This is a genomic window from Rhodococcus sp. NPDC060090 (genome assembly GCF_042729855.1).
In the GTDB taxonomy this organism is placed as follows: Bacteria; Actinomycetota; Actinomycetes; order Mycobacteriales; family Mycobacteriaceae; genus Rhodococcus.
Genome location: NZ_JBHWXB010000001.1, coordinates 183,037 through 298,379, shown reverse-complemented (window position 1 = coordinate 298,379; position 115,343 = coordinate 183,037). Strand labels below are relative to the sequence as shown.

Annotated in this window: 84 protein-coding genes and 1 pseudogene (1 of these 85 running past the window's edge); 51 read left to right on the top strand and 34 right to left on the bottom strand. The window is 66.4% G+C overall.

Annotation, left to right across the window (positions count from 1 at the left end; all coding sequences use genetic code 11):
• The 3 genes from ACFWCF_RS01255 to ACFWCF_RS01245 form a co-directional block, all read right to left on the bottom strand.
• Window positions 1-55, bottom strand: the beginning of a protein-coding gene (locus tag ACFWCF_RS01255) for a PaaI family thioesterase (RefSeq protein WP_378556122.1). Its footprint begins 617 nt before the window's first position; only the first 55 of its 672 coding nucleotides appear in the window; the start codon lies at window positions 53-55; the stop codon falls past the left edge of the window.
• Between the two features lie 95 nt (window positions 56-150).
• A complete protein-coding gene (locus tag ACFWCF_RS01250; RefSeq protein WP_378556119.1) occupies window positions 151-708 on the bottom strand; it encodes a nuclear transport factor 2 family protein in 558 nt (185 codons plus the stop codon).
• Window positions 705-1,538: a TauD/TfdA dioxygenase family protein gene (locus ACFWCF_RS01245; protein ID WP_378556116.1), complete on the bottom strand. Its 834-nt coding sequence runs from the start codon at window positions 1,536-1,538 to the stop codon at window positions 705-707. Before ACFWCF_RS01245 ends, ACFWCF_RS01250 begins: the two co-directional genes overlap by 4 nt.
• 96 nt (window positions 1,539-1,634) lie before the next feature.
• Between ACFWCF_RS01245 and ACFWCF_RS01240 the strand changes: the two genes are divergently transcribed.
• Both ACFWCF_RS01240 and ACFWCF_RS01235 read left to right on the top strand, forming a co-directional pair.
• Complete coding sequence (locus ACFWCF_RS01240) at window positions 1,635-2,552, top strand: TIGR03564 family F420-dependent LLM class oxidoreductase (protein WP_378556113.1); 918 nt, start codon at window positions 1,635-1,637, stop codon at window positions 2,550-2,552.
• A gap of 162 nt (window positions 2,553-2,714) precedes the next feature.
• On the top strand, window positions 2,715-3,611 hold the full coding sequence (locus ACFWCF_RS01235; protein ID WP_378556110.1) for a type IV toxin-antitoxin system AbiEi family antitoxin domain-containing protein: 897 nt from the start codon (window positions 2,715-2,717) through the stop codon (window positions 3,609-3,611).
• A gap of 93 nt (window positions 3,612-3,704) precedes the next feature.
• Here ACFWCF_RS01235 and ACFWCF_RS01230 read toward each other — a convergent pair whose 3' ends face one another.
• The 3 genes from ACFWCF_RS01230 to ACFWCF_RS01220 form a co-directional block, all read right to left on the bottom strand.
• Complete coding sequence (locus ACFWCF_RS01230) at window positions 3,705-4,571, bottom strand: PaaI family thioesterase (RefSeq protein ID WP_378556107.1); 867 nt, start codon at window positions 4,569-4,571, stop codon at window positions 3,705-3,707.
• Window positions 4,572-4,649: 78 nt separating this feature from the next.
• Entirely contained in the window at window positions 4,650-5,735 is a 1,086-nt protein-coding gene (locus ACFWCF_RS01225; RefSeq protein ID WP_378556104.1) for a potassium channel family protein, read from the bottom strand.
• A gap of 40 nt (window positions 5,736-5,775) precedes the next feature.
• The gene (locus ACFWCF_RS01220; RefSeq protein WP_378556101.1) at window positions 5,776-6,405 is read right to left on the bottom strand and encodes a TetR family transcriptional regulator; all 630 of its coding nucleotides are present in this window, start codon (window positions 6,403-6,405) and stop codon (window positions 5,776-5,778) included.
• Between the two features lie 150 nt (window positions 6,406-6,555).
• Here ACFWCF_RS01220 and ACFWCF_RS01215 point away from each other — a divergent pair, with 150 nt between their 5' ends.
• Window positions 6,556-8,016, top strand: coding sequence for a DHA2 family efflux MFS transporter permease subunit (locus ACFWCF_RS01215; protein ID WP_378556098.1), 1,461 nt, complete (start codon window positions 6,556-6,558; stop codon window positions 8,014-8,016).
• Between the two features lie 79 nt (window positions 8,017-8,095).
• On the opposite strand, the gene pcaG is transcribed toward ACFWCF_RS01215, so the two are convergent.
• Both pcaG and pcaH read right to left on the bottom strand, forming a co-directional pair.
• Window positions 8,096-8,752 (bottom strand): protocatechuate 3,4-dioxygenase subunit alpha, encoded by a 657-nt coding sequence (pcaG, locus tag ACFWCF_RS01210; protein ID WP_378556095.1) that lies wholly within the window; start codon window positions 8,750-8,752, stop codon window positions 8,096-8,098.
• A gap of 11 nt (window positions 8,753-8,763) precedes the next feature.
• Window positions 8,764-9,495 carry a protocatechuate 3,4-dioxygenase subunit beta gene (pcaH, locus tag ACFWCF_RS01205; protein ID WP_378556092.1) on the bottom strand — a complete coding sequence of 244 codons (732 nt, stop codon included), beginning with the start codon at window positions 9,493-9,495 and terminating at the stop codon, window positions 8,764-8,766.
• A gap of 101 nt (window positions 9,496-9,596) precedes the next feature.
• Between pcaH and ACFWCF_RS01200 the strand changes: the two genes are divergently transcribed.
• Genes ACFWCF_RS01200 through pcaD form a run of 3 tightly spaced genes read left to right on the top strand, consistent with a single transcriptional unit; the run spans window position 9,597 to window position 13,059 of the window.
• Complete coding sequence (locus tag ACFWCF_RS01200) at window positions 9,597-10,517, top strand: LysR substrate-binding domain-containing protein (protein WP_378556089.1); 921 nt, start codon at window positions 9,597-9,599, stop codon at window positions 10,515-10,517.
• Window positions 10,518-10,573: 56 nt separating this feature from the next.
• Complete coding sequence (locus ACFWCF_RS01195) at window positions 10,574-11,899, top strand: lyase family protein (protein WP_378556086.1); 1,326 nt, start codon at window positions 10,574-10,576, stop codon at window positions 11,897-11,899.
• Window positions 11,896-13,059, top strand: a complete 1,164-nt coding sequence (gene pcaD / locus ACFWCF_RS01190) for a 3-oxoadipate enol-lactonase (RefSeq protein WP_378556083.1) — start codon at window positions 11,896-11,898, stop codon at window positions 13,057-13,059. Before ACFWCF_RS01195 ends, pcaD begins: the two co-directional genes overlap by 4 nt.
• 75 nt (window positions 13,060-13,134) lie before the next feature.
• On the opposite strand, the gene ACFWCF_RS01185 is transcribed toward pcaD, so the two are convergent.
• A complete protein-coding gene (locus ACFWCF_RS01185) occupies window positions 13,135-14,004 on the bottom strand; it encodes an alpha/beta fold hydrolase (RefSeq protein WP_378556080.1) in 870 nt (289 codons plus the stop codon).
• A gap of 155 nt (window positions 14,005-14,159) precedes the next feature.
• Between ACFWCF_RS01185 and ACFWCF_RS01180 the strand changes: the two genes are divergently transcribed.
• Window positions 14,160-15,386: an amidohydrolase gene (locus ACFWCF_RS01180; RefSeq protein ID WP_378556661.1), complete on the top strand. Its 1,227-nt coding sequence runs from the start codon at window positions 14,160-14,162 to the stop codon at window positions 15,384-15,386.
• A 174-nt stretch (window positions 15,387-15,560) separates the two neighbouring features.
• Here ACFWCF_RS01180 and ACFWCF_RS01175 read toward each other — a convergent pair whose 3' ends face one another.
• The 3 genes from ACFWCF_RS01175 to ACFWCF_RS01165 form a co-directional block, all read right to left on the bottom strand.
• Complete coding sequence (locus tag ACFWCF_RS01175; RefSeq protein WP_378556077.1) at window positions 15,561-16,100, bottom strand: dihydrofolate reductase family protein; 540 nt, start codon at window positions 16,098-16,100, stop codon at window positions 15,561-15,563.
• Window positions 16,101-16,195: 95 nt separating this feature from the next.
• Window positions 16,196-16,975, bottom strand: coding sequence for an enoyl-CoA hydratase (locus ACFWCF_RS01170; RefSeq protein ID WP_378556074.1), 780 nt, complete (start codon window positions 16,973-16,975; stop codon window positions 16,196-16,198).
• A gap of 58 nt (window positions 16,976-17,033) precedes the next feature.
• Window positions 17,034-17,918, bottom strand: coding sequence for a LysR substrate-binding domain-containing protein (locus ACFWCF_RS01165; RefSeq protein ID WP_378556071.1), 885 nt, complete (start codon window positions 17,916-17,918; stop codon window positions 17,034-17,036).
• A 138-nt stretch (window positions 17,919-18,056) separates the two neighbouring features.
• Here ACFWCF_RS01165 and ACFWCF_RS01160 point away from each other — a divergent pair, with 138 nt between their 5' ends.
• The 7 genes from ACFWCF_RS01160 to ACFWCF_RS01130 all read left to right on the top strand — a co-directional run bounded on the left by ACFWCF_RS01160 (window position 18,057) and on the right by ACFWCF_RS01130 (window position 25,802).
• A complete protein-coding gene (locus tag ACFWCF_RS01160) occupies window positions 18,057-19,406 on the top strand; it encodes an MFS transporter (protein WP_378556068.1) in 1,350 nt (449 codons plus the stop codon).
• Window positions 19,407-19,426: 20 nt separating this feature from the next.
• Window positions 19,427-21,148 (top strand): acyl-CoA dehydrogenase family protein, encoded by a 1,722-nt coding sequence (locus ACFWCF_RS01155; protein ID WP_378556064.1) that lies wholly within the window; start codon window positions 19,427-19,429, stop codon window positions 21,146-21,148.
• The gene (locus tag ACFWCF_RS01150; RefSeq protein ID WP_378556061.1) at window positions 21,145-22,317 is read left to right on the top strand and encodes a CaiB/BaiF CoA transferase family protein; all 1,173 of its coding nucleotides are present in this window, start codon (window positions 21,145-21,147) and stop codon (window positions 22,315-22,317) included. The genes ACFWCF_RS01155 and ACFWCF_RS01150 overlap by 4 nt, the downstream gene beginning before the upstream one ends.
• A 69-nt stretch (window positions 22,318-22,386) precedes the next feature.
• Window positions 22,387-23,313, top strand: coding sequence for an ABC transporter ATP-binding protein (locus tag ACFWCF_RS01145; protein WP_378490652.1), 927 nt, complete (start codon window positions 22,387-22,389; stop codon window positions 23,311-23,313).
• On the top strand, window positions 23,310-24,071 hold the full coding sequence (locus ACFWCF_RS01140; RefSeq protein ID WP_378490651.1) for an ABC transporter permease: 762 nt from the start codon (window positions 23,310-23,312) through the stop codon (window positions 24,069-24,071). The genes ACFWCF_RS01145 and ACFWCF_RS01140 overlap by 4 nt, the downstream gene beginning before the upstream one ends.
• Before the next feature lie 82 nt (window positions 24,072-24,153).
• A complete protein-coding gene (locus ACFWCF_RS01135; protein WP_378556058.1) occupies window positions 24,154-25,200 on the top strand; it encodes a sensor histidine kinase in 1,047 nt (348 codons plus the stop codon).
• Entirely contained in the window at window positions 25,197-25,802 is a 606-nt protein-coding gene (locus ACFWCF_RS01130; protein ID WP_378490649.1) for a response regulator, read from the top strand. Before ACFWCF_RS01135 ends, ACFWCF_RS01130 begins: the two co-directional genes overlap by 4 nt.
• A 100-nt stretch (window positions 25,803-25,902) precedes the next feature.
• Here ACFWCF_RS01130 and ACFWCF_RS01125 read toward each other — a convergent pair whose 3' ends face one another.
• From ACFWCF_RS01125 to ACFWCF_RS01115, 3 genes are read right to left on the bottom strand one after another with little or no spacing between them, the layout of a single operon-like run.
• Window positions 25,903-26,658: an SDR family NAD(P)-dependent oxidoreductase gene (locus ACFWCF_RS01125; RefSeq protein WP_378556055.1), complete on the bottom strand. Its 756-nt coding sequence runs from the start codon at window positions 26,656-26,658 to the stop codon at window positions 25,903-25,905.
• A 51-nt stretch (window positions 26,659-26,709) separates the two neighbouring features.
• Complete coding sequence (locus ACFWCF_RS01120) at window positions 26,710-28,695, bottom strand: FAD-dependent oxidoreductase (RefSeq protein WP_378556052.1); 1,986 nt, start codon at window positions 28,693-28,695, stop codon at window positions 26,710-26,712.
• Between the two features lie 2 nt (window positions 28,696-28,697).
• Window positions 28,698-29,453 carry an IgiC gene (locus tag ACFWCF_RS01115; protein ID WP_378556049.1) on the bottom strand — a complete coding sequence of 252 codons (756 nt, stop codon included), beginning with the start codon at window positions 29,451-29,453 and terminating at the stop codon, window positions 28,698-28,700.
• A 176-nt stretch (window positions 29,454-29,629) separates the two neighbouring features.
• Between ACFWCF_RS01115 and ACFWCF_RS01110 the strand changes: the two genes are divergently transcribed.
• Both ACFWCF_RS01110 and ACFWCF_RS01105 read left to right on the top strand, forming a co-directional pair.
• Window positions 29,630-30,484, top strand: a complete 855-nt coding sequence (locus ACFWCF_RS01110) for a TauD/TfdA dioxygenase family protein (protein ID WP_378556046.1) — start codon at window positions 29,630-29,632, stop codon at window positions 30,482-30,484.
• A gap of 1 nt (window position 30,485) precedes the next feature.
• On the top strand, window positions 30,486-31,274 hold the full coding sequence (locus tag ACFWCF_RS01105; protein ID WP_378556658.1) for an SDR family NAD(P)-dependent oxidoreductase: 789 nt from the start codon (window positions 30,486-30,488) through the stop codon (window positions 31,272-31,274).
• Window positions 31,275-31,277: 3 nt separating this feature from the next.
• On the opposite strand, the gene ACFWCF_RS01100 is transcribed toward ACFWCF_RS01105, so the two are convergent.
• On the bottom strand, window positions 31,278-32,618 hold the full coding sequence (locus ACFWCF_RS01100; protein WP_378556043.1) for a diacylglycerol/lipid kinase family protein: 1,341 nt from the start codon (window positions 32,616-32,618) through the stop codon (window positions 31,278-31,280).
• A gap of 162 nt (window positions 32,619-32,780) precedes the next feature.
• Between ACFWCF_RS01100 and ACFWCF_RS01095 the strand changes: the two genes are divergently transcribed.
• The gene (locus ACFWCF_RS01095) at window positions 32,781-33,176 is read left to right on the top strand and encodes a hypothetical protein (RefSeq protein ID WP_378490643.1); all 396 of its coding nucleotides are present in this window, start codon (window positions 32,781-32,783) and stop codon (window positions 33,174-33,176) included.
• Between the two features lie 7 nt (window positions 33,177-33,183).
• Window positions 33,184-34,593 (top strand): DUF2252 domain-containing protein, encoded by a 1,410-nt coding sequence (locus ACFWCF_RS01090; RefSeq protein ID WP_378490642.1) that lies wholly within the window; start codon window positions 33,184-33,186, stop codon window positions 34,591-34,593.
• Window positions 34,594-34,620: 27 nt separating this feature from the next.
• Here ACFWCF_RS01090 and ACFWCF_RS01085 read toward each other — a convergent pair whose 3' ends face one another.
• Window positions 34,621-36,045 carry an MFS transporter gene (locus tag ACFWCF_RS01085; protein WP_378556655.1) on the bottom strand — a complete coding sequence of 475 codons (1,425 nt, stop codon included), beginning with the start codon at window positions 36,043-36,045 and terminating at the stop codon, window positions 34,621-34,623.
• 287 nt (window positions 36,046-36,332) lie between these two features.
• Here ACFWCF_RS01085 and ACFWCF_RS01080 point away from each other — a divergent pair, with 287 nt between their 5' ends.
• Both ACFWCF_RS01080 and ACFWCF_RS01075 read left to right on the top strand, forming a co-directional pair.
• The gene (locus tag ACFWCF_RS01080; protein WP_378556041.1) at window positions 36,333-37,652 is read left to right on the top strand and encodes a UDP-glucose dehydrogenase family protein; all 1,320 of its coding nucleotides are present in this window, start codon (window positions 36,333-36,335) and stop codon (window positions 37,650-37,652) included.
• Window positions 37,653-37,809: 157 nt separating this feature from the next.
• Complete coding sequence (locus tag ACFWCF_RS01075) at window positions 37,810-39,228, top strand: Hsp70 family protein (RefSeq protein WP_378556039.1); 1,419 nt, start codon at window positions 37,810-37,812, stop codon at window positions 39,226-39,228.
• Between the two features lie 76 nt (window positions 39,229-39,304).
• On the opposite strand, the gene ACFWCF_RS01070 is transcribed toward ACFWCF_RS01075, so the two are convergent.
• From ACFWCF_RS01070 to ACFWCF_RS01060, 3 genes are all read right to left on the bottom strand, one after another.
• On the bottom strand, window positions 39,305-40,189 hold the full coding sequence (locus ACFWCF_RS01070) for a hypothetical protein (protein ID WP_378556036.1): 885 nt from the start codon (window positions 40,187-40,189) through the stop codon (window positions 39,305-39,307).
• 155 nt (window positions 40,190-40,344) lie between these two features.
• A complete protein-coding gene (locus ACFWCF_RS01065) occupies window positions 40,345-41,604 on the bottom strand; it encodes a YibE/F family protein (protein WP_378556034.1) in 1,260 nt (419 codons plus the stop codon).
• 305 nt (window positions 41,605-41,909) lie between these two features.
• A complete protein-coding gene (locus tag ACFWCF_RS01060; RefSeq protein ID WP_378490637.1) occupies window positions 41,910-43,175 on the bottom strand; it encodes a pyridoxal phosphate-dependent aminotransferase in 1,266 nt (421 codons plus the stop codon).
• A gap of 162 nt (window positions 43,176-43,337) precedes the next feature.
• Here ACFWCF_RS01060 and ACFWCF_RS01055 point away from each other — a divergent pair, with 162 nt between their 5' ends.
• From ACFWCF_RS01055 to ACFWCF_RS01040, 4 genes are all read left to right on the top strand, one after another.
• Window positions 43,338-43,541: a cold-shock protein gene (locus ACFWCF_RS01055; RefSeq protein ID WP_054807297.1), complete on the top strand. Its 204-nt coding sequence runs from the start codon at window positions 43,338-43,340 to the stop codon at window positions 43,539-43,541.
• A gap of 240 nt (window positions 43,542-43,781) precedes the next feature.
• Complete coding sequence (locus ACFWCF_RS01050) at window positions 43,782-44,990, top strand: alkane 1-monooxygenase (RefSeq protein WP_378556653.1); 1,209 nt, start codon at window positions 43,782-43,784, stop codon at window positions 44,988-44,990.
• Window positions 44,991-45,043: 53 nt separating this feature from the next.
• The gene (locus ACFWCF_RS01045; RefSeq protein WP_378556031.1) at window positions 45,044-69,055 is read left to right on the top strand and encodes a non-ribosomal peptide synthase/polyketide synthase; all 24,012 of its coding nucleotides are present in this window, start codon (window positions 45,044-45,046) and stop codon (window positions 69,053-69,055) included.
• A 17-nt stretch (window positions 69,056-69,072) separates the two neighbouring features.
• Window positions 69,073-70,065, top strand: coding sequence for an alpha/beta hydrolase (locus ACFWCF_RS01040; protein ID WP_378556028.1), 993 nt, complete (start codon window positions 69,073-69,075; stop codon window positions 70,063-70,065).
• On the opposite strand, the gene ACFWCF_RS01035 is transcribed toward ACFWCF_RS01040, so the two are convergent.
• Entirely contained in the window at window positions 70,023-70,907 is an 885-nt protein-coding gene (locus tag ACFWCF_RS01035; RefSeq protein WP_378556025.1) for an esterase/lipase family protein, read from the bottom strand. The two genes, ACFWCF_RS01040 and ACFWCF_RS01035, sit on opposite strands and share 43 nt — an antisense overlap.
• A 137-nt stretch (window positions 70,908-71,044) precedes the next feature.
• Here ACFWCF_RS01035 and ACFWCF_RS01030 point away from each other — a divergent pair, with 137 nt between their 5' ends.
• On the top strand, window positions 71,045-72,016 hold the full coding sequence (locus tag ACFWCF_RS01030; protein ID WP_378556022.1) for a type IV toxin-antitoxin system AbiEi family antitoxin domain-containing protein: 972 nt from the start codon (window positions 71,045-71,047) through the stop codon (window positions 72,014-72,016).
• A gap of 55 nt (window positions 72,017-72,071) precedes the next feature.
• On the opposite strand, the gene ACFWCF_RS01025 is transcribed toward ACFWCF_RS01030, so the two are convergent.
• Window positions 72,072-75,197, bottom strand: a complete 3,126-nt coding sequence (locus ACFWCF_RS01025; RefSeq protein WP_378556019.1) for a (Fe-S)-binding protein — start codon at window positions 75,195-75,197, stop codon at window positions 72,072-72,074.
• Between the two features lie 406 nt (window positions 75,198-75,603).
• On the opposite strand from ACFWCF_RS01025, the gene ACFWCF_RS01020 reads away from it, so the two are divergent.
• Window positions 75,604-76,278 (top strand): ammonium transporter, encoded by a 675-nt coding sequence (locus tag ACFWCF_RS01020; RefSeq protein ID WP_378556016.1) that lies wholly within the window; start codon window positions 75,604-75,606, stop codon window positions 76,276-76,278.
• Window positions 76,279-76,742: 464 nt separating this feature from the next.
• Here the strand turns inward: ACFWCF_RS01020 and ACFWCF_RS01015 are convergent, their stop codons facing one another.
• The 4 genes and pseudogenes from ACFWCF_RS01015 to ACFWCF_RS01000 form a co-directional block, all read right to left on the bottom strand.
• Complete coding sequence (locus ACFWCF_RS01015; RefSeq protein WP_378556013.1) at window positions 76,743-78,038, bottom strand: S1 family peptidase; 1,296 nt, start codon at window positions 78,036-78,038, stop codon at window positions 76,743-76,745.
• A 137-nt stretch (window positions 78,039-78,175) separates the two neighbouring features.
• On the bottom strand, window positions 78,176-79,501 hold the full coding sequence (locus tag ACFWCF_RS01010) for a S1 family peptidase (protein WP_378556010.1): 1,326 nt from the start codon (window positions 79,499-79,501) through the stop codon (window positions 78,176-78,178).
• A gap of 134 nt (window positions 79,502-79,635) precedes the next feature.
• Window positions 79,636-81,267, bottom strand: coding sequence for a hypothetical protein (locus ACFWCF_RS01005; RefSeq protein ID WP_378556007.1), 1,632 nt, complete (start codon window positions 81,265-81,267; stop codon window positions 79,636-79,638).
• A pseudogene (locus ACFWCF_RS01000) lies at window positions 81,258-81,503 on the bottom strand (helix-turn-helix transcriptional regulator); the annotation flags it as partial. The pseudogene ACFWCF_RS01000 and the gene ACFWCF_RS01005, both read right to left, overlap by 10 nt.
• A 97-nt stretch (window positions 81,504-81,600) precedes the next feature.
• On the opposite strand from ACFWCF_RS01000, the gene ACFWCF_RS00995 reads away from it, so the two are divergent.
• Window positions 81,601-82,359 (top strand): MerR family transcriptional regulator, encoded by a 759-nt coding sequence (locus tag ACFWCF_RS00995; protein ID WP_378492061.1) that lies wholly within the window; start codon window positions 81,601-81,603, stop codon window positions 82,357-82,359.
• A gap of 59 nt (window positions 82,360-82,418) precedes the next feature.
• On the opposite strand, the gene ACFWCF_RS00990 is transcribed toward ACFWCF_RS00995, so the two are convergent.
• Complete coding sequence (locus tag ACFWCF_RS00990) at window positions 82,419-83,333, bottom strand: hypothetical protein (protein ID WP_378556004.1); 915 nt, start codon at window positions 83,331-83,333, stop codon at window positions 82,419-82,421.
• Window positions 83,334-83,689: 356 nt separating this feature from the next.
• On the opposite strand from ACFWCF_RS00990, the gene dnaK reads away from it, so the two are divergent.
• The 5 genes from dnaK (at window position 83,690) to ACFWCF_RS00965 (ending at window position 89,436) form a co-directional block, all read left to right on the top strand.
• Window positions 83,690-85,531, top strand: a complete 1,842-nt coding sequence (dnaK, locus tag ACFWCF_RS00985) for a molecular chaperone DnaK (protein ID WP_378556002.1) — start codon at window positions 83,690-83,692, stop codon at window positions 85,529-85,531.
• Entirely contained in the window at window positions 85,528-86,163 is a 636-nt protein-coding gene (grpE, locus tag ACFWCF_RS00980) for a nucleotide exchange factor GrpE (protein ID WP_378556000.1), read from the top strand. Before dnaK ends, grpE begins: the two co-directional genes overlap by 4 nt.
• Before the next feature lie 31 nt (window positions 86,164-86,194).
• Window positions 86,195-87,370: a molecular chaperone DnaJ gene (dnaJ, locus tag ACFWCF_RS00975; RefSeq protein ID WP_378555998.1), complete on the top strand. Its 1,176-nt coding sequence runs from the start codon at window positions 86,195-86,197 to the stop codon at window positions 87,368-87,370.
• Entirely contained in the window at window positions 87,367-87,771 is a 405-nt protein-coding gene (locus tag ACFWCF_RS00970) for a heat shock protein transcriptional repressor HspR (protein ID WP_378492066.1), read from the top strand. Before dnaJ ends, ACFWCF_RS00970 begins: the two co-directional genes overlap by 4 nt.
• A 93-nt stretch (window positions 87,772-87,864) precedes the next feature.
• On the top strand, window positions 87,865-89,436 hold the full coding sequence (locus ACFWCF_RS00965) for an FAD-binding protein (RefSeq protein ID WP_378555995.1): 1,572 nt from the start codon (window positions 87,865-87,867) through the stop codon (window positions 89,434-89,436).
• Window positions 89,437-89,528: 92 nt separating this feature from the next.
• Here the strand turns inward: ACFWCF_RS00965 and ACFWCF_RS00960 are convergent, their stop codons facing one another.
• The 3 genes from ACFWCF_RS00960 to ACFWCF_RS00950 all read right to left on the bottom strand — a co-directional run bounded on the left by ACFWCF_RS00960 (window position 89,529) and on the right by ACFWCF_RS00950 (window position 91,670).
• Window positions 89,529-89,978 (bottom strand): hypothetical protein, encoded by a 450-nt coding sequence (locus tag ACFWCF_RS00960; RefSeq protein WP_378492068.1) that lies wholly within the window; start codon window positions 89,976-89,978, stop codon window positions 89,529-89,531.
• Window positions 89,979-90,097: 119 nt separating this feature from the next.
• Window positions 90,098-91,087, bottom strand: coding sequence for an LLM class flavin-dependent oxidoreductase (locus tag ACFWCF_RS00955; RefSeq protein ID WP_378555993.1), 990 nt, complete (start codon window positions 91,085-91,087; stop codon window positions 90,098-90,100).
• Window positions 91,088-91,175: 88 nt separating this feature from the next.
• A complete protein-coding gene (locus ACFWCF_RS00950) occupies window positions 91,176-91,670 on the bottom strand; it encodes a flavin reductase family protein (protein ID WP_378555991.1) in 495 nt (164 codons plus the stop codon).
• A 203-nt stretch (window positions 91,671-91,873) separates the two neighbouring features.
• Here ACFWCF_RS00950 and ACFWCF_RS00945 point away from each other — a divergent pair, with 203 nt between their 5' ends.
• The 4 genes from ACFWCF_RS00945 (at window position 91,874) to ACFWCF_RS00930 (ending at window position 95,002) form a co-directional block, all read left to right on the top strand.
• On the top strand, window positions 91,874-92,263 hold the full coding sequence (locus ACFWCF_RS00945; protein ID WP_378555989.1) for a nuclear transport factor 2 family protein: 390 nt from the start codon (window positions 91,874-91,876) through the stop codon (window positions 92,261-92,263).
• Window positions 92,263-92,778, top strand: coding sequence for a nuclear transport factor 2 family protein (locus ACFWCF_RS00940; RefSeq protein ID WP_378492072.1), 516 nt, complete (start codon window positions 92,263-92,265; stop codon window positions 92,776-92,778). Before ACFWCF_RS00945 ends, ACFWCF_RS00940 begins: the two co-directional genes overlap by 1 nt.
• 101 nt (window positions 92,779-92,879) lie before the next feature.
• Entirely contained in the window at window positions 92,880-94,589 is a 1,710-nt protein-coding gene (locus ACFWCF_RS00935; RefSeq protein WP_378555987.1) for a 3-ketosteroid-delta-1-dehydrogenase, read from the top strand.
• A gap of 5 nt (window positions 94,590-94,594) precedes the next feature.
• Window positions 94,595-95,002 carry a nuclear transport factor 2 family protein gene (locus tag ACFWCF_RS00930; protein ID WP_378555985.1) on the top strand — a complete coding sequence of 136 codons (408 nt, stop codon included), beginning with the start codon at window positions 94,595-94,597 and terminating at the stop codon, window positions 95,000-95,002.
• Window positions 95,003-95,026: 24 nt separating this feature from the next.
• Here ACFWCF_RS00930 and ACFWCF_RS00925 read toward each other — a convergent pair whose 3' ends face one another.
• On the bottom strand, window positions 95,027-95,818 hold the full coding sequence (locus tag ACFWCF_RS00925) for an FAD-binding oxidoreductase (RefSeq protein ID WP_378492075.1): 792 nt from the start codon (window positions 95,816-95,818) through the stop codon (window positions 95,027-95,029).
• A 190-nt stretch (window positions 95,819-96,008) separates the two neighbouring features.
• On the opposite strand from ACFWCF_RS00925, the gene ACFWCF_RS00920 reads away from it, so the two are divergent.
• From ACFWCF_RS00920 to ACFWCF_RS00910, 3 genes are all read left to right on the top strand, one after another.
• Window positions 96,009-97,595 carry an AMP-binding protein gene (locus tag ACFWCF_RS00920; protein ID WP_378555983.1) on the top strand — a complete coding sequence of 529 codons (1,587 nt, stop codon included), beginning with the start codon at window positions 96,009-96,011 and terminating at the stop codon, window positions 97,593-97,595.
• 389 nt (window positions 97,596-97,984) lie between these two features.
• A complete protein-coding gene (locus ACFWCF_RS00915) occupies window positions 97,985-99,202 on the top strand; it encodes a globin domain-containing protein (protein WP_378555981.1) in 1,218 nt (405 codons plus the stop codon).
• Window positions 99,203-99,350: 148 nt separating this feature from the next.
• Window positions 99,351-99,920 (top strand): hypothetical protein, encoded by a 570-nt coding sequence (locus ACFWCF_RS00910; RefSeq protein WP_378555979.1) that lies wholly within the window; start codon window positions 99,351-99,353, stop codon window positions 99,918-99,920.
• 1 nt (window position 99,921) lies between these two features.
• Here the strand turns inward: ACFWCF_RS00910 and ACFWCF_RS00905 are convergent, their stop codons facing one another.
• Entirely contained in the window at window positions 99,922-101,082 is a 1,161-nt protein-coding gene (locus ACFWCF_RS00905) for an FAD-binding oxidoreductase (protein ID WP_378492079.1), read from the bottom strand.
• A 245-nt stretch (window positions 101,083-101,327) separates the two neighbouring features.
• On the opposite strand from ACFWCF_RS00905, the gene clpB reads away from it, so the two are divergent.
• The 8 genes from clpB to ACFWCF_RS00865 all read left to right on the top strand — a co-directional run bounded on the left by clpB (window position 101,328) and on the right by ACFWCF_RS00865 (window position 110,007).
• Entirely contained in the window at window positions 101,328-103,883 is a 2,556-nt protein-coding gene (clpB, locus tag ACFWCF_RS00900; protein WP_378492080.1) for an ATP-dependent chaperone ClpB, read from the top strand.
• A gap of 72 nt (window positions 103,884-103,955) precedes the next feature.
• Window positions 103,956-104,855 carry a hypothetical protein gene (locus ACFWCF_RS00895; RefSeq protein WP_378492081.1) on the top strand — a complete coding sequence of 300 codons (900 nt, stop codon included), beginning with the start codon at window positions 103,956-103,958 and terminating at the stop codon, window positions 104,853-104,855.
• A 28-nt stretch (window positions 104,856-104,883) separates the two neighbouring features.
• The gene (locus tag ACFWCF_RS00890) at window positions 104,884-105,543 is read left to right on the top strand and encodes a hypothetical protein (protein WP_378492093.1); all 660 of its coding nucleotides are present in this window, start codon (window positions 104,884-104,886) and stop codon (window positions 105,541-105,543) included.
• 147 nt (window positions 105,544-105,690) lie between these two features.
• Entirely contained in the window at window positions 105,691-106,323 is a 633-nt protein-coding gene (locus tag ACFWCF_RS00885; RefSeq protein WP_378555977.1) for a LemA family protein, read from the top strand.
• A gap of 79 nt (window positions 106,324-106,402) precedes the next feature.
• On the top strand, window positions 106,403-106,942 hold the full coding sequence (gene pyrE / locus ACFWCF_RS00880) for an orotate phosphoribosyltransferase (protein ID WP_378492083.1): 540 nt from the start codon (window positions 106,403-106,405) through the stop codon (window positions 106,940-106,942).
• 16 nt (window positions 106,943-106,958) lie between these two features.
• A complete protein-coding gene (gene galT / locus ACFWCF_RS00875; RefSeq protein ID WP_378555975.1) occupies window positions 106,959-108,029 on the top strand; it encodes a galactose-1-phosphate uridylyltransferase in 1,071 nt (356 codons plus the stop codon).
• Window positions 108,026-109,141 (top strand): galactokinase, encoded by a 1,116-nt coding sequence (gene galK / locus ACFWCF_RS00870; protein ID WP_378555973.1) that lies wholly within the window; start codon window positions 108,026-108,028, stop codon window positions 109,139-109,141. Before galT ends, galK begins: the two co-directional genes overlap by 4 nt.
• 146 nt (window positions 109,142-109,287) lie before the next feature.
• Window positions 109,288-110,007, top strand: a complete 720-nt coding sequence (locus ACFWCF_RS00865) for a lysoplasmalogenase family protein (protein WP_378492086.1) — start codon at window positions 109,288-109,290, stop codon at window positions 110,005-110,007.
• A gap of 28 nt (window positions 110,008-110,035) precedes the next feature.
• Here the strand turns inward: ACFWCF_RS00865 and ACFWCF_RS00860 are convergent, their stop codons facing one another.
• Window positions 110,036-110,482 carry a hypothetical protein gene (locus tag ACFWCF_RS00860; protein ID WP_378492087.1) on the bottom strand — a complete coding sequence of 149 codons (447 nt, stop codon included), beginning with the start codon at window positions 110,480-110,482 and terminating at the stop codon, window positions 110,036-110,038.
• 58 nt (window positions 110,483-110,540) lie between these two features.
• Here ACFWCF_RS00860 and ACFWCF_RS00855 point away from each other — a divergent pair, with 58 nt between their 5' ends.
• From ACFWCF_RS00855 to ACFWCF_RS00845, 3 genes are all read left to right on the top strand, one after another.
• Complete coding sequence (locus tag ACFWCF_RS00855; protein ID WP_378555971.1) at window positions 110,541-111,203, top strand: hypothetical protein; 663 nt, start codon at window positions 110,541-110,543, stop codon at window positions 111,201-111,203.
• Between the two features lie 2 nt (window positions 111,204-111,205).
• Window positions 111,206-111,904 carry a TrmH family RNA methyltransferase gene (locus ACFWCF_RS00850; protein WP_378555969.1) on the top strand — a complete coding sequence of 233 codons (699 nt, stop codon included), beginning with the start codon at window positions 111,206-111,208 and terminating at the stop codon, window positions 111,902-111,904.
• A 112-nt stretch (window positions 111,905-112,016) separates the two neighbouring features.
• Window positions 112,017-113,135 (top strand): glycoside hydrolase family 76 protein, encoded by a 1,119-nt coding sequence (locus ACFWCF_RS00845; protein ID WP_378492089.1) that lies wholly within the window; start codon window positions 112,017-112,019, stop codon window positions 113,133-113,135.
• 9 nt (window positions 113,136-113,144) lie between these two features.
• On the opposite strand, the gene ACFWCF_RS00840 is transcribed toward ACFWCF_RS00845, so the two are convergent.
• On the bottom strand, window positions 113,145-114,050 hold the full coding sequence (locus ACFWCF_RS00840) for a VTT domain-containing protein (protein ID WP_378555967.1): 906 nt from the start codon (window positions 114,048-114,050) through the stop codon (window positions 113,145-113,147).
• 125 nt (window positions 114,051-114,175) lie between these two features.
• Here ACFWCF_RS00840 and fbaA point away from each other — a divergent pair, with 125 nt between their 5' ends.
• The gene (fbaA, locus tag ACFWCF_RS00835; protein WP_378555965.1) at window positions 114,176-115,213 is read left to right on the top strand and encodes a class II fructose-bisphosphate aldolase; all 1,038 of its coding nucleotides are present in this window, start codon (window positions 114,176-114,178) and stop codon (window positions 115,211-115,213) included.
• The last annotated feature ends 130 nt before the right edge of the window (window positions 115,214-115,343 follow it).

Here is a 115,343-nt window from a genome sequence, read left to right as displayed (position 1 = left end):
TGTCGGACAACCCGTCGTTGACGTACAGCCGATAGGCGTCGAGCGAGTCCATCATCGTCGGGGTTCTCCATGCTTCGTGCAAACGGGCATCTGTCATCCGAACAAGCGACACGGGTCCTTGTCAACGTGAGTAGCCGCTGATCGGGACCGCTACGACCAGCGCGCGGGTGCCGGGGAGTCGGCCGAGAGGGGTCGCCGGTAGGACAGATCGGTGGTGTCGCGGGTTCCCTTGAGAAACTCCTGTTTCGTGAAGAAGGGGGACTGCAGAAGCGAGGCGTCGGCAGATGCGCTCCACTCCACCGTCGACCTGCGAACTGCGATTCGCCACGTGCCGTCGCGCTTTTCGAGACGGTCGATGTACCGACCGCTCATCAATTGCACTGTGGACGAGCCCTTTCCGAGCAGCCCGACGATGACGTAACTCTCGGCATGGGCGGTGTCGCCGTCGATCTCGCATGTATGGGTGGTGATGTTGTGGGTGTGGGCGTCCGCAGTGGCGGCATGCGTGGAGTTGGCCCAGCTCGCGTAGTCCTGCCCGCTGTTGACCGTCGCGCCGTGCTCGTCGACGCCGTCGTCGTGATAGGTGCCGCCGAGAAGGTCGGTGTCGTGTCGATCACACCCGCGCGCATGATTCGCGATGCAGTCGAGAATCGCCGTCCTGTCCATCAGGTACTGCACGTTGTTTTCGAGGGCAGTCAGGTCGGTCATGCCACGGCCTCCTCGCCCACGAGGGTGGTGCGATGCAGCAACCGCGGTGATGTGACCGAATAGGGCACCGCGCGGTGCAGCATGCCGGTGTTGTCCCACAGCACGAGGTCGCCTGGCTGCCAGTGATGACGCAGCGAGAACCGCGGCTGCGTCGACCACGCGAGCAGCCGGCCGATCAGGCCCTTGCCCTCGTCCTCGGGCCACCCGACGACGTGCGATGCGGTGGCCCCGATCAGCAGCGACTTGCGGCCGCTGTGCCGCGTCCACACCAGCGGGTGCTCGCGTTCGGGTACCCGCGCCCACGCAGCTTCCTGCTCGGCCGTCGGCTCGGGGTTCGCCAGACGCTGGGCCGCGGCGAAGCTGTGCACCACGCGGAGGGTCTCGAACTCTGCCTTGTCCTGGTCGGAGAGGGCCTCGTACGACGCGTAGGTGTTCGCGAACTCGGTGTCGCCGCCCTCGTCGGACACCTGTAGTGCGGTCAGCAGCGTGCCCTTCTGAGGGACCTCGTCGGTGGCGCCGTCGATGTGCCAGTGGAAGGTGCCGGTGTTGTACGACGCGAGCACCGTCTTCTTGGGGTCGAGGCTGATCGCGGACACCTCGGGATGGTCGTCCTGGCCGCCCATCCTCGGAACGACGACCTCACCGAGCATGCGGCTCAGGTCGACCAGGTCGCTGTCGCTGATCTTCGCTTCGCGGAAGACGACGACGCCGTATTCGTCGACGAGCTCCTGGCAGCGCGCGGCGGCTTTCGGGTCGTTGAGTGTGTGCCCGGCGACGCCGGTGATCTCGGCGCCGATTTCTTCGGAGATGGGAGTGAGGTCGGGAAACAAGGATGCGGCCCTCCGGGTCGAGCAAGAAGTGGATACCGTTTTTCTGAGAGTAATATTCTCCTTTAATATAAGTAAGGTTCTCATGGGAGGTTCGTGGTGCGGATCGGGTTGACGGGTGGCGGATCGTCCACCGACAAGATCGTTCGACAGGCGCAGAAAGCGGAGGCCGACGGTTTCACCTCGCTCTGGTACGCGAGCACGGTTGCAGGCGACCCACTTGCGGCGCTCGCCGTGGCCGGTCGCGAGACCTCGTCCATCGAACTTGGCACCGCGGTGCTGCAGACCTACCCGGTACATCCTCTGCTGCAGGCGAATCGTGTTGCGGCAGTAGCGGAAGCAATGGGGCGTCCCGGTTTCACCCTCGGTCTCGGCCCGTCGCACGAAAGTCTCGTGCGCGACGTGTACGGCATGTCGTACGACCGGCCCGGTCGCAACACCGAGGAATACATGCGTATCGTCACCGGGCTCCTGCACGGCGAGGACGTCGATTTCCAAGGCGGCGAGTGGAGTACCCGCAGCGAAGGGCGGATGGTGCCGGTCGCGCATCCGGTTCCCGTGTTGCTGTCGGCGATGTCGCCTCGAATGCTGCGTGTCGCGGGGCAATATGCCGACGGCACGGTGCTGTGGATGGCGTCGGGGAAGGTCGTCGAATCCGTCATCTCACCCGCCATCCGCGCCGCCGCGGAGAAGGCGGGCAGGCCGTCGCCGCGCATAGTCGCGGGGTTGCCCGTCGCTGTTCACGACGACGCCGACGAAGCACGCGCGGCAGTCGCTGCCACCGCCACCATGTACGCGGGAATGCCGAACTACCAGCGAGTCCTCGAAGTCGGGGGAGCGAGCACTCCCGCCGACGTCGCCATCGTCGGCACCGAAGAATCCGTGCGCGCCCAACTGCAGGGCCTGCTCGACGCAGGTGCCACCGACATCTGGGCCGCGATCTTCCCCGTCGGCGACGACGCGCGCGGCTCGGTGCAGCGGACGCGGCAGTTCTTGAGCTCACTCACCACTCGGTAGGCGCTTCCCGCGCGGAAATTGGTTTCCCACACCCGCAACGAGCGGTGTGGGAAACGAATTGCGTCGCGGGAGTTATCCACAGCTGCCGGAACCATCCACAGATCTGTCGCTTTCGTCGAATCCGGCACCGGTCGGACGTACTGCGATGACACTCTCGGCGTCATGACCTCACCGAACCCCTTCCGCCGCAGCGACGCTCTCAGCTCAGGACTGAGCGATTCCGAGATCCGTCGTGCGCTCCGGACCGGCGAACTGGAGCGCCTCGCTCCCGGAATCTATCTGGACGGCCCTGCCGCCGAGGGCCTCGACGCGGTCGAACGACATCGAATCCGGGCGCGAACCACGGGGGCAGGACTGCCCGACGGGACCGCGATCAGCCATGTGTCTGCCGCAGTTCTGCACGGACTGGCATTGTGGCGTCCCGATCTGAGCCGTGTCCACGTGACCCGTGACGGGAAAACCGGTGGCCGTCGCGGCAGCGGGCGCCATCTGCATGTGGTGAAGTTCGGTGCTGACGACGTCGTCGAGGTCGACGGAGTGCCGTGTACCTCCATCGCGCGGACAGTCGTGGACCTCGCCTGCACGGCACCGATCGACGAGGTCGTGATTGCCGGGGATTCGGCGTTGGCGGGGAACCCGTTGCTGAAGACGGCATTACCGGAGACCCTCGAGTCCCTCGGCCGACGGCAAGGTATCGCCGCAGCGCGACGGATCATCGCGTTTCTCGACGGCCGTAGCGAAAGCCCCGGTGAGTCGCTGAGCCGGTTGAGGATGGACCAGATCGGGCTGCCTGCCCCTTCATTGCAGGAGGTTGTACACACTCCGGAGGGCGGGTTCGTTGCTCGCACCGACTTCTACTGGAAGGAGCATCGGATCGTCGGCGAATTCGACGGTATGGGCAAGTACGGCGGCCCCGACGTCGTCCGTCGGGAGAAGCTGCGGGAGGACGCGCTACGCGATCTGGGTTTCCACGTGATTCGCTGGACGTGGGGGGAACTGTCCCGGTTCGACGTCGTTCGCGCCCGCTTCGAGCGGGCAGTGGCACGAGCCGGACGCTAGTCGGATCATCTCTCCTTCCCGCGCGCGTCCCAGCTTCCCGCTTCGACGATTGCTGCTGTCTGAAACTGGCAGGCGCGCGGGAAGGTGTGCGGGCTACCGAGGAGGACGCTGGAGGGTGATCGTCAGTAGCGTGAGCAGCTTGTCGTCCGCGCCCGAATCGACGAGTGCAACCTTGATCACCGAGTGGTCGGCGGCGTCGCGGACGACCGTGCCGTACGACCGCGCCGGCCCCTTCTTCACCTGCGCCAGGTAGTGGATCTGGATGTCGGTCGCGACGAGCTCGGGCCGCATCGCATTCGCTGCGGCCTCGGCGAGCAGGGCCTGCGCGCCGCCCTGGATGGTGCCGATGGAATTGGCGACGAACCCGGTGAGATCGAGCTCGAACTCGCCGTGGGACCCGTCGATCTCGCGAAGGTTCAGGCGGGAGAAGACGTCGTCGTCGATGGGGGTGATCGGGTATTCGCGGATCGAGCCGACCCACTCCTCGGGGGTGTAGGTGGCGACGTCGCCGAGGGTGGCCGCGGAGCGGGGGAGGCGCACGAACGTGACGAGACCGCGTGCGGCGAGAGTGAGGCGGCCCGCGCCGGGGGTATCGATCGAGTTCGCGATCTCGCGGAGATCGGTGACGCCGTGCGTGTCGTACACGTCGGTCTCCACCAGGATCGTCTTCTTGCCGACGCGAATCAGTTTGGCGTCGATCGCGATCGGGCCGGGACGCAGGAAGCCGGCGGAATGGATCGACAGATCCTGCGTCGCGGTCCAGTCGGGAGAACCCACGACGAGGGCGGGGGACGAGGCGACGATGTCGACGAGCGTCGTGAGAAACCCGAGCGACGCCGTGCCTGTGGGAGTGCACAGCTTCTCGGTGACGGTCGCGCCCATGATCGCGCGTTCCCTCGAGACCTGCAGCGACGTGATACCGAAATCCGAGGTGAAAGTGTTGTCTGCGGACACGGTCATCCCTCCCTGCGTGGAAATGTCATTCTCAATCATGGAAATGACTCTTCCATAAAAATGTGCAGAGTGGGAGAGCTACCTTCAGCCGCGGTGCCCCGACCCGTCCACCGCCAACCGGATGTACAGCAGCTTGTCGCGTGCGGCAAGGGCGCTGACCTCGGGCGATCCCACCCGGAACAGGCTTCCGTTGCGCTCGACGCCGAGCACGATCTGCCCCAGATGACGCGGATCCTGCCCGACCTCCTCGAGGTCGACAGCGCGCTCGGCGATGGTGAACCCCTCCTCCGGGGTGAGAATGTCCTCGATCATGTCGACCACGCGCGGCGAACTCCGCGCGGCACCGAGCAACCGCCCGGCGGTCTCCGACGACACCACCACCGTGTCGGCGCCGGAGCGACGCAGCAGATGCGCATTCTCCGATTCGCGGATCGCGACGACGATCTTCGCGTTCGGGTTGATCTCGCGGGCGGCGAGGGTGATGAGCACGGCGGTGTCGTCGCGATTCGCGGCCACGATCACCGACGCCGCGCGCTGCACCCCCGCGACACGCAGCACGTCCTGTTTGGTCGCGGAGCCGTGCACGGTCACCAGACCTTGCCCGGCTGCACTTTCGAGGACGATGGGATCGGTGTCGACCACCACGATCTGCGACGGGGGGACCTCGTCGCCCAGCAAAGCGTCGACGGCCGACCGGCCCTTGGTGCCGTAACCGAGCACGACGGTGTGGTCGTGCACCCGTCGTCGCCAGCTCTGGATGCGGAATGTCTGACGTGACGTCTCGGTCAGTGCGCCCAGTGTCGTGCCGACCAGCACGATGAGGAAGAAGACGCGCAGCGGCGTGATGACGAGGACGTTCATCAGTCGTGCGGACGGGGTGATCGGGGTGATGTCGCCGTAGCCGGTGGTCGAGAGCGACACCGACGCGTAGTAGAAGCAGTCGAGCAGCGACAGCTCGTTGTCCTGCGCATCCCGGTAGCCGTCGCGGTCGATGTAGACGAGCGCCACCATCACCAGCAGGGCTGCCAGGGCGTAGCCGATGCGACGCACGATCGCGCGCGCCGGACTCGTCGACGTCTGGGGGACTCTCAGCACACCGACGAGAGCGAAGTCGGGGCGCTCCGTGAGCTGATCGGACCGGCTGAACCGGGCTCGCAACCTATCGGGCATTACGTCACTCTTACACGCGAGTGGCCGCTCCGTCGAAGTATCAGGTGACGACGACCTTGCGGAGATCGGTGCGGGTGGTGCGATAGATCTCCACGAGGTCGGCGTCGTCGCCGCGTTCGATGTGCCGGACCCAGGTGTCGAACGCGATGCGTGAGGCCACACCGGCCGATTCGACGAGTAGTCGCGCGAACGATTCGGAGCGGAGTCCGCGCAGGCGCTCGGCGACGCTGGTGCTGATCCGGCACATGGCGAGGGCGTCGGCGGCGAACGCGGCGGCACGCAAGTGGTCGTCGGACGTGATGAGCCGGCGGGTGCGCAGGATGCGATCGCGCGTGTCCTCGGAGCTCGTCACGAGTCGCTGCAGGGAACGCTCGTAGAAGGCTTCGATACCGGTGAGGTTGATGTCTTCCGGCGGAACCGACTCGAGCCACTCGACGATTTCGGTTTCGAGTTCGCGGTCCGGACCCCACACGGAGTCCTCTTTGGTGGTGAAGCACCGGAAGAACGTGCTCGAGGAAACACCGGCCGCACGGGCGATCTCGTCGACGGTCGTCGTGGCGAATCCCTGGAGTTCGAACAGCTCCAGGGCGACCCTCGAAATCTCGAGACGCGTCTCCTGCCTGCGTCGTTCCCGCAGGTCGGGGACACGTGGCTGGGTTTTCTGGGTCATCGGTGGGGTTCCTTTCACCTCGGACCGCAACGTTGAGAGTCCGCGCCAATCTAACAGTAGAAATCAAGTTGACAGTGACTTCCAGATCGGGCGAGACTTTCAGGGTTGTCGCATTCGCGATCGATATACCCCTTCAGGAAGTAACCGGATATGCAGTCACCTCAGTTGGAAGGCCAGACCGACGTCGGTCCCCAGGCCGATCTGGAACCGGGTAGCAAGGTGCTGATCGGTGTCCTCGTCGTCGCGGCATTCGTGATGATCCTGAACGAGACGATCATGAGCGTCGCGTTGCCGCCGTTGATGGTCGATCTCGACATCACCGCGAGCACCGCCCAGTGGCTCACCACCGGCTTCATGCTCACCATGGCCGTCGTCATCCCGATCACCGGCTATCTCTTCGAGCGGTTCACGCTCCGTCAGGTGTTCATCGCGTCGATGAGCGTGTTCAGCCTCGGCACGTTGCTCGCGGCGTCCGCGCCGGGATTCGAGATGCTCCTCGCCGGTCGCGTGACGCAGGCCGCAGGCACCGCCATCATGCTTCCGTTGCTGATGACGACGGTGCTGCGCGTGGTGCCCGCCCACAAGCGCGGCGGCATGATGGGCATCATCTCGATCGTCATCTCCGTGGCACCTGCCATCGGGCCCACGATCTCCGGCATCATCCTCGACGCCCTCGACTGGCGCTGGATGTTCTGGATCGTCCTGCCCGTCGCGCTCATCGCGTTCGCCATCGGTGTCGTGCTGGTCAAGAACCTCACCGAGCCGAAGAAGGTCCCGCTCGACGTCCTGTCGGTCATCCTGTCCGTCTTCGCGTTCGGCGGCATCGTCTACGGCCTGAGCAGCATCGGTCATTCGGCCGAGGAGTCGAGCTTCCCGGTGTGGATCCCGCTCGTCGTCGGTGTCGTCGCTCTCGCCGTGTTCGTGCTGCGTCAGCTTTCGCGCCAGAAGGACGGACGCGCCCTGCTCGACATGCGTCCGTTCAGCTTCCCGGTGTTCAGCATCGGGCTCGGCATGGTCATCGTCAGCATGATGTCGCTGTTCGGCGCGCTGATCCTGCTGCCGCTGTATCTGCAGAACGTGCGCGGTCTCGACACTCTCGAAACCGGTCTGCTGTTGCTCCCCGGCGGTCTGGCCATGGGCCTGCTGTCGCCGTTCGTCGGACGCGTCTACGACCGCATCGGGGCGCGCCCGCTCGTGATCCCCGGCGCCATCGTCGTCAGCGCGGCGTTGTGGACGATGACGCTGTTCGACGCAGAATCGTCGATGGTGCAGATCATCGGTTCCCACGTGCTGTTGATGCTCGGCCTCGCGACGGTGATGACCCCGCTGATGACGTCGTCGCTCGGTGCGGTGCCGGCCGAGCTCTACTCGCACGGCAGCGCGATCTTCAACACCGTCCAGCAGTTGGCGGGTGCGGCAGGCACGGCGCTGTTCATCACCGTGATGACCGTGACCGCCACGTCGAGCGCCTCCGACGGTGCGTCCGCGCTCGTCGCGAATCAGGACGGCATCCACACCGCGTTCCTCTGCGGCGGCATCGTGTCGCTGGTGGCTGTGGCGGCGTCGTTCTTCATCCGCAAACCCGCGACGACGCTCATCGAAGCGAAGTAAGCAGGGCAAATGTAGACCTCGCAGGGCTGGTGGCTTACCACTGGCCCTGCGAGGTTTTTGTTTGTGCTGCTTACTTCTGTCAGATATCGAGGAAGACGGTCTCGCGTCCGCCGTCCGGGGTGTCCTGAAGACGGATATCGAAGGTGTAGACGGGTTTTCCGTCGCGCTCGCTGCGTGTGGCGATCAGGGTGTTGCGGCGCACCTCCCACTCGATCGACGTGAGCAGGGGGTCGGCGGCGTTGGCGGCGGACTCGTCGTCGAAGTAGAGCCGCGTGTGCAGGCCGACGTTGATGCCGCGGGCGAACAGCACCATCAGCACGTGCGGAGCCTGGACCGCGCCGTTGTTCCCCGGCACCGAGCCGGGCTTGATCGTCTCGAACCTGTAGACGCCGGTGTCGAAGTCGCCTCCGGTACGACCCCACCCGCGGAACGACGGGTCGCCGGCCTTGTCCTGGGTGTCGCCGGGGTGGGCGTACGTGCCGTCGGCGTCGGCCTGCCAGATCTCGATGAGGACGTCGCGGACGGGGGTGCCGGAGCCGTCGAACACGCGTCCCTCGATGGTGATTCGCTCACCGCGTGTGTCGTCGGAGACGAGCACGTTGCCGAAGTTGTTGTCGAAGATGTCGAATCCGGCCTGCTGCGGTGCGAGGCCGATGTGCACGTACGGACCACCCGTCTGCGACGGAGTCTCGGGGCGGCGCTGCACCATGGGGAACGGTGTGAGCGGCTCAGTCATGGGTGTGCTCCCTATGCGTTCTCGAAGAAGGTGGCGCGGCGGCCCCGCAGCGTGATGTCGAAGCGGTAGGCGCGGGCGTCGAACGGTGCGTCGTTCGCGGTGTCGGCCTGAGCGATCAGGCTGCGCACCTGGTCGCGGGAGGGGATGGTCGCGGCGATGGGGCACTGCTCGATCAGCGGGTCGCCCTCTAAGTACGACTGCGTGATCAGACGCTGCGCCCAGCCGTCGCCGATGATCGAGAAGTGGATGTGCGCGGGACGCCACGCATTGGCGCTGTTGCCCCACGGGTACGGCCCCGGCTTGATGGTGCGGAAGAAGTAGTAGCCGTTGTCGTCGGTGAGCATCCGGCCGCACCCGCCGAAGTTGGGGTCGATCGGCGCGAGATGGTACGAGTCCTTCTTGTGCCGGTAGCGGCCACCGGCGTTTGCCTGCCACGCCTCGACGAGCGCGCCCTTCACCGGATTCCCGAACTCGTCGCGGACATAGCCGTGCATGATGATCCGCTCACCGATCGGCAGACCGCCGTGCGCGAAGTTGCGGATCATGTCGTTGTCGAGCTCGCCCAGCTCACTTGCGGTGAACAGCGGCCCGGTCTTCTCCGACACCGTGTTCCGCGGCGAGATCAGTGCATTGCGCGGCGAACGCAGGACCGACGTGCGGTAACCCGCCGTGAGTGCCGGTGGGTGCTGCGTGTGGTCGCGCTCGACGAACTCGCCGTATGCGCTGGGGCCAGCGATGTTCATGAAGCCGCTCCTGTCGTGGGCTGTGGGGCTTGCACCCACGCTAAGGGGAACGTTCGCTTATGTAAATTGACCATTCGGGCCGAATTGCATAACTTCTGGTAATGGACCTCCACGGGCGAATCCGGCTCCGGCATCTGACGTGCTTCGTCGCGGTCGCGCACGAACGCCACGTCGGGCGCGCCGCCGAACGGCTGCACCTGACCCAACCTGCCGTCACCAAGACACTCAACGAACTCGAGTTGCTCGCGGGCACGAAACTGCTCGACAGAGGCAGGCACGGTGCCGTCCCCACCGCCGCCGGTGAACGTTTCCTCGACCACGCCGAACGCGTCGTCCACGCTTTCGACACCGCCGTCGCAAGACTGGCGGGCGCAGACGAATCCGAACACGCGACCGTGCGCATCGGAGCGTTGCCGTCGGCCGCATCGGTGCTGCTCCCCGCCGTGCTCGGCGGGCTCCGCGCGCGACACCCCGAACTCGACGCCCGCATCCGCACCGGCACGAACACCGAACTGCTCGCAGCGCTGCGGGCGGGCGACGTGGACGTGATGATCGGGCGGATGAGCGACCCAGAGACCATGGCCGGCCTGTCGTTCGAATTGCTCTACGCCGAGGCGCTCGCGTTCGTCGTCCGCCCCGGACATCCGCTGGCGGGCGCACGGGCGACGCTCCCCGAGGTGTGCGAATACCCGCTGGTCGTCTCGGCGGCAGGCACTGTGCCGCGGCACCACACCGATGTGCTCCTGCGTCGGCACGGCCTCGAATTGCCCTCGGGCACCGTCGAGACCATCGACGTCGCGGTCGCCGCCGCGTACGTGCGCGAATCCGATGCCGTGTGGGTCGTTCCCGAACGCGTCCCCGAGCGGGACCTCGTCGACGGCAGGCTGCATCGGCTACCCGTCGACACCGTCGGGACGGCCGAAACGATCGGCGTCATCCGCTCGGCTGCGGCGACGTCCGCTATCGTCGACGACGTTGCTGCGCTGTTGCGCCGAGCCGGCCATGGAACAGTCAGGACGTGAAACCACGCTCTGGCACAGCTTTTCCGAGCGCACCCGAACCGATCCCGAGGTCTCCGATGTCACACCCCCACCAGGAATCCACCCGCGGGCCGTTGTTCGATCCCGTCTTCGGGGCCGACGGCATGGCACCCGAGGTGTCGGACCGCGCGTGGATCGGAGCGCTGCTCGAAGTCGAGGCCGCAATCACCGCCGGCGCCGTCGGGATCGGGCGTGCGACCGAAGCGGACGCCGCTGCCGTGGCCGTCGCCGCTGCCGAACTCGCCCGCGACCTCGACCCCGCCGACCTCGGTGCTCTCGCCGCGGCGGGTGGGAATCCCGTCATCCCGCTCGTGAAGCTGCTCCGCGATCGCGCCGATGCGCCCGCGACCGCCGTACACGTCGGCGCAACCAGCCAGGACATCATGGACACCGCACTGGTGCTCCTCGCGCGTCGTGCCGGACGACGCATCCTCGACCACCTCGCTGCCGCTGCCGACGCGGCCGCTGATCTTGCACGAACGCACCGCGCGACACCCATGATCGCGCGCACCCTGGGCCAGCAAGCCCTGCCCACCACATTCGGCGCCCTCGCCGCCGGGTGGCTCACCGGACTCGACGACGCCCACACCGAACTCGACCGCGCACTGTCGTCGCTGCCCGTGCAGTACGGTGGCGCCGCAGGCACGCTCGCCGCTGTCGCACCCGACGGCATGTACTTCGCCGACGACCTCGCCGACAGGCTCGGACTCGCGCGCGCCACTACCCCGTGGCACACCGTGCGCACCCCGATGACGCGGCTCGCGGCGGCGCTCGGCGTCGCGGCAGCTGCGGTATCCAAACCCGCAACCGACGTGGTGCTCATGGCGATGACCGAGATAGCCGAAGTCTCCGAAGATTCTCCGGGCGGCTCATCGGCCATGCCGCACAAGCGAAACCCCGTGGCCGCGATCGCGGCTCGCGCTGCCGCGCGTCGTGTACCGGGGCTCGTCGCGACCGTGTTGTCGTCGGCCGACCACGAATTCGCCCGCGCAGCCGGGGCGTGGCATGCGGAGTGGGAAGCGGTTGCGGATCTGCTTCGCCTCACCGGCGGTGCCGCACACCGACTTTCCGTGTGTCTCGGCGGTTTGCACGTGCACGTCGACGCTCTCGACCGCAACCTCGCGCTCACCGGGGGAGCGGTGCTGGCCGAGAAGGTGACGGGCGCACTGTCGCGACACGTCGACGACGCCCGGGCGATCGTCACCGACGCCGCCGTCTCCGGAATCCCGCTCGACGCAGACCCGCGCATCACCGCGCACCTGTCGGCCGACGAACTGGCCGGCCTCCTCGACCCCACCCGCTATCTCGGGCACGCCGCCGACCTCGTCGACCGTGCCCTTGCCCGACACGAAGGACTGCGATGACCTCCCTCGCTTACGAACGACACGGTGATCCTGCGGCCCCGTCGGTGGTGTTGCTGGGGTCGCTCGGTTCCGACCGCAGGATGTGGTCGCCGCAGATCGTCGCGTTGTCGCCCATCGCCGACGTCATCGCCGTCGACCACCGCGGGCACGGTGAATCCGATTCGGTACCCGGTGTTTACACGGTCGCGCAGCTCGCCGCAGATGTTCTGGTGCTGCTCGACGAGCTGGGTGTCGACGCCGTGCATGTCGTCGGTCTGTCGCTGGGAGGGGCCGTCGGGCAGTGGCTCGCGGTGCACCGGCCCGAGCGGATGCGGTCGCTGACGCTGCTGTGCACGGCCGCTGTATTCGCGCCGTCGCAGCAATGGCGCGACCGAGCGGCAACGGTGCGCGCCGACGGTGTGGCTTCGATCGCCGAGCAGATCGTCGGACGCTGGTTCACCGCCGAACTGGCGGCCCGCGACCCGGAGCTCGTCGGGCGACACATCGACATGGTGTCGGCGACGTCGAACGACGGATACGCCGGCTGCTGCGAAGCCCTCGCGGAGTTCGACGGTCGCGCGGACCTCGCACGGATCGTTGCTCCCACGCTGGTGATCGCCGGGGCACACGACCCGGCGACCCCTCCCGAGGTCATGCGTGAACTGGCCGACGGAATAGCCGACGCCGATTTCCACGTCCTCGATCCGGGCGCGCATCTGGTGAACGTCGAGCAGGCGGGTCGCGTGACCGCGCTGATCCGTGCGCACATCACCAGGTCGGAGCAGGTAGGTGTGTATCGTTCCGCAGCGGTCGAGGTGGGTATGCGGATGCGACGTTCCGTGCTCGGCGACGCGCATGTGGACCGTGCGATGTCGCAGGCCACCGCATTCACACAGCCGTTCCAGGACTTCATCACCCGCACCGCGTGGGGCGACATCTGGGCGCGTCCCGGCCTCGATCACCACACCCGACGCCTGCTCACCCTCGCGATCCTCACCGCAGTGGGTAACGAGCACGAACTCGACATGCACATCCGTGCGGCGCTGCGAGCGGGCATGGATCCCGACGAACTCATCGAGGTCTTCCTCCACACCGCTGTCTATGCAGGCGTGCCCAACAGCAACCGCGCGTTCGCGATGGGCAAGCAGGCGTTGGCCGATCTCGAGGACGACGCGAAGTAAGCAACGCAAATATGAGGCTCGCACACCCTGTGGTCGACAATTGGCTGTGCGAGCCTCACATCAGGTGTGCGGACCTCAGCGAGCCAACACTGTGCGCAGCACTGCCGCGAAGCCTTCCGGGTCGCCGGGCATGCCGTACCCCTCGCCCGCGAAACCGGCGTGGCCGCCGGGGAACATCGTGAGTTCGACGCCGAGACGCTTGGCGACCTCCGCTGCCGCGCGCGCGGAGATCTCGCCGCCGGATTCCTTGCCCGCGCCGATCACCACGCGGGTGGAGGCCTTCGGGAGGACGTCGAAGTCGGGTTCGTATCCGGTGCAGGAGAGCAGGTTCTGGCTGAGCAGGGCGTCGTCGCGGGAGCCGTCGTCGTCGGTGGGCAGGCCGAATACGGACGGGTCGGGGGACGGCTGGTCGAGGTAGGCCGCCGTCAACGGTTCCGTCTGCGAGAGCATCATGATGAACTTCGCCATCGCCGGGCCCATGCCGCTGCGCTGGTAGGTGGCGTCGATGTCGTCGACCACCGCCCGCACGACCGGGTAGTCGGGCAGCAGCGGGCACGTCGGCGGCTCGTGCGCGACCAGTGTCCGGACCTGCTCGGGATGCGCCGCGACCAACGCGAGGCCGTTCACCGCGCCACCGCTGCTGCCGAACAGATCGACCGGGCCGACGCCGAGTGCATCGATGAGGCGGTGCAGGTCGTCGGCGTGCAGTTCGGGCGTCGAGAGGCCGGGGGTGTCACGGGGGCTGCGCATGACGCCGCGCGGGTCGTAGGTGACGACCGGGCGATCGGAGAACTGTGTCGCGAGTGCCGCGAACCCGTTTGCGTCCATCGGCGAACCCACCAGCAGTAGGGGAGTTCCGGATTGCAGGTCGCCGCGGACGTCGTAAGTGAGGGTGGCGCCGGGAACCTCGAGAGTTGCGGTGATGGGGCGGTCGATTGTGGTCATGCAGTAACAGACCCGACTCGACGACAGAACTCATCGGCCTGCTAGGGAACAACCGGACCGTCAATACCCACACGCCGAATCCCGGTCCCTGAAATACTGGAGAGCGTCCGAGTTCAGCTCGATCGAAGGACCGAATTGTGACCAGCTCCGACGACATGACGATCGATCCTGCTCTGATCGACCTGTACAAGGACCTTCACAGACATCCGGAACTCGGGTTCCAAGAACATCGCACTGCTGCGATCGTGGCCGAGCGATTGAGTGTTTTCGGGTTCGACGTCACCACCGGGGTCGGGACGACCGGAGTGGTCGGGGTGTTGAAGAACGGCGCCGGCCCGACCGTGCTGCTTCGGGCCGACATGGACGCCCTCCCCGTCAAGGAGGAAACCGGCCTCGACTACGCCAGTACCGTTACCGTCGTCGACGAGCACGGCGAGTCGACACCGGTTGCACATGCCTGTGGCCACGATATGCACACGACGTGCCTACTCGGCGCAGCGCAGATTCTCTCCACTGATACTGCGAGCTGGTCGGGCACTCTGCTACTCGTCTTCCAGCCGGCCGAAGAGCTGGGCGCGGGGGCCCAGGCAATGGTCGACGACGGGCTGTTCGTCAGGTTCCCCAAGCCGGATGTGGTGCTGGGTCAACACGTGGCGCCGCTTCCCGCAGGGAAGATTGCCGGACATCCGGGGTTTTCGTATGCGGGGTCGGATTCGCTGCGCGTGCGGGTCGTGGGTAGAGGGGCCCACGGGTCGATGCCGGAGGCCTCCATCGACCCCATCGTCATAGCGGCCGAGGTGGTCCTGCGTCTGCAGACGATCATCTCGCGTGAGATCCCGAGCACGGCGACTGCAGTGCTCACGGTCGGCTCCGTTCATGCCGGAAATGCGGCCAATGTCATTCCCGGTGAGGCGGAGCTCCAACTGAACATCCGCAGCTACGACGCGGGGGTACGACAAAAGATCCTCGACAGCGTCGACCGCATTGTTCGCGGCGAATCTGCGACAGCGGGCGCCCCGGAAGAACCTGAAATTACCTCGATCGAGCGGTTCCCGGTGGTCACGAACGATCCTTCCGCCCTGAACAAGACGTTGGATGCCTTCGCTACGTGGTTGGGGGCGGACAATATCCTCGACCCGGGAGCGGGTGCAGGCAGCGAGGACGTCGGAGTCCTGGCCACGAGCGCAGGTGCGCCCCTGGCATATTGGTTGCTCGGCGGAGCCGACCCGTCGCTGTTCACCACGGGCGACATGACGGACCCCGCGCTGCTCCAGGTGCCTTCGAACCACTCGCCGCACTATGCGCCGGTCATCGAACCGACGATGACCATCGGAGTCACGGCATTGGTTACCGCGGCACACACCTGGTTGCCGACGGCGTAGCCGATTGTCCTTGCCAAGCGCCCTGCGCAGCACTGCGGCGCGAGCGCGGAGTCATCGATGGGAAATGACCACCGCGCGAAACTTTCCTCGCGTCGCCCGGGTTGCCGTGGGTCGTGAGGCAACGGAAACCCGGACAGCTGGGGGAAGGTTTCGCAGCGGTGGCACCGGCCACCCCTAGCGGACGACCCGCGCCCAGATGTTCGTCCAGGTCCGGGTGTGCGACACCTTCGTCTGCTCGAGCCGCACCTGCCTGCCGTCTGGGTGGGAGAACAGCGGTGTGCCGTCGCCGAGGAAGATCGGCACGATGTTCGCCAGCACCTCGTCGAGTTCGCCGATCTCGAGGCATTGGCGTGCGACGTCGGCGCCGAGGATGCCGACGTACTTGTCGCCGGCCGCGGCCTTGGCTGCAGCAAGTCCGGACGCCAGATCGTGGACGACGGTCACTCCCGGCTCCGGCGTCACCAGGGGATGGTGGGTGAGTAGGAAATAGGGGCCGTCCCACGTGCCGCCGAAAGCGCCCTCGTTCTCGGTGCCGCGGTTCGGGTCGTCGCCGCGGTGGGTGCGGTTGCCGACGAGCAGCGCACCGATGTCGGCTGCGAGTTCGTCGGTCTCCTCGTCGGGTTCGAAGAACGGTTTCATCCACGACATGTCGCCGCCCGGCCCGGCGATGAAACCGTCCAGCGACATCGTCGCCGAGTACAACACCTTGGCCATGCTTCTCCTTGCATCGAACGGACGTTGTCCCAGTATCGACTTCAGGAGCGGGTGGAAATCATCGTTTCGACATGCGCGGTCACCGAACGGCGAAGCTAGGCGTTCTGCGCGCGACCCCGCCCGATCACGTCCGCACGCCGATCCGCGACACGGTCGGGTGTGAACGTCTCCAACCACTCCCGCGACGTCTCGTTCTCGACCTGCAGGGCCGGGTCGACGAGGTGTTCCTCGGCCCGGCGGTACGACGCGAGCAGCGTGCGGACACCCGGCTGATCGTTGGCGGCAATCGTCTCCGCGAGGGCGAGTGCGGCGTTCAGAAGGGCGTCGTGTTCGACGACTTCGGTGACCAGCCCGACCCGCAGTGCCTCCTCAGCGTTGACAAAGTTGCCCGACAAGCTCATGCGTCGCGCGAACCCGCGGCCCACCGCGGCGGGCAGCCTCGACGTCAGCCCCCAGCCGGGGAGCACACCGACGCGGGCGTGGGTGTCGGCGAAACGGGCCCGCTCCGAGGCGACGAGAATGTCGCACGCGAGCGCGAGTTCGAGACCGCCGGTGATGGCCGCGCCGTTGATCGCGCCGATCACCGGTTTCGACAGCGGCGTCCACGGATGCCCGACGGGAATGTCGTCGTCCTCGACCTTCAGGAGTGTGCCGCCACCGGACCCGAGTTCCTGCAGGTCGAGGCCAGCGCAGAACGCGGGGTCGGTGCCGGTGAGGATGACGACGCCGGTCTGCTCATCGGCGTCGGCGGCTGCCAGTTCTGTACGCAGCGTGTCGATGAGGGCCGAGCTCAGCGCATTACGCTGCTGCGGGCGGTTGAACGTGAGAACCCGGACGGGTCCGCGCTGTTCGACGAGCAGGATCGAATCCGACACGGCGTCTCCTCTGGTGTGTGCGAAGTGAATTCTGTCTACCCGATGCGCAGGTTCGGCGCTATCGGGGTGTGGGCAGTTCGCGGAGCACTTCCAAGACCCGGTGTAGTGCGGGCGCAGCGTTGTCGCGTCGCCACGCGAGCGCGATCGGGAGCACCGGCCCGCCGTCGAGTGGGATGTACTGCACGCCGTCGACGGTGATGTGCGCAGTCGATGCGACGACGACCGCGATCCCGACACCCGCGCCGACGAGGGTCAGGAGGCTGTACGGGTCGGGAGCTTCGCGGGCGATGGTGGGCGCGAACCCCGCAGAGGCGCAGACGGTGAAGGTGGCGTCGCGCACGAGTGAGCCGTGCGCGGCGGGGTAGACCACCAGCCGCTCACCTGCGAGATCGGCGGGCTCGAGTGCGCGGCGGTCGGCGAGTCGATGTCCCGTCGGGACCGCGACCATCAGGGATTCGTGACGCACTGTCTCGGTCGCGACGTCGTCGGGGACGGGAAGGCCGACGATGCCCATGTCGAGCAGGCCTTGGGACACGAGGTCGAGTACCTCACCCGAATACGTCTGCGGACGGAGGTCCAGTTCGATTCCGGGATGGCGATCCGCCAGCGCACGGGTGAGTTCGGACAGCACGGCGTAGCCACTCGCGCCGCCGAATCCGGCGCTGACCACACCGGTTTCCCCGGCTGCGGTCGACCGCACCACGGTGCGCGCAACCTGCACCTGCGCCGCGATCACCCGAGCCGGGGCGAGCAGTGCGGTGCCCGCGGCGGTGAGCTGCACCGATCTGGTGGTGCGCACGAACAGGGCGGCGCCCAATTCCCGCTCGAGGGCTCGGATCATCTGGCTGAGCGGCGACTGTGCGATATGCAGGCGTTCCGCTGCGCGTCCGAAGTGCAGTTCCTCGGCTACCGCGAGGAACGCATTCAATTGACGGAGTTCCATCTCGCCTTCCACTATGTGTAGTCAGCACATAATCATGCTTGATTAGGTCTTGGACACTACAGGGTTCGAGGGGTGATAGTGATCCACGACTCATTCATCAGCGGGTGATGCCCGCGCGATAGTCCCTCGGAGTGCAGCGTGAAACCGAATCCCGAGCACACCCCGCGACCGGTGCACGACACCAAGGCCGCGCGCCGCGCCGGTGTCACCGCCTTCGTCGGCACCACCATCGAGTGGTTCGACTTCTACATCTATGGGACGGCATCGGCACTGGTGCTGGGCGCACTGTTCTTTCCCGATGTGTCACCGGCAATGGGCACGCTCGCAGCCTTCGCGACGTTCGCTGTCGGGTTCATCGCGAGGCCGCTCGGCGGCATCGTCTTCGGTCATTTCGGCGACAAGTTCGGACGGAAGAACGCCGTCATCGTCACCCTCGCCATCATGGGCGTCGGCACCGTCGGCGTGGGCCTGCTCCCTACCTACAGCCAGATCGGTATCTGGGCTCCGATCCTCCTCGTCCTCTTGCGAGTGCTGCAAGGCATCGCGATGGGCGGGGAGTGGGGAGGCGCCGTTCTCATCGCCACCGAGTTCGCCCCACCCCGCAAGAAGGTCCTCTACGGCGCCTTCGCACAACAGGGCTCACCTGTCGGCAACCTCCTTGCGACAGTGGCCTTTCTCGGCCTGACCGCGATGTCCGACGCGGCCTTCGAAGGCTGGGGATGGCGCATCCCGTTCGTCGCATCCGCCGGGCTCGTCGTCGTGGCACTCTACATTCGGCTGCGGATCGAGGAGACGCCCGAGATGAAGGCGGCAGCAGAATCCCAGGAGAAGAAGCGCATGCCGCTCGCGGAGGTGCTCGGCGCTCATAAGATTCCGCTGTTCCTCGGGGTCGGTGCGGTGGTCGCGGGTGTCGCGATCACCTACGTCAAGACCACATTTGCACTTTCTTGGGCCACAACGGATCTCGGATTCGAACGCAGTGACTTCCTGCTCGTCATCACGATTGCGCTGGTCGCCCAGGTGATCGTGCAGCCGTTCGGCGCGATCCTCGCAACCAAGATCGACGTACGACGGGCAGTATTCTGGATGCTTGTGCCCGAACTCGTGGTCCTCCCACTGATGTTCGTGCTCATCAGCACCGGCTCGCTGGTATGGGCGATCATCGGGATGGTGCTCGCGACCGCGCCGCACGCGATGTACTACGCGGCGTTGGCCGGCATCCTCGCCCAGGTATTCCCGACCCACATCCGCTACACGGGCATCTCCCTCTCGTACCAATTGTCCACGGCGATCTTCGCGGGCACGGCGCCGATGGTCAGCCAGTTCCTGCTCAACCGCAGCGGATCGATCTGGCCCGTTGTCGCACTCGGGCTGGGGTACGTGCTGCTCTCCTTGATCTGCATGACGGCGCTGCTGCGCCGCTCACCGACCTCAGGCGCCGACCACTCCGACCCGGCAACGGTCCGGACCACGGCAGCCGCACTGTGACCTCCGAAGGGATACACGACATGAATTACGCACACGAGGATCCCGCCCTGCAGGCAGTGGTCGACAGGTGGATCGACGAGGACGACCGTCCCCTCACCGATCGTCTCCTCGACCGGCTGGGTGCTGATGCGGCACAGCGACTCGACGGCCTCGCCGCGACCGCGAATGCGAACCCGCCGACGTTGCGCCAGTACGACCGCGACGGGGAGCGCATCGACACCATCGACTATCACCCCGCATATCTGGAACTGTGTCGCGCCGCGTATTCGGAGTACGGACTCTCGGCCCTGTCGCATCGTCCCGTCCACGGCTGGACCGACGTGCCGCCGCACCTGGTCAAGTACCTGGCGTCGTACCTGTTCGTGCAGGCCGAGTTCGGGTTGGCCTGCCCGGTCTCGATGACCGACGCCGCCGCACGCACACTTCGCATGTTCGGCGATCCCGACGTGTTCGGTCCGTACATCGACGGGCTCACGTCGACGGATCCCGCCGCCGCGCTGACCGGCGCGATGTTCATGACCGAGACGCAGGCAGGGACCGACATCGCGCAGACCGAGACCCGCGCCGAGCGCGACGGCACCGGATGGCGTTTGTCCGGTCGTAAGTGGTTCGCCTCCAACCCGGATGCCGACGTCGTCGTCACCCTCGCCCGGTTCCCGGGCGGAAACGAGAACTCGACGCGCGGTGTGGGAATGTTCATGGTGCCCAAGCATCTTCCCGATGGAACCCGCAACACATTTACGATCGACCGGCTCAAGGACAAGCTCGGCACCCGTTCGATGCCCAGCGGGGAGGTCACCCTGCACGGCGCGTACGCGCTACAGGTCGGTGAGCTCGACCGCGGGTTCCGGCAGATGACCGAGATGCTCAACACCTCCAGGCTCTCCAACGCGATGCGCTCGAGTGCACTCATGCGCCGCGCGGTGCGGGATGCAGTGGAGCACACTCGTGTTCGCGAGGTCTTCGGTAAGAGGCTGTTCGACCAGCCGCTGATGCGCGCGACGCTACTGCCACTCGCGCTCGATGCCGAGGCTGCGCTCGCCCTCGTCGCCTACAGCGGTGCCACGCTCGACCGCGCCGATCGCGGCGACGACGTGGCACGCAGTATCATCCGGATTCTCACCCCGGTAGCGAAGCACTACGTGTGCAAGCGTGCGCGGACGGTCACCGGCGAGGCGATGGAGGTGCGCGGCGGCAGCGGCTACATCGAGGACAGAGTGTTCGCGAGGCTTGTTCGCGACTCGCATCTCGGATCGATCTGGGAGGGCTCGAGCAACGTCATCGCCCTCGACGTCCTGCGCTCCATGCGCAAGAACGGCGCGCACCGAGACCTGGCAGCCGCGATGCGGACGATGCTCGCCGCAGCCTCCCCGGAATGCGCGCCTGCCGTCGCCGAACTGCACGAGCGGTGGGACGTGATCGAGGAGCGCGGTGAGGAACTGCTCGCCGGCGACGACGTGCGTGCCCAGACGCTGTGCGCCACCTACACCGACGACCTGGCCCGCGCGGTGATGGCCACCCTGCTCATCGACCTCGCGTCGCACAGCGCCGAGCACGGTCGGGGGCACCGGTCGCTGCTCGTCGCCAACGCCTATCTCACCGGGCTCCGCGGCGAACCGAACGCCGTTGCGCTCGCACACCTCGACGTCGTCGTCGACGGCACTCACATCGATCCCTCCGTCGCGTATGCCGCGGCACCGGACGCGCTCGCAGGAGCCGCACTCGCAGGAGCACCGAAATGACCGAGAACCCGATCACCGGACCCGCCCCGCTCGCGGGCGTCAAAGTCGTGGACCTGTCGAAGATCCTCGCCGGGCCCTACGCGACGATGTCATTCGCCGATCTCGGTGCCGAGGTCACCAAGGTCGAGCACCCCGAGGGCGGCGACCCGACGCGGATGTGGGGCCCGCCCTTCGTCGGCGACGACGCCACCTACTATCTCGCGGTCAACCGCGGCAAGAAGTCGGTGACCCTCGACCTGAAATCGGAGGAAGGGCAGCAGATCGTCCACCGCATGCTCGAAGACGCCGACGTCGTCGTCGAGAACTTCAAGCCGGGCAGCGGATTGCAGAAGATCTTCGACTACCGCGCACTGTCGGAACGGCACCCGCACCTCGTCGTCCTGCACATCTCTGCGTTCGGCGACGAAGGGCCCCTGTCCGACCAGCCGGGCTACGACATGGTCGCCCAGGCAGCGGGCGGGTTGATGTCGCTGACCGGCGAGCCCGGTGGCGCACCCATGAAGTCCGGGTATGCGATGGGCGACCTCGGTGCGGCGCTGTTCGGTGTGATCGGTGTGCTCGCGGCGCTGGTCGAACGCGGCCGCACCGGTCGCGGGCAGTACGTCACCACCTCGCTGTTCGAATGCCAGCTCGCGATGCACGTCAACTGGGCCACCAACTATTTCGCCACGAAACAGCGACCCCACGCCCTCGGCTCCGCGCATCCCAATCTTGCTCCCTACCAGGCATATCTGGCCAGCGACGGCTACTTCGTCGTCGCGGTCGGGAACGATTCTCTGTGGGACGACCTGTGCACGGCGATGGGTCGCGCCGAACTCGCGACCGACCCGCGGTTCCTCCGCAACCGCGACCGCATCGAGCACCGTGACGATCTCGAGCAGGTGCTCACCGAGGTGTTCGCCGCGAACACCGTCGAATACTGGTGCCGGGTGCTCGAGGAGCATGCCGTGCCCGTGTCGCCGATCCGGAACCTCGACGAGATCTACGACGACCCGCACACCGCCGCGATCGGCATGATCGGCACCGTCGACCACGCGTCAGGTCCGCTCGAGCAGATTGCGTTCCCCGTCAACTTCGGCGGAGTGCGACCCAGGCTGCGCTCGGCGCCACCGGTGCACGGCGAGCACACCGACGACGTGCTGGAGAAGTACCGCGCCGTCTCCGTCTGACATTTGTCATGGTGATCTTGTGACAGCCGGGGATCGCGGCGCGCCTCGTGAACCACAAGACTTCCCATCATGGAACACACAGAGGTCGCAGCCATCGAGCTGCACGACGTCGTCAAGACTTTCCGGCCCCGAGGCAGCGACGAAGTGCGCGCCGTCGACCACCTCGACCTGACCGTGCAGCGCGGCGAAGTCGTCGCGCTGCTCGGCCCCAACGGCGCAGGCAAGACCACCACCCTCGATATGGTGCTGGGCTTCACCGAACCCACCGCCGGGGTGGTGTCGATATTCGGCAAGCCGCCAAGGTACGCCATCGCCGCAGGCCAGGTGTCTGCGGTGCTGCAGACCGGTGGTCTGCTGCGCGACCTCACCGTCCGCGAGACCGTGCAGATGATCGCATCGACCTTCCCCGAACACCGCGACCTCGACGAGGTCCTCGAACGGGCCGGAATCACCGACATCGCGGGTCGGATGGTGTCGAAATGCTCTGGTGGCGAACAGCAGCGACTGCGCTTCGCTCTCGCCCTGCTTCCCGATCCCGACCTGATCATCCTCGACGAACCGACCGCGGGGATGGACGTCGGCGCCCGCCGCGACTTCTGGACGACGATGCACGCCGAAGCCGACGAAGGGCGCACCGTCGTCTTCGCCACCCACTACCTCGAAGAAGCCGATTCGTTCGCCGACCGCATCGTCATGGTCGCGCAGGGACGCGTCGTCGCCGACGGCCCCACCTCCGAGATCCGCGCGCTCGCCACCGGCCGCATCGTCTCCGCCGACATCACCCACGGACGCGAAGACGACGTGCGCGCGGTACTGGCGTCGCACCCCGGTGTCGCCGACATCTCCGTGATGGGCAACCGGATCGAGATCCGGGCAACCGCCTCCGACGACGTGGCCCGCACGCTCCTCGTCGATCTCGGCGCCACCAACCTCGAAATCGCCAGTGGATCATTGGAAACCGCGTTCCTCGCACTCACCGAGAAGGTGCCGGCATGACCACCACATTCATCCGCCTCGAACTGCGCCGCCACTTCCGCGACTATGTGAGCGTCTTCTTCATCGCGATTCTTCCCGCCTTCTTCTACCTCATCTTCGGCGCGTCACAGTCGTACAAGTTGGAATCGGCCGGTCACGGCAACGTCGCGATGTACATCATGATCTCGATGGCCGCGTACGGCGCCGTCACCGCAACCACCGGCATCGGCGGGATGGCAGCCGTCGAACGTATGCAGGGATGGGGACGTCAACTCGGCCTGACACCCCTGACCGACGCCGGGTTCGTCGCGATGAAGGCCACCGTCGCGCTCGTGTTCGCCGCGATCCCCATTGCACTGATCTTCATCCTGGGTGTGCTCACGGGCGCCTCTGGGGAGTGGAGCGCGTGGATTCTGAGTTCGATCGCCGTGCTCGTCGGTGCGGCAGTGTTCTCCGTGTACGGGCTCATGTTCGGACTCGCATTCCGGTCCGAGGCCGCTGTCGGTGCCGCGAGCGGCAGCCTCGTCGTCCTCGCGTTCCTGGGCAACATCTTCATCCCGTTGTCGGGCGTCATGCTCACCATCGCGAAGTTCACCCCGCTCTACGGCTACGTGTCGCTGGCGCGGTATCCGCTCACCGAAGGTGTCCTGATCGACAGCAACGGCAACGCTCTACCTGCTGAACCGCTGTGGGTTCCTGTGCTCAACTTGTCGGTGTGGGCAGTGATCTTCGTGGTTCTCTCGACATACCTCGTGAAGCGAGGACGGGGCCGGCAGTGACAGGGCCGGGGCAGGCAGGGACAGGGGGATGGCGGTGATAGACCAGAGAGGGGAAGACCCGTGGAGCCGATTCGGATGGTTCATGGCAGCCGTCTGGCTCGTCTTTCTGGCTTACCCGCTGGTAGAGGTTCTGACCACGGGCTCGGCGCTCGGCAAGACCTTCGGAGCGGTGGGCATCGTCGTGTTCGCGGTCGTCTACATCCACGGGTTCCGCTGGCTCTACAAGGGGCGGGCCACCCCGTCGCGGATCGCCGTGATCCACCTGCCGCTGCTGGTTCTCCTGGTCTGCTTGGTGGGCCTGCACATCGGGCCGGACGTACTGGGCATGGGCGCGTTCGTGGTGTCGTTCGCGATGTTCACCCTGACGTTGGTGCCCAGAATGATGGTTTTCGTCGTGGCCGCCGGCGCATGTCTGCTGGTCCCGTGGCTGAACGGCACCCTCCGGGACGACTTCTTCTACATCCTGATCGTGGTGATGGTCGGGGCGATCACCGCGGTGATCCGCGCCGTGGGCGACCGCGACGACGAATACACCGCACTGCGCAACGAACTCGTGATCGCCGACGAACGAGACCGTGTCGCCCGCGACGTCCACGACGTCCTCGGACACAGCCTCACCGCGGTCACCGTCAAAGCCGAACTCGCCGAACGTCTCATCGACGTCGACCCGGAGCGCGCGAAGGCCGAACTCGCCGCGATCCGCTCGCTCACCCGTGAGGCGCTCGGTGAAGTGCGGGCCACCGTCACCGGGCTGCGTGTCGCGCGGCTTGCCGACGAACTCGACCGCGCCCACACCGCCCTCGACGACGCCGGAATCGACGTCGACCAGCGCGGCGACGCATCGATCGTCGACCCCCGATACCGGCTCGTCCTCGGCTGGGTGCTGCGGGAAGCGGTCACCAACGTGGTCAGGCACAGCAACGCCCGCACCTGCGTGATCGACCTCGGCGGAACATCGTTGAGCGTCGTCGACGACGGCGTGGGCATCGAAGGCGTGGGCACCGACGGCAACCGCGACGGCAACGGCCTGCGAGGTCTGCGAGACCGCGTCCGGTCGGCCGGAGGAAAATTCGCGGTCGGCGCAGGACCCGACGGGACGGGCACAGAACTGAAAGTGGTGTTCGGATGATTCGCGTGTTGCTGGCCGACGACCAGGCACTCGTCCGCGGTGCGTTGGTGGCGTTGCTCGGCCTCGAAGGCGACATCGACGTCGTCGCCGAAGTGGGCAGGGGAGACGAGGTGCTCGACGCGGCACGGTCGAGCAACGCCGAGGTGTGCCTGCTCGACATCGAAATGCCCGGACTCGACGGTATCGCCGTCGCCGGGCAACTCGCCCGCGAACTCCCCGGCGTGCGGTCGCTGATCGTCACCACCTTCGGTAGACCCGGCTACCTGCGCTCCGCGCTGGAAGCGGGCGCGTCGGGGTTCGTCGTCAAAGACACTCCCGCCACCGAACTCGCCGAAGCGGTGAGGCGAGTTCGGCGAGGCGAACGTGTCGTGGATCCGGCCCTGGCAGCAGAATCCATCGCAGGCGGCAACAATCCCCTCACCGACCGGGAACGCGACGTGCTGCGCGCGGCATTGGACGGTGTGCCCGTCGCCGCCATCGCGAGCGCAGTGCACCTGTCGCAGGGGACGGTACGCAACTATCTGTCGTCGGCGATCGGGAAGACGGGGACGACGACGAGGGTCGAGGCGGCACGGCGTGCCCAGCAGAACGGGTGGATCTGAGCCTGCTCACCCCACTTGAACTGAGCGAATGGCACATTCGGCTCGATCACGAGGATGAACGATACATTCGCTCACTCCACGGGGAGGGGTGCTACGCCCACTACGTGTTGCGGCCACCGTTGACGCCGATGACCTGCCCGGTGATGTAGCTCGCGCCGTCGCTCACGAGGAACGAGGTGGTGGCCGCGATGTCGTCCGCCGTCCCGACGCGACCCACCGGGGTGCGCGTGATCTGGTCTTCGATCGAGATCAGGCCTTGACTCGCGTGGTCGCGCATCATCGGGGTGTCGATGAATCCCGGGGGAATCGTGTTGACGGTGATGCCGTGCTTCGAGAACTCGAGTGCCAGCGACTTCGTCAGTCCGATCACTGCCGATTTCGACGACACGTACGCCGACATCCCCGCGACACCGCTGTGTGCGCTCGACGAGGAGATGTTCACGATCCGGCCCCACCCGGAGTCGATCATGTGCGGCAGGACGGCCTGGCAGCAGTCGAAAGTGCCGGTGAGGTTGACGGCGTGCACGGTGTCCCACACCTGACGGGTGACCTCGAGAGCCGGGCCTGCGATGGTGACACCGGCACTGTTGACGAGAATCTGCGGGATCCCCAGCCGGGTCTTCACCTCGTCGACGCCGGCGTCGATGGCGTCGCGGTCGGTCACGTCGACCGGGACACCGATGGCGGTGCCACCCTCGGATTCGATCTGCGCGGCAGCGGCTTTGGCGCTGTCTCCGTCGCGGTCGAACAGCGCCACCGCGTTGCCGTCGGCGGCGAGTCGGCGACCGATGGCGAGGCCGATGCCGGAGCCTCCGCCGGTGACGATGGCTGTGCGGGGTTTCTGTGAAGCAGTCATGTTCCAACCTTCGCTAAGTTCTCGTGTGAATCCAGTGATGTAGCAAGACGATCAGAGTCTCCGGGCGGCGTTCTCTCCCTCCCAGATCGCGTTGAAGATCCGCCGCGGTGCGTTCGCATCGCCGACAAGATGAACGTCGATGCCGCTGCCCTCGAGATCGCGGGCCAACTGATCGTCGGCGGCATTGCCGAGGACCAGCACGATCGCGTCGACGTCGGTGAGCGTCGAGGTCTCGGAGGTGAACACGTCGGTGAGAGTGACGGTGTCGCCGTCGATCGCCGCGACCTCCACGTGGGGTGTGAACGTCGCTCCGGCGCGCCGCAACCGGCCGAAGGCGAAGGGGAGGTCGTGGGCGTCGGCGAATGCGTGTCCGAGCTGCGGATACTGCGACACGATGTGCACCGGGTGTCGCCGCGCCAGTAGGTACTCGGCGGTGATGAAGGCCTGCCGGTCGCCGGTGTCGTCGACGATGAGGATGCGGTGGGGTAGCTCGGCGCGACCACTGAGCACCTCCTCCGGCGTGTACACGTTCCACTGGTCGGTGCCGGGCAGGGAACCGCCGCCCCACAGATCGGGTCGGCGAGCGGTCCACCCGTGCCGCAGCGGTGTCGAGCCGGTTGCGATCACCGCGGCCTCGAACCTGCCCGCGAGCTCCTCCGCCGTGACGCGGTGGCCGAGCTCGATCTTGACGCCGGCCTCGGCGAGTCGTGTGGCAAGCCAGTCGGTGACGCCCGACCACTCGCGATACGGCTCGGCCGCGGTGATCCAGCGCACCTGCCCGCCCAGCGTCGAATCCTGCTCGAAAAGTGTGACCACATGACCCAGCTCGTGTGCGGTCAGCGCGGCACGCAATCCTGCCGGCCCACCACCCACGACCGCGACGGTGCGGCGCACTCGCGTCCTGGCGTCGTCGCCGTCGAACTCCTTCTCGCGACCCACCTTCGGATTGTGGATACACGAGAGCGGACCGCGTGCGAACGACGCGACGCACCAGTTCGATCCGATACACGGACGGATCGAGTCGGGTTCGCCCCGCTGCGCTTTCTCCGGCCACATCGGGTCGGCGATGAGTTGACGCGCCATGCCGACGAACTGTGCCTTGCCGGAGACGAGAACGTCTTCGGCCATCTCGGGGGTGGTGATGCGCCCGACGGCCATCACCGGCACGGAGACCGCCCGGGTGATCGCGGCGGTGTCGGCGAGTTCGTATCCGGCGGGGCGCGCCGTCGACGTCCCGTAGATCTGCATCCGATCCAGATAGGTGCCCTGGCTGGTCGAGATGTAGTCGATGCCGTCACGGTCGATCACTTCTGCGATCCGGACCCAATCGGCATTGGTCAGACCGCCCGGCATAGTGCCGTCGTCGCTGTTCAGCCGGATTCCGAGAATCCGATCCTGCGGAACAACCTGACGGACCTGCTCGACGATCCGTCGCACGATCCGGATGCGGTTCTCGAACGAACCCCCGTACTCGTCGACGCGGTGATTGGTTGCCGGCGAGAGGAATTGGCCCAGTAGGTAACCGTGGGCGAGGCCGTGCACTTCGATCCCGTCGACGCCGCCGTCGATCGCATACCGTGCGGACCGCGCGTAATGCTCCACCAGTTCATCGATCTCGCGGTGGGTCATCTCGTGTGGGATCTCGCGGTAGACGGTGTCGGGTAGCGCGCTCGGCGCCCACGTCGGGAGCCGCGAGATGATGCCGTCGGTCTGCCGTCCCCGATGCCAGAGTTGCGCCAGCAGCAGTGTTCCGTGCGGCCGGACCGCATCGGCCACCTTCCGGTAACTGTCGACGACGGCCTCGTCGTAGGCGTGGATCACCCCGCGTCGCGGCTGGGTGGTCGGGTGCACCGCCATCGCTTCCATGGTGATCACACCGACACCGCCGCGGGCGCGGGCGGCGTAGTAGTCGGCGCTCGCGTCGGCGAAGGTGCCGTCGGTGGAGAACTCGGTGGCGTGGGCCGTCATCCAGATGCGGTTGCGGGCCGTGCGTGGCCCGAGCGCGATCGGTGAGAACAGCGTGGGGTAGGTGTGCATGGTCAGTGCCGCTCCAGTAACTGCCCGTACCCCTCGACACGGTCCGTGATCCCGTTGCTGCGCAGCGCATGCCAGTACGTCGCGGTGTTCACTGCGATGACGGGGAGCCCGAGTCGCTGCTCGGCCTCGCCGGCGATGCGCCCGGCGCACATGTTGGCACCGAACTGGACGATCGCGCGGGGGCGGGTCGCGGCGAGGTCGGCGAATCCGCGTTCGACGGTGTCCCGAGTGATGTGCGCGATCCCCACCGCGCTGGGCGCGCGCAGGTGGATGGCGTCGTGCAGCTGGTAACCGCAGGCTTCGACGAAGGTCTTCAGGTGGGCTTCGGACACCGGCTGATAGGGGGTGAGCAGTGCGATCGGTCCGTCGTCGACCCCGACGGCGCGCAACGCGGTGGGGATCGCCTCCCCGGCGTGGACGAGGCGCAGATCGTCGCCGAACTTGTCGCGGAGGCGCTGCTGGATCGCCTCGCCTGCCTTCGGGTCGCCGTAGACCGATTCGATCGACACACCGAGGACGACGCAGTCGGGCCGGCAGGTCAGGACCCTTTCGACGGCGTCGTCGACCCCGCGGTCGATGTCGCGGACGAGTTGTTCGAAGTCGTCGTCGGTGGTGGTGACGCGGTCGGGGATGTGGATGCGTCCGATGTGGTTGGTGACGCCGTGGGGTCGCATGTCGTCGTATTCGGGTTGGACGATGGTGTTCACCGAGGGAGTGACCACTCCGAGTTTGAGTCTGAAGCCCAATGCGTCGGTCATCCAGGTCTCCCGTATGTAGTCGAAGGGGCGACTGCCGCACGCGCCGCCCATTCCTGCATACACGCCCGAGTGCTATCCTCGCAAGGATTGCATACATGGATGAAAAGTCTTATATTGCATGAAGTTCCCTTCATGATGCTGGTATCTGAGCTGTGCAACGGAAGGTGAGTTCCCCAATGGCCACGCTGACCGCGCGCCGATTGACCGACACTGTGGGAGCCGAGCTCGTCGATGTCGACGCTCACCGGCTCCTCCACGACGACGACCTTCCGCACGAGTGCATGGAGGCGCTCGAGCGGTACGGCGTGCTGCTCCTGCGCGGGCTGCCCATCGATGACGACCTGCAGGTCGAGTTCTGTCGCAGACTCGGGGAGGTGGTGCAGTTTCCCAAGTACGAGAACCCGAACGTCATGGAGATCAGCTTCGACCCGACGAACCCCAACGTGAGCTACTTCCCGAGCAACGATCACTGGCATTTCGACGGGTCCATGGACGACATTCCTGCCAAGGCTGTCACCCTGAGTGCGCGCGTCCTCGCGAGCGACGGGGGTGAGACCGAATTCGCGAGTACCTACGCCGCCTACGACGCCCTCTCCGACGCAGAGAAGGAGAGCTTCGCGGAGCTGAGGGTGCTGCACACCTTCGAGGCGATTCAACGCCGCAGCTACCCGAACCCGACGCCGGAGCAGCTCGAGGACTGGGCGAGCTGGCCGCAACGTGAGCACCCCCTCGTCTGGGAGCACCGCTCGGGCCGACGGTCGCTGGTGTTCGGGCACAGCGCTTCTCACATCGTGGGGATGGATTTCGACGAGGGCCGCGCACTTCTCGACGACCTGAGCCGACGGGCCACCGCTCCCGACCGGGTGCTGCGACACGAATGGCAGGTGGGCGACCTCGTCATCTGGGACAACCTCGGACTGCTGCACCGCGCGTGCCCGTTCGACCGCACCGAAGCGCGCCGCATGCACCGCACCACCCTGGCCGGCGACGAACCCATCACCAGTGCCCGCTCGATCACGGTCGGTGCCTGAGATGCAGCTCGACGGAAAAGTCGTCGTGATCACCGGTGCGGGGTCCGGTATCGGCAAGGCCATCGCGCGCAAGTTCGCTGCAGAGGGAGCGAACGTGGTGTGCGTGAGTGTCACCGGACGCGCCATCGACGTCGCCGACGAGATCGGCGAGAACGCCATCGGAATCAAAGCCGACATCAGCAGCGAACCCGACGTAGTACGCATGATCGCCACCACTGAGGACGTGTTCGGGCGGGTCGATGTGCTGGTGAACAATGCCGGGTTCGGTGGGCCGATGAAACCGTTGCACGAACAGGCGCTCGACGATTGGGATCAGGTCCACGACGTGAACCTGCGCGGGGTCTTCCTGTGCATGAAGTACGGGATCCGCTCGATGCTGAACACCGGCGGCGGCTCCATCGTCAACATCTCCTCGATGACCGCGATGGTCGGCTTCAAACACCACGGCGTGTACGGGGCGGCGAAGGCGGGAGTCAACCAGCTGACGAAGACCGCGGCGCTCGACTACGCGGACGAGAACATCCGGGTCAATGCAGTATGCCCGGGAACCGTGTGGACCGGTCTCGTGGCCCTGTCGAAAGACCACCCGACGCCACCGCCGGGCGTCAACCGGGTGCCCGGTATCCCGATGGACCGCTGGGGTGTGCCCGACGAGATCGCGTCGGCCGCGTTGTTCTTCGCGAGCGACGCGTCGTCGTACATCACCGGTGTCCTGATGCCCGCCGACGGCGGCTACTCGGTCGGCTTCTCGGGAATGGGCGCAGAGAAATCGGGCAGACACACGGCCTGATGGTCACGACGAAGCGCGACGCACCGCACCGAACTTCGCCAGCGCACGCAACCGCACCCAGTCGACGGAAGGCTCGGCGGGGCGTGTGCCCGGACGCTCCCGCGGCACCCGCACCCGCAGCGCGCCTGCCTCGATCCCGCACCGCACCGGAGTGGTCAGCAGGAACGATTCGCCGTCCACCCCCACCGAGATCTCGGGGGCGTCGGCATCGACGATCACTTCGGACGTCTCGTGCTGAGTCAGGCCGCGCGCATGGGCCCGGCGCAGCAGCGAGACCGCCTGGGCGGTACCCGCAACCGACACGGTCACGACGCCGAGCAGACCCCGGTCGAGCCGATCCCGCCTGCTCATGCCCGCGAGGTCGCTTCCGCCGTACCGGTTGTTGCTCACCAGCACCGCCTGTGGTGATCGGACGGTGACGTCGCCGATCTGCGCGACCAGATTCGGACCGGACTGTACGGCAAGAAGGTCCGGAAGCATCTTCAGCACCGTCCGGGTCTTGTCGTCCCGGTAGGCGGGGCTGCGCACCACCTCGGCGTACACACCGAACGACACGTTGTTGACGAATGCCCGGCCGTTGATCCGCCCGAGGTCGATGCGGATGTCGACGCCGTCGTGGAGCGCATCGAGACACCGTGCGGGATCGTCGCGATCGAGTCCGAGATCCATCGCGAAATGATTGCGTGTCCCGGCACTGATCACCATGAACGGCACCCGAGTTTCGGCGGCGATCGCAGCGATACGCGCCTGGGTTCCGTCACCACCGGCCACACCGAGCAGGTCGGCGCCGTCCATGACCGCGCGGCGAGCGAGCTCGTCGACGTCGGCGAAGTTCGTCTCGTCGAGCAGAACGACTTCGGCACCGAGCTTCTCGGCTTTGTGTCGAAGATCGAACCTCGCGACCTTCCCGTTTCCTGACCGAGGGTTCATGAAGAGGACCGGGCGATTCGGCGGTGTCGCAGGGATTTCCAGCATCACTTCGGTAGATTTCCTGCGTCGCAACGCCGCACGGCCACAGGTCGTCGCGAGTGCGGCGAAGACCAGTGACGCGATCACCACTGCGAGCAGGTGCGCCCGCACGAACATCACGAACACCGAGAGCGGCACCAGCACCGCCACGGCGAGCGCTGTCCAGCGCAGCGGACCTCGGCCGGCGAGGAACCAGTACAGAGCGGCCACGCACACCACCGTGCCGCCGACTCCGATGAGGAGGACACCCATCGTGCTCAGTACGCCGGCAGAGACCAACGGGACGATGACGGCGAGGAATGCGAAGGCGAACGCAGCGCGCGCCCACCAGCGTCGGCCGGGTGTCGCGTCCTCGACGATCATAGATTCGGTCATGACCGGTCCACCTCTCGAACACTGGTGATTCCACGGTAGTTACCCGCATTCCCGGCTACGTCGCAATTGTGCCGTTAACCCATCGAGCAGGCCACGATCGGCGCACACTGAATCACGTCCCATCCGATATCACGTCCTATCCGATCAGAGACGGGAACAGTCATGTCCGATCCGAGTACCAAGCAGGCTGTCGCCAAGGGAACCTCGATGGGCGCAGCGATCCTTCTCGTGACCGTCGGCGTCCTGCAGATATTCCAGGGCATCGCGGCCATCGCCGAGGACGAAGTGTTCGTCACCGGCATCGAATACATCTACAAGTTCGACTTCACCACATGGGGTTGGATTCACCTCGTCCTCGGCATCCTCGTCACCTTGACAGGTCTGGTCCTGTTCACGGGTGCCATCTGGGCGCGGTTCGCGGCGATCTGCATCCTCGCGCTCTCGATCGTCGCCAACTTCCTGTGGCTGCCGTACTACCCGTGGTGGTCGATCCTGATCATCGCGCTCGACATCGTCGTCATCTGGGCGATCGCGACGTGGAATCCCGACCGGGTGTAGGAGAAGGATGTCGATTTCTGCCGGGGTCGCTGCGCACCCGACCCGTGAAGAACGAGCGGAGCGTGGTCGGGCTGCTCGGAGTGTGACCCCGTTGGAAGCGCTCGCCGAAGTCGACACGAGCTCCCCGCGCGACCCGCTCGGGTTGCTCGAACACCAGGCCCGGTCGCGGCTTCGGGAGCTCGTGCCGGTTCGGTACGGACGGATGTCGGCGTCGCCCTTCCCGTTCTATCGGGGCGCAGCCCTGGTGATGGCCGACGATCTGTCGCGCACCCCGAATTCGGGTCTGTACACACAGCTGTGCGGCGACGCGCATCTGAGCAATTTCGGAATCTTCGCGACCCCCGAACGCAAGCTGGCGTTCGATGTCAACGATTTCGACGAGACCTATCCCGGCCCGTTCGAATGGGACGTCAAACGGCTGGTGGCGAGCCTGGCCGTGGCCGGTCTGGAGAACGGGTACAGCGGTAAACAGATCAAACGGATCACACGGGCGTGCGCCGCCGAGTACCGGGAGACGATGCTCCTCCAGGCCGGCCGCGGCACTCTCGCGGTGTGGTACTCGCACATCGAGCCGACCACCGAACTCATCGAGCTGCGAGACGAACTCGACGCCACGATGAAGAAGCGCACCCGGAAGATGCTCGAGAAGTCGATGACCCGCGACAGCGTGCAGGCGTTGGGCAAACTCACCGAGGTCGTGGACGGGGAGCGGAAGATCATCCACAATCCGCCGCTGATCGTCCCGCTCGAGGAAGCACTGGCGGTGGGCGACACCGCGGCGCTGTACGAGGAATTGCATCAGCGGATGCGCTCCTATCGGGCGACACTGCAGTGGGACCGCCGTGTCCTGCTCGAGGAGTTCGAGTTCGTCCAGGCAGCACGCAAGGTGGTCGGTGTCGGCAGTGTCGGCACCCGGGCGTTCATCTTTCTGCTGCGCGGCGCCGACGACGGAGACCCGCTGTTCCTCCAGGCGAAGGAAGCGCAGGCGTCGGTGCTGTCCGGGTACGTCGAGGGGCCCACGTTCCGGAACGAAGGGGAGCGGGTCGTCAACGGTCAGCGGCTGATGCAGGCGACGAGCGACATCTTCCTCGGCTGGGAACAAGGACCCGGCGTCGACGGCGTGCGGCGCGATTTCTATCTACGGCAGTTGCGCGACGGCAAAGGCTCGGCAGCGGTCGAGGTGATGTCGCCGGCCGGGCTGACGCTGTACGGACGGTTGTGCGGACGGACACTGGCCTACGCGCATGCCCGCAGCGGTGACCGCATCGCCATCGCCGCGTACCTCGGGTCGGACACCGAATTCGACGAATCGATGACGGCCTTCGCGAAGACGTACGCAGCGCGCAACATCAAGGATCATGCGCTGCTCGTCGACGCCATCGAGCAGGGGCGAATCGCCGCCAGGCCGGGGATCTGAGGAGCCGGCTTCCCGCGCGCGTGTCAGCTATCCGCGCGTGCTGTCGCGGGTGTCGGAAGCTGAAGAGCGCGCGGGAACATCAACCGTCGCAGTGGGACGTGAGAAACACAGCGACGCAATGAAACCGACGACCAACACCACGGCGGGCAGCAGTGTCGACTCCGCCATTGCCGAGCTGAACCCCTCCCGGACGGGCTCGGGCATCTCGCCGGTCATGCCCTCCATGCCGCCGCCCGCGCCGGACAAGCCGTTGGCAGACAGACGCGCAGTGATGAGTGCCCCGATGGCCGCGCTACCGAGGACCGCACCGACCTGGCGCGTGGTGTTGTAGATGCCGGAACCCGCGCCCGCCTGATGCGGCGGCAGGTTTCGCGTCGCCGTCGCGGCGAGCGGCGACCAGATGAAGGCGTTGGCGATACCCATCAACGTGATCGGCAGGAGCAACTCCCAGATCTCTACGTGCGGTGTCATCACCAGCGCCAGCCACGCCAGTGAGATCGCGAGCATCAGGAACCCGGGTGCCGCGATGTAGCGAGGATGGGTGCGGTCGACCAACTTGCCGACGAACGGGGCGAGCACACCGGAGAACACGGCCATCGGCACCATCAGCAGCGCAGAACCGGTCGGGGACAACCCGCGCACACCCTGCGCGTAGAACATCAGGGGCAACATCATCGAGGTGATCGAGAAACCCATCGAGGTGATCGCGATGTTGGCCATCGAGAAGTTGCGGTCGCGGAAGAGCACGAGGGGAAGGAGCGGCTCGTCCTTGTTGCGCGACTGGTTCCGGACGAACAGCGCGAGCAACACCAGTCCGGCCCCGATCATCAGCCAGATCCGCAGCGACCACTCATAAGTGTTGCCCTCCTGCAGACCGAACACCAGCAGGAACATGCCTGTGGCGCTGAGCACGACTCCGGGAATGTCGAACTTGTGCGGGTGCGTTTCGAGGGCGGGGACGTACCGCATCGCGGCGAGGAACGCGATGACACCGACCGGCACGTTCACGATGAAGATCCACTCCCAGCCGAGACCATCGACGAGGATGCCGCCGGCCAGCGGGCCGACCAGTGTCGCGACACCGGCGGTCGCGCCCCACAGGCCCATCGCGGTGCCGCGCTTGTCGGGCGGGAAGGTGCGGGTGATGACGGCCATCGTCTGAGGCGTCATCATGGCTGCGCCGAAGCCCTGGAACACCCGGGCGATGATCAGCATGTCGATGCTGCCGGACAGGCCACACCACAGCGACGCCACCGTGAACAGCGCCAGACCGGTCAGATACAGCTTCTTCGGGCCGTAGCGGTCGCCGAGGCGGCCGGTGATCAGCAGGGGCACCGCGTACGCCAGGAGATAGGCGCTGGTCACCCAGACGACGCTGTTGATGTCGGCCGAGAAGGCTTCCAGGATTGCCGGGTTCGCCACCGCAACGATGGTGGTGTCGACGAGGATCATGAAGAAGCCCAGGCACAGCGCCCACAGCGCCGGCCACGGCCTGGCCTGGGTGTGTTGATTCGTCTCGGTCACGTGCTGTCCCTCACCGTCTGCCTCATTTCGGCCACCGCAAGCAAGGCGGTCGTCCGGAACGATCAACGGCACCCCGGCCACGGAGGCTCAGACGAATCAAATTACACCCCCCTTCGGACAACAACGGACGCTCGCGCCAGGATGTACATCGGCAGTTGGCTCCGTGCTTCCCGCGGTTTGCCCGTCGCTCACATCTCCCGCGTAGTAAATCGGGTATGCACTGCACAGTGTTCGGAACAGGGTACTTGGGAGCCACGCACGCGGCCTGCATGGCCGAACTCGGGCACGACGTGCTCGGGGTCGACGTCGATGCCGGCAAGATCGCAAAGCTCGAATCGGGCGAAGTGCCGTTCTACGAACCGGGCCTTGCCGAGATACTCCGCCGGAATCTCGACGCAGGTCGCCTCGCCTTCACCACCTCCTACGAGGACGCCGCAGCCTTCGCCGACGTCCACTTCATCTGTGTCGGCACCCCACAGAAACAGGGCGAGTACGCGGCGGATCTGTCGCACGTCAACGCCGTCGTCGATGCACTGAGTCCACTCCTGACCGAGCCCGCGCTGATCGTCGGCAAGTCGACAGTGCCGGTCGGAACGGCGGTCGAACTCGTCGAGCGGGCCCGTGCCGCGGCGCCGGTCGACGTCGAACTCGTGTGGAATCCCGAGTTCCTGCGCGAAGGTTTCGCGGTGCAGGACACCCTGTCGCCGGACCGTCTGGTGTGCGGGGTGGAGCGCAAGGGAGCGGGACGCGGCGAAGCGATCCTGCGCGACGTGTACGCGACACTGATCGACCGCGGCGTGCCCTTCCTCGTCACCGAACTCGCGACCGCGGAGCTCGCGAAGTCGTCGGCGAATGCCTTTCTTGCCACGAAGATCTCGTTCATCAACGCGATCGCAGAGGTATGTGAGGTCGCGGGCGCCGACGCCGTCGAACTCGCCGACATCCTGGGCCACGACGACAGGATCGGCCGGAGGTTCCTGGGCAGCGGCCTCGGATTCGGGGGCGGCTGCCTGCCGAAGGACATTCGCGCGCTCATGGCCCGCGCCGGTGAGCTGGGTGCCAACGAGGCACTGCACTTCCTGCGCGAAGTCGACAGCATCAATATGCGTCGTCGAACCCGGATGGTGGAACTGACGCGGCACGCGTGCGGCGGTTCGGTACTCGGCGCGCGCATCGCAGTGCTCGGTGCCGCATTCAAGCCGGGTTCCGACGACGTCCGCGACTCACCGGCACTCAACGTCGCCGGCCAACTGCAGCTCGAGGGTGCCGCGGTGACGGTGTTCGACCCGCAGGCGATGGACAACGCCCGGCGGGTCTTCCCGACCCTCGGATATGCGACGAGCGCGCTCGAGGCCTGCACCCGAGCGGACGCGGTGCTCGTGCTCACCGAATGGCCCGAATTCCGGGATCTGGATGCGACGGCGATCGCCTCGGTCGTCAACACCCGTGCGGTGCTCGATGGCCGGGCCTGCCTCGACCGCAGCGAGTGGGAACGCTCCGGATGGACCTATTCGAGACTCGGTGTCGCCGCATAGTGGTGACGGAACATAACGTCACAGGTAGTTCGGCGTGGCGAACGCTGTAGGATGCCGACCCGAATGATATCGAAAATCCGGTTGGGTACCATCGATCCGGTGCGAAGTGCCGGGGGTGGCTGACAGCCGGCGCGACAACGACTGTCGAAGGCGGCTGATGAGTTCGGTTCTCGGTGTGACCGTGGGGGAGAGCGCCGTCCGGATCGTGCGTCCGATCGATCGGACTGCGCTATCTGCGGGGTTCCAGTTCCAGGTGATGGAGACGGGCAAGGACGAGCCCGCTCAGCTCGCTGCGCGCACGCTGGGTGTGCTGAGCCAGACCGGTATCGCCGGTGAGCAGATCGACGCGGTGGGCATCGTCTACCGCGACAAGGCTCAGGCCGACCGCATCCGTGCGGCGATGGCCGTCGAGGACCTCGACAATTTCACGCTGGTCTCCGAGCCGGAGGCAGCACTCGCGTACCTGCAGTCGACCGGTGAGCTCGGCAGCGACACCGCCGTGTTCTACGACCTCGGCGACTCCGGCCTCACGGTCACCGTCGTCGACCTCGGCCTCCGCGAGGTCCTCGCCGAACGCACCGACATCATCGGCGGTCGCATCTTCGACCAGGTGATCCGCGATCACCAGCTCGACACCAACGGAGTGTGGCGCCCCGACGACCCGGCGACCGACAGCGAACTGTCGGCGCAGTGCCGTGAGGCGAAGGAGAAGCTGTCGGCGACCGACAGCGTCGCCGTGCCCGGCGCGGCCGGTGTCGTGCTGATGTCGCGCGACACTTTCGACCCCCTCATCGGGCAGTGCGTCGAGTCGTCGGCGCAGTTCGTGCACCACGTCATCGCGCGGTCGGGTCGCAATCCCGAAGCGGTGGTGCTCCTGGGCGGCGGCGCGCACATCCCTCTCGTGCAGGAAGTGCTGCGCTCGTGGATCGGGCTTCCACTGGTCGTGCCGCACGAGCCTGAACTCGTGCTCTCCAAGGGCGGCGCGATCCTCGCCGGGAAGCCACCGACCTCGCAGCCGGTGAGCTCCCTGACTCGTATCGTTCCTGCCTCGGCGGATATGACGGCGGTCACCGAGCAGATCCCGGTGGTCACCGCGTCGATGAAGTCGTCGGTCCGGTCGGAAACTGCTGTCGCTGCGTCCGGAACGAAGAAGTCGCGGTTCGGCAACACGTCGAACAAGGAACCGGAGGTGAGCGGCAAGCAGATCTCCGGGGCCGGTATCGCGGGCACCGCGCTGGCCGTGATTGCGGTGATCGGTGTGGGCCTCGGCGCCGGTAACGGCCTGTTCTCCGGCTCATCCGGCAACAACGGAACCAGTCCCACCGAGACGTTCGTGACGCCGACGACGTCGCGCACCGTGCCGCGCCCGCAGCCTGCCGTCGCACCGGCGACCGTGACCACCACACCTCCCGTCACCACGACGGTGACGCAGGAGGCGCCGCGCCCGGTTCCTCCCGCCCCGGAGCCGGAACCGCCGCCGCCACCGCAGCTGATCCCGGGTGTCGACCTTCCGGTCATCCAGCTGCCCACGATCCAGCTGCCGACCCTCCCGCAGATCCCGCTGCCCGGGCTCTGAGAACTTTCCTCCGTTTGTGCGGGTTTCCGTGGGTCGTGAGGCAACGGGAAGTCGTGTAGGTGGGGGGAGGTTTCCGTCACGCACGCTTTCGACGGTTCCCGGCGCGCGCGATGCCTGCGGCGACGACGCCGAACCGGTCGAGGTCGTGCCACGTCCAGCGGACGACCTCGAATCCGAGGTCGCGCAATGCATCTTCGCGTCGCTTCTCCGCCACGAGGTCGCGGCGGTCGTCGTATTTGGTGAGTCCGTCGAACTCGCCGATGACCCCGTCGTCCTTCCAGAAGAAGTCGAGGCGGTAGGTGCGTCCGTTGCGGGCCTGGACGGCCTGTTGCAGTATCGGGGCGGGTAGGCCGCACTCGGCGATCCGCACCCGCGACCGAGATTCCCCGACACTCTCACTGCGCCCATCGATGAACGACGCGACCGCGCGGGCTCCTGCCGCGCCGTGGCCCCACGACGCGGAGGCGACGGCATCGGGAAGTCGGTCACGCGCCGACGGGTCGTGTCTCAGTGCGGCGTCTCCCGCGACCACGGCCTGCTCGAACGGCAGCGACCGAGCGAGGTCGACGATGGTCCGCTCGATCGAGGTGACGGGAACACCGATGTCGACGACGTCCCCGCCGGAGAACCGAGTCTGGTGCCGATGCACGCTTTCGGTGATCCGCCCCTTGTTTCCCGACACGTGCACTCGACGAAGGTCGACGTTCCACACGTCGAGGCCGTGGACGAGCGCTGCCGAGACATGACTCAGTGCGTGCCCCGGCTCGAGGCGGGCTCCTTCGTGTCGGGCGCGGACGCGATGGTGGCCGGCGGCGTCGAGTGCGTCGTACTCGGTTCGACGGAGATACAGCCCGCGCGCGACCGGTGCGAGACTTCCGCTCCGAATCGCGTGGGTGATGCGGTCGTCGGAGACGCCGCGCGAACGTAGCAGGGCTCGGGTGAGCGGTGTGGGATCCGGCATGCAGTGAGCCTGCCCGAAGCGCCGCTACAATACTCGGACAAATACGGCATTGTGGATAACTTCGATGCCCTGTGGATGAAACCTTCCCCCAGTAGTACGGCTTCCCGTTGCCTCATGACCCACGGAAACCCATGCAACCGGCGGAAACTTTTGCATCAGCGCGAGTGACGCCCGGCGGGTGCGGCCGGGGCGCCGGTGCGCGCGAGCACCGCGGCGATCCCGGTGGTCAGCGGCACCGACAGTGCCAGTGCGATACCGCCGACACACGCGCGGACCACTTCGATGGCGACGGCGTCGCCGGTGATCACATCCGACACGGACCGGCCCGCAACGGAGAACAACAGCATCAGTGGCAGGGCGCCACCGGCGTAGGCGAGGACGAGGGTGTAGACGGTGCTGGCGATGTGATCGCGGCCGACACGCATCGCCGACACGAAGATATCCCGACGCGACGCCCGCGGGTCGAGGGCTGCAAGCTCGAACGCCGACGACGCCTGGGTGATCGTCACGTCGTTGAGCACACCGAGCGACCCGATGATGAAGCCGGCGAGCAGCAGACCCGTGATCGACACGTGTCCGATATAGAGCTGCACATCGGTGTTCTGTTCCTCGGACAGACCCGTCAGATGCGTCATCTCGATCGCAAAATACGACAACAGCGCAGCGAGCGCCATCGAGGCGAGGGTGCCCAGGAGCGCAGAACTCGTCCGCAGATTGACGCCGTGCGCGAGATACAACACCGCGTAGAGGATCAGCGCCCCGCCCACCAGCGCGACCGGGACGGCAGGTTGCCCGTCGAGCAACGCAGGCAGCATGAACATCACGAGCACACCGAACGCGACACCGAGCCCGATCAGGGCTCGCAGCCCACGCCACCGGGCGACCGCGACGATGACGATCGCGAACGCCGCGACGATCAGCGCCAGCGGCATTCCGCGGGCGAAGTCGTAGAAGGAGTACATCGTCGCCCCGGACGGGTCGGTCTGACGCACCAGCCGGATCGAATCGTCTAGGTGCAGTTCCGGTTGGCCGGGCCCCGGAATCACTTCGAGCAGGGTGCGGGTGCCGGCGTTGGGACCCGACTCGATCTCGATGATGCTGCGCTCGCATTCGAACGCCTGGGTCGGTGGAGGTGCCGGCTGGTCCTCGAACACCCGGCCCATCGACGCGCTTCCACACCACCCGGTGTCCTGTTCGACGACGGTTCCGGCTTCCGTCACGACGGCGCCGCCGTCGGAGGTCTGGAACGGCGCGGGGATGTCGACGGATTGCTCGCTCGGCCACAGCATCGCTGTGCCCACGAGCGTGACCGCGCCGATCGCAACGAGGAGGCCGACGACGATCCTGGCGGCGAGGGGAGCTAGTGGAGCGGGGCCCTCGAAGTGCCCGTGTCCGTGCCCGTGTCCGTGACTCACCGCAACAGGTTAGTCATAGGAGCGCGTGGATCCGAAACGGAGGGAAAGGGCTGGTGGTGGCGGGGAGCAGGGGGTGTCCCCGCCACCGTCACCTGGCTTCGCACAGGGGGGATGGCGTGAGCCAGGGAGCCCGGCACCGAAGTGCCAGAACCCAAGTTACTTGTACTTTCACCGATCCGGGAAGGAGCTGGGCATGTGGGTCTGATCACGCTCGGACAAATGCCCCATGTCGACTCAGGGTCAACCCCTTCCGACCTGCTACTTTTCGAACCACATCTACCAAGATCTCCGTTTGGCAACGATTCCTACTGCTTGTAGCTGGACAGGAAGTTCCCGAACCGCTCGATCGCCACCGCGAGGTCGCGTGCCCACGGCAGCGTGACGACACGCAAGTGGTCGTGGTTCGGCCAGTTGAAGCCCGTGCCCTGCACCATGAGGATCTTCTCCTGAAGCAGGAGATCCTGGACGAGTTTCTCGTCGTCGTGGATCTCGTACACCTCCGGATCGAGCCTCGGGAACGCGTACAGCGCGCCGCGCGGCTTGACGCAACTGACGCCGGGGATCGCATTGAGGCGTTCCCACGCGACGTCGCGCTGCTCGAGGAGGCGCCCGCCGGGAAGCACCAGATCGTCGATGCTCTGGTAGCCACCGAGCGCCACCTGGATCGCGTGCTGTGCCGGAACGTTGGGGCACAGGCGGGTTGAGGCGAGCAGATCGATGCCCTCGAGGAATCCGGACGCGTGGTCTTTGGGGCCGGTGATGACCATCCAGCCCGACCGGTAGCCGGCGACACGGTAGGCCTTCGACAGGCCGTTGAACGTCAGGCACAGCAGATCGGGGGCCAGCGTCGCCAGTGAGATGTGCTTGGCGTCGTCGTAGAGGATCTTGTCGTAGATCTCGTCGGCGAGCAGCAGCAGCTGATGTTTGCGGGCGAGCGCGACCAGCCGTGCGAGAACTTCTGTCGAGTAGACCGCGCCCGTCGGATTGTTCGGGTTGATGACGAGAAGCGCCTTGGTCTTCTCCGTGATCTTGGACTCGATGTCGTCGATGTCCGGGTTCCAGTCGTTGTTCTCGTCACACAGGTAGTGGACCGGGGTGCCGCCGGCGAGGGAGGTCATCGCCGTCCACAGCGGGTAGTCGGGCGCGGGGATGAGGACCTCGTCGCCGTCGTCGAGCAGCGCCTGCATCGTCATGGTGATGAGTTCGGAGACGCCGTTGCCCAGGTAGACGTCGTTGATGTCGAACTTCGGGAAGCCCGGCACCAGTTCATAGCGAGTGACGATCGCGCGGCGCGCGGAGGCGATGCCGCGGGACTCGGAGTAACCCTGCGCATGCGGAAGAGACGCGATCATGTCCTGCACGATCGTGTCGGGTGCTTCGAATCCGAAGGGCGCGGGGTTGCCGATGTTGAGCTTGAGGATGCGGTGACCTTCGGCTTCGAGCCGAGCGGCGTGCGCGTGTACCGGCCCGCGAATCTCGTACAGCACGTTCTGCAGCTTCGACGACTGCTCGAGTGTGCGTGTCATTCGATGATGAAGTTGGCCCTGATCCTCGTTGTTCACGGGCACCATCGTGCCACTGTCGAGCAAACGATTTTCACCCGGTTTTTCGCGACACGCGAAATTAGTCGAAACTCAGGGGCGACGTTTGTCCGTATCAGTGCAATGATTGGGGCTCCATGCAAGATCTGCTTCGTCGGGGTGATGAAGCGGGACGATTTAGGAGTACTCGGAATGGCGCAGGGAACAGTCAAGTGGTTCAACGCAGAGAAGGGGTTCGGCTTCATCGAGCAGGACGGTGGCGGAGCTGACGTCTTCGTGCATTACTCCGAGATCTCGGGTTCGGGCTTCAAGAGCCTCGACGAGGGCGCACGCGTCGAGTTCGAGATCGGACAGGGGCAGAAGGGGCCGCAGGCTCAGGGCGTCCGCGTCATCTGATCTGCACTGAAGCTTTTTCTGTCGGCGGCGTTGCATCCTGGGATGCGGCGCCGCCGTCGTGTGCGCTGGGGTGGGAGCGTGTGGGGTGGAGCACAAACCTGCTTCGGGTCTACAGCGGGTGATGTGGCTTCGGTAGCATCTGCCTGCATCGGGGGGTCACAGGAATCAGATTTTCTGTGACAAGCAAATCGTGCTCGGGAGATTCTCCCGGGTGGCTTGGAGCGGTTGATCGTGGCAGAAATCGGGGGCGAAAGCTCTGTTGCGCGGTACCAACAGCGGGGGAACTATCGGCGCCGGTGGCGAGATCCCAAGAGGCATTTGTGGCTGTACGGCCTGGCCATCCCGCTGAGCCCGTTCCTGGCGTGGGCGCTGGTCCACTATCTGCATCTCGGTGTGTTCTGGGCGACCGGCGCCATCATGATCGCCGTCATCTGCCCGCTGGTGGACCGCTTCACGAAGCTCGACACCAGCAATCCGCCCGAAGAGGTCATGAAGGACCTCGAAAACGACAAGTATTACCGGCGCTGCACATACGTGTATCTACCGTTGCAGTACGCGGGTCTGATCTTCGGCTGCTGGATGTGGGTGTCGCAGCCGATGGGCTGGGCCGAACGGTTCGCGCTGGCCGCGACACTCGGCATCGTCGGCGGTGTCGGGATCAACGCGGCGCACGAGATGGGCCATAAACGCACCAAGATCGAACGACGGCTCGCGAAGGTCGCCCTTGCCCAGTCGTTCTACGGGCATTTCTACGTCGAGCACAATTTCGGGCACCACATCCGTGTCGCGACCCCGGAGGATCCCGCGACCGCGCGGTTCGGTGAGAGCTACTGGAAGTTCTTGCCTCGTTCCGTCGGGGGAAGCCTGAAGTCGGCGTGGAAGTACGAGCAGGCGCGACTCGCTCGGCGGGGCCTGTCGCGATGGAACCTGAAACACAACAACGTTCTGAACGCATGGCTGCTGAGCGTGGTGCTGTACGCGGCGCTCATTGCCGCGTTCGGATGGCAGATCGCGCCGTGGCTGGTGGTGCAGGCGGTCATGGCGATCATGTTCCTCGAGGGCGCCAACTATCTCGAACACTACGGATTGCTCCGACGTAAACGTGCCGACGGGAAATATGTGCGTGTGGCTCCCGAGCACAGCTGGAACAGCAATCATGTGTGTTCCAACCTGTTCCTCTACAACCTCCAGAGGCACAGCGATCATCACGCGAATCCGATGCGTCGCTATCAGACGTTGCGGTCGATGGGCGATGCGCCGCAGCTTCCGGCCGGGTATGCGGTGCTCATTGTGTTGTCGCTGTTCCCGCCGCTGTGGCGTCGGGTCATCGATCCGAAACTTCTCGAGCACTACGACTACGATCTGAGTCGTATCAACATCGATCCGGACAAAGTGGATGCACTGGTTGCGCGGTACGGCCAGCCTGGTAATCCTGTAACGGGAAGATGAGTTTGCGATAACGATCGTGTCGCAGCACGGGGGTAGGCGCGGGTGGGAGGCTAGTGTCAGCGGATTTCGGGTCTGATGGAAATCAGGGGGAGAGCACCTCGCTCGAAGGATTTCCTCTATCCACTGCCCAACGTGGCATCTGGTTCGCGCAGCACCTACTCGGCGATGTGCCGCTGACGATTGCCCAGTACCTCGACGTCGAAGGCGACTTCGACCCCGAGGTCTTCGCCGATGCCGGCGCTGAGGCCGCTCGCGAGATCGGCACCGGGATGCTGCGGCTCTACGAGATCGACGGCGAGCCGCTCCAGGTCATCGACGACACCCTCCACGACCGGGCCACCATCGTCGACCTGCGAGGTGAGAACGACCCCGAAGCGGCCGCGATCGCGTGGATCCGCGCCGAGTGGGTCGCACCCCTCGACATGCTCCGCGACCGGCTCATCGTGTGCGCGGTCCTGCGCGTCGCCGAGCGGCGTCATTTCATCTACACCCGAATCCACCACATCGCGCTCGACGGCTTCGGTGCGATGACCTTCAGCAACCGCACCGCCGAGCGCTACACCGCGGCGATGGAAGGCCGCGACCCCACGCCGTTCGGGGTGAGCGAGCTGCCCGACATCGTCGAGGACGAAGCCCGCTACCGTTCGTCCACCCGGTTCGACTCCGACCGTAGTCACTGGGCCGAGCGCATCCGCGACCTGCCGCACCCCATCAGCCTCGCCGGGCGTGCGGCCCCCGTCGGCTCGCATCCCGTGCGATGGAGTGCACCGCTGCCCGACCATGTGGCCGACGCCGTCGACCGACTGCTCATCGAACATGAACACACCACGTTCGCGACCGTGGTCGTCGCGGCGTTCGGGGCGTTCCTGTCGCGGGTGACCGGCGAGCGCGACGTGGTGCTGAGCCTGCCCGTCTCCGCGCGCACCACCGCGAAACTGCGCCGCTCCGGGGGCATGGTTTCCAATGTCGTCCCGATCCGGGTGACGGTGGGGCCCGATGACACCGCCGCCGACCTCATGCGACGGGTCCAGCTCGAACTGACCGGGGCATTGCGTCACCAGCGGTACCGGCACGAGGACATGCGCCGCGACACGGGGTACGGTCGCGACACCGGGAACAGCGGTGCCGACCGCGGCTTCTTCGGGCCTGCCGTGAACATCATGATGTTCCAGGGGCAGGTCCGACTCGGTGACGCCGTCGGTAAGCTGCACGTGCTCAGTACCGGCCCCGTCGAAGACCTCTCGCTCAACATTTATCCGAGCGACACCGACGACCCCGCCCACATCGATCTCGAGGCCAACCCAAACCTGTATTCGCGGGCGGAGCTGCGTTCGCATCACGCGCGGTTCGTGGAGTTCCTCGACGGCTTCGTCTCGACCACCGGGCCGGTGGGTGCACTCGATGTGCTGCACGACGACGAGCGCGCCGAGCTCGTCCCCGCGCACGGGCCGGCCGCTCGGCCGGTGCGTCTGCTGCGCGACCTGCTCGCCGACGGTGTCGCGTGCAATCCCGACGGACCCGCGATCATCGACGGGGCCAGGACCCTGACGTATCGCGAACTCGACGAGCGCGCCGACCGGCTCGCCGGGGTGCTGAGCGCCGCGGGCGCCGGGCCGGAAACATTCGTCGCGTTGAGCATGGACCGCAGCGCCGAGGCCATCATCGCGATGTGGGCGGTGGCGAAGACCGGGGCCGCGTTCGTGCCGATCGATCCGGCGCTGCCCGGCGAACGTGTCGCGTATATGGTGCTCGATTCCGGCGTCCGGCTCGGGCTCACCGTGCGGGCACGTATCGACGAGCTTCCGGACGGGCCGGACTGGATCGCGGTGGACGATCCGATCTCCGAGGCCGATCGTCCCGCCGCGTCCTTCGTTCCGGCTTCGCTGCGCCCCGACCACGCGGCCTACATGATCTACACGTCCGGGTCGACGGGAACACCGAAGGGCGTCGTCGTCAGCCACACCGGGCTCGCGACATTCGCGGCGGACGCCCGACCCGAGCTGGGGTTGACGTCGCAGTCGCGGATGCTGAGGTTCTCGTCGGCGAGTTTCGATGCGTCGATCTTCGAGATGCTGCAGGCGTTCAGCTCGGGCGCCGCGATGGTCGTGGCTCCGGCCGACGTTCTCGGCGGAGACGATCTCGCCGATGTGCTGCGCCGTCACCGCGTCACACACATCGTGTCGGCGCCGACGGTGCTCACCACCGTCGACCCCGCCGGCCTCACCGATCTCGAGGCCGTCGTGGTGGGCGGCGACGTGTGCACCCCCGACCTCGTCGCGCGATTCGGCGACACCTGCCGGCTCGTCAACAGTTACGGGCCCACCGAGACCACCATCGTCGTCACCGCCGGTGATCCGCTGATTCCCGGCGCGCCGATCACGATCGGTCGCCCGCTCGACGGGATCACCGCCGTGGTGCTCGATCGGCGGCTGCGGCCCGTGCCGGTCGGGTTCGTCGGCGAGCTCTACATCGGCGGTGCCGGGCTCGCGCGGGGCTACCACCTGCGGCCCGGCCAGACCGCAGATCGGTTCGTGGCGAATCCGTTCGACCCCGGCACCCGGCTGTATCGCACGGGCGACGAGGTGCGCTGGACCGCCGATCATCAGCTCGACTTCGTGGGGCGCTCCGACTTCCAGGTCAAGATCCGCGGTTTCCGCATCGAACTCGGCGAGATCGATGCGGCGCTGCGCGCGCTCGATGGTGTGGACTACGCGGCCACCGTCGTCCACGATACGGGCCATTCCGTCGTCCCCGTCTCGTACGTGGTGATGGAGACCGGTGCCGTATTCGACGCCGAGGCGCTGATCGGCGGCGTGGAACGCACCCTGCCGTCGCACATGGTGCCCGCGTCGGTCGTCGAACTCGATGACGTGCCGGTCACTCTTGCCGGGAAACTCGACCGTGCAGCGTTGCCTGCGCCGAGGTTCGCCTCGGCCGAGTTTCGCGCTCCCGTCACCGACACCGAACGCCTGCTGGCCCAGGTCGCGTCGGGACTGCTCGACGTCGAGCGCGTGGGCGTCGACGATTCGCTGTTCGCGCTCGGCGCCGACAGCATCGTCGCGATGCAGTTCGCGGCCCGCGCGAAGGACGTCGGTCTGTACATCACGGCGCGACAGATCTTCGAGCACAAGACGATTGCGGCGCTCGCGCGGGTGGCGTCCGCGGTGCCGGGCGACTCCGTCCTGCGCGAACTCGACGGTGGTGGTGTGGGCACTGTGCCTCTCACCCCGATCGTGCACGAGATGCTCGGCCGCGGCGACTATTCGACGTTCGCGCAGGCAGTGCTGGTGACGACCCCGGTCGACCTGACCCGCGATCAGCTGACCGCCACGGTCGGCGCGGTCATGGCCCGGCACGACATGCTCCGCTCGACTTTCGCCGGCGACACGTGGCACGTGTCGCCGGAGATTCCCGACGGTGCGGTGGCGATCGAGCGGGTCAGCGTTCCGGACGCCGCCTCGATCGACGACCTGGTGGACGCCGAATGTGACTCGGCTGCACAGCGTCTCGATCCGTCGTCGGGTGTGATGTTGCAATGCGTATGGTTCGACGCAGCGCAGGGCCACGGCCGCCTGCTGCTCGTGGCACATCACCTCGTCGTCGACGGTGTGTCGTGGCGGGTGCTGCTGCCCGACCTCGCGCAGGCGTGGCTGCAGATCGCGGCAGATGCCGAACCCACCCTGGCCGATGTCGGAACGTCCTATCGCCGGTGGGCGCACGCGCTGCACTCCGATGCCCGCGACGGTACGCACGCGGACGAACTCGGATTCTGGCAACGCACCCTCGGGGCGGTGACACCGCTTCCCGGAATCGGGGATCTCGATCCTCGGATCGACACGCTCGCGACCACCGAGCGTGTGCGGGTGGAACTCGACCCCGAGACCACGGCCGCAGTACTCACGCGGCTGCCCGACGTGTTCCGTGCGGGCACGGCCGACGGGCTGATCGCCGCACTGGCGTTGGCCCTTGCGCAGTACGACCGCGCGGTGCCGATCATGCTCGAAGGCCACGGCCGCGACCACGAAGGCGCCGAGCTCGCGCGCACCCTCGGGTGGTTCACCAGCGTCTATCCGGTGTGCCCCGCAGTGCCCGACACCATCGACCTCGACGACGCATTCGCAGGTGGGCCCGCCGCGGGAGCGGTCCTGAAGGCGGTCAAAGAACAGCTCGCCTCGGTTCCGAATCACGGTGCGGGATACGGCATCCTTCGTCATCTCGACGATGAGGCACGGCCCGTCCTCGCCGCGTCGGCCGTCCCGCAGATCGGGTTCAACTATCTCGGACGCCTGACCTCCGGTCACATTCCCGAGGAGATCCGCGACATCGGATGGGTGCCCGCGGAAGTCGACCTCGATCCGACGCGTACCTCGCAGCTCGCGGTGGCCGCGGCCGTCGACATCAACGCCATGGTGGTGGACGGCCCCGACGGGCCTCACCTGACCGCGACCTTCACGTACGTGCCGCGCGTGGTGCAGGCCGGTTTCGTCACCGACCTCGCGACACGCTGGCACACCGCGCTCGAAGCCCTTGCCGCACATGTCGATCGTCCCGGCGCGGGTGGTCTCACCCCCTCCGACGTGCCGCTGGTATCGGTCGGGCAGGGCCAGATCGAACGGTGGGAATCCGAATACTCGGGCGTGCAGGACATCTGGCCCCTGCCGCCGCTGCAGTTGGGGCTGCTGTTCCACTCGCAACTCGCTCTCGGGTCGCTCGACGTCTACGTTGCCCAGCTGTCGTTGAACCTCACCGGCAGCATCGATGCGGCACGGCTGCGCGCCTCGATCGAGACAGTGGTCGCGCGACACGCCAACCTGCGCACCGCGTTCGTCCACGACGACAACGGAATACCCGCCCAGATCGTGCAGGGCCGCGTCGAAGTTCCGTGGCGTGAGATCTCGGTGGACTCGGACAGTATTGCGGCAGTGCTCGATTCGGAGCGTGTCGCGCCGTTCGATCCTGCTCGTCCGCCGCTGCTGCGGGCCGTTCTCGTACGTACCGGTGCAGGTGCGGTACTGGTCCTGACCAACCACCACCTCATCCTCGACGGCTGGTCGATGCCGCTTCTCGTACGGGAAGTGCTCTCCTGCTACGTCTCACCCGACGCGCTCGTCGAACCCGTGCCCTACCGCGACTACCTGCAGTGGTGGAGCGTCCAGAACCGCGACCGGTCGCTGCAGGCCTGGGGCGACGCATTGTCGGGGCTCACCGAACCCACACTCGTCGCCCCGCACGCCGGCGAAGTGCTCGACGCCAATCCCGAGCAGATCGACGTCGAACTGCCCGCGTGGCTGCGCACGGGACTCGTCGACCGCCGCGACACCGACGTCACCCTCAACACCCTGGTGCAGACGGCATGGGCACTGCTGCTCGGACGCATGCTGGGCCGCGACGACGTCGTGTTCGGCGCCACCGTGTCGGGGCGCCCGGCCGAACTTCCCGGTGTCGAGAACATGCTCGGGCTGTTCATCAACACGTTGCCCGTGCGGGTACGGATCGACGAGTCCGACACCGTCGTCGACCTACTACGACGCGTGCAGGACGACCAGGTCGCGATGCTCGGGCATCACCACATCGGACTGGGTGAAATCCAGGACCGCGTCGGTGTCGGAACCCTGTTCGACACGCTGACCGTCTTCGAGTCGTACCCCGTCGACCGCGCCGGATTCGACGAGACCACCGATCTCGCCGGGATGCATGTGACGGGCATCGACGGCCGCGATGCGACGCACTATCCGATCACCGTGATGGCGATCCTCGAGCCCACTCTGCGGCTGAGCGTGCGTTTCCGTACCGACCTGTTCGACCGCGCGGTGGTGGAGCGGATCGTGCAGCGGCTGCTGGGTGTGCTCGAAACCTTTGTCGCCCATCCCGACACGCACCTCGGTGACGTCGAGATGCTCGTGCCCGGCGAACTCGACGTGATCGCGAAGTTCGAGCGCGGAGAGAACGTGGCGCTGCCCGCCATGACCCTCCCCGATCTGCTCGGTGAGCAGTCGGCACGCACTCCCGAGGCCACTGCGGTGGTCGTCGACGGCGGCGCCGCGCTGAGCTACGGAACGTTCGCGGGCCGAGTCAATCGGGTCGCGCGGTCGTTGATCGCCGACGGGATCGGCCCCGGCGACCTCGTGGCCGTCGCGATGCCGCGGTCGCTCGAGCAACTCGTCGCGATCCACGCCGTCGTCACCGCAGGCGCCGCGTACGTGCCGATCGACCCCGACCAGCCCGGACAGCGCACCGCGCACGTGCTCGACACGGCTCGTCCCGCGCGCGTGCTCGAGGAACTTCCCGACGCAGTGCGGTTCTCCGACGGTGCGGTCACCGACGCCGATCGTCGTACACCCCTGCACTCCGACGACCTCGCGTACGTGCTGTTCACCTCCGGCTCCACCGGGCGGCCCAAGGGTGTTGCGATCTCGCACCGCAGCATCGTCAACCGGTTGCAGTGGATGCAGGGCCGGTACCCGCTGACCGGCGACGACGTCGTCCTGCAGAAGACCCCGGCGACATTCGACGTGTCGGTGTGGGAGTTGTTCTGGCCGCTGCTCACGGGCGCCGCCATGGTGCTCGCGACCCCGGACGGGCACCGCGATCCCCGCTACCTGTCGCGGGTGATCGGCGAACAGCGCGTCACCACAGTGCATTTCGTACCGTCGATGCTCGATGTCTTCCTGTCGGAAGGTGACGTGTCGCGGTGTGCGACGCTGCGGCAGGTGTTCACCAGTGGTGAGGCGCTGGCCGCGGCGAGTGTGTCGCGGGTGGTCGAGGCACTCGGCGTGCCGGTGCACAACCTGTACGGACCGACCGAGGCAGCCGTCGATGTCACCGCGCACGAGACGGTGCCCGGCGAGACTCCGGTGCCGATCGGTACGCCCGTATGGAATACGTCGGTGCGAGTGCTCGACGGGCGCCTGCGCCCCGTGCCCATCGGTATCGAGGGCGAGCTCTACCTCGGCGGCGTGCAGCTCGCGCGCGGCTACTACGGTGCACCGCGGCTGACCGCCGAACGGTTCGTCGCCGACCCCGCGGGCAACGGACGTCTGTACCGTACGGGCGACCTGGTTCGGTGGCGCGCCGACGGTGCGCTCGAATACGTCGGCCGCAGCGACTTCCAGGTCAAGCTCCGTGGCCAGCGCATCGAACTCGGCGAGATCGAAGCCGTGCTGCTCGAACACGACACCGTGACGCAGGCGGTCGTGGTGCTGCACCGCGACGACATCGCAGGCGAGCACCTCGTCGCGTACGTGGTCGGAGATGGCGATGGTGCGCTCGCCGACGCCGGGATGCGCCTACCCCGGCACATGGTCCCGACCCTCGCCGTAACCCTCGATGCGATGCCGGTCACCGCGAACGGCAAGCTCGACCGAAAAGCTCTGCCTGCCCCCGAATTCGGATCCGCCGAACACGTCGCACCGGCCTCGGCTACCGAACACATCGTCGCGGCGGCGATCGCAGAACTCGTCGGCCACGACCGCATCGGAGCGACGACGAGCTTCTTCGATCTCGGCGGCAACTCGCTCACCGCGACCCGGCTCCTCGCCCGGCTCGACGATCACTTCGGCATCCGTCTGCAGGTGCGCGATCTGTTCGACAATCCCACCGTCGCCGGACTCGCCCGGATCATCGACGGTCGGCGCGGAGAGCAGCGCCCCCAGCTGACCGCGCGCCCACGCCCCGAGCGCATTCCGCTGTCGCCCGCGCAGGCACGCATGTGGTTCGTCAACCGCTTCGACCCCACGTCCGGCGCCTACAACGTCGCGGTCGCACTGCGACTCACCGGTGTGCTCGACGAGGGGGCGCTGCGCGCAGCCGTCGTCGACATCGTCGGACGCCACGAGACGCTGCGCACCCGCTATCCCGACTCCGGTGACGGCCCGCACCAGCAGATAATTCCGGTCGTCGAGGCAGGTCGCGCCCCCACGATCGAATCGCTCGACGGCCCGCTCGAGGAGCGGCTGAGCGAGGTGGTCGGTCGCGGATTCGACGTCACCCTCGAACCACCCGTCAGGTTGACGGTGCTGCGCGAAAGCGGCAACAGCCATGTCCTCGTGCTGGTGGTGCACCACATCGCGATCGACGGCTGGTCGATGCAGGCCCTCGCCCGCGACCTCGTCGCCGCGTACGGCACCCGCGTCCTCGGGAACGCCCCGACCTGGGAGCCGCTGCCCGTCCAGTACGCCGACTTCGCGATGTGGCAGCACGATCTGCTCGGCAGCGTCGACGATCCCGACTCGCTCGGTGCCCGCCAGCTCGAATTCTGGCGCGACACCCTCGCCGGTGCGCCCGAGGTGTCGGACGTACCTACCGACCGTCGACGCCCCGCGGTCCCGTCGTTCCGCGGCGGCACCGTCGAGACCGCCCTCGACCCGCAGCTCTACTCGCGGCTCGAAGAACTCGCCCGGCAGAGCGGGGCATCGCTGTTCATGGTCCTGCACGCGGCCCTCGCGGTGCTGCTGGCGCGGCTGAGCGGCACCGACGATGTCACCGTCGGCACACCGGTCGCGGGTCGCGGGCACTCGAACCTCGACGACGTCATCGGCATGTTCGTCAACACGCTTCCGCTGCGCGTGCCGGTGGCATCCGGCGAGTCGTTCGCCGACGTGCTGGCACGGGTACGCGACGTCGACCTGGCCGCCTACGAGCATTCCGACCTGCCGTTCGAGCGGCTCGTCGACGCATTCGGCACGTCGCGGGACACCTCGCACAACCCGGTGTTCCAGACCGTTCTCGCGCTCGAGGTACCCCGCCCGACGTCCGTGTCGCTGCCGGGACTCGGCATCGACGTGCTCCCCGTCGATTTCGGTATCGCCAAGTTCGATCTCGAATTCGCCGTCACCGAACACGACGACCACGCGACCATCGCCTTGACCTTCGCACGCGACCTGTTCGACGACGGCACCGCCGCCGCGATGCTCGAGCGATACGTGCGACTGCTGTCCGGTGCCGCAACCGATCCGTCGACGGTCGTCGGCGACGTCGATCTGTTGTCCGACGACGAACGTGTCGCGCTGGTGCGTGAACCGGAGGACGCTCCGTACCGGTCGCTGCCCGACCTGTTCGCCGACGCCGCACGCGACGCCGACGCGCTCGCTCTCGTCTCCGGCTCCGCGACCATGACCTACGGCGAGCTGGATCGACGCTCGAACATCCTCGCCGGCGACCTCATCGACGTCGGAGCTGCGCCGGGGTCGGTCGTTGCGGTGGCTGTGTCGCGGTCGGTGGAATCGGTGATCGCACTGTGGGCCGTCGCCAAGACCGGTGCCACGTTCCTGCCTGTCGACCCCGGCTATCCCGCCGCGCGTATCGAGCACATGCTCACCGACTCCGGTGCGCGCCTGGGTGTTGCCGACTCGGCACTGCCCGGCGACATCACCTGGGTGTCGCCGCACGCCAGCGGTGACGACAGGCCGATCGTCGGTCGCGTGCGATGCCCGGACGCCGCCTACCTCATCTACACCTCCGGGTCGACGGGTGTGCCCAAGGGCGTCGTCGTCACCCATCGCGGGCTTGCGGCCTTCGTTGCCGAACAGCAGCGCCACTACCGGGTTCAGCCGGGCGACCGGGTCGCGGCCTTCGCGTCGCCGAGTTTCGATGCGTCGCTGCTCGAGATCTTCATGGCCGCGGGTGGGGGAGCGGCCCTTCATCTGGTGCCGACCGACGTCTACGGCGGCACCGAACTCGAGGAACACCTCGCATCGGTGACACACCTGTTCCTCACCCCGGCCGCCCTCGCGACACTGAACCACGAACGGCTCGAACATATTCGAGTTGTTGTGGTCGGCGGCGAGGCGTGCGAACAGTCGCTCGTCGAACGGTGGGCGCCCGGCCGCGAGATGTTCAACGCCTACGGGCCGACCGAGTCGACCATCATGGCCACCCACTTCGGACCGATGGCGACCGGCGAACCTGTACGGATCGGCCGGCCCGTGATCGGCACCGGCGCAATGGTGCTCGACGCGCGCCTGCATCCCGTCCCCGTCGGTGTCCCGGGTGAGCTGTATGTGTACGGCGCCGGACTCGCCCGCGGATACCACGGTCAACCGGCGCTCACCGCATCCCGATTCGTCGCGAATCCGCTGCACGGCGGGCTCATGTACCGCACCGGCGACCTCGTCCGGTGGGTCGACGGTCAACTCGAGTACCTGGGGCGCACCGACTTCCAGGTCAAGGTGCGCGGTCACCGGATCGAACTCTCGGAGATCGACGCGGTGCTCGCCGGTCATCCGGGTGTCGATGCGGCGGTGACCGTGTCGCATGAGGCGACCGGCGCCCTCGTGTCATATGTGACTGCGTCGTATGCGACCGCGTCGTATGTGACCGGCGCGGTCGATCCGGCGGAACTGTCGGTGCACGCCGCGCAGGTGCTCCCCGCGTACATGGTGCCGTCGTCGATCACCGTCCTCGAGGCATTCCCTCGCACCGGTGCAGGCAAGATCGACACCCGTGCTCTTCCCGAACCCGTCTTCACCACAACCGAATTCGTTGCACCTCGCGATGCAGAAGAGCAGCGCGTGGCCGAGGTGTTCGTCGAGGTCCTCGGCATCGACCGGGCGGGCGCGCACGACGACTTCTTCGCGCTCGGTGGCAACTCGCTGTCGGCGACGCGGGTCATCGCGCGGCTCGACTCGTCGCTCGGGGTGCGTGCGCTCTTCGAGAACCCGACGGTCGCGGCGCTGGCCGTGGCGGCCGGTGGCAGCGTGTCGGGGGACCGTCCGGCGCTGGTCGCGGGGCCGCGACCCCACCGCATCCCGCTGTCGCCTGCGCAGCAGCGGATGTGGCTGATCAACCGGTTCGACCCCGCGTCGCCGGTCTACAACATTCCCGTCGCGGTGCGCTTGTCCGGGTACCTCGACGTCGAGGCGCTTCGGGCGGCGGTCGACGACGTCGTGCAGCGGCACGAGACTCTCCGCACTCTCTTCCCCATGGCCGAATGTCACCCCGAGTCAGTCCGACTGACCGAAGGTGACATTCGGCCATCAGCGCCGGAGGCGGGACCGCAGCAGGTGGTGCTCGACGTCGCGCCGCTCGATCTGACTCCGCGCGTCGCCACCCCCGATACGTTGTACGACGAGATGGCCGCCGTCGCAGGTCGCGGATTCGACGTCACCGTCGAGACCCCCGCCCGCGGAGCACTGCTCCGGCTCGCGGACGACGAGCACGTGCTCGTCGTGGTGGTCCACCACATCGCCGCCGACGGCGCCTCGACGATGCCGCTCGCCCGCGACATTCTCGTCGCCTACCAGGCACGACTGTCCGGAGCAGAACCCGCGTGGGCACCGCTCGCCGTGCAGTACGCCGATTTCGCGGTGTGGCAACGCACCCTGTTGGGGGATCCTTCGGATCCCGCGTCGATCGCGGCGCGTCAGCTCGCGTATTGGACCGAGGCCCTCGCCGACAAGCCCGCGGTGCTCGATCTACCCGCCGACCGCCCGCGACCGGCCGTTGCCTCGCAGCGCGGTGCCCGCACCGACTTCCGCATCGACGCAGACACCGTGCGCGCGCTCGACGACCTCGCCCGCACCCACGGCGCGACCCGCTTCATGGTCCTGCACGCGGCGCTCGCCGTGCTGGTCGGCAGACTCGGATCCACCGACGACGTCAGCGTGGGCACACCCATCGCCGGTCGCGCCGAAGCCGCGCTCGACGACCTCGTCGGCATGTTCGTCAACACCCTTGTCCTGCGCACCCGGATCGACCCCGGGGCCGGATTCGCCGAACTTCTCGACCAGGTCCGCGACACCGACCTCACCGCCTTCGGACATGCCGACGTGCCGTTCGAGGAGATCGTCGACGCCGTCGACCCCGTCCGCTCGCAGGCGCATGCACCGCTGTTCCAGGTGTCGCTGTCGCTGCAGAACCAGGGCACCGGCGTCCTCGAGCTGCCCGGTCTGGCTGTCGAACCCCTCGACCCCGGCATCGACGTCGCAAAGGTGGATCTCGAATTCACCGTCCGTGACGACGCGGACGAAGCTCTCGCCGCATCGCTCACCTACGCCACCGATCTGTTCGACGCCGGCACCGCCGCGACCCTCACCGAGCGCTGGACGCGGCTGCTCCGGGCTGTCGCCACCGACCCGACGCTGCCGGTGGGCGACCTGCCGGTACTCGACGACGCCGAGACCACCCGCGCCCTCGCACACGCGGTTCCCTCAGCGTTGCCCGCACGCACGCTGCCCGATATCTTCGCCGCAGGCGTGACTGCCAATCCCGACGGCATCGCCGCCACCGACGGCACCCGGCAGCTCACCTACACCGAACTCGACCGCGCTTCCGCCCAGCTCGCCCACAAGCTGCTCGAGTACGGGGTGCGACCGGAAACGGTGGTGGCACTGTCATTCCCGCGCTCGATCGACGCGATCGTTGCGCTGTGGGCGGTCGTGAAGACCGGTGCCGTATTCGTGCCGATCGACCCGGCACTACCTGCGACGCGCATCGAATACCTGTTGTCGGATTCGGGTGCGAGCGTCGGGGTCGGCACGGGCCCATCCGACGTGCCCTGGCTCTCCGTCGATGCAGATGATTACTCCGATACTCCACTTGCTCAGTCGATTACCGCGCTGTCCGCGGCGTACATGATCTACACGTCGGGCTCCACCGGCACACCCAAAGGAGTCGTCGTCACCCACCGCGGGCTGGCGGCGTTCACCGCCGAGCACCGGCCGGAGCTCGGTCTGGCCACCACGTCCAGGATGCTCAGGTTCTCGTCGTCGAGCTTTGACGCCTCGGTATTCGAGCAGATCGCCGCCTTCTCCGCCGGAGCCACCATGGTCGTCGCACCCCCGGAGGTCGTCGGCGGCGCGGAGCTCACCGACCTGCTGCGCCGCGAACGCATCACGCATATCCTCACCGCGCCCGCGGCGCTCGGCACCCTCACCGCCGGCGACCTTCCCGACCTCGACGCCGTGGTCGTGGGCGGCGACGTGTGCCCGCCCGAACTCGTCGAGCGATTCGGCCCGACCTGCAGGTTCGTCAACAGCTACGGCCCCACCGAAACCACCATCATCATCACCGCCACCGCGCCGCTGACCCCGGGCGACGACATCACCATCGGTACCCCCATCGGCGGTTCCGGCGCCGTGGTGCTCGACAACCGGTTGAAGCCCGTCGCCGACGGTGTCGTCGGGGAGCTGTACCTGTCGGGTGCCGGTCTCGCCCGCGGCTACCACCGGCGTCCCTCCCAGACCGCGTCCCGGTTCGTCGCGAACCCGTTCACCGGCGACCTCATGTACCGCACGGGCGACCTCGTACGACGCACCGCCACCGGCGAACTCGACTTCATCGGACGCAGCGACGCGCAAGTCCAGGTCCGTGGCCTTCGCATCGAACTCGGCGAGATCGAAGCCGTCCTCACCCGCCATGACGACGTGGCGCAGGCCGTCGTCGTCGTACATTCCGACCCGCACACCGGCGACCGGATCATCGGGTACGCCGTGCCCGCGGCGGGGTCCACCGTCGACCCGCAGCAGCTCCGCGACCGACTCGCCGACGAACTCCCGGCGTACATGGTGCCCGCCCAGATCCTCGTCCTCGAGGCCCTGCCGATCACCGCGCACGGCAAGCTCGACCGCAAGGCTCTGCCCGTCCCCGGGTTCGAGGCCCGCGAATTCCGGGCGCCCCAGAGCCCCGTCGAACAGACCATCGCCGCTGTCTACGCAGACCTCCTCGGCACCGAGCAGATAGGCCTCGACGACGACTTCTTCGAACTCGGCGGCAACTCGCTCAGCGCCACCCAGCTCGTCGCACGACTCGGCGTTGCCCTCGACACCACCGTTCCGGTGCGGGCCGTGTTCGAGAACCCCACGGTGAGTGCACTCGCCGTGGTCGTCGCGCGCACCGCGGGAGAGGGTTCCCGGCCCGCGCTGGTGAAATACGAGCGACCCGAACATATCCCGCTGTCGCTTGCGCAGCAGCGGATGTGGTTCTTCAACCGATTCGACCCAGAGTCGGCCGCGTTCAACATCCCGATCGTGCTGCGGCTGACCGGCACCCTCGACGCATCCGCATTGCGGGCGGCGATGTTCGACGTCCTCGAACGCCACGAATCCCTGCGAACCGTGTACCCCGACACCGACATCGGGCCGACGCAGATGATCGTGCCGGCCGATCACGCTGTCACCGAGTTCACGACGATCGACGTCACGGCGGAGGACATCGAAGCGCGACTCATCGAATTCGTCTCCCGCGGATTCGATCTCAGCATCGACCTTCCCGTGCGCGCAGCGTTGTTCAGGATCTCCGAAGACGATCACGTGCTTGCCGTCGTCGCCCACCACATCGCCAGCGACGGCGGATCACAGGCGCCACTGTCGCGCGACCTTGTCACCGCGTACCTCGCTCGGAGCAACGGAGACGCCCCGGGATGGACGCCGTTGCCCGTGCAGTACGCCGATTACACGCTGTGGCAGAAGGACCTGCTCGGCAGCGAGAACGACCCGACGCCGCTCGTCGCGCGGCAACTCGCCTACTGGACGGGAACGCTCGCAGATCTCCCCGACCTCGTCGAGATGCCCACCGATCATCCGCGTCCGGCCGTCCAGTCGTCGCGCGGAGCCACCACCCTGTTCACGCTCGACGCCGAACTCACCGACCGCATCGAGCGGTTCACCCGTGAGCGCGGGGTCACCCTGTTCATGCTCGCGCACACCGCAGTCGCCGTGCTGCTCGCCCGGTGGTCCGACAGCACCGACATTCCGATCGGCACGCAGATCGCCGGTCGCGGCGAACCCGCCCTCGACGACCTCGTCGGCATGTTCGGCAACACCCTCGTGCTGCGCCTGCAGATCGACCCCGCCGCCACGTTCGACGAGGTGCTCACACAGGCCCGCGACGTCGACCTCGCCGCGTTCACGCACCCCGACGTGCCTGTCGAACGACTCGTCGAACTTCTCGACCCGACCCGGTCCACCGCATATTCCGCGCTGTTCCAGACGTTGCTCGTCGTGCACAACTTCACCCGATCCGAGGTGTCGCTTCCCGGATTGACCATTGCGCCGGTGGAATCCGGCGCCGTCGGCGCGAAACTCGATCTCGAGATCCACCTCGGGGAAAGCGTGGACGAAAGCGGGCGGCGGACCGGCATCGACGGTTCCATCACCTACGCGACCGACCTGTTCACCGACCACACCGTCGGCCGGTTGGCCGCGCACCTCGTGGCCCTGCTCGACGCCGCAACCCGCGACCCTCACACCGCGGTCGGCGACATCGACCTGCGCGGACCCGACGAACGCGCACTCGCGCGGGCCGTCAACGACACCGCGACCGGCCGTGACCCCGAGGAGGGTGGGGACTCCGACACGCTGCTCACCCGATTCGTCGCGCAGGCCGCGCACACGCCTGATGCGGTCGCACTCGTGCTCGAAGGCGAGACGATCACGTACGAACAGTTCGCGTCGCGGGTGAATCGCCTCGCGCGGCACCTCGTCGGCGAGGGGGTCGGGCCGGACTCGCTCGTCGGGATCTACGCCGCACGCTCGGTGGAGATGATGGTCGGGATCTACGCGACGCTGCAGGCGGGCGGCGCCTACGTGCCACTGGACCCCGAGCATCCCGCAGAGCGCACCGAGTACGTCCTCGACACCGCGCGGCCCGTGCTCGTGCTCACCACCTCGGCCGAACGTGCGACGCTTCCCGGCGCGCACCGGGTCGTGGAGGTCGACGCCGCGCTTCCCGGCCTGTCCGACGCGCCACTCACCGACACCGACCGGCTCGGACCGCTGCGCGGCGGCAACATCGCGTACGTCATCTTCACGTCCGGATCCACCGGACGACCCAAAGGTGTCGCCGTCGAACACCGCGCCGTGGCCAACCAGATCGCGTGGATGCGCGAACGCTACGACCTCCGCCCCGGCGACGCCGCCATGCACAAGACACCGATCACGTTCGACGCATCGGTGTGGGAACTGTTCTATCCCCTGCAGGTGGGCGCGCGACTCGTCATCGCCGCACCCGGTGGTCACCGAGACCCCGCCTACCTCGCGGACCTGTCGCGCGACGAGGGCGTGTGCATCCTCGAATTCGTGCCGTCGATGCTCGCGGCGTTCCTGGCCGACCCGGACCTCGAACTGCCCGACTCGGTGCGCTACCTGTCGGTCGGCGGAGAAGCCCTGCCCGCCGACCTCGCCGCCGAGGTCACGGCCCGCACCGGTGCCGTACTCGACAACACCTACGGCCCCACCGAAGCCACCGTGACGTCGACGGTGCTACGTAGCGATGGCAACTACCACGGTTCGGTGCCGATCGGCCGCCCGATCCGGAACACCACCGCCCACGTTCTCGATGCGCGCTTGCATTCGGCTCCGGTGGGCATCCCCGGCGAGCTGTACCTCGGTGGAATCCAGCTGGCGCGTGGCTATCACGGACGCCCCGACCTGACCGCCGAGCGGTTCGTCGCCGCTCCGAGTGGTGAACGGCTGTATCGCACCGGCGACCGCGTCCGGCTGCTTCCCGACGGCACCCTGGACTTCCTCGGCCGCACCGACTTCCAGGTCAAGGTCCGAGGCCTGCGCATCGAGCTCGGTGAGATCGAATCCGCGATCGTCACCCTCGACGAAGTTGCCCGCGCAGTGGTCGTGGTGCACGACAGCGATCACGGACCCCGACTGGTCGCTTATGTTGTCCCCATCAGCGGCGCTGCGGTGGACAGCGATGCGGTGCGCGGTGCCGCAAGCCGTATGTTGCCGCGCTACATGGTGCCCGACGTGGTCATGTTGCTCGATGCGTTGCCGCTCAACGCATCCGGCAAGCTCGACAGGCGCGCGCTGCCGGAACCCGAGATGGCCGCTCGCGAATTCCGGGTACCTCGCGGCGACGTCGAACAAGCGGTGGCCGCCGCGGTCGCCGCGGTCCTCGACGTCGAACGTGTAGGCCTGGACGACGACTTCTTTGCGCTCGGCGGCAACTCACTCGTCGCAACGCGTGTGGTGTCGCGGATCGGCGCGGCACTCGGAGTCGACGTGCCGCTGCGCACGCTGTTCGAACACCCCACCGTCGAAGCCCTCGCCGCGGCGGTGGCGGATCTTGCTGCCGCCGGTGCCCGACTCCCGCTCGTCGCGCGGGAACGTCCGGAATTGGTGCCGCTGTCGTTCGCGCAGCAGCGGATGTGGTTCCTCAACCGGTTCGATCCCGCGTCGGCGACCTACAACATCCCCGCAGCGATCAGACTCACGGGCGACCTCGACGTCGACGCGCTGCGCGGCGCCATCGGCGACCTCCTCACACGCCACGAGATCCTGCGGACCGTCTACCCCGAGATCGACGGTGCCGGAGTGCAGGTCATCAGGCCCGTCTCCGAGATCACCCTCGATCTGATCGAGGAGGACATCGAACCGGACCGGGCGGTCGAAGTCGTCACCGGCGTCATCCGATCCGGATTCGACGTCACCACGGACGTACCGGTGCGCGCACGGCTACTCCGCGTCGGTGAACGTGAGTTCGTTCTCGTCGTCGTCGTGCACCACATCGCAGCAGACGGCTTCTCCATCGGACCGATGCTGCGCGACGTGATGGTCGCGTACGCGGCCCGGTCGACGGGGGAGGCCCCGGTCTGGGCACCGCTCGATGTGCAGTACGCCGACTACACCCTGTGGCAGCGCGACACACTCGGTTCCGAAGACGATCCCACGAGTGTGATCTCGCGTCAGATCGGCTACTGGAGCCATGCGCTAGCAGACGTGCCCGACGTCCTCGAGCTACCCGCCGATCGTGCGCGACCGGCGGTCGCCTCGTATCGCGGCGCCACCCACCGCATGCGGCTCGATGCCTCGACGCATCGGAACCTGCTCGATCTCGCCCGTTCGCGGAACGCGACGCTGTTCATGGTGCTGTACAGCGCCCTGAGTGCCGAACTCGCGCGTCTGAGCGGTACCGACGACATCTCCATCGGCACACCCGTCGCCGGTCGTGGTGAACAAGCTCTCGACGATCTGATCGGCATGTTCGTCAACACCCTCGTGCTCCGTAACGAGGTAGATCCCGACGAGCCGTTCTCGGCGCTGCTGTCGCGCTCACGTGAGATTGCTCTCGGCGCATTCGCGCACGCCGACGTGCCGTTCGAACAACTCGTCGAGGTCCTCGACCCGCCGCGGTCGCAAGCACACAACCCCTTGTTCCAGGTGATGCTGACCCTCCAGAACATGGAGCGCAGCCACTTCGAACTCGACGACGTTCGAATCGAAGCGATCGACGCGGACCTCGGCGAAGCGAAGGTCGACCTCCAGATAACCGTGTTCGAGGTGTTCGACGACGACGGTGCACCCGCTGGCATCGATGCGGAGTGGACATATGCGACCGACCTGTTCGACAACACGACCGTCGTCTCGTTCGCGGAGCGCTTCACACGGCTGCTGGCGGCGGTCCTAGCCGATCCGGAACTGCGTGTCGCGGCCTTGCCGTTGCTCGACGACGACGAGCGAGCCGCCGTCCTGGCGCTCGGTGTCGGACCGAAATCGATTGCTGATGAATGCATCACACCCGACAACTCCGAGGGGACCGCAGTCACGTCGGCCGAGGAATCGCTGACCCGCGGCGAATTCGACGACCGTGTCGCGGGGCTTGCCCGCGAACTGATCGCGCGCGGGATCGGCCCGGAGACGCGTGTCGCGGTGTACATGGAACGCAGCGTCGATCTGCTCGTCGCCATCCACGCGATCCTGCAGGCCGGTGGCGCGTACGTCCCACTCGACCCCGCTCATCCGGTCGAGCGCATCGCTCACATCGTCGAGACCTCCAAGCCTGTTCTCGCGCTGGTCCGCGCGTCTACGGAGACATTGCCCGTCCCGATGCTCGACGTCACCTCGGTCGGTGCGTCCCACACCACGTCGCCGATCTCCGACGTCGATCGGCTCACACCGCTGCGCCCCGACCACACCGCGTACGTGGTGTTCACGTCGGGATCGACGGGCAGGCCCAAGGGCGTCGCCGTCACACATCGCGCATTGAACACTCAGCTCGACTGGATGCGGCACACGCTCGGCCTGACCGGCGATGACGTGGTCTTGTGGAAGACGCCCGTGACATTCGATGCGTCGGTGTGGGAGCTGTTTCTGCCCATGCGTATCGGTGCGAGGCTCGTGGTCGCCGACCCCGATGGTCACGCCGACCCGGCATACCTCGCGTCGGTGATCGCCGCAGAGCAGGTGACGATCGCTCAGTTCGTGCCGTCGGTACTCGATCCTGTCCTCGACGAGGATCCGGGACCGTCTTTGCAGCATGTGTTCTCGGGTGGCGAACCACTTCGGGTCGCTACTGCCGAACGAGTCTGCGATGTCCTCGGCGCACAGATCCACAATCTGTACGGGCCGACGGAAACCACAATCCAAGTTACCCACCGGTCGGGAACATCCGGTACGGGGCAGAGTATTCCGATCGGTACACCGGTCGCAGAGACGACCTTGCTGGTGCTCGATGCGCGGTTGCGGCCGGTTCCGGTCGGCGTGCGCGGCGAACTCTATGTCGCGGGAGCGCAGCTAGCGCGCGGCTACGAGAACGCCACCGGTCAGACGGCGTCGCGCTTCGTTGCCGACCCGTACTCGACGAGCGGCACGCGAATGTATCGCACGGGTGACGTCGTGAGATGGACGCCGGCGGGCGAGCTCGAGTACCTGGGCCGCAGCGACCATCAGATCAAACTGCGTGGTCTCCGCATCGAGATCGGTGAGATCGAGTCGGTGCTCCAAGCGATGGATACCGTCGCCGCGGCTGCGGTCGCGGTGGTGTCGGATCGGCTCGTCGGCTATGTCGTTCCCGCAGACGGCACTCTTGTCGATCTCGATTCTGTTCGTGATGCAGCATCAGATCAATTGCCGTCGTACATGATTCCCGACGTAGTCGTTCCACTCGAGGCGATGCCGCTCAACACCTCCGGCAAACTCGACCGCAGAGCGCTTCCGGAACCGGTGTTCGAGACCCGGGAGTTCCGGGCGCCGACGCGTGCGACGCAAGAAACCGTTGCGCAGGTCTTCGCCGACGTTCTCGGTATCGAGCAGGTCGGTCTGGATGACGACTTCTTCTCCCTCGGTGGCAATTCGCTCGTCGCAACTCGGGTTGCATCTCGGTTGGGTGCTGCAGTCGATGCGCAGATTCCGGTGCGGCTGTTGTTCGAGTCGCCGACGGTGGAAGCGCTGGCTTCCGCGGTCGACGAACTGGCGGGAACAGGCAGCACCATCATACTCGAGCCCCAGCCGCGCCCGGAGCGGATTCCGTTGTCGCTTGCCCAGACTCGGATGTGGTTCTTGAACCGATTCGATCCGGGTTCTGCGGTGAACAACATTCCGGCCGCGATTCGGTTGTCGGGGCAGCTCGATGTCGCGGCATTGCAGTCTGCGGTGTCGGATCTGATCGTGCGGCACGAAGTGTTGCGGACGGTGTATCCGGAGGTCGATGGTGTCGGGCATCAGGTTGTGTTGCCGCCGGTCGGGTTCTCGGAACTTCTTTCGGTCGAATCTGTTTCGGCTGACGAGGTGTTCGAACGTGCTGCGTTTTTGGTCGGTGCCGGCTTCGATGTGACGGCGGCGCCTCCGTTGCGTGCTGTGCTGTTGCGAGTATCGGACACCGAGCATGTGCTGGTTGTTGTTGTGCATCATATTGCGGCGGACGGTTTCTCGATGGGGCCGTTGTCGCGGGATGTGATGTTGGCGTATGCGGCGCGTGCAGTGGGTGAGGTTCCGTCGTGGGAGCCGCTCGAAGTGCAGTACGCGGATTATGCGTTGTGGCAGCGGAAGGTTCTTGGTTCGGAATCGGATCCGGCATCGGTGCTGTCGCGTCAGCTGACGTACTGGTCCGAGGTGTTGGCCGGGGTACCCGATGTGTTGGATTTGCCGGCGGACCGGTCGCGTCCGGCAGCAGCGTCGTATCAGGGTGCGTCGCATGAATTCGCGCTCGATGAGTCGCTGAGCTCGGGTATCGAATCGCTCGCGCTTGACCGCAATGTCACGCCGTTCATGGTGGTCCACGGTGTTCTCGCTGCGCTGCTCGCGCGGATGTCGGGGACCGATGACATCGCGATCGGTACGCCGGTGGCGGGTCGTGGTGAGCGGGCGTTGGACGATGTGATCGGGATGTTCGTCAACACGTTGGTGTTGCGTACCCGAATCGACTCTGGGGAGTCTTTCGAGGATTTGCTGCTGCGGGTCAAGGATGTGGATCTCGGGGCGTTCGGGCATGCGGATGTGCCGTTCGAGCGTTTGGTGGAGGCGCTCGATCCGGTTCGGTCGACCGCGTGGAATCCGTTGTTCCAGGTGATGCTCACATTCCAGAACTTTGCGCCGACGAGCTTCGAGCTGCCGGGCTTGATGTTGTCGGCAGTAGACGCGGATCTCCAGCTCGCGAAGTTCGACCTGCAGGTGACGTTGTCGGAGCTGCGCGACGCCGGCGGATATGCGGTGTCGTTCACGTATGCGACGGACTTGTTCGATGAGTCGACGATTGTGTCTGCCGCCGAGCGTTTCACGCGCATGCTGAGCGCTGTGGTCGAGAACCCGCGGGTGGCTATCGGTGATGTTCCGATTCTGACCGTCGAGGAACGTGCACGATCGCTGGAATCGGGTAGGGGAGATGTTGTCCCGGCGTCCAGGTTCCTCGTTCCCGATCTCGTCGGGCAGCGTGGTTCATCCGACGCGGTGGCGATCGTCGGCGGGGACTCCGCACTGACATACCGCGAATTCGGTGGTCGGGTCTCAGGTCTCGCTCGGTACCTGATCTCGTGTGGTGTCGGGCCCGATATTCACGTGGCAGTGGCGATGAGCCGTTCCGTCGAGATGGTCGTCGCTATCCATGCGGTGCTCGCTGCGGGCGGTGCGTATGTGCCGATCGACCCGGACCAGCCGGCCGAGCGGATCTCCTACGTTCTTGATATTGCGGACCCGCTGCTCGTGTTGAGCAAGTCGGGTGAAGCCATCGACGCCGATCGCACAGTGGTTTTCACCGACATGCTCGACGTGTCCGACCATGCGACGGCTGTAGTGACCGCCGCCGAGCGTCTCGCGCCCCTGCACCCCGCGAATACTGCGTATGTGTTGTTCACGTCGGGTTCGACGGGGCGGCCGAAGGGCGTGGCGGTGTCGCACGGGTCGGCCGTCAATCAGTTGTCGTGGATGCAGTCGCAGTTCGGTGTGGGCACGTCGGATTCGGTGTTCTTGAAGACTCCGGTGACGTTCGATGCGTCGGTGTGGGAGTTGTTGCTGCCGTTCGTATGCGGTGCACGGATGGTGGTTGCCACAGCGGATGGTCATCGCGATCCGGAGTATCTGGCGCGTGTGTTGACTTCGGGTGAGGTGAGTGTCGCGCAGTTCGTGCCGTCGGTACTCGACGCAGTGCTCGATGAGCTGGGCGACCCCACGGATGTGTTGCGGTTGGTGTTCTCCGGTGGAGAAGCGTTGTCTGCTGCGACTGCACGTCGAGCCCGGAGCTTGCTCGGCGTAGACGTCCACAACCTCTACGGACCCACGGAAACAACCGTCCAGGTCACCCATCGGCTCAGCGTGGAAGGCGAAAGCGGGATCGTCCCGATCGGTGCTCCGGTGTCGAACACCCGGGTGTTCGTTCTCGACGACCGTCTGCAGATCGTCCCGGTCGGGGTCCCCGGGGAGCTGTATGTCGCGGGTGCGCAGCTGGCTCGTGGGTATGTCGATTCGCGTCTCACAGCAGACCGTTTCGTGGCGAATCCGTTCGGTGGTGTTGGTGAGCGGATGTATCGCACGGGCGATCTGGTGCGGTGGAATCGTGCGGATGAACTCGAGTATGTGGGTCGTAACGATCAGCAGGTGAAGCTGCGTGGGCAGCGCATCGAGCTCGGTGAGATCGAGTCCGTGTTGCGTGGTCTGGAGGGCGTGGGTGCCGGTGCGGTGGCGGTGCGTGCGGATCAGCTGGTCGGTTACGTGGTTTCCGTCGGCGATATTTCAATGTCAGATGTGCGCGCTTTGATGGGGGAGATGCTGCCGTCGTACATGGTTCCGTCGCAATTCGTAGTGCTCGAGGCGTTGCCCCTCAATGCGTCCGGCAAACTGGATAGGAAGGCGTTGTCGGATCCCGTGTTCGAGGCGCGCGAGTTCCGCGCCCCGACCACACGAGTCGAGCTCGCTGTGGCGTCGGTGTTCGCCGAGGTGTTGGGTACCGAACAGGTGGGCCTGGACGACGACTTCTTCGCACTCGGCGGTACCTCCCTCGTCGCCACCACACTCGTCTCGCGATTGCGCGCCGAGCTGGACACCCAGGTGCCGTTGCAGTGGCTGTTCCAAGCGTCGACCGTCGAAGGCTTAGCTCGATTGGTTGCCGAGGGAACCGATACGAGCATGGCGGATGCACTCGGCCCGGTGCTGCCGCTGCACGCGCAGGGTTCGGGCACCCCGTTGTTCTGCGTGCATCCGATCGTCGGGTTGTCGTGGTGCTACACCGGCCTGTCGCAGCAGCTCGACACCGACGTCTACGGGCTGCAGACGCCGGCCGGCCTCGAAGCCGACTTCGCGCCCGCCACCCTCGACGATCTCGCCACGCGGTACGTCGAGGAGCTTCGCCGCGTGCAGCCGCACGGACCGTACCGACTGCTCGGGTGGTCGCTCGGCGGCGTGATCGCCCACGCGATGGCGGTGCAACTGCAGGCCGCAGGCGAATCGGTGGAGCACCTCGTGATGCTCGACAGCTTCGTGGGCGGATCGTCCGAACCGTCGGTCGATGAAGGGGCAGAGGTGTCCATGTCCGATCTGGTCGCGGGCTTCGGTTTCGACGGCAACGCGCCGCAGAGCATCTCGGGGCTCGTCGCGACCGTCGCAGAGCTGACCGGTAATTCGGTCGACGACACCGAAGAGATGGTGCAACGACTGATCGCGACGGCGGAACACAATTCGCTGCTGCTCGGCCGACACCGTCCAGGAGTGTTCGACGGCGACGTCGTGTACTTCACCGCCTCCTCCGACGGCCGACGCGGAGCTGCGGACTGGGCCGACGCTGTCACCGGCGAGATCCATGATCATTCAGTGCCCGTGACACATTGGCACATGACTTCGCCCGAGGCCCTTGCGGTTGTCGGACCAGCGGTGCGTAGAGTCATCGAACCGCCACCGACTACCGACAACTGACAGGCCGGAACCGCCATATGACCAAGTACGTTCCTCGTCGAGCCGCTTTGTGCGCCGCGGTCGCGTTCGCCTTCGCGGTGCCTGCCGTGCCCGCTGTCGCCGCGCCTGCGGCACATGTAGATCGGGTCGAGCAGGTCGACGACCGCCACTCGGACATGCACGTGTACTCGCCGTCGATGGATCGCGACATTCCCCTGCAGGTCATCAAGCCTGCAGACACATCTGTTCCGCGCCCGACGCTGTACCTGCTCAACGGTGCCGGCGGCGGTGAGGACGGCGCGAACTGGCTCAACCAGACCAAGATCCTCGACTTCCTCGACGACAAGAACGTCAACGTCGTCATCCCCGCCGAAGGTATGTTCACGTATTACACCGACTGGGTCCAGGAAGATCCGGTCGTCGGAGTGGCCAAGTGGCAGACGTTTCTGACGGAGGAACTGCCCCCGGTGATCGACGACGCGCTGGGCACGACGGGTGTCAACGCGATCGCGGGCCTGTCGATGGCCGCAACGTCGGTGCTCGACCTCGCGATCCACGCTCCCGGCCTCTACCGCGGGGTCGCGTCGTACAGCGGGTGCGCGCAGACCAGCGACCTACTCGGGCAGACCTATCTGCGGTCGGTGGTCGAAGGCATGGGGGAAACGGACGCTACGAACATGTGGGGCCCGTACGACGGGGAAGGTTGGGTCGAGCACGACCCGACCGTCAATGCGGAAGGCCTACGCGGCCTCTCGCTGTACATCTCGAACGGCTCGGGTTTGCCCGGCCCGTACGAGAGCCCGGCACTTCCACGGACAGCGCAGTCACCGCCGTTGCTCGACCAGGTGGTCTTGGGTGGTGTCATCGAGGCTGCCACCAACATCTGCACTCACCGACTCCAGGAGCGGTTGGGGGAACTCGACATCCCCGCGACGTTCCACTTCCGGCCCGAGGGCACACACTCGTGGGGCTACTGGGAAGACGAGCTTCAGCGGTCCTGGCCGCAGCTCGCCGAGTCGATGGAGCTGTGATCGTCCAGCGCACTCAGCACGAGCTCGGCGGTCGTCGGATCGGCCAATAGACCCAGATGCCCGGCGGGGTTCGACGGGCACACATCCTGCAGCACGATGTTCGTGACGTTCGGCGCCTCCGCGTATCCGCTGGTGTAGGGCACGACGGTCCGGTCGTGGCGGGTGAGGATGTTCGTGTAGTCGATCGTCGGCTCGAAGATCCCGGTGCTCCGGAGTCGTTCCAGGAACGGCGAACCCGGCAACATGTCGGCGCACGCCGCGCACGCTGCCTCCAATGCGGGGCGGACAACGTCCGGTGTCTGTGATCCGAACACGTCGGTGCCGTGCCACATCGGTGCCAGCGACACGTAGTCGTCGACCTTGTCGGCACCACCGTGGAACTGTACCCATTGCGACGGGACGAGTGTCCCCTGCGAGTGGCCGACGATATCGACCTGTTCGGCTCCGGTCCGGGCGAGTACGTCGTCGACGAATGCCGCCATCTCGTGCGCGGCCGCGTCGATGGGGCCGAATCCACCGACTGCGTCGATCGGCCACGGACCACCGAACTCGCCGTACGTGAAGCTGACGACGCAGCGCCCCTCGTTGGCGAGGAGCGGTGCCAGGGTCTGCCAGCCGATCTGCTTGTTCCCGGCCGTGTTGTGCACGAGAACGACGGGTTCCTGCTCTGACGTGCACGGTATGTTCGCTCCGGAGGGTGAACCACCCGGATTCCCCAATTCGACGACGACGCCGTTGTGGTAGTCGTACGGCACGGGAAGCGGGGCCTGAGCGAGTGCGGTAGGAGTGATCGCGAGGGCGATCACCGTCGCTCCGAGAACGGGCAAGGTACGAGACAACACAGGGGACCAGCCTAAATCCGTTCCTCCACGTGGGGGCTGTATGGAACTTGTCCACAGGTGGTCTATCCATCCACAGAATCCGCGATTTTCTGAAACGGGGATGGTGCCGGTCGAACCGGTGGACAACGCTGCGTTGTGTGAGGGACGACAAGATCATTCGACGATACGAGGCGCGTGCGCGCGGTGTCACCGACTCCGAAGTCCGGCGACTGGTACGAACAGGAGTATGGACTCGGTTGGGCTCGGGTGTGTATATCCCGTCCGGCATCTACGCAGCCGCAGATGAGCGAGATCGGCATGTTTACCGCGCGAGGGCGACGATGGAGAACTTCCGAGTCGGCACCGCTCTGAGTCACGTGTCGGCGGCGGTGCTGCACGGACTGGAGACGTGGCAGATTCCGCTGGACGCCGTCCACGCGACTCGCAATCGCTCCGGTGGAAGTCGGCAGGGATCCGGGTGCGTGCTGCACTCGTCGAAGTTCACCGAGGACGAGGTGACGTCGAGGGACGGCGTGCGTGTGCTTTCCGTCGGACGGACGACCGCCGATCTCTCTTCGACGCTGACGTTCGAGCAAGCTGTCGTGGTGGGGGACCGGGCCCTGAGGATCGGTGCCACGACGCTCGACGAACTGAATCGAGTCGTCGAGCGGATGGGCCGGCATCCGGGCAGAGCCAAAGCGGCGCGTGCTGTTCGGTTCATGAGCGACCGCAGCGACAGTGTCGGCGAATCCCGCAGTCGAGTACTGATGATCGGTGCACAGTTGCCTATCCCGGAAGAACAGCCGGATGTGTTCGATGCGAATGGTCGCTGGTTGGCTCGCGTCGACTTCCTGCTTCCTGAGCACGGAGTGATCGGCGAGTTCGACGGGCGGATCAAGTACCGGCGTGACGGTGTCGCCACCAGGGATGCAGAGGATGTCGTCTTCCAGGAGAAGCTGCGCGAGGATCGGCTGCGGCATGCGGGATGGGTCGTTGTGCGGTGGACCTGGGCAGATCTGCAGACGCCGAACACACTCGTCGCCCGAATTCGCGAGGGGATCGCGCTGGCTGCGAGGGGGAGCGGTCCGATGGGGACGTTCGAAACCCGGAAGCTAGCAGGGCAAATGTAAAGCAAGCAGCCCTGGTGGATGACCACCAGGGCTGCTTGCTTCGTACTAGGCCTGCTTACTTGCGGCCGGGCGGCTTGGGGCCGCCCTTGATCTGCAGTCCGCCGGGCTTGGCCTTGGGTGGAGCTGCAGCCGGGGCTTCAGGAGCAGCTTCGGGCTCGGCCGCGGCTTCCGGTTCCGGAGTGGGCTCAGGGGCCGGTTCCGCTGCGGGCTTGGCTGCAGGCGCTGCCTTCTTCGGGCCAGGGCCCTTGAGTCCACTCTTGAGCTGCAATCCACCGGGCTTGGCCTTCGGGACCGCCGTCTCCTTCGGGGCCTCTGCGGGAGCCTCGGCTTCAGGTGCGGCCTCGGGGGCAGGCGCTGCTGCAGCCTTGGGAGCTGCCTTCTTCGCGCCGGGACCCTTGAGTCCGCTCTTGAGCTGCAGACCACCGGGCTTGGCGGTCGGAGGCGCCGACTCGGTCGCCGGTGCAGATGCCTCGGGAGCGGCGGCTTCCGGCGCAGCTGCTGCAGGTGCCGCTGCCTTCTTGGCGCCGGGTCCCTTGAGCCCGCCCTTCATCTGCAGTCCGCCGGGCTTGGCCTTCGGGACGGCCGGAGCTTCGGACGGTGCAGACGCCTCGGGAGCGGCGGCCTCCGGCGCAGCTGCTGCAGGTGCCGCTGCCTTCTTGGCGCCAGGACCCTTGAGTCCGCCCTTCATCTGCAGGCCACCGGGCTTCGCCTTCGGAGCCTCCGCAGTCTCAGCGGCCGGAGCTGCAGCGGGAGCGGCTGCCTTCTTGGCGCCGGGTCCCTTGAGCCCGCCCTTCATCTGCAGACCGCCGGCCTTCGGAACACCCGTCGTCTTGGGAGCTTCAGGGGTGGCCGCAGCCTCCTCGATCTCCTCGACGCGTTCTTCCTCGATGGCCTCGGCGACAGCTTCTGCCTCGACCGGAGTCTTCGGCTCCTGGATCACCTTGAGGTTCTCCGTGAGCTTCTCTGCCTCGACCCGTGCGATGGACTCGAGCATGAGCTGCGCGACGTCGACGACCTCGACACCTTCGCCCTTGCCCTCTTCCTGACGTGCCGTGACACCGTCGGTGAGCATGACGCGGCAGAACGGGCAGCCCGTCGCGATCTTCTTGGGGTCGGTGCTCAACGCCTCGTCGACGCGGTCGACGTTGATGCGCTTACCGATGCGCTCTTCCATCCACATGCGTGCGCCACCGGCACCACAGCACATGGACCGCTCGCCGTGGCGAGGCATCTCCACGAGCTTCGCGCCCGACGCGGCCATCAGTTCACGCGGCGCGTTGTACACCTTGTTGTGGCGGCCGAGGAAGCATGGGTCGTGGTAGGTGACGTCTTCACCGACCGACGTGACCTGGACCAGCTTCTTCGCCCGCACCAGGCGATTGAGCAGCTGGGTGTGGTGGACGACTTCGTAGTTGCCACCGACCTCCGGGTACTCGTTGTTCAGCGCGTTGAAGCAGTGTGCACAGGTAACGACGATCTTGCGCTTGCTCTGCTCGACACCCTCGAACACACCGTCGAGGACCTCGATGTTCTGCTGCGCGAGCTGCTGGAACAGGAACTCGTTGCCCGCGCGGCGAGCGGAGTCGCCAGTGCAGGTCTCGTCGGCGCCGAGCACCATGAACTTGGTGCCAGCGGTGGCGAGCAGTTCGGCGACGGCCTTCGTGGTCTTCTTGGCGCGGTCCTCGTAGGCGCCGGCGCAGCCGACCCAGAAGAGGTACTCGTAGCCGTCGAAGCTGTCGGCGTCCTGGCCGAAGACCGGGATGTCGAAGTCCATCTCGTTGATCCAGTTGAGACGGTCCTTGGAGTTCTGGCCCCAGGGGTTGCCCTTGTTCTCGAGGTTCTTGAACAGACCCGCGAGTTCGGACGGGAAGTCCGATTCGATGAGCACCTGGTAGCGACGCATGTCGATGATGTGGTCGACGTGCTCGATGTCCACCGGGCACTGCTCGACACACGCACCACAGCTGGTGCAGCTCCACAGCGTCTCGGTGTCGATGACGGGGGTGAGTTCGCCGGCTTCGACGAGTTCGGCCGATTCGCCGACGAGCTTGCGGCCCGCTTCGGCACGTGCCGCCTCGGGGATCTTGGCGAGTGCGGCTTCATCGACGTTGCCTTCGCTGTCGACCAGTCCGACCTCGTCGCCGCCCATGTCTGTGCGGCCACCGGCCAGCAGGTAGGGGGCCTTGGCGTTGCCGTGGTCGCGCAGCGACATGATGAGCAGCTTCGGCGACAGCGGCTTACCGGTGTTCCATGCGGGGCACTGAGACTGGCAGCGGCCGCACTCGGTGCAGGTGCTGAAGTCCAGCCAGCCCTTCCACGAGAAGTCCTCGATGCGTCCGGCGCCGAAGGTGTCGTTGTCGGGATCGGCTTCTTCCATGTCGACGGGCTTGCCCTTCGACATCATGGGCTTCGCGGCACCGAGGGCGACGCCGCCGTCGTCCTCACGCTTGAAGTAGATGTTGGCGAACGCGGCGAAACGGTGCCATGCGACACCCCACGTGATGTTGCGGCCGACGATGTACAGCCAGATCATGCCGGACATCAACTTGATGAACGCGAAGACGGACACCATCTCGGGGCTCGCGGGGAGGAGCTTGGCGAGGTTCATCGTGAAGAAGTCGGTACTCATGTGGCCGCCGCCGTAGGTGGCGATCTTGCCGGCCTTCACGAAGATCATGCCGAGGCCCTCGATGAGGACGACTGCCTCGACGAAGTACGCGGCCTTGAAATCGGAGCCGGTGAAGCGCGACATCCGGCCGGGCTGACGCGGGTGGTTCAGCTGGCGGATGATGATGAGCACGAGAATGCCGATCACCGTGCCGAGGCCGAGAATCTCGTCGAGGAAATGGTAGACCGCGGTGTTGCCGATGAGGGGCCAGTGGAACTCGGGGCTGAACGTCTGGCCGTATGCCTCGAACCAGACGATCGCGCCGAGCATGAAGCCGACCATGACGAGCCAGTGAGCCCAGCCGACGGTCCGGAACTTGGTCATTCTCGTGTGCGCGAGGAACTCGACGATCATCTGCTTGAAGCGCGGGAAGAACGGACGCCACCGGTCCGGGGCCGGTTGGCCGATCCGGATGGTGTTGACCATCTTCCACGCGCCGCCGATGAAGGAGTACCAACACACGAGGCTGAGCAGCACGCCGATCGTGCCCAACGTGATCGTCAGGGCATTCATACGTGGCCTTTCGTGTCGGGGGCGGACAGCCCGCCTGGTATAAGCCTCAGCATCGTAACGCACGCTAAGTTACCCGCTGGTAACTATGTTGGAGTTACTACCTGGTAACTAGCTGTCGTGCTGCTGAGTCAGTGCGGAGGCCACCGTATATTCGGGTATTCCGCCAATTCGAGCCAGGATGTCCTAACTGCGCTACGTGGAATGTGTGGCATGTAAGCGCTTTTGGCTACGATTCGGCATCTATCAGGCCTTACCCGGATAACAAATCGCTGTGACGTCAGTTATGATTCTGGACCGGACGTGACTTTCGGACAAAAAGAACGTCGTCGGGGGTTCGGAAGTCTCACGCGTACAGAGAAATATGGGGGCGTCTTCAGGCGTGCGCCATGTCACAGAACGGAAATACATGAAGCTCAGGAAGCTTGCCGCTGTAGCGACGATGACCATCGCCGCAATGGGGATCACGGCTGGAACCTCCTACGCGGCCCCGGCAGCCCCGGACGAGATCAACTACGAGTCGAAGGTGGACGGCCAGTCGGTCGTCACCGTCATCGACGCAGGCGCGTTCCAGGTCTCGGGCGACGGCCAGAGCGTCGAACTGCAGGACGACGCCGGCAACACTGTCGTCAGCCTGCCGCTGGCAATCCAGCTCGGCGACATTCAGCTGCCGTTCGAGCGTGAGATCAGCGAGGACGGCAAAACCCTCACGCTGACCCCGTCGACCGACTTGTCGCAGGCGACTCCCGTCGCCCCCGAGGACAAGGTCGCTCCGGGCCTGACCCCGGTCGCGTTGAAGGTGACGGACGTGGCTTCGCCTGACGAGAACCTCAAGGCTCAGCAGAACTTCGCGTCGCAGCTCGGTATTGCGACTGCTGTCGGCGGCCTGACCGGTACCATTATCGGTTGCATTGTCGGATCGGTGGCGACACTTCCGATCCTGGCAGTCGGGTGTGTTCCGGGAGCTGCCGTCGGTGGTGTGCTCGGCACCATCGTCGCGGGTGGCCCGACGCTTGTCATCGCGGGTGTCGGCCTCATCCAGACGCTGACGGCTCCTCCCGGAACCACGCAGTACGCGAACTGACTTTTACGTCGACGATCGGCCCCGCCATCCCCCGGATGGTGGGGCCGATTGCTGTTCGACGTCAGCTCACCAGAGCAGTTGAATCAAGAGGTTGATCGCACTCGCCAACACGTCAGCGCTTCCCGTTACCGATCCGAACATCTAGCGTCCTCCCTGTAATTCGCCGCCGATGAGCAGGGGTGCCCCGTCATCGTTCGTTGTGCGGCCGAACGAGATTTCCGGAGCTTATCCCGCTTCGATCTTGATGCCGAGTCGACACTCCGCACCCACGCCCGGCCCGGGCCTCCCACCACGACTGAGCGAATGTGCCACCGGTCTCAATGAAGGAGACGAAGGATACATTCGCTCGGAAGTGGGTGGGCGGGTGGGCGGGCAGCAGCAGGAAGCCGCGGCCGTAAGCAACGGCCGTAAGCAACAGTGCCCGCCTTCCGAGTGGAAGGCGGGCACTGTTGCTTACGTGAGAGCTAGCCGGTGCGGATCGTCAGCCCCGGGTTCTCGGCGAGGATCGAGTTGATCGGCGTCGCGAAGAGCTCGGGGGATTCACCCAGCAGGCCGCTGACGATGCTGGCGATCTCGCACATGCCGTATTGGCCGACGTTCGAGGCGCTCGAGATGCCCATGGCGAGGGTGCCGGTGACGAGCGTGCCGCCACTGTCGCCCTGGAGTGCGCACAGGTTGGTCGAGAAGCCGTTCTGCAGGACGCGGTGACCGATCTCGACGTTCTGGCTCGCCGCGGTCACGACACCGCAGCTGTAACCGGTGCGCAGGCCCGACTTGCAGACGGGCGTTCCGACGATGGGATCGGCGGTGCCGGTGATCGGCAGAGGCGCGGCACCCGGCACGCGGACGCCATTGTTCTCGAACCGGCTCTCGGCCTGGTCGGTGGGGCGGATGATGGCGTAGTCGCTGTCGTCCAGGCTGGTCTTCTCGAACGTGCCGAGGTGCTGACCGAGCGTCTCACCGTTCAGCTGGTACACATCGGACGCCCAGTCGGTGCCGGCCTGAGCGCGGTTCGGGTCGCAGTGACCGGCGGTGATATTGACGGGTCCGCGGTTGTCCTCGGCGTTGAAGCCGAGGGAGCAGCGCAGGCCAGTTCCCTGTCCGAGCGATGCGTAGGCGTCGCCACCGAGCAGCGCGTCGGGAGCGGCGTTCCCTGCAACGGGATGCAGGTCGGCGGCGGGCTGCGGCGTGAGCTCGACGGGAGCGAACAACACCCGCACGCCCGAGAGGAATTCGGGCAGTTCGATTCCGGCGACATTCTCGGCGCGCACGATGATGTCGTTGTTGATGACGTCGATAGCGACACCGCGAACCACATCGGCGATGGCGGGCGGCTGCGTCTCGAGCCAGTCGTTGAGAGCCTTCAGTTCGTCGTTGAGGGCGTTCTCGCTGTCCTCGGTCCGCTGCACGGCGAACCCGGCATCCTCGGCGGAGGTGCGGGCCTCGTCGAACTGCTCACCTTCCGCGAGTCCGACGGTGGCTGTGCCCTGGTCGTCGAGCCACACACCGGCGAACACGGCGGCGAACTGTTCGCGTGCCGTCTCTGCGAAACGTGCCAGATCCTGGCTTCGTGCGGCGTCCTGGAGGAACCGCTCGGGGCTGATCTGAAGGTCTCGATCCAACGCTTCGACGAGTTCGGCGGGCAGGTCCGTGGTCTGGACGGGGGCCGGGTCGGCCTGTGCCACGAGCGCGGCAGGTCCGATGAGGAGCGCGGCGGCTGAGCCGATGACGGCTGCCCGACGTGCGAAGGAGCGTCGCATGGATACCTTTCTCATTGACCTCCACGCATCGCGTGGAGAGGCCGATCGGAGCGGATCGGCGACACGATCATATTGGCTGACACCGGTGACGGGAGCGAATGTTCCCGTCACCAGAGTGTCGCGTGTGACTTTTGTGATTACTGGGATGCGGATTCCGTGCGCACGCGGGTTCCGGTGGCATCTGCGATGTCGCCGACGGAGATCCCGAGGCTCGACGTTCCGCCACTGGTGGAAAGCACCAGATTGGCTTCGACGCAGTCGGGGGCGCCCGCACTGTTCGAACCCGAGATGACGCCGAGCGCGAGAGTGCCCGTGACGATGGCGCCGCCACTGTCGCCCGACAGGGTGCATGCGGTGGTCGCGAATCCGCGAATGGTGCTCGCGCTGCCATTGGCGTAGAGGAGCTGGGTCTCGACGTGGTCGGCTGCAACCACACCACACGTGAACGACGAGGACTGTCCCGACTTGCACACGGGGGCGCCCACCACAGGACGTGCAATCCCGGTGACCGTCAGTGTCGAACCGTTGCCGCCGCGCACCGTCGGACGGTCGAGGCCTGCGTCGACGCCCGCATCGTTGAGCGAGATGATGCCGTAGTCGAGGTTGCTGTCGGTGCCTGCCGTCGAACTCGTGAACGAGCCGATCTGCACGCTCTCGTCGATGTTCCCGCGGTTGGGCAGGTACACGGTGGATCCGCCCTCGTCGCGGGCTACCGCGTCGCAGTGGCCGGCGGTGATGTTGACGGGATCGCCGTTCGCGTCGACACCGTTGAACCCGAACGAGCAGATGCCGATGCGTTCGAGCGGTGTGTCGCGCACGTCGCCGTCTGCGGTGATGTAGGTGTCGCCGCCGAGCGGGGCCGGATCGTTGGCCGGCATGCCGGGCGTCAGCTGCACCTGGATGTTCGCGATGAGCGACGGCAGGTTCAGCGCGCGGCCGAGGGGCGAATTGACGATGTCGACGACGATCTGGTTGTTCAGCACATCGATCGACGTGTTGTTGACCTGTGACGACACTTCACGGGGCAGTGCGGCGACCCACCGGTTGAGCTCTGCGAGGGCTCGCTCGAGGCCGTCGGCCGAGATGGGCGCGACGGTGGCCTGGTAGCCATCCTTCTCGGCCTGGCGTGCTGCCTCACTGTTGGTGACGGCGACGACAGGGCTTCCGTCGGCGCTCATCCATGCTCCGGCGAAGTCCGAGGGGCGCTCGGCGCGGAAGTCGCGTGCGTAGCTGTTCAGTTCCTGGGCGCGGGCTGCGCGCTCGAGGTACTGCTCAGGGGTGAGCCCGAGATCCCGCTGGACGGCCTCGACGAGTTCCGCCGGCAGTTCGGGCGTCCGGTCCGCGGGAGCGGCGTTCGCGGTGGCGGTCAGCGGTCCGATCAGCAGCACCGTTGATGCCGCGACGACAGCGGCACGACGGATGGTGGTTCGGACTGCGGCGCGCGACGCCGGCGAGTGACGCATGAAGGCCCTTCGTGATTGGTCGATCTTGTGTGTGAACTGGTGTTTTGTGGTCTTCGCCCGGTGGGGTCGAGTGCTCCCGGGATAGCGTACGGTACCGGACGATGATCTTGAAGGGGTCGGAGGGCCCGATTCGACTAGATCTCTGCGGACGTCGTGGTGGCGGTCGTGGAAGGGGCAGCGGTTGGCGTAACCGAGTCCTCGGGTTCTGGTTCCGGTCCGGGATCGGGTTCCTCGGATGGTTTCGGCGTCGACGGCGGAGATGGCGACGGCTGGCTTGCGCCACCACCCGAACCGATGCTCGGCTCGTTCGGCGGATTTCGCCGCGACCAACCCGTGCTGCTGCTCGTCGGCGCAGTGGTGGTCGAGGTGTTCTTCTCGGTGGTCGTCGACGACTCGGTGTTCGAGGTTTCCGCCTCGTATTGCGTCTGCGGGACGTTCGTGGCCACGTATCCGGGCGCCGTGTACTCGGGCGCCGTGTCGTCGGGTTCTGCGGTGTCCGTGGTCGCCGATGTCTCGGAGGTCGTGGGCGCCGTCGAGGTCGGCTTCGGCTGGGACTGCGTGGTCGTCGAGAAGATCGAGGCCGGCGTGGGCGACGGCGGGGTCGCGCTCGCGGTGGAGGTGTCGCGCAGCGAGAAGACGAGGATCCCCGCGCCGACGATCACCGCAACCGCTGCGGCTGCCGCCCAGACGCCGACCTTCGACTTCTTGCCGGGTTCGTCGGCGCCGGAAGCTGGGCCTGTCGGCTCTGCGGCCGAATTCACCGTGCCGGGTGAGGCAGCCTTGGCGGATGCTGTGCTCTTCGCGAAGCCAACGCCTCCGGCAGCGCCTGCGGAGGTGGTGGCGGCCGCAGCCGTAGGCGTTATTTTGGCGATCACCGTGGTGGTCTCGGGATCCAGGCCGCCGCGCTTCGGGCCCGTCGGGCGGGCAACGGGAAGCACCTGCGTGGACCCGAGGAGATCCACCGACCCCGCGGCGGCAGCGAGCGCCGCACCACGAACCATCGTCTGGTGGGGGTCGGGTGCGAGTGCGCATCGCACACCGAGACCGGCCTTGATGGACTGGGTGACGATCTGCGCGGCGCTGGTGTCGACAGTCTCGTCGAGCGTCACGACGATTGCGTCGAGATTGGTCACGAGCCAGCCGAATGCTCCGAGCGCGGCCGACAACTGCGCGGAAACCGACGTGGCGTCGCCCTCAGCGAAGCGGAACGCCTTACCCGCGACGACGCCGGATCGAACCAGTGTCACGGTCGTTCCGTGCGGGTCGATGTGGTAAACGGCGACGAGTCGGCCGGTCTGGTGTGCCACCTGCGATTCGAACCACGCGGCGGAAGCTTCGGCGTCGGAAATGAGCGACACGTGTCGCAGACCCACGTAGTCGAGGGCGTTGCGGAGCAACGCGACGGTCGACGGCGGCCAGTCGGTGGGGTGCGACGCGACGACGGTGTGGTGTGCGTTGCCGATCATGGTCCCGGCGTCGGCGATGAGGCATTCCATCGCGGTCGCGACGAGGTCTTCTGCGCGGGAGAGGGCGCCGTCGTTGGCGCGGACGCCGTTGGATCGTCCCAGCCGGTCGACGAAGTCGGTGAACGAACTTGTGTTGCCGTCGACGACGTGGTGTTCACCCAGCGTGGCGGTGCCGTCGGAGTGCAGGTGCACTGCGGTCCGGCGTTCGATGGGTTCCGGGTCGGGCCGTCCGGGGGAGGAGGATGTGACGGCGACCGACGATACGGAAGTGCCTACCCTCAGGCCTACGCCTACGGACATGCCGAAGTTCCCCCATTCAGGTAGGTCGTTTTCACGTCGCCGAACATCGACGCCGTACCCCATCGCTCTGAGCACGGAGATCAGCTCGGAACGAGTTCCGGCGCCGAGGCGACGACGGATCCGGCGACATGATGTTCCACGGTCTTCGCGGAAATGTACAGGCGTTTCCTTACTTCACGGTAGGTGAGTCCACAAACGGCGAGGTCGGCAACCTCTGCCTCGCGTTCGGACAGCGTCTCGTCATGGTTGTCGCGTCGACTTGATCCTTACGTAACGTGAGGTCCTAGCGTCGATTGTGCCGGTGCAGAGAGCGTCGGTGGAAGTGGGTGAACGATGCGGACGACACGTTCCGGCCGGCAGTGGAAGGTCGGTCGACTGGCAACGGAGACCGGCCTGACGGTGCGGACACTGCATCACTACGACGAGATCGGCCTGGTGCGTCCGTCGGGGCGGACTTCCGCGGGGCACCGGCTGTACGAGGAACAGGACGTGCACCGGCTGTATCAGGTGCTTGCGCTGCGTCAGCTGGGGTTGTCGCTCCATGCCATCGCGGCGGTCACCGACGGGGATACGTCACTGTCGGAGATCCTCGACGCGCACCGCGCCTATCTGGACGAGCAACTTGCCGCGACACGAATGCTGCGCGCGCACGTCGAGATGCTCGGCCGAAAGGTACGCACCTCGCCGGACGCCTCGGTCGCCGACTTCCTCGAAGTGATCAGAGGAGTGATCGACGTGGACGACACAGTGAAGCGATATTTCGACGAATCCCAGCTCGCGGATCTCGCCGAGCGGCGCGCAGTGCTGGGTGAGGAGACGATCGCGGCGGCGGAAATGTCGTGGAAAGTTCTCATCCCGCGCGTGGATGCGGCGCTGAGCGCGGGGATGGACCCGACGTGCGCCGAAGCGCAGGAGATGGCGGCGCAGTGGATGGGGCTGCTCGAACAGTTCCACGGTGGTGACGAAGGCCTGCGCGACAGCTTGTTCCGCATGCACACCGACAACGCGCAGCGGATCGAGCAGGAGTTCTGCGGACCGAGTCCCGAGCAGATCGAGTTCATCACGAGAGCCGACGAGTCCCGGTCGTCGTAGAAGCGGAGCAACGGACAGATACAATCTCTGCGGAGCGTTGTATCTGTCCGTTGTCGCTGTTACCACCGTCGACGTGCTCTGCCTGCTGCGTCGACGAGGCGTGCGCGTACCGGGCCGAACTCGAAGACCTCCCGCCACGTCCAGCGCACCACCTCGAAGCCGAGCGACCGGATCGCGTCCTCCCTGAGCTTCTCTCGGTGCACGATCTCGGCGGTCGAACCGGGTTCGTCGGAACCGTACTTGCCTCGCCCGTCGAACTCTCCGATCACGCCTCGGTCCTTCCAGAAGAAGTCGGGCCGGGCGACGAACACTCCGGAGTCGGTTCGGAGTTCGTGCTGGAGTGCGGGTGCGGGGAGGCCGGCGGTGTGGATTCGGAGCCGGCTGAGTGATTCGCCGGGGCTCTCGCTGCGTCCGTCGAGAAACTCCACTGTCCGGCGAGCCTTCGCTATTCCCTGCCGCGCTCGTCCCGCTGCCAGCGCATCGGGCAGTGACAACGCGGTGTCCGGGTACATCCGCAGCGCGGAGTCTCCGGCGATCACCGTCTGGTCGACCGGCAAGGTACGCGCCAGATCGACGACCGTCCGTGCGATGGAAGTGACAGGTGCGCCGTCGACGCGGCAGATCTCGTCGGGTCGAAGTGGCGTCGTATGGGTGTGTCGTGTGTCGCGGCGGCTCCCGCCGGAAGCACGGTCGCGGGTGACGTGGATTCGCGTGAGATCGACGTCCCACAGATCGAATCCGTGCAGGATGGCAGCCGAAATATGGCTGATGGTTTCGCCGTCGGAGAGCGTGCCGCGGAGCGTCGACAGGCGGGCGCGGTGTTGCGCGAGTGGGTCGAGGTCGGTGGTGCCGTCGACGTAGACGCCGCGCGCGATGCGCTTCAGTGATCCGCTGCGCAGGGCGTGTCGGATCTCGTCGGCGGTTGTGCCGGAGGCAAGTAGATCGGATCGGAGCCGGAGTGGTGGTTCGGTCATGTCCGCCAGCGTCGTGGCTCGCTGCGACGAGATCGGGCGGATTCACGGCCGGAGCACCGAATCTGTGGACAACGGGGACGTCTGTGGACAACTCGCGGTGACAACGCCTGCGGACAGGTGCGCTGCTTCGGAAGTGGTGTAAAGGTCGATTTCTGTAGCAAGGATGTGATCTACGTCGCATCCGGAACATTTCTCCGATACTTGCCGTTGGACCCATCAGACAACTTGAGCGTAGATGACTCAACTTGCTTGACTTGCAGGGTCCTGTGGGTGCAAAGTCGAGTCGAGCACGCTCAGTGTGAGTCGGACAGGCTCAGGTTGAGCAACGAACATTCTCGAAGCATTTGGAGGAAATCATGGCTCGTGCGGTCGGTATCGACCTCGGGACCACCAACTCGGTCGTCTCCGTTCTGGAGGGCGGCGAACCCGTTGTGGTCGCCAACGCTGAAGGTTCACGCACCACCCCGTCGGTTGTTGCGTTCGCGAAGAACGGTGAAGTTCTGGTGGGCCAGCCCGCCAAGAACCAGGCGGTCACCAACGTCGACCGCACGATCCGCTCGGTCAAGCGCCACGTCGGCACCGACTGGACCGTTGCGATCGACGACAAGAAGTACACCTCGCAGGAGATCAGCGCTCGCACGCTGATGAAGCTCAAGCGCGACGCCGAGGCGTACCTGGGTGAGGACATCACCGACGCGGTCATCACGGTGCCCGCGTACTTCAACGACTCGCAGCGTCAGGCAACGAAGGAAGCCGGCACCATCGCCGGCCTCAACGTCCTGCGCATCGTCAACGAGCCCACCGCGGCGGCGCTCGCATACGGCCTCGACAAGGGCGAGAAGGAACAGACCATCCTCGTCTTCGACCTCGGTGGCGGCACGTTCGACGTGTCCCTCCTCGAGATCGGCGACGGCGTCGTCGAGGTGCGTGCCACCTCCGGCGACAACCACCTCGGTGGCGACGACTGGGACGAGCGCGTCGTGACCTGGCTCGTCGACAAGTTCAAGTCGCAGCACGGCGTCGACCTGACCAAGGACAAGATGGCCCTGCAGCGTCTCCGCGAGGCTGCGGAAAAGGCGAAGATCGAGCTGTCGAGCTCGCAGTCGACGTCCATCAACCTGCCGTACATCACGGTCGACGCGGACAAGAACCCGCTGTTCCTCGACGAGCAGCTGTCCCGGTCGGAGTTCCAGAAGATCACCAACGATCTCCTCGAACGCACCCGTGCACCGTTCCAGCAGGTCGTCAAGGATGCCGGCGTCGCCGTCGGCGACATCGACCACGTCGTGCTCGTCGGTGGTTCCACCCGTATGCCCGCTGTCACCGACCTGGTGCGCGAGCTCACCGGTGGCCGCGAGCCCAACAAGGGCGTCAACCCCGACGAGGTCGTCGCTGTGGGCGCTGCCCTGCAGGCCGGCGTGCTCAAGGGTGAGGTCAAGGACGTCCTGCTGCTCGACGTCACCCCGCTGTCGCTGGGTATCGAGACCAAGGGCGGCGTGATGACCAAGCTCATCGAGCGCAACACCACGATCCCGACCAAGCGGTCCGAGACCTTCACCACGGCCGACGACAACCAGCCGTCCGTGCAGATCCAGGTCTTCCAGGGCGAGCGTGAGATCGCAGCGCACAACAAGCTGCTCGGCTCCTTCGAGCTCGGCGGTATCGCACCGGCTCCGCGCGGCCTTCCGCAGATCGAGGTGACCTTCGACATCGACGCCAACGGCATCGTGCACGTCACCGCCCGCGACAAGGGCACCGGCAAGGAGAACACGATCAAGATCCAGGACGGCTCCGGCCTGTCCCAGGAAGAGATCGACCGGATGGTCAAGGACGCCGAGGCACACGCCGAGGAAGACAAGACCCGTCGCGAGGAGGCCGAGGTTCGCAACCAGGCCGAGTCGCTCGTGCACCAGACCGAGAAGTTCATCAAGGACAACGAGGAGAAGGTGCCTGCCGACGTCAAGGAGAAGGTCGAGGCTGCCATCAAGGAAGCCAACGACGCTCTCGCCGGATCCGACATCGCCGCGGTGAAGGCTGCCGTCGAGAAGCTCGCGACCGAGTCGCAGGCTCTCGGCCAGGCCATCTACGAGGCGCAGGGTGCCGAGGATGCAGCAGCCGGTGACGGTGCAGCAGCCGGTGCCGATGACGTCGTCGACGCCGAGGTTGTCGACGAACCGAACGACACGGAGAAGAAGTGACTGCGGGTACCCCCGAGCAGGAGCCGGTGACCATCACCGACAAGCGACGGATCGACCCGGAGACCTTCGAGGTTCGCGACTCCGAGCCTCTCGAAGGCGACGTGGTCGAGCCTGCTCTCGACTCGGAGGGTGACGAAGAAGCGGCCGCCGAGACGCCGGAAGCGGCGCCGGAATCGGACGAACTCGCCGAGCGCACTGCAGACCTGCAGCGCGTCACGGCCGAGTACGCCAACTACCGGCGCCGGTCCGACGCCCAGCGCGCCGCAGTAGTGGAGGAAGCCAAGGCCTCGGTCGCGGCGAAGTTCCTCGACGTGCTCGACGATCTCGACCGTGCGCGAGCACACGGGGACCTCGAGTCGGGTCCGCTCAAGGCGATGTCCGACAAGTTGACCACGGTCTTCGACTCGCTCGGTCTGGTCGGATTCGGAGTCGAGGGCGACCCCTTCGACCCCGAACTCCACGAAGCGGTCCAGATGGAAGGCGACGGTAACCATCCCGTTCTCGGGGCAGTCCTGCGCAAGGGCTACCGCTACAACGAGCGGGTCCTGCGACACGCGATGGTCACCGTGACCGACGGAGATTCGTCGGACACGCCGCAAGACAAGTCGTCGGACGAGTCCGGCGCAGAGTAAGAACAACAAGAGTGGAAGGAGGAGGCGCCCAGTGAGCCAACGGGAGTGGATCGAGAAGGACTTCTACAAGGACCTGGGCGTTTCCTCGTCCGCATCGGCCGACGAGATCAAGAAGGCCTATCGCAAACTGGCGCGGGATCTGCATCCCGACGCCAACCCCGGCGACGCTGCCGCCGAGGAACGTTTCAAGGCGGTCAGCGAAGCCAACGCCGTGCTGTCCGACGCTGCCAAGCGCAAGGAATACGACGAGACCCGCCGCCTGTTCGCCTCCGGTGGCGTCCCCGGTGGCGGTGGCTTCCAGCCCGGCAGCGGCGGATTCTCCGGGGGCAGCACCTTCGACCTCGGCGATCTGTTCGGTGGCGGCGCAGCCGGCGACGGTGGCCTCGGCGACCTCTTCGGCGGCATGTTCAACCGTGGCGGGGGCGCCGGTGGTGCCACCCGGTCGCGTCCGCGTCGCGGCGCCGACGTCGAAACCGAAACCACACTCGACTTCCGTGACGCCGTTCTGGGCGTCACCGTTCCGCTGCGCATGACCAGCCCCGCACCGTGCACCACGTGTCACGGCAGCGGCGCCGAGCCGGGCACCAGCCCGCGGGTGTGCCCGCGCTGCAACGGAAGCGGCATCATTTCGCGCAACCAGGGCGCGTTCGGCTTCTCGGAGCCGTGCGACGACTGCCGTGGCAGCGGCTCGATCATCGACAACCCGTGCCGCGACTGCCACGGGTCGGGAGTCCAGAATCGGACCCGCACCATCACCGTCCGCGTCCCCGCCGGCGTCAAGGACGGATCCAAGATCCGTCTCGCCGGGCAGGGTGAGGCCGGACTGCGCGGCGCACCGTCGGGCGACCTGTTCGTCACGGTGCATGTGCGCTCCGACAAGGTGTTCGGTCGCGAAGGAGACGACCTGACCCTCATGCTCCCCGTCAGCTACGGCGAACTCGTGTTGGGCGGCACCGTATCCGTGCCCACGCTGGAAGGCCGTGTCGGGCTGAAGGTTCCGCCGGGCACCGCCGACGGCCGGGTCATGCGCGTCCGCGGCCGTGGCGTCGCGAAGCGCGGTGGTGGATCGGGCGATCTGCTGGTGACCCTCAAGGTGGCGATCCCGCAGAACCTCGACGACAAGGCGACCGAGGCGCTGCGCGCATATCTTCAGGCCGAAGAGGCCAGTGGATTCGATCCGCGTGAAGGATGGGCAGGTGCACGATGAGCGAGACGCCAGGTTTCCGCAACTCACCCGACCCGGATGCACGTGTCTACGTCATCTCGGTCGCGGCCGAACTTGCAGGGATGCACGCGCAGACGCTGCGTAACTACGACCGGCTCGGACTGGTGACCCCGCACCGCACCAGCGGTGGCGGTCGCCGGTACTCGCCGCGCGACGTCGAACTGCTTCGTGAGGTTCAGCGGTTGTCCCAGGACGAGGGCGTCAGCCTCGCCGGTATCAAGCGGATCATCGAATTGACCAACCAGGTCGAGGCGTTGCAGCAGCGGGTCGCGGAGATGTCGGTGGAGATCGCTCAGCTCCGCTCAGTGCGACGAGAACTGGTTCCGATTCCGCGCAGCAATGCGCTGGTGGTGTGGAAGCCGCGCGGCCAACGCGAACGCTGACCGATGTTGCCCTGTCTCGTACCGCTGCGCCGATAGCCTCCCGATCAGCGGAATCATCCGACCGGCGAGCGTCCCGCACGGGCACACTGTGGCGTGTTCCACAGAACCGAGCAGCGGAAGGCATCAAGCATGGTGGATTGGGCCGAAGAATGCGACGTACTCGTCGTCGGATCGGGAGCCGGAGGGTGCTGCGGCGCCTACACGGCAGCACGTGAGGGACTCTCCGTCACCCTCGTCGAAGCCTCCGAGTACTACGGCGGCACCACCTCGTACTCCGGTGGCGGCGGAGTCTGGTTCCCGACCAACGCTGTACTGAAGCGCGCCGGTGACGACGACACCATCGAGGACGCACTCGAGTACTACCACGCCGTCGTCGGCGACCGGACTCCCCGCGAATTGCAGGACGCATACGTCCGCGGCGGCGCACCCCTGATCGACTACCTCGAGATCGACGCAGATCTCGAGTTCGTGCCGTACCCGTGGCCGGACTACTTCGGCAAGGCACCGAAGGCGCGCGCGGAGGGTCGTCACATCGTGCCGAAGCCGCTGGCGATCGCCGACGACCCGGAACTCAACGAGTCGATCCGTGGCCCGCTCGGACGCGAACGCAACGGTGACGCGCTGCCCGACATGCTCATCGGTGGCCGTGCCCTCGTCGGCCGGTTCCTCATCGCGCTGCGCAAGTTCCCGAACGTGCAGTTGCACCGCAACACACCGCTCGAAGAGCTCGTCGTCGAAGACGGTGTCGTGGTCGGTGCGATCGTGTCGAACGGCGGGGAGCGTCGCGCGATCCGTGCCCGCAAGGGTGTCGTGCTCGCGGCAGGAGGCTTCGACCAGAACGACGAGATGCGCGGCAAATACGGCGTTCCCGGCGCCGCCCGCGACTCCATGGGGCCGTGGTCCAACCTCGGCAAGGCACATCAGGCCGGTATCGCCGTCGGTGCCGACGTCGACCTGATGGGTGAGGCATGGTGGTCGCCCGGACTGACCCACCCGGATGGCCGCTCCGCCTTCGCGTTGTGCTTCACCGCAGGCATCTTCGTCGACCAGGACGGCAACCGCTTCACCAACGAGTACGCACCCTACGACCGTCTCGGCCGCGAGATCATCGACCGCATGAACGCAGGCACGATGACGCTGCCGTTCTGGATGATCTACGACGACAGCAACGGTGAGGTGCCCCCGGTCGGGGCGACGAACGTTCCGTTCTCGAAGACCGAGGAGTACGTCGAGAAGGGTCTGTGGAAGTCTGCCGACACCCTCGCCGGACTTGCCGAGCAGATCGGCGTTCCGGCGGCTGCCCTCGAGGCGACGGTGGCGCGGTTCAACGAGTTCGCCGCCAAGGGAGTCGACGACGATTTCGGTCGCGGCGACGAGCCCTACGACCTTGCTTTCACCGGCGGGGGTTCGGCGCTGGTGCCGGTCGAGAAGGGACCGTTCCATGCTGCGCAGTTCGGGATCTCCGATCTGGGCACCAAGGGCGGTCTCAAGACCGACACGGTCGGTCGTGTTCTCGATACCGCGGGTAAGCCGATCGTCGGCCTGTACGCGGCGGGGAACACGATGGCAGCACCGAGCGGCACCGTCTACCCGGGCGGCGGCAATCCGATCGGTGCGAGCGCACTGTTCGCACATCTGGCAGTGAAGGATGCTGCGACCCGCTGACGGGCTTTCATCGAGTGTCAAGCGGCCGAACGTCACTCACCTCGCGAGGGGAGTGACGTTCGGCCGCTGTCGTTTCAGGGTCGGCTGTCGTTTCAGGGCCGGGCGACCGTGTAGGCCACCTTCATGAAGGGGAAGCCCGTGTCGACGTGCGACGAGATGGAATAGCGGTGCTCGTTTCCGCCGTCGATCCGCGTTCCGTCGGCGTTCGCAGGGCCGGTGCCGTAGTTGCTCGACATCAACGTCACGTGCCCGTCGCCCGGCATCGTGTAGGTCACCTGGATTCCGAACCCGCGCCGGTCCGCCGCGACAGCGCTGACCGTCGTGGTCGCGTGAGCCGCGATCACCGTTGCGGGCTTGTCGACCCATCGCCCGTATTCGTTGCGTTCCCCGGCATAGATCATGGGCGCATCGGTGGTGTTGGCGATGGTCATCGTGATGGTGGGGCCATCGTCTGGGAGCTCCTCGGCACCTGCCGTTGCGGGGGCCGTGAGTGTTGCGGCGGCGATGACGGCGGCGGCGATGACGCGGGTGCGAAGTTTCATGGTGCTCCTGCGGGTGTCTCGGTGCCCACTGCGTGTGGCCGGCTGGCGGCCAAAGTGTACCCGCGAGTACGTTGCGCCGAAATTACCTTCCCATTCGCGTTCGGCCATGCGCGAGAGCGTCAGGCCGGGACGAGCCCACTGACCTCCGCGACCAGCTCGAGCGACCGCAGCCACGCCTCGCGACCCGGCGCCGACGACACGACGATCAGCTCGTCTGCCTGGGCGCGCTCGGTGAACGCGTCCAGATAGGTGCGCACCTCGTCGGGGGTGCCGACGGCGGTGTAGCGCAGCATCGTGAGCACCTGCATCCCGGCGGGGGAGTCGAGGAGCATGTCGATCTCTTCGTCGGTGAAGGTGCGGCCCCGCCCGACCATCTGCACCACGCGCTGACGCTTCGTCTGCTCGAACAGCTCTGCGGCCTCGTCGGCGGTGTCTGCGGCGATGATGCCGACACCGGCGATGACGTGCGGTTCGGGGTGCTGCTCCGACGGCTGGTACTCGTTTCGGTACAGCTGCACCGCCTCTTCGAGGGACTGCGGCGCGAAGTGCGACGCGAACGCGTACGGCAACCCGAGGAGCGCGGCGAGCTTGGCGCCGAACAGGGACGATCCGAGAATGTAGAGCGGTACGTCGGTGCCCTTGCCGGGGACCGCGTCGACACCGGGGATACGGGAATCACCACGTAGATACGCCTGCAGCTCGAGCACGTCCTGCGGGAAGCTGTCGGCCGACGACGGGTCGCGGCGCAGCGCCCGCATGGTCTTCTGATCGCTGCCGGGCGCGCGGCCCACACCCAGATCGATACGACCGGGGTGCAGCGTTTCGAGGGTGCCGAACTGTTCCGCGATGGTGAGCGGCGAATGGTTGGGCAGCATGATGCCACCCGCACCGAGACGGATCGTCGACGTATGCGCGGCGACGTGCGCGATCAACACACTCGTCGCAGACGAGGCGATCGACGGCATGTTGTGGTGTTCGGCGTACCAGATCCGGCGGTAGCCCCACTTCTCGGCGAGCTGGGCCATCCTCACGCTCGCGTCGAAACTGTCGCGTGCAGTTTCGCCCTTGCCGATGTGTGCCAGATCGAGGATGGAGAGGGGAACGGTCACCGAGAGATCCTTCGCGTCGGGGGCCCGGCACCGGCCGCCGGGCACACCTTCGGTACAACCCTTTCCCGGCGACCGCTATTCCTGTGACTCACATGTTTTCGAAGGTGCCGTACGTTCCGCGGTAGAACAGCAGCGGGCTGTTCGGATGCAGGGTGGTCAACCCGGTGACACGGGCCACCACGATGGTGTGGTCGCCGGCGTCGTGTTCGGTTTCGATGGTCGCTTCCACTCGTGCAAGCGCACCGTCGATCGCGGGAGCGCCATTGTCGCCCGGCGACCAGCGCACACCGTGGAACTTGTTTCCGCCGCTCGTCGCGAAGGCCCCGCACAGTGTGCGCTGGCTGTCGGAGAGCACATTGATCGCGAAAGTGCCGATCTCTCGGATCTTGGGCCAGGTCGTCGACGTGCGAGCCGGGCAGAACGACACCAGCGGCGGTTCCAGCGACACCGACGTGAAGGACTGGCATGCGAATCCGAGCGGCTGCTCACCGTCGAGGGCGGTGATCACCGTGACTCCCGTGCAGAAGTTGCCCATCACGTCGCGCATCGTGCGTGGATCCAGCACTGCATGTTCCGCGGTCATACTCAGCTCCGTTCCGAAGTCGTCGTCCTGCTACCGGGCCATGACCTACCAGGCCGTGACACTGTCCTTCCAGTGTCCGGTACGCGATCGGGAGGTACCGATCCGGCTCCCGATCAGCGGTCGAACAGGGCACGAGGATCCGGTCTCTCGCTCAACGGGAAACTGTATCCCTGTGGACATCGGACCGTCGTAGCGTCGCCCGCATGTCCACAACCGAGAGCATCCCTTCGGCCGACACCATCCGCGCCACGGTCACCGGGTACATGGCCGCACTGGAGTCGGGCTCGTCGACGACCATCGCCGCCCTGTACGCAGACGACGCAACCCTCGAGGATCCGGTCGGCAGCGAGCCGAAGGTCGGCCGCGACTCCATCACGAAGTTCTACGGCGCGCTCGACGGCAGCAAGCAGAAGACCGAACTGCTGAGCCTCAAGATCAGTGGAGCGAACGCAGCGTTCCACTTCCGCGTCACCACCCCGATGGGCGGCGCCACCTACGAGGTCGAGCCGATCGATGTGATGACCTTCGACGACAAGGGCCGCATCACGTCGATGCGGGCGTTCTGGTCGCCTTCCGACATGCGGACGCTCTGATGTCCGGTACCGCCCTCACCCTCACTCCTGCAGAACAGGCGTTGGCGATCGAGGAGATCAAACGGCTCTTCGCGGCTCGGCTCCGGGTGATGGACACCAAGCAATGGGAGCGCTATCCAGAGCTGCACACCGAGGATGTGGTCAGCGAGACGTTCCGTCTCGAGGGCGGCGACCACAGCCACCTGCCGCCCGCGCAGCGACCCGGTGCCGTCGTGGGCCGGGAACCGCTCAAGAACATGATCCAGCAGTTCCTCGACGGACCCGTCCCGGTCACGTCGGCCCATCACGGGCACAACCCGGAGATCGTCCTCACCTCCGATACCACCGCGACGGGGATCTGGGCGATGGAGGACGTGCTGTGGTGGGCCAACGGTGATGTGGAGGAACACTTGCACGGTTGGGGCCACTACCACGAGGAATACCGCAGGGTCGACGGGACGTGGTTGATCAGCTACCGAAACCTCACGCGGCTCCGGGTCGATCACACGCCCGATTTCTACAGTTACCGCAGATGACGCGGCAGCAGCATGAATCCCGTTGGGCGGGATGAGCCGCATCTGAGCTTCCCGAAGCGACCTACCGTCCGGTGGACACCGAAATTGAAGGAGAATCCTCGATGGCGAAACGCGCAGTACCGCCCCTTACCCCCGCCCGCGACACAACCGTGGACCTGCTCGTGATCGGCTCGGGTACGGGCATGGCTGCGGCGTTGAGCGCGAAGGAACTCGGTCTGTCCTCGCTCGTCGTCGAGAAGACCAAGTATGTGGGTGGCTCCACCGCTCGCTCGGGCGGTGCGTTCTGGATGCCCGCGAACCCCGTGCTGAAGGAAGCGAAGACCGGCGACACGGTCGAGCGTGGCCGCACCTACGTGCGCTCGGTGGTCGACGGCACCGCTCCTGTGGAGCGCGGCGACGCGTTCGTCGACAACGGCGCCGAGACGGTGGCGATGCTGCAGCGCACCACGCCGATGAAGTTCTTCTGGGCCGAGGGCTACTCCGACTACCACCCCGAGCGTCCCGGTGGTGCCGCCGTCGGCCGCACCTGTGAGTGCCGCCCCTTCAACCTTTCGCAACTCGGTGCGGAACGTGGCCGGCTGCGCCCGGGTCTGATGGACGCCGGGCTCCCGATGCCCACGACCGGCGCCGACTACAAGTGGATGAACCTGATGGTGCGGACTCCCGTCAAGGGCTTCTCGCGGATCTTCCGTCGTCTCGCTCAGGGCGTGGCCGGACTTGCCGTCAAGCGTGAGTACGCCGCAGGTGGGCAGGCCATCGCAGCGGGCCTGTTCGCGGGCGTGCTGAACGCGAACATCCCGGTGTGGACGGAGACGTCGCTCGTCCGGCTCGTCAAGGACGGCGACCGGGTAACCGGTGCGGTTCTCGAGCAGAACGGCCGCGAGGTGACGGTGACCGCGCGCCGCGGTGTCGTGCTCGCCGCGGGCGGGTTCGATCACGACATGGAATGGCGTCGCAAGTTCCAGTCGGAGTCGCTGGCCGACGGCGAGAGCCTGGGCGCCGAGGGCAACACCGGCGACGCCATCAAGATCGCGCAGGAGATCGGCGCAGACGTCGACCTGATGGATCAGGCATGGTGGTTCCCCGCCGTCGCACCGACCAAGCCGGGCAAGCCGCCGCTGGTCATGCTCGCCGAGCGGTCGCTGCCGGGTTCGTTCATCGTCGACCAGACCGGACGTCGCTTCACCAACGAGTCGTCGGACTACATGTCTTTCGGGCAGCTCGTCCTCGAGCGGGAGCGCTCGGGTGATCCGATCGAGTCGATGTGGATCGTGTTCGACCAGAAGTACCGCAACAGTTACATGTTCGCGGCCGGGCTCTTCCCGCGCGCACCGATCCCGGGGTCCTGGTACAAGGCCGGAATCGCCCATCAGGGCACGAATGCAGCGGAACTCGCGGAATCGATGGGCGTGCCCGTCGAGTCGTTCAGCGACCAGTTCCGACGGTTCAACGAGGACGCCGCCGCAGGTGTCGACTCGGAGTTCCACCGTGGTGCGAGCGCGTACGACCGCTACTACGGCGATCCGACGGTCGAGCCCAACCCGAACATGCGTCCCCTCGACCACGGCCCGTACTTCGCCGTGAAGATGACGCTGAGCGACCTCGGCACGTGCGGTGGCCTGCGCGCCGACGAGCGTGGCCGGGTTCTGCGTGAGGACGGTGACGTCATCGACGGTCTGTACGCGATCGGCAACACCGCTGCCAATGCGTTCGGCAACCGGTACCCGGGTGCGGGCGCCACGATCGGTCAGGGTCTGGTGTACGGGCACATCGCCGCCCACGACGCTGCGAACTCGAAGGTGACTTCCTGACAGTGATGAGCATGGACCGGGTCGCCATCGCGGACAGTCTGTTCGCGATGGCGATCTGTCTCGACGACAAGGATTGGGCGACGCTCGCCGCGTCGCTCACCGACGACACCCGTTCGTACGGAAGCGTCGGCGTCGCGGAAACCGTTGCACGCGTGCGGTACTGCCTCGACGTGTGCGGTGCTACCCAGCACCTGATCGGCAACGTCCGGATCGAGCAGGACGAAAGCGACGCCGCGGTGCGAAGCAGCTTTCGGGCTTTCCATACGGGGGTCGGCGACCTCGCCGGCCTCACCTACGAATGCATGGGCGACTACGACGACCGCTGGCGTCGTACCTCCGACGGATGGCGGCTCGCGGCGCGGACCGTGCGGATCCGCGCCGAACTCGGCGATCGCCGAGTCATCGGCATGTAGACCGCCCCTTCGGGGGAGGAGCGGTCAGTACGGGTCGTAGCGGATGTTCGCGATCGGAGTACCCGATTCGGTCAGCCGCTGCACCGTCGTCTGTACCATCGCGCCCGGCCCGCACACGAGGACCTGGTGATCGCCGAACGCCCCGTAAGATGTGACGATCTCGTCGAGGCTGCCCTCGAGCAGGTCGTCGGGTTCGGCGCCGATATCGCCCACGCGCGAGAGGATCCGCTGGTACCAGGGATCGGGGACCGAGGGGTCTTCCACCGACTCCACGACGGGGACCACCGTCAGCCACGGTAGTGCCTCACCCAGCAGCGAAAGCATGTCGGCCGCATACAGATCTCGGGGCGACCGCGAGCCGATGAACAAGAAGGTGCGCGGCGGATTCTCGCGGCGGGCGGCGTCGAGGATCAACGCGCGCATCGGCGCGAGCCCGGTGCCTGCGGCGACCATGATGGCGATGCGGCCGGTGTCGTCGAGGTGGAGATCGCCACCGCGTGGTGCGGTGATGGCCCACACGTCGCCCGGCTGGGTGTCGCTCACGATCGCGCCGCTGACCCAGCCTCCGGGGACGGTGCGCACGTGGAACTCGAGTTTGCCGTCCATCGACGGTGGTAGCGCAGGCGACAGGCGTCGCGGCAGGTTCGGGCGCTGGGGCACCGTCACGTCGACGTACTGACCCGCGCGGAACGGGACCATGCCCTCGGTGCATTCGAGCCGAATCACCGCGAGATCGTGACGGAGCCGGTGGTGTTCGACAACGGTCGCCGACACGGCGACTTCGGTTTCGGGCGATGAGGACGTAGCCGACTGCATGTATGGATCCCCTGATGATGTGCGCACGGTGTTCCCACACTCTAGGCGAGAATTCGGACATGTCACAGAATGGAACATGTTTCAGTTTTGGCCGCTGAGCGGTTATCGTGACGGGCAGCATGTGATGGTCGCCATATACCGACCTGCCGGCCATCGCACCGACGCCGCCATCACGATCGGAAGGATGCCGATGCCTGAGAACGTAGAGTCCGGGAAGTCCGCAGTGGCCGGGGGGTACGCAGAGCTGCATCGTCCCGTCTACAACCCGGATCTGCTCATCACCGCACTCGACCGCAGTGCCGACCGCCCCGCGCTGCACCTGGGTGACGTCATCCTCACGGGCGCCGAGATGCGCGCGGCCATCAGCCGCTACCAGCAGGCACTCGCGTCGGTCGGGGTCGGGCAGGGCTCGTCGGTCGCGGTGCTCTCGAAGAACCGCCCTGAGGTTCTCATCAACATGGGCGCGACGATGATCGCCGGGTGCCGCAACAGCGCGCTCAACCCCATGGGGTCGCTCGACGACCACCTGTACATCACCGCCGACGCGGAGATCGAGACCCTCGTGTTCGACCCCGTGCACTTCGAGGAGCGCGCCGCCGAACTCGAGGCGCAGGTGCCGACCCTGAAGAACCTGTTCTCGCTCGGCCCCTCCCAGATCGCCACCGACATCCTCGCCCTGGCCGACACCTTCACCGAGCAGCGACTCGTCGCGGCGCATGTCGACGCGGAGGACACCTCGTCGATGGTCTACACCGGTGGCACCACCGGCAAGCCCAAGGGTGTGATGGGCTCGTTCCGATCCGGTGTCGCGCTGCCGCAGATCCAGATGTCCGAGTGGCAGTGGCCGGAGCAGCCTCGATTCCTGATCTGCACGCCGCTGTCGCACGCCGGCGCCGCGTTCTTCATCCCCACACTGCTGCGCGGCGGCTGCCTCTACGTGCTGCCCTACTTCGAGCCCGGCCTCGTTCTCGAAGCGATCGAGAAGCACCGCATCGATGCCACGATGCTCGTCCCGACGATGATCTACATGCTGCTCGACCACCCCGACTTCGACACACGTGACCTGTCGAGCCTGCAGACCCTCTTCTACGGGGCGTCGGCCATGTCGCCCGCCCGGCTGCGTGAAGGCATCGAGCGCCTCGGACAGGTGTTCTTCCAGTTCTACGGCCAGTCGGAATGCGGTATGAGCATCGCGGTGCTGCGCAAGGAAGAGCACCTCGCCGACGACCCCGAACGCCTCGCCTCGTGCGGCCGCCCGGTGCCGTGGCTCGACGTCCGACTGCTCGACGACGACCTGCAGGAGGTGCCGCAGGGTGAACTCGGCGAGATCTGTGTGCGCGGCCCCCTCGTGATGAAGGGCTACTGGAACAAGCCCGACGAGACGGCCGAGGCGCTGCGCGGAGGATGGCTGCACACCGGTGACGTCGCCCGCGCCGACAAGCACGGCTTCCTCACGATCGTCGACCGCAAGAAGGACATGATCGTCACGGGCGGATTCAACGTCTTCCCTCGCGAGATCGAGGACGTCATCTCGGCGCATCCGGCGGTCGCGTCGGTCGCGGTCGTCGGTGTTCCCGACCAGAAGTGGGGCGAAGCAGTGAAGGCGTGCGTCGTTCTGCGCGACGGGCAGGCTGTTCCGACCGAGGAACTCATCGAGAAGGTGCGCGCGGCGAAGGGATCCGTACACGCACCGAAGTCGGTGGACTTCCTCGACGCACTGCCGCTCACGCCGCTGGGCAAGCTCGACAAGAAGACGCTGCGCGCGTCGTACCGATAGGGGTACGTCCGAAAGTTGGAGGCCGAAAAGTTGTGCAGGGGCACAACTTTGCCCGACTCATGGGGTGATGTCCGTCACGTGGCAAGCGGAAACTGCCGACTCGGGTGACGATAACTTCCGGTGGTGGGGGATTCGAATCCCGCATCACCGCTGTGCATCGAGCGCGGTGTACGGCATTCATCGGGAGGGGAATGAAATGGGTTCTGTTGCACCGCTACTCATCGACGTGATCGTCGGCGTCATTCTGGAGCTGCTGAAGACGGGGTCCGCGCAATAGTGTCACCAGGATGGTTCTCGGCGGTCGCCGAGAACCATCCTGCATGCTCGTTTCCACAGGTGAAAAGCCCGAAGACGGGTCCTGGCGGGCGTGGTAGGCCTACCGTTGGATCATGTTGTCTGCACAGAACGCCGAGGTTGTGCGCGCGACTCTTCCCGTCGTCGGTGCCGCCATCGGCGATATCACTCCTATTTTCTACCGTCGGATGTTCGCCGCGCATCCCGAACTCGAAAGGGATCTGTTCAACCGGGGGAATCAAGCGCAGGGCGATCAGCAGCGAGCTCTCGCCGGAGCGATCGCCGCATACGCCACCCTGCTGGTCTCCGAGAACGTCGCAGAACCCGACGACTTGCTCTCGCGGATCGCGAACAAACACGCGTCGCTCGGCATCATCGCCGACCAGTACGACATCGTTCACAAGCACCTGTTCGACGCGATCGTCGAGGTGCTCGGAGATGCTGTGACCCCAGAGGTCGGGGCCGCGTGGGACGAGGTCTATTGGGAGATGGCGAAGGCTCTCATCTCGATGGAGAACGAGTTGTACCGGGAATCGGGGGTCGAACCCGGGAAGGTGTGGCAGCAACTCGTCGTCCGGCAACGAACCCAGGAATCACCCGACACGGTCTCGTTCGCGTTGGCGCTCCCCGACGAGTCGACATTGCCGTTCGCGCGACCAGGGCAGTACGTCTCGGTGGCCGTCCGACTCCCGGACGGCGCTCAACAGATCCGGCAATACAGCCTCACTCGCGCTCCGCAGCGCGAGTACTGGGGAATCACGGTCAAGGCGATCCCCGAGACCACATCGGAGGATGGTCACGTCATTCCAGAAGGGGAGGTGTCGAACTATCTGCACCGCAACCTGTTCGACGGCGACGAACTGAAGGTGTCGCGGGCGTACGGTGATCTCCTCCTCGACGACACCGATGCTCCGTTGCTGTTCATCTCCGCGGGAATCGGTTGCACCCCGATCATCGGCTTCCTGCACTATCTCACTCGCACGGAGTCCGACCGGTATGTCAGCGTGCTCCACGCAGATCGCGCGCCGTCACGGCACGCGCACCGACGAGAGCTCTCCGAACTCGTCGATCGACTACCGGGCGCTCACCTCCATCACTGGTACGAGGATTTGGGAGTCCGGCCCGCGAACGACACGACCCGCGCCGGCCGGATCGATCTGAGCGAGGTCGAGGTCAAGCCCGACACCCAGGTCTACCTGTGCGGGCCGCTGCCGTTCATGGAGGCCGTGCGCGGTGCGCTGGTCGAGCGCAGTGTTCCGGAGCGCAACATCCACTACGAGGTGTTCGGACCCGACAAGTGGTTGCCGAGCTGAGAGTGGAAGTTTCCGCACCTCGTCCGGGTTTCCGCGGGTCGTGAGTCAACGGAAAGCCGGACGACGGGAGGAAGCTTTGCGACCGGTCTGAAAGTGCCCGTTATGCCCGATCTACCGATGTGGGGTGTCGCCTGACATACTGCCTCGCATGGCGAACGGGGACCCGCAGCGGGTGGAAGTACGAGTGCCGGTCGAGAGCTCGGACGGGGCTCTCTTCGGATCGGCATTCAGTGGAGAAGGCGCACTACGGCCGGTGGAGCCGGTGCCGCCTATCTGCTCGCGACACGGAGACCCCGAGACCGACCGGGTGCGGGTGACGATCAAGTCGGACAGGTCGCAGGCACAGCACAGCGAGAGCCGGCTGGGTTCGGCGCTCGCCGCGGCCTACACCGTGCAGGTGGCAGCGGTGGAGTGGCCGGTGTGTGCGCGGTGTGTCACGGCGCGTCTGCGTTGGCAGATCGCCGCGGCAGCGCTGTTCACGTCGCTCGCGGTCCTGTTTCTGGCGTTGGTGTTCGCACTGCTGCAGGGTGCGCCTCGCCCCTACGGGATCGCGCTGCTCGTGGTGTTCGCGGTGTCCTTCGTGCCGCTCTACGTCGCACTGCGGATGATCGAGCATCGACGGGCCGGCGTGGGAGTGGCACTTGCGGACGACGGTTCGGCGCTCGTGGTGCAGGAGGCACACCCCGACTTCGCGCGCGCCGTCACCTCACGGGCGTGATCTACAGCGGGTCGAAGCTGATGTTCTGCCGGGGCGTTCCCCCGGCAGACAAGGCATACAGCGTCGTGCGGATCATCGACGGCGACCCGGAGATCTGGATCTGGTGATCGGACCATGATCCGTAACTCGCGACGACCTTACCCAGCTTTCCCTGAATCGGCTCAGGGAGACCCGGGGGCGTTTCGCGCACGGGAACAGGATGCCAATACGGGTTCTCCAGCTCCTCCATGACGGGGGTGATGGTGAGCCACGGATTCGTCATCGCGATGTGCCACAACGTTTCCAGATCGTAGAGATCGCACGGGTAGGTTCCGCCGTAGAACAGGTGGGTGCGCGGATTCGTGCCGCGCATCGCCATCTCCATGATCTGGGCGCGTAGTGGCGCCAGGCCCGTACCCGACGCGATCATGAGTACGTCCTGACTGCTGTCCGGGTCGACCTGCAGGCCTCCGAGTGGTGGACCGATCGTCCACCGATCGCCGACCACGACCTCACCGACGAGACCCCCGCTGACCCACCCGGTCGAGACACGTCGGACGTGGAACTCGATCTGTCCCTGAGGATTCGGGGGGATTGCTGCAGAAAGATACCGCCACATCTGGGGACGCTGGGGGATCTGGACGCTCATGTACTGGCCGGCGTGGAACGGGATGGGGCTGTCGGTTTCGAGGCGGATGATCGCGAGATCGGCGAGCACGCGTTCGTGTCCGACGACGGTGGCGCCCCACGCTGCGGGCAGATCGTCCTCCGCCGCGGCGACGGCCATCGTCTCGGTGAAGTGGGCGATCACCTCGGCCCACGTGCGCTCGAGCATGGCCGTCCACAGGATGATCGGTGTGCATTCCCGCACTGCGACGAGCAGTGCGTGCCCGGCGGCGCGGAAGTGCTCGGGCCGGACTCCGTATTTGCGGTGGTCGCGGGCCAGTTGACCGAGGAAGGCGTCGAGGCCGTCGAAGTCGGTGAGCTTGTTGACCGCCCAGCCGACCGCGGTCGTGAACCGCTGCCGCATGTTCTCCATGCCTGCGGGGAACAACTCGCGGGTGCCGGTCGTCTCGCTCCACAGCGCGGTGTAGAACGACGTGGCGAACCGCTCGGGCCCGGTCGGGGTTGCGGTGATCGAAGCAAAGCTGAGTTGCACTCGGGCGATGGCGAACGCCTCCACGCCATCCTCCCACGTAGTGCGCTGATTCGGACGCCGCCACTGTAGTCGTTTCCTCGCGGGTCGGCCACATGTTCGACGCGGTCGCGTGATCGACAGTTCGGAATAGTGAGGGGAATCACTATTCAGCGCAAAGTTGAGTGGAACAAACTCAACTTTGCGCTCGTTGAAACCATCGAGTGCCCGCAGACCCGAGTCTATGGGTACAGAATTGATACAGACTCACTCGAGAACGGAAGGAGCCCGTAGTGGACTCGTTCAACCCCACGACGAAGACCCAGGCGGCGTTGACGGCAGCACTGCAGTCGGCATCCGCTGCGGGCAACCCGGACATCCGTCCGGCGCACCTGCTCGTCGCGCTGCTCGACCAGACCGATGGCATCGCAGGCCCGCTGCTCAAGGCGGTCGGCGTCGACGCCGCCCAGATCAGGGCAGAGGCACACGACCTCGTCGATAAACTGCCCACCGCGACCGGCGCGACCACCACACCGCAACTCGGCCGTGAAGCGATCGCCGCGCTGTCCGCGGCGCAGAAACTCGCGACCGAACTCACCGACGAATTCGTCTCGACCGAACATGTGCTCGTGGGCCTTGCGAGTGGAGACTCGGACACCTCCAGGCTGCTCACCGGTAAGGGTGCAACCCCGGAAGCATTGCGCGAAGCATTCACGACGGTGCGGGGCACCGGCCGTGTCACCACCGCCGACCCGGAAGGCACCTTCCAGGCCCTGGAGAAGTACTCCACCGACCTCACCGCACGTGCCCGCGAAGGCAAGCTCGACCCCGTCATCGGCCGCGACAACGAGATCCGTCGCGTCGTGCAGGTCCTGTCGCGCCGCACCAAGAACAACCCGGTTCTCATCGGCGAACCCGGCGTCGGCAAGACCGCCATCGTCGAGGGCCTCGCGCAGCGCGTCATCGCAGGGGACGTCCCCGAATCCCTTCGCGGCAAGACCGTCATCTCCCTCGACCTCGGTTCGATGGTCGCGGGTGCGAAGTACCGCGGCGAATTCGAGGAACGACTCAAAGCCGTCCTCGACGAGATCAAGGGATCAGCCGGCCAGATCATCACCTTCATCGACGAACTGCACACCATCGTCGGCGCAGGCGCGACCGGCGAATCCGCGATGGACGCGGGCAACATGATCAAGCCGATGCTCGCGCGCGGTGAACTTCGACTGGTCGGTGCCACCACTCTCGACGAATACCGCAAATACATCGAGAAGGACGCCGCCCTCGAACGCCGCTTCCAGCAGGTACTCGTCGGTGAGCCGAGCGTCGAGGACACCGTCGGCATCCTGCGCGGACTCAAGGAACGCTACGAGGTGCACCACGGCGTGCGCATCACCGACTCCGCGCTGGTCTCCGCCGCGACCCTGTCCGACCGCTACATCACGTCGCGCTTCCTCCCCGACAAGGCCATCGACCTCGTCGACGAGGCCGCGTCGCGACTGCGGATGGAGATCGACTCGCGACCCGAGGAAATCGACACCGTCGAACGCATCGTCCGTCGCCTCGAGATCGAGGAGATGGCGCTGCAGAAGGAAACCGACGCCGCGTCGAAGGATCGGCTCGACAAGCTGCGGGGCGAACTCGCCGACGAACGCGAGAAGCTCAACCAGCTCACCGCACGCTGGCAGAACGAGAAGACCGCGATCGACTCCGTCCGAGAGGTCAAGGAACAACTCGAAGCGCTGCGCGGTGAAGAAGAACGCGCCGAACGCGACGGCGACCTCGGCAAGGCCGCGGAGCTGCGCTACGGGCGGATCCCCGAACTGGAGAAGAAGCTCGACGCTGCATCGAAGGCGTCGGGTGCCGCGTCCGACGGCGATGTGATGCTCAAGGAGGAGGTCGGCCCGGACGACGTCGCCGAGGTCGTCGCCGCATGGACGGGCATCCCCGCCGGCCGCATGCTCGAAGGCGAAACCGAGAAGCTCCTGCGCATGGAAGACGAGATCGGCCACCGTGTCGTCGGCCAGAGCGAAGCCGTACAGGCCGTCTCGGATGCGGTCCGCCGCGCCCGTGCCGGTGTCGCCGACCCGAACCGCCCCACCGGATCGTTCCTGTTCCTCGGGCCCACCGGCGTCGGCAAGACCGAGCTCGCCAAGGCGCTCGCCGACTTCCTGTTCGACGACGAACGCGCCATGGTGCGGATCGACATGTCCGAGTACAGCGAGAAGCACAGCGTCGCCCGGCTCGTCGGTGCGCCTCCCGGCTACGTCGGCTACGACGCCGGTGGTCAGCTCACCGAGGCGGTGCGTCGTCGCCCGTACACGGTGGTGTTGTTCGACGAGGTCGAGAAGGCACACCCCGACGTGTTCGACACGCTGCTGCAGGTGCTCGACGACGGACGACTCACCGACGGTCAGGGCCGCACGGTCGACTTCCGCAACACCATCCTGATCCTCACCTCGAACCTCGGTGCGGGTGGGGACAAGGACCACGTGATGGCGGCGGTGCGCATGGCGTTCAAGCCGGAGTTCATCAACCGGCTCGACGACGTCGTGATCTTCGACCCGCTGTCCGAGAAGCAGCTCGAACGGATCGTCGACATCCAGATCGACCAGCTGGCGAAGCGTCTCGAAGCGCGACGTCTCACCCTCGAAGTCGGCGGAGCGGCACGGATGTGGCTCGCGGTGCGTGGCTACGACCCGCAGTACGGCGCGCGTCCGCTGCGCAGGCTCATTCAGCAGGCGATCGGCGACCAGCTCGCCAAGAAGCTGCTGGCGGGGGAGATCCGCGACGGCGACACCGTGAAGGTCGGTGTGAGCGACGACGCCGACAGCCTGGTCCTCGGCGTCTGACACCGGTGCGGGGCCGGTCCCGGTGGCAACAGTCACCGGGACCGGCCCCGTATCGGTACCTTGGGAGGGGCCATGACGAATCCGAACGATCCGCGCACACCGCAGGAACGTGCCTACCCGCACGACGAGCCGGATGACGACGAGACGCGCGTGCTGCACACCGACGACCCGACGGAGGCGTACGGGCAGCCGGTGACGAACCCGACCCTGGTGTATCCGCAGTACGATCCGCGCTTCGATTCGGCAGCGCCGCCCCCGAACCCCACTCAGCAACTCGGCGAACCCCTGGGGCAATACTCGCAGGGCCAGCAACCGGCTGCGCAACATCCGACGGCCCAGTACCCGCAAGCCCAGTACTCGCAAGCCCAGTACCAGCAGGGACAGTACCCACCGGCCGGTTATCCCGGAGGCGGATACCAGCCGCCCGCCGCACCCCCGCCCGGCTACGGGCAGCCGGCGGAACCCGAGAAGACGCCGCGCGGTCCACGCTGGGGTCTGTTGGCCCTCGCCGCCCTCGTCCTCATCGTGCTCGGCGGGATCGTCGGATTCCTCCTGAGCGGAAGCAGCGACGACCCCGACCCCACCGCGACCGGCCCGGCCACCAGCCGCACCATGCCGCCCGCACCCACCACGACACCGCCGCCGGCCACCGCGCCGGAAGGAACGCTCGGGCTGCCGCTCGACGAACTTCCCGGCGGTCTCGGTGACGTCATCGGCCAGACCGGTGCCGTCGTGGGATCGATCACGGCAAACGACGGCAGCAGCATCACGCTCAGCGGCATCGGCGGATCGCTCACCACGGTGTTGTTCACGCCGGAAACCCAGATCATCACGTTGAAGGGGTCATCGCCCGAGGCCCTCGAGATCGGCGCGACCGTCGTCGCGACCGGCAGCCCCGTCGAGAACGGACAGATGACGGCCGAAACCGTCATCAGCGCGTCGCTCCCCTCGTTCGGCAACCCGGGCAACTGAAGACGCTAGGCTGATCGCGATGACATTCATGTGGTTCGGTCTGGCGGCGATCGCGCTCCTCGGCGCGCTCGCTCTGCTGTACATCGACCGCACGCGGAGGGAACAGTCAGGGCGCGTGCGGGAAATCTGGGCCCGCGCCCAGGGGTACAAGTACACCGACTCCGACGAGCGGCTGCCCTCCAACTGGCATCGCGCGGCGTTGGCCAAGCAGGAGTACCTCGGCGCGATCGACGTTGTGCGCGGAGTACGTCGGGGTGAGGAATTCATCCTGTTCGACATCGAGGAAACCGCCACGATCGTCGCGGTACGCCGCAAGGTCGGGTCCGACGTCGACATCGACCTGCGCCTCAAGTCGACGCCCCCGCCGAAGGACTCCGACATGAATCTGCTCGGGTCGATCGGCCCTCGCATCGTGTTCTCCACCGACCTCGAGATCGCCCGACGCGTGTGCGACCAGCGGATGGTGTCGTTCACCCAGTCGATCCCGGAGCACGTCCAGATGCTGTGGAGCGAAGGTCCATGGACGCTCGGTTCGATCCCGGTGGGAAGCAACGGACGCGAATGGGACGCGGCGATCGAAGCGGTCGCGCGCCTCTCGGGCATCCTGCACGTCCTCCCGCCCGTCGTCGACCCCGACAACGTCGACCGCAGCTTCCACGATCCGGGACGCCCGTCCGCACATCGCTGACCTGCCCGGCATACCTCACGCGCGGTCGTCGCAGCACATCCCGGTGACCCGATCTGCCGGCTCGACAGATCACGGTACGGACACGCCCGGGAGGACACGCCGGATCCTTCGTCGTGCGAACCGATTGAGGTCTGTACATTTCTCGCCGTGACACCTGTGGCTGTGGTGATGGTTGTGGCAGTGGTGGCAGTGACGCTGCTGTGGATTCGGCTGGGAATCCGACGATTACGGACCCTTCTCACCAGACGCAGGGACAGCTTGCGCCTGCTCCTGAACGAACTCGATGATCGCTACGATCTGATCCCCGCGCTCATCGCGGCGTCGGCGGGTGCCGGTGTCGAGCGCAGCCGCATCAGTCCGGTCGTGGGAGCCCGTTCCCTCGCCATCGCGATGCGCGACCAGCGTCTCGATCTCCCCGAGCGTGCGGCCACCGAGAACGCGCTGTCAGCTGCTTTGCACGAGCTCATCGAAGTCTGCGACGGAGCCAACCACTGGCCGTTCATCCGTGTCGCCCGTGAACTGGATACCCGAGAGCAGCGCATCGCCGGTGCGGTCCGCGTCCACAACGACCTGGCAGGCAAACTCAACACCCAGGTGTCGAGAGTTCCGACGTCGCTGTTCGCAATGCTGGCCGGAGTGCGGGCCGTCCCGATGTTCGAGGTTCCGGCAGCGCTGGCAGCGGACACCGCAACCGAGCCATCCGCAGTCGAGAATCGGACCGACGAACAGACCGCCCCCGAGCCGAGCGACAAGAAGAGCTCGGGGACCGTCGCCGCCTGAACCCCCGCCGGCAGCGACTAGGCTCGTTTCGCGCCGGTTCCGCCACCGGCGGTGAACGAGACGACGGTGAGGATGTGCGATGAGCGACCGCGACGAACTGGCTGCACTGGTACGTGAGCTGGCAGTAGTACACGGCAAGGTGACCCTGTCGTCAGGTAAGGAAGCCGACTACTACGTCGACCTGCGTCGCGCGACCCTGCACCATCGCGCTGCACCGCTCATCGGCTCCCTCCTGCGCGAACTCGTCTCCGACTGGGACTTCGACGCGGTCGGCGGACTCACCATGGGCGCCGACCCGGTCGCGATGGCCATCATGCACGCACCCGGTCGCCCCATCGATGCATTCGTCGTCCGCAAGGCGGCCAAGGCCCACGGCATGCAGCGGCAGGTCGAAGGCCCCGACGTCGTCGGCAAGCGAGTGCTCGTCGTCGAAGACACCACCACCACCGGGAACTCGCCGCTCACCGCAGTCAAGGCACTGCGCGATGCGGGAGCGATCGTCGTGGGAGTTGCCACCGTCGTCGACCGCGCGACCGGAGCCGACGAGGTCATCGCCGCGGAAGACGTCGAGTACCGGTCGCTGCTCGGCCTCGCCGACCTGGGCCTCGACAACTCCTGACACCGTGAACCCACGGGTGAGGCAGACCGTCACACAACTTGCGGACGGTCGCCAACTGATCTTCTTCGATGACACCGAACCGTACGTCGGGGGAGGTGCCACCCGTGTCGCACACGACCGTCGTGCACTTCCGGCGGTCACGGCGACATCGGAAATCCGTATCGACCCGCTCACCGGGGAACCGGTGACGTTCGCCGCGCACCGTATGGATCGCACGTTCCTGCCCTCGGCCGCGGACTGCCCCCTGTGCCCGACCAGACCCGGCACCGAGTCCACAGGTGGCACCGCCACCGAGATCCCGGCGGCCGACTACGACGTCGTCGTGTTCGAGAACCGTTTTCCTGCCCTCGGCTCGGGAGAAGCAGGTCGGTGCGAAGTGGTGGCCTTCACCGCCGACCACGACGCGCGCTTCGCCGACCTCCCCGCGACACGGGCCCGCACCGTCATCGACGTCCTCGCCTCCCGTACCGCCGCGTTGTCGTCGCTACCGGGGGTTCGGCAGGTCTTCTGCTTCGAGAATCGCGGCGTCGAAATCGGTGTGACACTGGAACATCCGCACGGACAGATCTACGCATACCCGTTCCTTCCGCCGCGGACGCAGACGCTGATCGACCGTGCCCGCGACCATCACGAACGCACGGGCGGGTCGCTGCAACGCGACATCCTCGACGCCGAACGTCGTACCGGAACCCGCGTGGTGTGGTCGGGCGAATGGTGGACCGCGTACGTTCCTGCCGCGGCACGGTGGCCGATCGAAGTGCATCTCGCACCGCACCGCGACGTCCCCGATCTCACTGCGCTCGTGGACGCCGAACGCGACGAACTCGCGCTCGCCTATCGTGATCTGCTCGGACGCGTCGACCGGTTCTTCGACGGACTCGACCGCGTCCCGTACATCGCGGCATGGCATCAGGCACCCGTCGGGGACGGACGTGAGCACGGCCGGTTGTTCTGCCAGATCTTCTCGATGCGCCGTGCCCCCGACAAGCTCAAATATCTGGCGGGATCCGAATCGGCGATGGGCGCGTGGATCAGCGACACGACACCCGAGCACATCGCCGAGCGACTACGCGAGCTCGCACCGTGACGATTTCCGGCGACGCGTGGCGCGCGTTCACCACTGCGTTCGGCGGCGACCCCGATGGCATCTGGTGCGCACCCGGTCGTGTCAACCTGATCGGTGAGCACGTCGACTACGCGGGCGGACTGTGCCTGCCGATGGCGATTCCCCAGGTGACTGCGGCTGCGGTGCGTCGTCGCATCGATGGCCGGCTCCGCCTGCACAGCACCGGATTCGACCCCGTGGAGGTCGAGACGGACGCACGCGTCGGAGGATGGGGTGCGTATGTCGCCGGTGTGGTGTGGGCGCTCGACCCGCCCGGCTTCCGCGGAGCCGACATCGCGATCGTGTCGGAGGTCCCGGTCGGTGCGGGTCTGTCGTCGTCCGCCGCGCTCGAGGCGTCCGTGGCACTGGCGCTGGCCGATTTGTGCGGGCTCCCTGTCGACGACGAAGGACGTGACGCCCTCGCCCGCACCTGTGCGCGTGCGGAGAACGACTACGCGGGTGCGCCCACCGGCGGCATGGATCAACAGATCGCCCTGCGCGGCCGCGCCGGCCATGCGCTGCTCCTCGACTGCGCCGACGGGCACGTCGAGCACATCCCCGTCGATACCGCCGCGGCAGGCCTCACGGTGCTGGTCATCGACACCGGGACGGGGCATCGGCTCGTCGACGGCCGGTACGGTTCGCGACGGACCGAGGTGGAAGAGGCGACCCGGCTACTGGGCCGCCCCCTCCGCGAAGTGGAATCCGTGTCCGCACTGCACGACCCGACACTGGAGCGCCGCGCGCGACACGTGGTCACCGAGATCGCCCGCGTCCGCACGGCAGCCGACGCGCTGCGGGCCGGTCGCGTGCGCGACCTCGGCCCGTTGCTCGACGCGTCGCATCGGTCTCTGCGCGACGATTTCGAGGTCAGTTGCGCAGAACTCGACAGCGCCGTGGACACGGCGACCGCGGCGGGAGCGCACGGGGCGCGCATGGTCGGCGGTGGATTCGGAGGCTCGGCGATCGCGTTGTGCGAGAGCAACGACGTGCCGGGAATCGAGGCGGCTGTGACTGCGACAGCTGAAGCCCAAGGTTTTCCGCCGCCGGTGTTCCTGCACGCCACGCCGTCTCCCGGTGCGTGCCGCTGTTGAACACCGACGGTGCCGTCGGCGTGGCGAAGTCCAGCCGCGACGATTCCAGCTTCCCGCTACCGCGATTGCGCGTGTAGATAACTGGGATCGTCGCGGGAACGTCACCGTGCGAGAGGCATTGAAGCACTGCCGGGTACTGTGCGCCCATGGGTTGGTTCACTCGGAACAAGTGGGGCGTCGAACACACCGTGTTCGCGGTCGCGAGCGCGGCAACGGTGGTCGGCGGAGTCCTGGGCAACGAGTCGGTGCAGAAGGTCGCGAAGCCGCTGATCGCGCCGTCGCTCGCCGTGCGGGTGCTGCGCCGCTCCCGCGACCTCGACCGCGGCGACGCCGCGCTGCTCCTCGTCGGCCTGACCGCCGCGACCGTGGGCGACGTGTTCATGATCGACCCCGACGACGACAGTCGGATCCTGCGCGGTGCAGGATCTTTCGCGGTGATGCAGACTGCGTATTCGACGTTGCTCGCCCGGCACGGCGCCCGCCCGACCCGTACCGCGGTGCTGCAGCGTGTGCCCGCGGTCCTGGGAGCCGCCGGACTGCTCGGGTGGCGGAGCCGCTCGGTGGCCGCGCCACTGACCGCGTACGGCGCAGTGTTGGCGACCACTGCGACACTCGCGGCCGACCCGTCCCTCGCACCCGGAGCGAAGACCTCCGGTGGTCTCGTGTTTCCGAACGCCGACCGGCGCAGCTGGCTCGGTCTCGGCGGGCTCGTGTTCACCCTGTCCGACGGCACCATCGTCGAGCGGCGGACCCTGCTGAAGAGCAAGTCGTCGCGGGCGGCAGCGGAAGGATTCGTACTCGCCACCTACGCGGCCGCGCAGTTGCTTCTCGTCGAGGGGATGCTCGCGCTCGTCCGACGCAAATGACCTGTCGCGGTGAGGCGCACGTGATTCGTCAAGGGTAGATCAGGATCCGCGTATGGTCGTCGGGGTCGACGAGTACCGACACCACCTGGCCGGCCACCAACCGCGACAGGTCATTGCGGTCCGCTTCGAATACCACCCTGCCGCTGTACGGCTCGGAACCGGGGACCATCAGATCCAGATCCAATTCGGTTCGGTATACGTTGCCGATGACGGAGCCGAGCGGGGTGGCGGCGCGGATCGTCGCCCAGCCCTCGATCCCTTCGCGTTCGATCTTGCGGTCTGCGCGGGTGGTGTGATCGGCGAGCAACATGCCCAGACCCAGCAGCGCGCCGTACAGGCAGACGAGGAACATCACCTGGAAGCCTTCGGTGCCTTCGGCGGAATCCGGATAGAACAGGTTCAGCCAGAGCGACAGCAGAATCAGATAGCCGACCGTGATGAACGCGACCACACGCAGGATGCGCTTGTGTTTCATAATGCCCCTCCGTCTCCCACACTAGCGCGTGACCGCGCGTCGACCGTCGGTCGATAGAGTGGCACTTTCTGTGCTCGTCGGAGGGAGCGGTGTGAAGGTGCGCGTGTCGTCGGTTGTGGTTGCGTTGGGAGCTGTACTGGTTCTGAGTGGGTGTGGGGGATCCGCAGACGAGCCGGATGCCGCGGCCGCGGAGACCACTACTGCGACCACCACGAGCGTGACTGCTGCACCGGCCACGACGGAAGCCACCACGGAAGCCACCACCTCGGAAACACTGCCGTCCGAGCTTCCGCCGTCATCGACGACCGAGGTGCCGACTCCCGAGGCACCGCCGACACTGGCCGCGGTCGCGTTCGAGCAGGGCGAGTCGTACTACTTCACGACCCCCGACGGGGCATTCGCGTGCGGCATCGTGCAACTCCCGGGTCGTACCGAAGCGGGCTGCGAAGGCGTCACCGATCCGGTGCCGCCGCAGCCCGAGAATTGCGTTGTCAACTGGGGTCACGGGATGCGTGTGGTCGACAGCGGTCCCGGTGAGTTCCTGTGCTCGGGCGGTCCCGTCTACCTGCCTGTCGAAGGGTCTGCGGAGGTGCTGCCGGCGGGGGCGACGCTCTCGCAGCTCGGCTACACGTGCGCGACCACCGAAGCCGACGTGACGTGCACCAACGACACCACCGGACACGGATTCACCGTCGCATCCGGCTCGAACGAGACGTTCTGACCGTGCCTGACCGAGAAACCGGGCCGGACCAGGAACTGGACCCTCTCACCGTCCCCGGACCCACGGAATGGGGCGAGCATCCGCACGGCGTGGGGCCGTGGATCGACGAATTCGGGACACAGCCACCCACCGACCCGAAGTACGACCCCGAACTGCTCGAACACGGCGACCGCCGCAACGTCGTCGACTCGTATCGGTACTGGACGCGCGACGCGATCGTCGCCGACATCGACACCCGCCGACACTCGCTGCACGTGGCGATCGAGAACTTCGCGCACGATGCCAACATCGGCACCGTCGTGCGCACCGCCAATGCGTTCGCGGCCGCTGCCGTCCACATCGTGGGCCGGCGCCGCTGGAATCGCCGCGGAGCCATGGTCACCGATCGTTACCAGCATCTTCAGCACCACCCCGATGTCGATGCGCTGATCGACTGGGCCGTCGAGCACGATCTGACCATCGTCGCAGTCGACAACACCCCCGGTTCGGTGCCGCTCGAGACGGCAGAACTGCCCCGCAACTGCCTACTGCTGTTCGGGCAGGAAGGGCCGGGTGTGACCGAACGAGCACGCGAGGTGGCGTCGATGACGGTGTCGATCGCGCAGTTCGGATCCACCCGCTCGATCAATGCGGGCGTCGCCGCAGGAATCGCCATGCACGCATGGGTCCGCCAGCACGCCGACCTCGCCGACGCTTGGTAGCAACACAGCTTGGTAGTAACACAGCCTGTAGTAACGCCTCCGCGTCCTGTGCAGATGAAGTAGCGCGGGCCATGTGGCCCCGCCGCTGTTGTGGGACGAGGAAGATTACGGCATGCCAGAAATGTGGGCTGATCGGGCGGATGCAGCCGAAGCTGCCGTCGCTGCGCGGCACGTGCGTCGACTCTGGGGGTTACCCGGTACGGAACTCGGTGTCGTCGGCTGGCCCGCCACGCGACGCGAACGCCTCTTCGGCTCGTGGCACTACTGGTGGCAGGCGCACCTGATCGACCTCGCGGTCGACGCCGCAGAGCGGCAGGCGAAGGACGGCGACGATACCCCGCGCGGCCGCCGCCGCGTGGCACAGCTGACCCGCAGCCATCGCATCCGCAACATCACGGGCTGGACCAACAACTACTTCGACGACATGGCGTGGCTCGGTCTGGCCCTCGACCGTGCCCAACGGCACCTGCATATCGACCACCGCACCGCGATCTCCACCCTCGTCGGTCAACTGCACGATGCGTGGCAACCCGAGCACGGCGGAGGAATCCCGTGGCGACGCGGTGACGACTTCTTCAACACCCCTGCCAACGGTCCGGCAGCGTTGTTGCTCGCGCGGTCGGGCGAGCTCGCGCGGGCGCAGGAGATGGCCGAGTGGATCAACGACCGCCTCGTCGATCCCGATACCGGGCTCATCTTCGACGGCATCCGTCACGGCGTACCCGAACGCGCCATCTACTCGTACTGCCAGGGTGTGGTGCTCGGACTCGAGACCGAGCTCGCCACCCGGTGCGACGACTCTCGTCATCGCACGCGGGTGCATGCGCTCGTCGACGCCGTCGACAACGAACTCACCGAACGGAGCGTCATCGCAGGTGGTGGGGGAGGTGACGGGGGCCTGTTCAACGGCATCCTCGCGCGCTACCTCGCTGTGGTCGCGACCACCTTGCCGGTGCAGGACTCCGACGACGTACGAGCACGCGCCGCGGCTCGCCGCATCGTGCTGGCCTCGGCCGACGGTGCGTGGGAGAACCGCTTGCAGATCGAAGGGCTACCGCTGTTCGGGAGTGACTGGACCGCGCCCGCGAGGCTGCCCGGTTCGTCGGGCACGGTCGCGCAGTTCGCCGCAGGCACGGTGCGTTCGTCGTCGATCGCGGAACGCGACCTGTCGGTGCAGCTCGGTGGCTGGATGCTCATGGAAGCCGCGCACGCGGTGGTGGCGTCTCCCTGACCGACGTCGTTATCGCCGGTTGTTCGGATCCGTGTTGATCATCGGGATCGGCGTGGTCGGTGCCGAGGTCTGTGCCGCGGACTGCGCGGTCGGGATGGGGGTCGTCGGTGCGTGCTCGGCGCCCGAGAGAGCACTGGCAGAACCGGTCTGCTCCGCCGAGGTCTCGTCCGACGCGGTGCCTTCTGCTCCGGCGTTCTTACGTGCCGTCAGGAATCGCTTGCCGACCTCGCTGATGATCGGGAGCACCGACACGAACACGATGAGCAGGAAGATGATGTCGACGTTGTCGGCGATGAACGAGATCTGGCCGAGAAGGTAGCCGAGCAGCGTCACGCCCGCGCCCCACACGATGCCGCCGATCACGTTGTAGACGATGAACACGCGATACGGCATCTTCGCGGCGCCCGCCACGAGCGGCGCGTAGGTGCGGACGATGGGAACGAACCGGGCGAAGAAGATCATTGCGGGACCGTGCCGCAGGAAGAATCGATGCGACTCGTCGAGGTACTTCTTCTTGAACAGCTTCGCGTCGTTGTTCTTGAACAGCTTCGCGCCGCCCTTGGTGCCGATGTAGTAGCCCACCTGATCGCCGAGGATCGCCGCAATCGGGATTGTCACCATGAGCACCCACAGCGGCGCGAACGGCTCGACCTCCGCAGACTTCGACGCCGCGATCAGACCTGCGGTGAACAGCAGCGAATCGCCGGGTAGCAGGGGAAACAGCAGGCCCGATTCGATGAACACCACCAGCAGGAGCCCGACGAGCATCCAGGTGCCGAACGAATTCAACAGGTTCACGGGGTCGAGGAAGCCCGGGAGCAGGGCCAAATTGGTCACAGATTCCGAGGCTTCGACAAAATTCACGATCCCCAGAGTACCGACGTGCGGAAGCTGCTTCGAATCGCGACGGAGCATCGGGTGCCGAATGTGAGGTCCACCCGAGTATCTAAACGTCGTGCCTATTGACATACTGCAGGGACAAGGGCACCTGCCGCACCCGAGCGGGTAGCCGATCCATACTCATCTGGAGGACAGCCGCTGTGCCTATCGCGACTCCCGAGGTCTACGCCGAGATGATCGCCCGCGCCAAGGAACACTCCTTCGCGTTCCCGGCCATCAACTGCACGTCGTCCGAAACCATCAACGCCGCTATCAAGGGCTTCGCGGACGCCGGTAGCGATGGCATCATCCAGTTCTCGACCGGTGGCGCGGAGTTCGGCTCGGGCCTGGGCGTCAAGGACATGGTGACCGGCGCGGTCGCGCTCGCCGAGTTCGCGCACGTCGTCGCCGAGAAGTACGACGTCACGATCGCCCTGCACACCGACCACTGCCCCAAGGACAAGCTCGACGACTTCGTCCGCCCGCTCATCGCGATCTCCAAGGAGCGCGTCGACGCAGGCAAGAATCCCCTGTTCCAGTCGCACATGTGGGATGGTTCCGCCACCCCGCTCGACGAGAACCTCGAGATCGCTCAGCAGCTCCTCGCCGATGCTGTGGCAGCGAAGATCATCCTCGAGATCGAGATCGGTGTTGTCGGCGGTGAAGAGGACGGCGTCGAGAACGCCATCAACGACAAGCTCTACACCACCGTCGAAGACTTCGAGAAGACCGTCGACGCGCTCGGCGTAGGGGAGAAGGGCCAGTACCTCCTCGCCGCGACCTTCGGCAACGTGCACGGCGTGTACAAGCCGGGCAACGTCAAGCTCAAGCCGGAAATCCTCGACGAAGGCCAGAAGGCCGCATCGAAGAAGCTGGGCCTCAAGGACGGTTCCAAGCCCTTCGACCTCGTCTTCCACGGCGGCTCGGGCTCGCTGAAGTCGGAGATCGACGAGGCACTGAGCTACGGCGTCGTGAAGATGAACGTCGACACCGACACGCAGTACGCGTTCACCCGCCCGATCGCGGCACACATGTTCAGCAACTACGACGGTGTGCTCAAGATCGACGGCGAGGTCGGAAACAAGAAGGTCTACGACCCGCGCAGCTATCTGAAGAAGGCAGAGGCGTCGATGACCGCTCGCGTGATCGAGGCGTGCAACGACCTCAAGTCCGCGGGCCGCTCGGTGTCCGCCAAGTAGATCACCAGCTGTTCAGCAGTACCGAAGAAGGGGCGCCGGGGCGCGCCGGCGCCCCGTCTTAGTCGTATACGGGGGGGGCCGCAACAAGTGGCACACCATCCACACCACAACCAGGAGCGCGCGGGGGGAC

What these genes read in the sequence shown, in the direction of transcription:
- ACFWCF_RS01135 (WP_378556058.1), top strand. Translation starts at nt 24,154, where the DNA reads ATGGCAGCCGTCTGGCTCGTCTTTCTGGCTTACCCGCTGGTAGAGGTT.
- ACFWCF_RS01215 (WP_378556098.1), top strand. Translation starts at nt 6,556, where the DNA reads ATGCAGTCACCTCAGTTGGAAGGCCAGACCGACGTCGGTCCCCAGGCC.
- ACFWCF_RS01090 (WP_378490642.1), top strand. Translation starts at nt 33,184, where the DNA reads ATGTCGATTTCTGCCGGGGTCGCTGCGCACCCGACCCGTGAAGAACGA.
- ACFWCF_RS01220 (WP_378556101.1), bottom strand. Translation starts at nt 6,405, where the DNA reads ATGACCCAGAAAACCCAGCCACGTGTCCCCGACCTGCGGGAACGACGC.
- ACFWCF_RS01145 (WP_378490652.1), top strand. Translation starts at nt 22,387, where the DNA reads ATGGAACACACAGAGGTCGCAGCCATCGAGCTGCACGACGTCGTCAAG.
- ACFWCF_RS01235 (WP_378556110.1), top strand. Translation starts at nt 2,715, where the DNA reads ATGACCTCACCGAACCCCTTCCGCCGCAGCGACGCTCTCAGCTCAGGA.
- ACFWCF_RS01195 (WP_378556086.1), top strand. Translation starts at nt 10,574, where the DNA reads ATGTCACACCCCCACCAGGAATCCACCCGCGGGCCGTTGTTCGATCCC.
- ACFWCF_RS00990 (WP_378556004.1), bottom strand. Translation starts at nt 83,333, where the DNA reads ATGACCGAACCACCACTCCGGCTCCGATCCGATCTACTTGCCTCCGGC.
- ACFWCF_RS01020 (WP_378556016.1), top strand. Translation starts at nt 75,604, where the DNA reads ATGAAGCTCAGGAAGCTTGCCGCTGTAGCGACGATGACCATCGCCGCA.
- ACFWCF_RS01080 (WP_378556041.1), top strand. Translation starts at nt 36,333, where the DNA reads ATGCACTGCACAGTGTTCGGAACAGGGTACTTGGGAGCCACGCACGCG.
- ACFWCF_RS01125 (WP_378556055.1), bottom strand. Translation starts at nt 26,658, where the DNA reads ATGACTGCTTCACAGAAACCCCGCACAGCCATCGTCACCGGCGGAGGC.
- ACFWCF_RS00920 (WP_378555983.1), top strand. Translation starts at nt 96,009, where the DNA reads ATGCCTGAGAACGTAGAGTCCGGGAAGTCCGCAGTGGCCGGGGGGTAC.
- ACFWCF_RS01015 (WP_378556013.1), bottom strand. Translation starts at nt 78,038, where the DNA reads ATGCGACGCTCCTTCGCACGTCGGGCAGCCGTCATCGGCTCAGCCGCC.
- ACFWCF_RS00950 (WP_378555991.1), bottom strand. Translation starts at nt 91,670, where the DNA reads ATGACCGCGGAACATGCAGTGCTGGATCCACGCACGATGCGCGACGTG.
- pyrE (WP_378492083.1), top strand. Translation starts at nt 106,403, where the DNA reads ATGAGCGACCGCGACGAACTGGCTGCACTGGTACGTGAGCTGGCAGTA.
- ACFWCF_RS01060 (WP_378490637.1), bottom strand. Translation starts at nt 43,175, where the DNA reads ATGGTGCCCGTGAACAACGAGGATCAGGGCCAACTTCATCATCGAATG.
- ACFWCF_RS01040 (WP_378556028.1), top strand. Translation starts at nt 69,073, where the DNA reads ATGACCAAGTACGTTCCTCGTCGAGCCGCTTTGTGCGCCGCGGTCGCG.
- ACFWCF_RS01200 (WP_378556089.1), top strand. Translation starts at nt 9,597, where the DNA reads ATGGACCTCCACGGGCGAATCCGGCTCCGGCATCTGACGTGCTTCGTC.
- ACFWCF_RS01075 (WP_378556039.1), top strand. Translation starts at nt 37,810, where the DNA reads ATGAGTTCGGTTCTCGGTGTGACCGTGGGGGAGAGCGCCGTCCGGATC.
- ACFWCF_RS00890 (WP_378492093.1), top strand. Translation starts at nt 104,884, where the DNA reads ATGTGGTTCGGTCTGGCGGCGATCGCGCTCCTCGGCGCGCTCGCTCTG.
- ACFWCF_RS01250 (WP_378556119.1), bottom strand. Translation starts at nt 708, where the DNA reads ATGACCGACCTGACTGCCCTCGAAAACAACGTGCAGTACCTGATGGAC.
- ACFWCF_RS00915 (WP_378555981.1), top strand. Translation starts at nt 97,985, where the DNA reads ATGTTGTCTGCACAGAACGCCGAGGTTGTGCGCGCGACTCTTCCCGTC.
- ACFWCF_RS01055 (WP_054807297.1), top strand. Translation starts at nt 43,338, where the DNA reads ATGGCGCAGGGAACAGTCAAGTGGTTCAACGCAGAGAAGGGGTTCGGC.
- ACFWCF_RS01005 (WP_378556007.1), bottom strand. Translation starts at nt 81,267, where the DNA reads ATGTCCGTAGGCGTAGGCCTGAGGGTAGGCACTTCCGTATCGTCGGTC.
- ACFWCF_RS01140 (WP_378490651.1), top strand. Translation starts at nt 23,310, where the DNA reads ATGACCACCACATTCATCCGCCTCGAACTGCGCCGCCACTTCCGCGAC.
- ACFWCF_RS01180 (WP_378556661.1), top strand. Translation starts at nt 14,160, where the DNA reads ATGACGATCGATCCTGCTCTGATCGACCTGTACAAGGACCTTCACAGA.
- ACFWCF_RS00945 (WP_378555989.1), top strand. Translation starts at nt 91,874, where the DNA reads ATGTCCACAACCGAGAGCATCCCTTCGGCCGACACCATCCGCGCCACG.
- ACFWCF_RS00935 (WP_378555987.1), top strand. Translation starts at nt 92,880, where the DNA reads ATGGCGAAACGCGCAGTACCGCCCCTTACCCCCGCCCGCGACACAACC.
- ACFWCF_RS00910 (WP_378555979.1), top strand. Translation starts at nt 99,351, where the DNA reads ATGGCGAACGGGGACCCGCAGCGGGTGGAAGTACGAGTGCCGGTCGAG.
- ACFWCF_RS00845 (WP_378492089.1), top strand. Translation starts at nt 112,017, where the DNA reads ATGCCAGAAATGTGGGCTGATCGGGCGGATGCAGCCGAAGCTGCCGTC.
- ACFWCF_RS01130 (WP_378490649.1), top strand. Translation starts at nt 25,197, where the DNA reads ATGATTCGCGTGTTGCTGGCCGACGACCAGGCACTCGTCCGCGGTGCG.
- ACFWCF_RS01110 (WP_378556046.1), top strand. Translation starts at nt 29,630, where the DNA reads ATGGCCACGCTGACCGCGCGCCGATTGACCGACACTGTGGGAGCCGAG.
- ACFWCF_RS01150 (WP_378556061.1), top strand. Translation starts at nt 21,145, where the DNA reads ATGACCGAGAACCCGATCACCGGACCCGCCCCGCTCGCGGGCGTCAAA.
- dnaK (WP_378556002.1), top strand. Translation starts at nt 83,690, where the DNA reads ATGGCTCGTGCGGTCGGTATCGACCTCGGGACCACCAACTCGGTCGTC.
- ACFWCF_RS01010 (WP_378556010.1), bottom strand. Translation starts at nt 79,501, where the DNA reads ATGCGTCACTCGCCGGCGTCGCGCGCCGCAGTCCGAACCACCATCCGT.
- ACFWCF_RS01155 (WP_378556064.1), top strand. Translation starts at nt 19,427, where the DNA reads ATGAATTACGCACACGAGGATCCCGCCCTGCAGGCAGTGGTCGACAGG.
- ACFWCF_RS00940 (WP_378492072.1), top strand. Translation starts at nt 92,263, where the DNA reads ATGTCCGGTACCGCCCTCACCCTCACTCCTGCAGAACAGGCGTTGGCG.
- ACFWCF_RS01175 (WP_378556077.1), bottom strand. Translation starts at nt 16,100, where the DNA reads ATGGCCAAGGTGTTGTACTCGGCGACGATGTCGCTGGACGGTTTCATC.
- ACFWCF_RS01185 (WP_378556080.1), bottom strand. Translation starts at nt 14,004, where the DNA reads ATGACCACAATCGACCGCCCCATCACCGCAACTCTCGAGGTTCCCGGC.
- ACFWCF_RS01230 (WP_378556107.1), bottom strand. Translation starts at nt 4,571, where the DNA reads ATGACCGTGTCCGCAGACAACACTTTCACCTCGGATTTCGGTATCACG.
- ACFWCF_RS01085 (WP_378556655.1), bottom strand. Translation starts at nt 36,045, where the DNA reads ATGATCCTCGTCGACACCACCATCGTTGCGGTGGCGAACCCGGCAATC.
- ACFWCF_RS00840 (WP_378555967.1), bottom strand. Translation starts at nt 114,050, where the DNA reads ATGCTCCGTCGCGATTCGAAGCAGCTTCCGCACGTCGGTACTCTGGGG.
- ACFWCF_RS01025 (WP_378556019.1), bottom strand. Translation starts at nt 75,197, where the DNA reads ATGAATGCCCTGACGATCACGTTGGGCACGATCGGCGTGCTGCTCAGC.
- ACFWCF_RS01095 (WP_378490643.1), top strand. Translation starts at nt 32,781, where the DNA reads ATGTCCGATCCGAGTACCAAGCAGGCTGTCGCCAAGGGAACCTCGATG.
- ACFWCF_RS00930 (WP_378555985.1), top strand. Translation starts at nt 94,595, where the DNA reads ATGAGCATGGACCGGGTCGCCATCGCGGACAGTCTGTTCGCGATGGCG.
- ACFWCF_RS00895 (WP_378492081.1), top strand. Translation starts at nt 103,956, where the DNA reads ATGACGAATCCGAACGATCCGCGCACACCGCAGGAACGTGCCTACCCG.
- pcaD (WP_378556083.1), top strand. Translation starts at nt 11,896, where the DNA reads ATGACCTCCCTCGCTTACGAACGACACGGTGATCCTGCGGCCCCGTCG.
- ACFWCF_RS01100 (WP_378556043.1), bottom strand. Translation starts at nt 32,618, where the DNA reads ATGACCGAATCTATGATCGTCGAGGACGCGACACCCGGCCGACGCTGG.
- ACFWCF_RS00860 (WP_378492087.1), bottom strand. Translation starts at nt 110,482, where the DNA reads ATGAAACACAAGCGCATCCTGCGTGTGGTCGCGTTCATCACGGTCGGC.
- ACFWCF_RS00960 (WP_378492068.1), bottom strand. Translation starts at nt 89,978, where the DNA reads ATGAAACTTCGCACCCGCGTCATCGCCGCCGCCGTCATCGCCGCCGCA.
- ACFWCF_RS00925 (WP_378492075.1), bottom strand. Translation starts at nt 95,818, where the DNA reads ATGCAGTCGGCTACGTCCTCATCGCCCGAAACCGAAGTCGCCGTGTCG.
- ACFWCF_RS01225 (WP_378556104.1), bottom strand. Translation starts at nt 5,735, where the DNA reads ATGCCCGATAGGTTGCGAGCCCGGTTCAGCCGGTCCGATCAGCTCACG.
- ACFWCF_RS00865 (WP_378492086.1), top strand. Translation starts at nt 109,288, where the DNA reads ATGGGTTGGTTCACTCGGAACAAGTGGGGCGTCGAACACACCGTGTTC.
- ACFWCF_RS00995 (WP_378492061.1), top strand. Translation starts at nt 81,601, where the DNA reads ATGCGGACGACACGTTCCGGCCGGCAGTGGAAGGTCGGTCGACTGGCA.
- ACFWCF_RS01165 (WP_378556071.1), bottom strand. Translation starts at nt 17,918, where the DNA reads ATGGAACTCCGTCAATTGAATGCGTTCCTCGCGGTAGCCGAGGAACTG.
- ACFWCF_RS01120 (WP_378556052.1), bottom strand. Translation starts at nt 28,695, where the DNA reads ATGCACACCTACCCCACGCTGTTCTCACCGATCGCGCTCGGGCCACGC.
- ACFWCF_RS01115 (WP_378556049.1), bottom strand. Translation starts at nt 29,453, where the DNA reads ATGACCGACGCATTGGGCTTCAGACTCAAACTCGGAGTGGTCACTCCC.
- ACFWCF_RS01105 (WP_378556658.1), top strand. Translation starts at nt 30,486, where the DNA reads ATGCAGCTCGACGGAAAAGTCGTCGTGATCACCGGTGCGGGGTCCGGT.
- pcaH (WP_378556092.1), bottom strand. Translation starts at nt 9,495, where the DNA reads ATGAACATCGCTGGCCCCAGCGCATACGGCGAGTTCGTCGAGCGCGAC.
- pcaG (WP_378556095.1), bottom strand. Translation starts at nt 8,752, where the DNA reads ATGACTGAGCCGCTCACACCGTTCCCCATGGTGCAGCGCCGCCCCGAG.
- ACFWCF_RS00970 (WP_378492066.1), top strand. Translation starts at nt 87,367, where the DNA reads ATGAGCGAGACGCCAGGTTTCCGCAACTCACCCGACCCGGATGCACGT.
- ACFWCF_RS01070 (WP_378556036.1), bottom strand. Translation starts at nt 40,189, where the DNA reads ATGCCGGATCCCACACCGCTCACCCGAGCCCTGCTACGTTCGCGCGGC.